Genomic DNA, 113,362 nt, shown 5'->3' with positions numbered 1-113,362 from the left:
CACGTCCGCGGCCTCGCCGCCGTACATCAGCGCGTAGCCGTTCGCCAGGCCGTGCACGCCGCCGGAGACGCCGCAGTCCACGAAGCCGATGCCCTCCTCGGCCAGCTCCGCGGCGTGCTTCTCGTCGTCCGTCCAGCGCGAGTTACCGCCGTCGACCACCACGTCACCGGGCTCCAGGAGCTCCCCCAGCTCGTCGACGGTGGACTGCGTCGCGGCACCGGCCGGGACCATCACCCACACCACGCGCGGCGCCTGCAGGCTGTCCACAAGCTCACGCAGGCTGTGGACGTCCGAGACGTCCGGGTTGCGGTCGTAGCCCACTACGGTGTGGCCTGCGCGGCGGATCCGCTCGCGCATGTTGCCGCCCATCTTGCCGAGGCCGATGAGACCGAGCTCCATCAGTAGTTCCCTTTGGTTGCGAGGTGGGGTGTGGGCGCGTTCCGGCACCCACGTCCGAGCGTAAACCCGGCTCCGCACCGCCACCCGATGGGCGGCCCCTTGACCTAGTGCTTCGACCGGTGGCAGGCGACGCCGCGTGCGGCGCCACCCGTCCGGGGCGGATCCGCGAGGCGCGGAACCGCCCGGAAAACGGCTCCGCGGTGCGCGGGGCGGAACCCTGGCACCGCGGAGGGACAGCAGGTCAGCCGCTGAGGCGGACCGGCATGATCAGGTACTTGTAGGCCTCGTCGGCCTCCGCGTCCACGGCGGGCTTGCCGCTGAGCAGCGCCGGCTTGGTGGACGTGGTGAAGGACAGCTGGGCGACCGGGGAGTCGATGGCGCTCAGGCCGTCCAGCAGGAAGGTCGGGTTGAAGGCGATCGAGATGTCGTCGCCCTCCAGGTTCGCGTCGACCTTTTCCACAGCCTGTGCGTCGTCGCTGGAGCCCGCCTCCAGGATCAGCACGCCCTGCTCGAAGGTCAGCCGGACCGGGGTGTTCCGCTCGGCGACCAGGGCCACGCGCTTGACGGCCTCGACGAACGGGGCCGTCTCGATGGTGGCCACGCTGTTGAACTCGGTCGGGAAGAGCGTGCGGTACTTGGGGAGGTCGCCCTCCAGCAGCCGCGTCGTGGTGCGGCGGCCGGCACCCTCGAAACCGATCAGGCCCTCGCCCTTGCCGGAGCCGGAGAGCGCCAGGATCACGCTGTCACCGCTGGTCAGCGCCTTGGCGGTGTCCAGCAGTGTCTTGGCGGGCACCAGCGCGACCGCGGAGGCGTCCGGGTTCTCCGGCTTCCACAGGAACTCGCGGACCGCGAAGCGGTAGCGGTCGGTGGAGGCCAGGGTGACGGTGTCGCCCTCGATCTCGATGCGCACACCGGTGAGCACCGGGAGGGTGTCGTCGCGGCCCGCGGCGATCGCGACCTGGGCGGCGGCCGCGGCGAAGACCTCGCCGGGGACCGTGCCGGTGGCGTTCGGCATCTGCGGGAGCGCGGGGTACTCCTCCACAGGGAGGGTGTGGAGGGTGAACCGGGACGAGCCGCAGACCACCGTCGCCCGCACGCCGTCGGTGGAGATCTCCACCGGGCGGTTGGGGAGGGCGCGGCAGATGTCGGCGAGGAGACGGCCGGAGACGAGCACCGTGCCCTCCTCCTCGACCTCGGCCTCCACCGAGACCCGGGCCGAGACCTCGTAGTCGAAGCTGGAGAGACTCAGCTGCCCGTCCTCGGCCTTCAGCAGCAGGCCCGCGAGGACCGGGGCCGGCGGACGGGCGGGCAGGCTGCGCGCAGCCCAGGCCACCGCCTCCGCGAGTACGTCGCGTTCCACCCGGATCTTCACCGTTGCCGCCTCCTGCTGTTGCCGGCGTCCCTCGCCCTGCTGGCCTTCGTCGGTGGTGTAGCCGGCTCCCCGGGAGGGGAGAACCACCGGGGACCAGTCTGACGCATCCCGCTGACAGCTGTTGCCGCTCGGGTCAAGTCGCACCGAGGCCCGTCAGGGCCGCCCGAGCCGAGTTGTGCACAGGACCCACTTCGAAACGAATTCCCGGCTCTCTCAAGTTGGGAGTAGTAGTAGGGGCTGTGGATACCGTGGATAACCCCGTTTTCCCAGGTCAGCCCTAGTTTTTTATCCACCGACCCTGTGGGTGGAGTCGGTGGACAACCCGGTGGTTCTGTGGACGGCGGAAAGTTCTGCACAGCCCATGCACAGGGAGGGGCCACTTCTCCCCAGCTGCGTCCCCAGCTTTTCCCAGGTTTCCCACACCCCACTCCCGCAGCATGATGTGACGCGCTTCACTCCGAGCAGTGATCCGGCCCTGGACGTTGCCGAACAGTGGACAGTGATGTGGAGAACCGCCGGTTCGCTGGGGACAACGAGCCACAACCTGTGGGTTGCCGGTGGACAACTCCAACGGCCTCCTGTGGGCATCTGGACTGTCCACAGGTTGTGGAAACTCTTCGTCCACGAATCCACAGGGCGCTGACCTGTTCTGATGAGCGGTCACCGGGGTTACCTGTGGACACATTCTGGACAACCTGGCCCTCCCCAGGCTGTGGACGCCAGAAAGTCCCCGAATCTGTGGAGGAAGACCGTAACCCCGGCTCCGCTCGAACGGAGTGGGCGGGTGTTCCCCTCCCGACAGCCCCCGACCGGGCCCCGACGGCGGCCTGACAGCGGCCTGATCGCGGCCCGACAGCGGCCTCGGAGGTGGCCGGCGGGCCGTCACGGGCGACGAAAAGCGCCCCGGAGAGGAACTCCGGGGCGCTCTGGACGCGTTCAGGCGGGGACAGCGGCGGGGCAGGCGGCGGGACGGTGGCTGGCAGGGCCCGCCAGGGCACGGAAGGCCGTCGCCCTCGTCGCCGGCGGTTCGGGCCGCCTCAGCCGTTCTTGATGCGGTTGGTGAGCTCGGTGACCTGGTTGTAGATGGAGCGCCGCTCGGCCATCAGAGCGCGGATCTTCCGGTCGGCGTGCATCACCGTCGTGTGGTCGCGGCCGCCGAACTGCGCGCCGATCTTCGGCAGCGACAGGTCGGTGAGCTCACGGCACAGGTACATGGCGATCTGCCGTGCCGTCACCAGCGCCCGGCCGCGGGAGGTACCGCACAGGTCCTCCACGGTCAGCCCGAAGTAGTCGGCGGTGGCCGCCATGATGGCCGAGGCGGTGATCTCCGGCGCCGAGTCCTCGCCGCCGGGGATCAGGTCCTTGAGGACGATCTCGGTGAGCCCCAGGTCCACCGGCTGCCGGTTGAGCGAGGCGAACGCCGTCACCCGGATCAGCGCGCCCTCCAGTTCACGGATGTTCCGCGAGATCCGCGAGGCGATGAACTCCAGCACCTCCGGCGGGGCGTTCAGCTGCTCCTGCACGGCCTTCTTGCGGAGGATCGCGATCCGGGTCTCCAGCTCGGGAGGCTGGACGTCGGTGATCAGACCCCACTCGAACCGGTTGCGCAGCCGGTCCTCCAGCGTCACCAGCTGCTTGGGCGGCCGGTCGCTGGAGAGCACGATCTGCTTGTTCGCGTTGTGCAGGGTGTTGAAGGTGTGGAAGAACTCCTCCTGCGTCGACTCCTTGTCCGCGAGGAACTGGATGTCGTCGACCAGCAGGATGTCCATCTCCCGGTAGCGCTTGCGGAAGCTGTCGCCCTTGCCGTCACGGATCGAGTTGATGAACTCGTTGGTGAACTCCTCCGAGCTCACGTACCGCACACGGGTGCCCGGGTAGAGGCTACGCGCGTAATGCCCGATGGCGTGCAGGAGATGGGTCTTGCCGAGCCCGGACTCCCCGTAGATGAACAGGGGGTTGTACGCCTTGGCGGGCGCCTCCGCCACCGCCACCGCCGCGGCGTGCGCGAAGCGGTTCGAGGCGCCGATGACGAACGTCTCGAAGAGGTACTTGGGGTTCAGGCGCGCCGCGGGCTCGCCCACGCCCGGGGTCCCCGCACCACCGCCCCCGCCGGAGCCGCCCAGAGAAGAAGAGGAGGACCCCGAGGAGGGCGAGGAGACGGAGGAGGGCCCCGGTGCGTAGCCGTCGTACCCGCCCCGGTCGAAGCCGGGCCGCTCGTAGCCGCCGTCGCCGCGCTGCGGACGCTCGTAGTCGCCGCGGTCCTGGCGCGCGTCCCGGTCGGTGTGGTCGCCGCGGTCAACGCGCTCGCCACGGGAGTCGGGGGAACGCTCGTACCCGGGCCGGCCGTAGTCGGGCCGCTCGAAGTCCTTGCGCTCGGGGCGCTCGTAGTCGCTCCGGTCGTACTCGGGACGCTCCGGGCGCTCGGCGGGAGACCGGTCGTATTCGCGGCGGTCGTGATCCCGGCGGTCGTGGTCGCGCCGCTCGTACTCGGAGCGGGAGTAGTCCTGGCGGTCGTAGTCGCCGGACCGGCCGTAGGGGGCGCGGTGCCGTCCGTACTCCTGGGCCCCGTAGTCCTGGCCGTAGTCCTGGCCGCCGTACTCCTGGGAGGAGGAGGGCGTGGCGTACGGATCGCGCTCCGGGAAACCGAGCGGCTGCTGCTGCCAGCCGAAGTCCTGCTGTCCCGGACGCGGCCACGCCCCGGGCTCCGGGCGCTGGTGCTCCGGGTAGGCAGGGCGCGCGGTGGGCAGCTGCTCCTGCCGGGACTCCGGCGCGGCCTCGCGCGCCGGAGCGGCCGCGGGCCCCTCCAGCTCTTCCTGGCCGCCGCCCGACGGCGACGTGGACGGAGCCGGCGGCTCACCCATGGAGGTGTCGACGGTGATGGCGATACGAATGGGGCGCCCGCACTCACGGGTCAGCGTGTCGCTGACCACCGGGGCGAGCCGTCCCTCCAGCACCGTCTTGGCGAATTCGTTGGGGACCGCGAGGAGCGCCGTGTCGGCGACCAGGGCCAGCGGCTGGCAGCTGCGCAGCCACCTCTCGTCCTTGGCCTCCACTCCCTGCCCACGACCCTCGCCGAGGAGCCCGTCCAGCACCCGGGGCCACACTGCGGCAAGATCGGCGGGTACGTCAGCCACAGTGCACGCTCTCTCACAGGTCCCACGTCGGTGTGGTGCGGGACGATCGGTCGGCCGTCCGGCGGACGGCAGGTAACGAATCAGTCGGGCCGGGGGAGAACCGAACGAAACGGGAGTCCACCCACGGTAGTCAGGGCAACGGCTGTGCATCAAGTCGTTGTCCCCAGCCTGTGGACAGTGTGCCGCCGTGCCACGCCGGGCCGGAAATCGAGAGGGAAGGCGCCTTCCGCCCCGTCCCTCCGAAGGTCTGTCGCACCCCTGGTGAGCTGCGGTCACGAGGTAGGCTGCCGGGGTCACACAACCGTCGGGTTTGACCGGATGGCGCAGCCGCGCGTACCGTGACCAGGTCGAGTTGTCGATGGCTGCTGCCGCCTGCCTCCGATGGGCAAAGATCACGTACCAGTGATCGAGAAGCGGTGCACTCGGGCGTAAGCGAGCTACTCGTGGGCGCACGGTGACAGCCAGACGGCACCCGCCACCCACCGATTCATTTCTGGAGCCCCCGAGTGAGCAAGCGCACCTTCCAGCCGAACAACCGTCGTCGCGCGAAGACCCACGGCTTCCGGCTGCGTATGCGGACCCGTGCCGGCCGCGCGATCCTGGCGACCCGCCGCAGCAAGGGTCGCGCCCGTCTGTCCGCCTGATTCCGGTCAGGTCATGACGTCGTGCTGCCCACCGACAACCGGCTGAGGCGGCGCGAGGACTTCGCGACCGCTGTACGACGAGGGCGCCGGGCAGGCCGCCCGTCCCTCGTCGTCCACTTTCGTAGCGGTGCCACGGACCCGCACGCGCAGGGGGAGAGCGCTCCCCCTGCGCGTGCGGGTTTCGTCGTGAGCAAAGCCGTGGGCGGAGCAGTGGTGCGCAACAAGGTGAAGCGTCGACTTCGTCACTTGATGCGCGAGCGGGTCGCTCAGCTGCCCCCCGGTAGCCTGGTAGTCGTACGAGCGCTGCCCCCCGCGGGCGGCGCGGCCAACGAAGAACTGGCCCGAGACCTGGACGCCGCCCTCCAGCGGCTGCTGGGAGGGGGCGCGCGATGAAGTACCCGCTGCTGGCTCTGATCAAGCTCTACCAGTGGACGATCAGTCCGCTGCTCGGGCCGGTGTGCAAGTACTACCCGTCGTGCTCCCACTACGGCTACCAGGCCATCGACCGGCACGGTGCGATCAAGGGATCGGCGCTCACCGCGTGGCGCATCCTGCGCTGCAACCCGTGGTCGCTCGGCGGCGTGGACCATGTGCCTGAGCGGAAGCGTCCGCGCTGGCACGAGATGCTGCGAGCCTTCTGGCACGCACGCAAGGGCGGGACCTCCGCCGAATCCGCCACCGTGGAGCGAGGAGAGACGGGCAACCAGCCCGACCCCTCCCCGAGCCCGGCCGCAGAGACCCCGTCCCATGCCCAAGGAGCATGATTAGTGGACACGATTGCCGGCTTCTTCAGCTTTATCACCACACCCGTTTCCTGGATCATCGTCCAGTTCCACACCGTCTACGGCGCTCTCTTCGGCGAGTCCAGCGGGTGGGCCTGGGGTCTGTCGATCGTGTCCCTGGTGGTGCTGATCCGCATCTGCCTGATCCCGCTCTTCGTGAAGCAGATCAAGGCGACCCGGGCCATGCAGACGCTGCAGCCCGAGATGAAGAAGATCCAGGAGCGCTACAAGAACGACAAGCAGCGCCAGTCCGAAGAGATGATGAAGCTGTACAAGGAGTCGGGTACCAACCCGCTCTCCTCGTGCCTTCCCATCCTGGCGCAGTCTCCCTTCTTCTTCGCGCTGTACCACGTCCTGAACGCCATCGCGCAGGGCGAGCCCATCGGCGTCCTGAACCAGAGCCTGGTGGACAGCGCCCGCCAGGCCCACATCTTCGGCGCTCCTCTCGCGGCCAAGTTCACCAGCCCGGAGTCGGTGCTCGGGCCGCTCCAGGCCAGCGTCACCGACGTCCGCGTCGTGACCGTGGTCATGATCGTCCTGATGTCGCTGTCGCAGTTCTTCACCCAGCGCCAGCTGATGACCAAGAACGTCGACACCTCGGTCAAGACGCCGTTCATGCAGCAGCAGAAGATGCTGATGTACGTCTTCCCGGTGATCTTCGCGGTCTTCGGCATCAACTTCCCGGTCGGTGTCCTCGTCTACTGGCTGACCACCAACGTGTGGACCATGGGCCAGCAGATGTACGTGATCCACAACAACCCGACCCCGGGTTCCAAGGCCCAGGCCTCCTACCTCGAGCGGCTCGCCAAGAAGATCGAGCACAGCGGTTCCATCCGTGGTCGTGGCCGTCGTGCCATCGTCAAGGCCATCGTCGCCAAGGGCCGTGACCGCAACCCCGCCGAGCGGAAGTTCATCAACGGGCTCAACAAGATGGGCTTCGCCGCCCAGCCCGACGGCACCGTGGTGAAGAGCGAGAAGCTCGCCGCCGACCAGGCCGTCGACGGGCCCGGTGCCACCCCCGCCGGCGCCGCCAAGCGCCAGCAGCCGAAGCGCCAGACCAAGGCCCAGCGCCAGGCCGCCGTCAAGGCGGCCGCCGACGCGGCCGAGGAGGAGGCGGAGGCCGCCGAGGGCGGCCACCCGAGCTCCGAGCCCCAGGACACCACGCCGCAGGGCGCCAAGCCCCAGGGCGGTGCCACCAGGGCCGGTGGCGCCGGCAACGGCCGCAGCCGAGCCCAGTCGGGCCGTAAGGGTCCCCAGCAGCGCTCCAAGTCCTCGTCCAAGAAGTAAGCAAGAAGGAGCCCATCCCGTGACGGAAGGCACCATCCCCTCCGCCGCCGACGGCGCGGACGCCTTGACCCGCCTGGAGCAGGAGGGCGAGATCGCGGCGGATTACCTGGAAGGTCTGCTGGACATCGCCGACCTCGACGGCGACATCGACATGGACGTCGAGGCCGACCGTGCGGCCGTGTCGATCATCAGCGACTCGAGTGGCCGCGACCTGCAGAAGCTGGTCGGCCGTGACGGTGAGGTGCTGGAGGCTCTCCAGGAGCTCACCCGCCTGGCCGTGCACCGGGAGACCGGTGACCGCAGCCGCCTGATGCTGGACATCGCCGGTTTCCGGGCCCGCAAGCGCGAGGAGCTCTCCGAGATCGGTGCCAAGGCCGCGGCCGAGGCGCGCAGCAGCGGTGAGCCGGTGCGGCTGCGCCCGATGTCTCCGTTCGAGCGCAAGGTCGTGCACGACGCGGTCAAGGCCGCCGGTCTGCGGAGTGAGTCCGAGGGCGAGGAGCCGCAGCGCTTCGTCGTCGTACTGCCTGCCTGATTCGGCGCGCGTACGTTCCACGGCCCCGTCTGTTGAGCAGACGGGGCCGTGACTTTGTCAGCCTGGTAGTTCTGGTGGTCAGCGCCCAGTGCGCTTTTTGCGGTACGGAAGGACGGTCCTCGTGACGGAGGCAGCAGAGCTTCCCCCTGCGCCCGAGCAGGCGCGTGCAGTGTTCGGCGATCGCTTCGACGACGCGGTGCGGTACGCCGAACTGCTGGCGGACGCCGGTGTGCAGCGCGGGCTCATCGGCCCACGTGAGGTGCCCCGGCTCTGGGAACGGCACCTGCTGAACTGCGCGGTGCTCTCCGAGGCCGTGCCCGAGGGCGTGACCGTCTGCGACGTCGGTTCCGGCGCCGGCCTCCCCGGCATCCCGCTGGCCCTGGTCCGCGGCGATCTGAAGATCACGCTGCTCGAGCCGCTGCTGCGGCGCACCAACTTCCTCACCGAGGTGGTGGAGCTGCTCGGGCTGGACCACGTGACGGTGGTGCGCGGCCGGGCCGAAGAGGTCCTTGGCAAGCTGCCTCCGGTGCACGTGGTGACCGCGCGCGCCGTGGCGCCGCTGGACCGTCTGGCGACCTGGGGTATCCCGCTGCTGCGGCCCTACGGCGAGATGCTCGCGCTGAAGGGCGACACCGCCGAGGAGGAGCTGAAGGCCGCCTCCTCAGCGCTCAGCAAGCTCGGTGCCGTGGAGACCGGCGTCCTCCAGGTCGGCGACGGCGTGGTGGATCCGCTGTCGACCGTGGTGCAGGTGAAGGTCGGCGAGAGCCCGGGAGGCGTCCGGTTCGCTGCCAAGCGCGCCAAGGCTGCCCGCCCCGCCCGCGCCGCTCGCCGCCGCCGCTGACACCTGCCGTGGGCGGAGCGCTGCCCCGCCCACGGCAGGTGTCGCCGCGTGCCCCCTCCGGGTCCGCCGGCGGTGCACTGCCGTCCGCCGGGTACTCCACCCCGGTTCACACCGGCCCCACGTTCCTGTCGCCCGGAGTGTCGGAGGGCCCGTCGGCTCCATGCTCGGCATCGTTGTTTCACGTGAAACGTCGCTCACTCCTGCAAGGCGTCATCGGCCGCAGCCACGCCGCCGCCGAACCCCGCGACCGTAAGCCCGCCACTCCCCTCCGGAAGCCCTCCAGCGGTTCACCTGCCCGGGGCGACAAGTTGTCCACAGAGGCGGATTTCTCCACAGAACAACCGGCCTCACTGGTTCGCACCCCCAAAGGCATGGGACGCTCTGTGTATAGAGAGCCTGAAGTCGAGGAGAGTGAATCCTTGCGGTCCGACGCCAACATCGTGGGACCGATGACCGATCCGGTCCCCGGTCCCCGCACCGAGTCGCAGAGGGACGATGTTTCACGTGAAACACCGCCCCCCATGGACGACACCCCTATGGGACACGCCAGCCAGCAGGCGGTGGACGCCATGGGGCGCGCTGCCGGGGAAGGTCTGCCCCGTCCGGAGCAGACCCGGATCATCGTGGTCGCCAACCAGAAGGGCGGGGTCGGTAAGACCACCACGACGGTCAACGTCGCCGCCTCGTTGGCTCTGCACGGGAACCGCGTCCTGGTGGTCGACCTCGACCCCCAGGGCAACGCCTCGACCGCGCTGGGGATCGACCACCACGCCGAGGTCCCCTCGATCTACGACGTCCTGGTGGACAGCCGCCCCCTCTCCGAAGTGGTGCAGCCGGTACCGGACGTGGAAGGGCTCTTCTGTGCGCCCGCCACCATCGACCTGGCCGGTGCCGAGATCGAGCTGGTCTCTCTGGTGGCCCGTGAGAGCCGCCTGCAGCGCGCTCTCCAGGCGTATGAGCAGCCGCTGGACTACGTCCTCATCGACTGCCCGCCCTCCCTGGGCCTGCTGACTGTCAATGCGATGGTGGCCGGCGCGGAGGTGCTGATCCCGATCCAGTGCGAGTACTACGCGCTGGAGGGTCTGGGGCAGCTGCTGAGGAACGTTGAGCTGATCCGGGGCCACCTGAACCCGAACCTGCATGTCTCGACGATCCTGCTCACCATGTACGACGGCCGGACGCGCCTGGCGTCCCAGGTCGCCGAAGAGGTGCGTACCCACTTCGGTGAGGAGGTGCTGCGCACCAGCATCCCGCGCTCGGTGCGGATCTCCGAGGCCCCCAGTTACGGGCAGACGGTTCTGACCTACGATCCAGGTTCGAGTGGTGCCCTCTCCTACCTGGAGGCGGCACGGGAGCTCGCACTCCGGGGCGTGGGCATCCGCTACGACGGCTCGCAGGCCCACACGGGCGCTGCGGTGGGGCAGCTGTCCGGCGGGCAGCCGCAGGGCGGTCAGGTCGCGGACGGTCAGATGATGAGCGGACAGAACATGGTGGAGGGGATCCAGTGAGTGAACGACGCAGAGGGCTGGGCCGCGGGCTTGGCGCACTGATCCCTGCAGCGCCGACGGGGGACAGGCCGGTCGGTGGTCCCGGGACGGCCGCTCCGGCCTCTGCGGGCACGGCGACCCAGACGGTTCCGACGGTCCCGGGTTCTGCCGGAGAGCGCGGTGTTCCGGCGGCCAAGCTGGCGTCCCTGCCGTCGGCCCTTCGGGAGGAGGACCACGCTGCGAGTTCGGCCTCCGCCGAGCTGCCGGCTCCCCCGGTGGGCGCGTACTTCGCCGAACTCCCGCTGGACGCCATCACCCCCAACCCTCGGCAGCCCCGCAAGGAGTTCGACGAGGACGCACTGGCGGAGCTGGTCACCTCCATCAAGGAGGTCGGCCTGCTGCAGCCCGTGGTGGTCCGGCAGACGGGGCCTGGGCGCTACGAGCTCATCATGGGCGAGCGCCGTCTGCGGGCCAGCCGTAAGGCCGGCCTGGAGGCGATCCCTGCGATCGTCCGCGGGACCGAGGACGAGAAGCTTCTCCTCGACGCCTTGCTGGAGAACCTCCACCGCGCGCAGCTGAACCCGCTGGAGGAGGCCTTCGCCTACGACCAGCTCCTCAAGGACTTCGAGTGCACTCATGACCAGCTGGCGGACCGGATCGGCCGGTCCCGGCCCCAGGTCTCCAACACGCTGCGTCTGCTGAAGCTGTCCACCGCCGTACAGCGGCGCGTGGCGGCGGGCGTGCTCTCGGCCGGCCACGCCCGTGCGCTCCTCTCCATCGAGGACGCGGAGGAGCAGGACCGGATGGCCAAGCGGATCGTCGCCGAAGGGCTGTCGGTCCGTGCCGTGGAGGAAATCGTCCAGCTGATGGGCACCGGCCCGGAGAAGCCCGCGCGGGCCAAGGGGCCGCGTGCCGGCTCCAAGGTCTCGCCGGCTCTCTCCGAGCTCGCCACCCGTCTGTCGGACCGCTTCGAGACGCGCGTCAAGGTCGACCTCGGCAGGACCAAGGGCAAGATCACGGTTGAGTTCGCGTCCGTGGAAGACCTCGAGCGCATCCTGACGACACTGGCTCCCGACGAGGCGCCCATGCTCCAGGACATCTCGACGCCCCACGCCGAGGAAGACGAGCACACCGGGGACCCGACCGAGTAGGCGACGGTCGCCCCAGCTGAATCGGCAGCGCGGGTCATGTTCGGCTAGTTCCGGACACGACCCGCGCTTTGCTTTGTGGAGCGGGCATAAGGGCCTCATGGTGGAGGGTGGGACCACAGGAAGCGAGGAAGAGCGTTCATGGGGCGTCGGCTTGTTCCGCTCACACTGGACAATCTCCAGGACCTACCGCAGCGCTGCCGGGGGTGTGTCTTCTGGGAACTGGACCCCTTCAGTGGGGAGACGGCTCTCAAGGACGGCACAGCCGAGGACGAGAAGGAGTCCTGGATCTCCGCCGTCTTGCTGGACTGGGGTTCCTGTGGCCGCCTCGTCTACGTGGACGACGTGCCGGCCGGGTTCGTGCTGTACGCGCCACCGGCCTACGTGCCGCGTTCCACGGCCTTCCCCACCAGTCCCGTTTCCCCGGACGCCGTCCAACTGATCACCTCCTTCATTCTCCCCGAGTTCCAAGGACAAGGCCTGGGCCGGGTCCTGGTGCAGACCGTGGCCAAGGATCTGCTGCGGCGAGGCTTCAAAGCGGTGGAAGCATTCGGCGACGCCCGCTGGAAAGAGCCTGCCTGTCTGCTCCCCGCGGATCATCTGTTGGCGGTCGGCTTCAAGACGGTCCGCTCCCATCCGACCTACCCGCGACTCCGCCTGGAACTGCGCTCGACGCTCTCCTGGAAGGAGGACGTCGAGATGGCCCTGGACCGGCTGCTGGGCGCCGTGCAGAAGGAACCGGCACTCCGCCCGCTCTGAGGGGCGGCGGGGCCGGAGAACGGGCGGCGGGGCCGGAGAACGACAAAGGGCCGACCCGTCCGGGTCGGCCCTTTGTCGTCGTGCTCCTCGCGTGTTTCACGTGAAACGAGGTTTCACGTGAAACATGGCCTCACTCGGAGATGAACTCGTCGAGGTCCCGCACGATCATCGCCTTCGGCTTGGCGCCGACGATGGTCTTGGCGACCTCGCCACCCTGGTAGACGTTCAGGGTCGGGATCGACATGACGCCGTACTTCGCCGCAGTCGCCGGGTTCTCGTCGATGTTGAGCTTGACGACCTCGATCTTGTCGGCGTGCTCGGCGGCAATCGCCTCCAGCGACGGGGCGATCTGACGGCACGGGCCGCACCAAGCGGCCCAGAAGTCCACGAGGACGGGCTTGTCGCTCTTCAAGACCTCTTCTTCGAAGGTCTCGTCGGTGACGTTCTTCAGACTGCCAGCCACTGAGGGCTCCTCACTACGAATCGGGGGGAAGGAAATCAGGCCGAGGTCTTCTCCGGCTCCGCCTGCTGCTCGGAGTCGGAGAGAGAAGCCAGGTAGCGCTCGGCGTCCAGGGCGGCGGAACAGCCGGTGCCTGCGGCGGTGATCGCCTGGCGGTAGGTGTGGTCCACCACGTCGCCGGCGCCGAAGACGCCCGTCACGTTGGTGCGGGTGGAGGGGGCGTCCACCTTGAGGTAGCCCTCGTCATCGAGCTCCAGCTGGCCCTTGAAGAGCTCGGTGCGCGGGTCGTGACCGATGGCGATGAACAGACCGGTGACCGCCAGGTCCGAGAGCTCGCCGGTCTTCACGTTGCGCAGCTTCAGACCCGAGAGCTTGGCGTCGCCCTGCACCTCGGCGACCTCGCTGTCCCAGATGAACCGGATCTTCGGGTCGGCGAAGGCGCGCTCCTGCATCGCCTTGGAGGCGCGCAGGGTGTCCCGGCGGTGGACGATGGTGACCGACTTGGCGAACCGGGAGAGGAAGGTCGCTTCCTCCATCGCCGTGTCGCCGCCGCCGATCACGGCGATGTCGTGCTCCCGGAAGAAGAAGCCGTCACAGGTGGCGCACCAGGAAACGCCTCGCCCGGAGAGCGCGTCCTCGTTGGGCAGACCCAGCTTGCGGTGCTGGGAGCCGGTGGTGACGATGACGGCCTTGGCGCGGTGCACCGTGCCCGCGGTGTCGGTGACGGTCTTGATCTCACCGGCCAGGTCGACGGAGACGACGTCGTCCGGGATCAGCTCCGCACCGAAGCGCTCCGCCTGGGCGCGCATGTTGTCCATGAGCTCCGGGCCCATGATGCCGGTCTGGAAGCCGGGGAAGTTCTCGACCTCGGTGGTGTTCATCAGGGCGCCACCGGCGGTGACGGCGCCCTCGAACACCAGCGGCTTCAGCGACGCGCGCGCGGTGTAGAGCGCCGCCGTGTAGCCGGCGGGCCCTGAGCCGATGATGATCACGTTACGGACGTCGCTCACGGCGGGTTTCCTCGTCTCTGGACTACGTCTTCAGGGGGCTCTTCTGGTGCGGTGAGCCTGGTTCGGTGCTCTCACCTCACCCCAACGGATCCTAGAGGCCGGGCATTCCCCGCCGTGCGCGGGCACGCGAGTGTCTCAGGGCGGGCGTCCAGCGGCCGTCGTCAGTTCGAGGACCGGGCGTACGAGCGCCGGAGGAGAACGTCTCCCTTGGTCTCCTTGCCCGAGGAGGCCTGAGTGATGCACGAAGCGTCCACCACGTAGGCAGTGACCCGGGAGTCCTTCGCGGGGTCGGGAAGGACCACCAGGTAGGCGTCCTTCTCATGGAACCTGCCGCGCTGAGCGGCGAGTGCCTCCGTATCGCCGCCGATCCCCGCCCGGACGCAGGTAGGGACGTCGACAGCCGGGCGGACCAGGGTCCTGGGCTGGGGCGAGGACGACTGCGTGGACAGGTCGGCCTCGTCGAGGAGACCGCTGACGCGTTGCTGGAGCGGCTGCCCGGAGAAGGTGGCTGCCGTGGAGGGCGGCGTGTCCGTCTGGAAGGGCTGGGTCACCCAGACGCCGATGCCGAGGGCCGCGACAGCGAGGGCGGCTCCGAGCGCCAGGGAGCGCCGCCGGGATGTACGCACCCGGGGCCGCGCGTCACCGGGTCGGCCCGGGGTGACCGCTGCGGCGGGCCTCCGGCTCGAGGGACGCGATCCGGCGCGGCCGGCGGGCCGTGCAGCGTCTCGCTCTGTTTCACGTGAAACATCCGGCGCACGGACAGCACCGGAGTTCAGTTCACCCAGGTCCAGGTCACCCAGGGATGCGGCTGCCGCGGTGCCGGGGGCGCTCAGCAGCGCTTCGGCAGCTAGGGCGGCGTCGATCCGTCCGGAGACGTCGGCAGGCATGCGCACCGGGCCCGGAAGAGTTCCGAGCGCGCAGCGGATCTCCTCCAGTGCCGAGAGGACGTCGGCGCAGAGAGCGCAGTCATCGAGGTGACCGCGCACCGACTCTGTACGGTCGGGGGCGAGTGCCCCCTCCACCAGGTCGGAGATCTCGGTGACGTCCGGGTGCCCGGCCGTGTCCTTCGTCGCGGTCACGCTCGTTCACCTCCGCCCTTCGCGGTAGCAGAATCGGTGGGTCCGGTGAGGGGCTTCTCAGAGACCCCAGGTGGGACGGACGCGCGGGGCGGGTGGTTCCGTCCTTCACCCGAAGGGTGTCCTGGTCGGGCACGGGGCGGCCGCAGATGGGTCAGCAGAGGCAGCAACCGTGCTCTCCCCCGGGCGCAGCGGCTCTTCACGGTGCCGACGGGGACGTCGAGGATGCCCGCCGCCTCCGCGACGGGATACCCCTGCATGTCCACCAGGACCAGGGCCGCACGCTGGTCGGCGGGCAGGGTGGCGAGAGCCGCGACCAGCTCCCGCTGGAGGTCGTTGCGCTCGGCCGGGGCGGAGGCCGCCTCGTGCGGCTCCAGCAATTGCTCCATGCGCTCGGGGTCGTCCACCGGTGAGGTCCTGCGGGTCGCTGCCTTGCGGAGGCGGTCCAGGCAGGCGTTCACGGTGATGCGGTGCAGCCAGGTGGTGACGGCGGAGTGGCCACGGAAGGTGTGCGCGGAGCGGTAGGCGGAGACCAGGGCGTCCTGGACGGCGTCGGCCGCCTCCTCCCGGTCGCCGAGGGTGCGGAGTGCCACCGCCCACAGCCGGTCACGATGTCGGCGGACCAGTTCACCGAAGGCGTCGGGGTCGCCCCGGAGGTGGAGGTCCAGCAGTTCTTGGTCGTTCGTGCCGCCGTACCCGCCGACGTCCGCCATCCGCCCCTCCCCCTGTGGTTCGTTCCCCGGGGTGGGTCGCTCGCCCTGTGGCATCCGGAGCGGCGACCCGTCCCCGATGCGTCAGCTGGTCACCTTGATGTCGACCACCCGGCCGCGGAACGTGCCGGCGCTCTCCGGCGGCAGCTTGGTCAGCCAGACCAGAAGGTAGCGGGACTCGAGGTCCTTGCCCGGAGTGAGCGTGACCTTCGTACCGGAGCCCTGGGCCACCTTCTTGAACGCGTCGAAGGAGGTGGGCTGTGCGCCGTCCGCGCCGGATGCCGCGCGCAGTTCGACCGAGGTCTCACCCACGAACGTGACGGTGACCTTGCCGACCGACTGCTTCTTGCCGAGGTCGAGGATGACCCCGACTCCCGACTTCAGGTTTCCGAACTTGGCGTCACCCGAGTAGTAGTCCGTCTGCCAGTAGGTGCCGGACTTGCTGTCGTAGACCTTCCCTATGTCCGCGGGCTTCTCGCGGCCATCGCTGCCGAACGGGTCGAAGTCGGTGGCGTCCTCGATGGCTATCGGCAGGGGCGCCTTCGGCTTGTCGTCCTGCGGCGCGTTCTGCGGCACCGTCTTGAGCGGTTCATGCTTCTTGTCCAGCAAGGTGGCCGCGAGCTGCCAGCTGCCGAGGCCCAGGGCGGCGATCAGGAGCGCCGAGACGGCCCACTTGAGCGCCTTGCCCGTCTTGGTGTCCAGCGGAGCGGGCGGGGTGGGCACGGGCGGCGGCACGGGGCCCGCTGCCGTGTAGCCGGTCGGGGCATAGGGAGGCCGCACGTACTCCGACGGCGGGGTGAAGGAAGGCTCGGGACGCCGGACGCGCGGCATCTCCGTGACCGCCTTGGCCAGCTCCTCCGGCGTCGTGCAGGCGGACTCGTGGCGGGAGGCGGTGGCGCCGTTGTTGGCGAGGGCACGCATCGCCAGCTCGGACAGGCCCAGGTGGACCCCGGCCCGGACCTGGTCCGGGGGGATCAGCCCGAGGTCCTTGGGCAGGCCGGCGAGACCGTGGGCATCCGTCTCGTAGGGCCAGCGGTGGGTGAGGGCGGCGTAGAGGAGGGCGCCGAGGGCCTCGGTGTCGGCGCGCTGCGGGGTGTCGGTACTGATGCCGCGCAGCGCGGAGCTCACGGCGAGGCCGCGGATCCGCCACTGTCCCGCGGAAGTCCGCAGAACGGTGCTCGGGGTGATGCAGAGATGGGCGAGACCCTCGCGGTGGGCCGCAGCCATGGCCTGGGAGACCTGCAGCACCATCTGGTAGGCCTCGTGCGCCTCCAGCGGTCCGGAGGCCAGCAGGCCGGTGAGTTCGGTGGCGTCGGGGAGCCACTCGTGGACCACGTAGACGAGGTCGTCGTCCTCGACCGCGTCGAGGACCTGGACGAACCGGGGGTCACCGAGGAGAGCCGCGGCGCGGGCCGCGGACAGGACCGAACGGGCGCGAGGGTGGTCGGTCGGCAGGATGTGCACGCCGACGGCACGGCGGAGCATCTCGTCCATCGCGCGCCAACTGCTGAACCCGTCCAGACGGGTGACGCATTCCTCCAGACGGTACCGCCTGGCCAGCTTGTGACCGCTGTGCAGTTCGAGCGCCTGGGCCGGGACCTGGTCCGTCACGACCGCGTCGCCCTGCGCCTGGTCGTGCTCCGTGCCCGGTTGCCGCTTCTGGGCCACCCCGTCGGCCGTGGACTGGTCCGCCTCGGCGGTCGACGACTCGTCGCCGCCTGCGCCTGCCACGTCGACGGCAGCTGTGCTTCGTTCCGCCACCGTCGTTCCTGCCTCCCCATCCATCGCGTGCTCACCACGCCGAAACCCATTGTGCCCACAGTCCGTCACTCCGCACGACAAGCGGTGGCGGCCGATGGTTGTGCGCCTACCCCGGACTCATCGCCCGAGGCGTCCCCTGACCATGCCGACCAGAGAGTTCAGCTCCTCCACTCTCATCCGCCGGGCGGCGAGGAAGAAGACTGCGAGAAGAACGATGCCGCCCAGGACGAGCGCGCTCAGCGATCCGAGAAGACTCCAGCCCAGAGTCTGGCCGATGCCGTAGCAGACGGCCCCGCTGAGTGCGGCGGCCGGAACCGACGCGATGCAGAGCCTGGCATACGTCCGCAGTACGCGGGAGCCGTCGAGGTCACCGCCGAGCTTCTTGCGCAGGCGCCGCCAGGCGACGCCCACGCCGATGCCGTACGCCAGGCCGTACGAGGCGGCCATGCCGACCACGGCCCAGCGGGCCGGCAGCAGCAGGAAGCAGAGGAACGACGCGCCGGCGTTGCCCGCCGCGACGATCACGGTGTTGTAGAAGGGGGTCCGGGTGTCCTCGTAGGCGTAGAAGGCACGCAGCACCACGTACTGGACCGAATAGGGGATCAGGCCGAGGCCGAAGGCCATCAGCATGTAGCCCATGTTGGTCGCCGCGGAGGTGCCGGAGCCGCCGAACATCAGGTTGCACATGGGGACGCCCAGGGCGATGAAGCCGAAGGCGATCGGGACGATCGCGACGGCCGTGGTCCGCAGGCCCTGCGAGATGTCGTCCCGGACCGCACCGGTGTCGTCCTCCGCGGCGGAGCGGGCCAGCCGGGGCAGCAGCGCGGCCATCAGCGAAACGGTGATGATCGCCTGCGGCAGGCCCCAGATCAGCTGGGCGTTGGCGTAGGCGCTGAAGCCGGTACCGGCGACGACCTTGCCGTCCAGGAGGGCCGCGGTGGCCAGCTGGGAGACCACGACGGCGCCGAGCTGGTTGGCGAGCACGAAGAGGACGGTCCACTTGGCGAGCTTGGCGGCCTTGCCCAGGCCGTGTCCACGCCAGTCGAAGCGCAGCCGGAGGCGGAAACCGCTCTCCTTGAGGTACGGGATCATCGCTAGCGCCTGGACCACCAGGCCCAGCAGCACGCCGATGCCGAGAAGGCGGAGACCTTCCGGCGGGATGCTGCTCACGCTCATCTTCGAGTCGGCGGACGTGCCGTAGACCCACAGGAACATGCCGAGCGTCACGATGATGACGATGTTGTTGAGGACGGGGGTCCACATCATCGCGCCGAACCGGTTCCGCGCGTTGAGGATCTGGCCCATCACCACGTGGACGCCCATGAAGAAGATCGTGGGCAGGAAGTACAGCGTGAAGGTGACGGCGACGTCGTTGGCGGCCGGATCGTCCGCGACGGCATCGGAGACGGCACGGACCAGCAGGGGCGCACCAAGCATGGCGAGGCCGGTCAATGCCGCCAGTGCCACCATCACCAGAGTGAGGAGACGGTTGGCGTACGCCTCGCCGCCGTCCTCATCCTCCTTCATGGCGCGCACCAGCTGAGGCACGAACACCGAGTTGAGACCGCCACCCACGGTGAGGATGTAAAGCATGGTGGGCAGCTGGTAGGCGACCTGGAAGGCGTCACCGAGTGTCGCCGTGCCCAGGGCTGCGACGATCATCATGGAGCGGATGAAGCCGGTGAGTCGCGACACCAGGGTGCCGGCGGCCATCACCGCGCTCGACTTGAGGATGCCGGAGGCGCGGCCGCCCTTCTTGGCCGCGGCCGAGGGTTCCTCCGGTCCCCCGGCCGCAGGGCCGGACGGCTCTGGGCGGGCCTGAGGCGCGCCGGCGGGCCCTGGAGGCACGCCGGGGACCGTCGGAGGCTGCGCGGGGCCGGGGACGCCCACCGGGGGCATCCCCGCGCCTGCTGCGGGGCCGCCCGGAGGCCGGGCGCCGCTCGGCTGCTGGTCGCGGTAGAGGTTGGCGAAGGCGTCCTGGTTCTGACCCGCCGAGGGGGCGCCGCTCACCAGCTCGTCGACGCCGACGTAGGGGGAGCGGTCGTCCGAGGACGACCGGGCGCCTGCCGGCGCCTGGCCGGGTGCCGGGGCCCAGACCCGCGGGTCCGGAGCCCGGGGCGGCTCGGGCGCCTGAGGACCCTCCTGCGGGGCGTGCGCCTCCGGCGTCACCGGCGGCCCCACCGAAGGGTCGTAGAGCCCTTCGCCGGCCCGATCCTGCGTGGACGGGTCCTGACCACGGTAGGGGTCCTGGTCGTGGGCGTCCTGGAAGTACATGTCCGCGGGCGGCTGCGGAGGCACCTGCCCGTGCTCGGTCGGCGGCACCCCGGGGTGGCCCGGCCCGCTCGCGGACCGGCCGCGGTCACCGTCGTACGGCGCGTTCATGGTTACCCCACCTCATGGTTCCCGGGCCGACCGGCCTCGACATCGCTCAACGGTCCACTTTCTCACCCGTGGCGGACGGGTCGGCGCTTTCCGCCGAGGTGTCCGGGGCCGGGTCACTCGCCTGCTCGGAGGCGTCCGGGGTCCGGCCGGGGCCGTCCCCCTGCTCGGCCGCGGCGTCGGCCTCCGCGTCGCGGCGGGCCGCAGCGCGCTTGCGCTGGGTGTACATCCGGAATCCGGCCAGCACCAGGATCAGCACGCCGCCGCCGATCACCAGCATGACCGTCGCCGTCACCTCGGTGGCCCGCACCTTGAACGTCACCGAACGACCGTAGGCCTGGCCGTCCTCGGTGTAGAGCTGGGCGACGACGGTGGACGGGCCGTTGGCGTTCGCCGAGGTGGTGAACTTCACCGACTGGCTGCGGCTGCCGGCCACGGTGATCGGCTGTTCGTCGTACCGCTTCCCGTTGATCTCCAGACGCGTCGGGTTGGTGGAGGTCAGCCTGACCACCAGCCCCTCGACGTCCTGCAGGAGGTCGTTCTTGACGGTCACCGGGATGGTGGCGCTGTGCCCGGAGAGCTTGGTCTCCGACTTGTCGATCAGCCACACACGATCGGCGAGGTCGTCCAGGTACGCCTTGACATCGGCACGGTAGTCGCCCGCCGCCCCGGCGTGTCCCCGCCAGGAGACGGACATCGCGCGGTTCATGGCCCGGCCGAAGGGGGTCACCACGCGCTCTTTCCTGCTGAGGATGACCTTGAAGCTGTCGAGCTTGTCCTGCGTCCGCGCGATCTGCTCGAAGGCCTCCCGGGGGAGTTCCTTCTTACGCAGTGCGGAGGGGTAGGCCGAGCGGGGCGGCACCGACGAGGAGGCGCGCGGATCGGGGTCCGTCTCCGCGGTCTCCGACAGCGCCTGCGGCAGGGACCAGGATCCTTCCCGGAGGGCGGTCAGAGCCTCGGCCATGGCCTGCGCCTGGGCGGCGGACGGCGTGCGCTGAGGAGCGACGAGGATGCTGCGCTCCCGGCTGGTCTGCTGGGTGATCGCGACGCTCTGGCCGAGGAACTGCTGCACGGCCTGGGTGGAGTTCTCCGCCCGGGACAGGTCGCCCTGGAAGGCGGTCGACAGCAGTGCGTCGGCCACCACGGCGGTGGTGCCGCCGCCGATGGGCCGGGCGGCGGACGGGGTGTACGACAGACCGTCCTTGAGGCTGTCGCTGCGCGCGATCACCTTGTCGGCGCCGGCCGAGGTGGCCACGTTCTTGATCGCGGGGTCGAGCGCGCCGTCGACGGGCCAGGCGTACTCCGTGGAGGCCTCCACGTGGAGGACGGTCCGTACGGTCAGGGCGGCCACGTCGGTCGCGCTCTTGAGCTGGTTCAGGGTGCCGCTGACGTTGCGGCCGTTGTGCGCGATGGACGCCAGGTCCGGGTCCGCGAACGGCAGCGCGACGACCTCTTCGTCCTGGACCGCCGCGTTGAGCTTGGACAGCCAGCGGGCCGCGTCCTTCTGATGCGTGCCGCGGACGCTGCGGCCGTCCTCCCCCTTCACCTCGTAGGCGCTGTCCGCCATCACGTCGACCGTGGCCAGGAGGTCCGGGTCGACCACCCACGTGATGTCCAGTTCGTCGCCCAGGGAGACCATGCGGTCCAGGCGGCCGCCGGGTGCGATCTCCTTGCCCAGGGAGTCGTTCAGGAACACCGGGGCCCGGTCGTCGTCGGAGGCGGTCTCGGCGGTCATGCTGACATCCGAGATCAACGGCCACAGGAAGGTCGTGCGGGTGGCGGTCCTGGTGTCCGGCTGCCAGGGCAGGACGGTCCGCCCGATGCCGAGCACCTGCTCCGCCCACGGCTGCTCGGCGGTCAGGCCCGAGAGCGAGGCGCCGAACTGGTAGACCCCTGCCTCGCCCAGGCCCAGCTCGTCGGCCGGGACCGTGATGGTGAAGACCTGCGAGACCTTCGGCTCGAGCCGCTCGAACCCGGCGGTGTACTTGCCGCCGACCGGGTTGCCGTCCACACCGGGCTGGAACGTGGTGTGCCGGGAGACGTTGTCGATGGCCGAGCGGGTCCCCAGGGCCTGTCCCAGCCGGAGGTCCACCCGGGCCTCGGTGATCGGCTTCTTGGTGGTGTTGGTGACGGTGCCCGACACGGTCAGCGTGTCGCCCTCGGACAGGACACCGGGCGTCACCTTGTTCAGAGAGACCGAGACCGGACCGGAGGCGGCTTCGGCGGCCTTCGCCGTGGTCGGCGCGCTCGCCGGCGCCGCTGCCGCCTCCTCGGCGGAGGGCAGGACGAGGAAGCCGGCCAGCAGAGGCGCTCCGGCCAGCACTGCGCCGGTGCGCCGCAACCACCGGCGGCCAGGTGAGGAACTCATCCCCTGGAAGTCTGCCGCCTGGGCCACGCGCTCGTCCGTCCCTCGTCGTCGGTGGTGGTCTTCGGTACCGGATTCTCGGCTGCCGGTCGTATGCGACCGGTCGCGGATCGTGCCGCTCGTCGGCGCCTGTCCGAGTGTGCGTCCAGGCATGGTAACGAGGTGCGAGGAGCAGATGCGCCGCGGACCGCTCCAGCACGATCAAGCTCACTGTGTGGACCGTCACCCGGGCACTCGGAAATTACTGGCGAGCGGTGGCCGGGCCGGGCCACGTACTCTTTTCTGTTGTGCCGAACGCCAATGAAGACAAGTCCAGTGCCCTGAGCCAGGCCGAGAGCCTCGCGGTCAGCGAATTGCTCCGCGTGGCTCCCGTCGCCGACGACCTAGGACGCCGATTCCAGGACGCGGGGTTCCGTCTCGCGCTGGTCGGCGGATCGGTACGGGACGCCCTGCTGGGCAGGCTGGGCAACGATCTGGACTTCACCACTGACGCCCGCCCCGAGGACGTCCTGAAGATCGTCCGGCCGTGGGCCGAGGCCGTCTGGGAGGTGGGCATCGCCTTCGGCACCGTGGGCTGCCAGAAGGACGGCTACCAGATCGAGGTCACCACCTACCGCTCGGAGGCGTACGACCGCACCTCACGGAAGCCCGAGGTGTCCTACGGCGACTCCATCGAGCAGGACCTGGTGCGGCGGGACTTCACGGTCAACGCCATGGCGCTCGCGCTTCCGGAGCAGGAGTTCATCGACCCGCACGGTGGCCGGGAGGACCTGGCACGCCGTGTGCTGCGCACGCCGGGCACCCCCGAGGAGTCCTTCTCCGACGACCCGCTGCGCATGATGCGCGCCGCGCGCTTCGCGGCGCAGCTGGACTTCGAGGTGGCGCCTGAGGTGGTCGCCGCGATGACCGACATGGCCGGCCGGATCGAGATCGTCTCGGCCGAGCGGGTCCGGGACGAGCTCAACAAACTGATCCTCTCCGCACAGCCGCGCAAGGGTCTGACGCTGTTGGTGGACACCGGTCTGGCTGACCACGTGCTGCCCGAGCTACCGGCGCTGCGCCTGGAGCGGGACGAGCACCACCGGCACAAGGACGTCTACGACCACACGCTGATCGTGCTGGAGCAGGCCATCGACCTGGAGGAGGACGGCCCCGACCTGGTCCTCCGGCTCTCCGCGCTGCTCCACGACATCGGCAAGCCGCGCACCCGCCGCTTCGAGCAGGACGGCAGGGTCTCCTTCCACCACCACGAGGTGGTGGGCGCCAAGATGACCAAGAAGCGCATGACAGCGCTGAAGTACCCGAACGAGATGGTGAAGGACGTCTCCCGACTGGTCGAACTCCACCTTCGCTTCCACGGGTACGGGACCGGCGAGTGGACCGACTCCGCGGTGCGCCGCTACGTGCGGGACGCAGGCCCTCTTCTCGACCGCCTGCACAAGCTGACCCGCTCGGACTGCACCACCCGTAACAAGCGGAAGGCGACCGCGCTGTCGCGTGCCTACGACGGGCTCGAGGAGCGCATCGCCCAACTGCAGGAGCAGGAGGAGCTGGACTCGATCCGTCCGGACCTCGACGGCAACCAGATCATGGAGATTCTGGGCGTCGGCCCTGGGCCGGTGATCGGTCGGGCCTACGCGTTCCTGTTGGAGCTTCGCCTGGAGAACGGGCCGATGGAGCACGACGCCGCCGTGGCAGCGCTCAAGGAATGGTGGGCCGGCCAGGACTGAGCAGGCCCGACCTCCGGCCGATCGCCGTTTCACGTGAAACATCGGTGTCCGGAGACGGGTGGCGAGGTGGTGGAGTGATGGGCGATGTTTCACGTGAAACATCGCCCATCACGCGTCCGAAGGTCGCGTCCGGTGCGGTGCCCGGCCGGCGAACCGCAATAGGACCAGTGTGGTGAGGCCGTAGAGCGCCGCCACGGTGAGGACCAGGGACGGGGAGCGACCGTCGTGCGGCAGCATCAGCGCCGCCAGCCCGGCCGCGGCGACGAACGCCACGTTGAAGAGGACGTCGTACAGGGAGAAGATCCGGCCCCGGAACTTGTCCTCGGTGTGGGACTGGACCACCGTGTCGGTCGAGATCTTCGCGCCCTGGGTGACAAGCCCCAGGACGAAGGCGGCCACCATGACGGACGTCGGACGGAACGGCAGGACCAGTGCCGGTGCGAGCACCGTGGCGCTTCCGGCGCAGATCGTCATCCAGCGCATCGGGCCCAGTCGACCGGCCACCGAAGGCGTGATCACCGCGGCGGCGAAGAAGCCGGCCCCCGAGACCGCGACTGCCACACCCAGCAGCGCCAGGCCGTCCTGGGTGCCTCCCACGGTCGTCTCGTCGTTCCAGGTGTGACGGCAGAGCATCAGCACCATCACCGTCTGGGCGCCGTAGCAGAAGCGCATGAGCGTCATCGCGACCAGTGCCCAGGCCGTCTGCCGCCTCTCGGGTTCCCTGAGGTGCCGAAGACCGTCAGCGAGCCCGCGGGCGGTGCCGCTGACCGCCTGGCGCATCTTCGGAGCGGTGACCCCGTTCCGGTCCGGCCCCAGCAAAGAGGGCGCCATGCGGAGCGAGGCGAGTGCGGCGCAGAGGTAGAGAGCGGCGCTCAGCAACACCACCACGGCGTCCGAGTCCGCCCCGGCCAGGCGGACCACGAAGGCCAGACCGCCACCGAGGGTGGCCGCCAGGGTGCCTGCCGTCGGAGTGAGGGAGTTGGCCGTGACCAGCTGCCCGCCGTCGACGACCCGGGGCAGGGAGGCCGAGAGGCCGGCCAGCACGAAGCGGTTGACCGCCGTCACGCACAGCGCGGAGGCGTAGAACAGGGGCCCGGGCGCACCGCCCAGCATCAGGAACGCGGTCACCAGGGCGAGCAGTGCGCGCAGCAGGCTGCCGAACAGGAGAACCTGACGGCGGCGCCACCGGTCGAGGAGGACCCCGGCGAACGGACCGACGAAGGAGTACGGAAGGAGCAGTACGGCCATGGCGGAGGCGATGGCTGCCGCCGAGGTCTGCTGCTCGGGGGAGAAGACGACGTAGGTGGCGAGCGCCACCTGATAGACGCCGTCCGCCGCCTGCGAGAGCAGTCGAACACCGAGCAGACGGCGGAAGTCCCGCAGGCGGAGCAGGACGGACAGGTCGCGTACAGCGGACATGGCGCTCAGCCTCACATACGCAGGCCCGGGAACGGGGGGAGGGGCCCCGGGCGACATGCCCGGGGCCCCTCCTGAGTCCCTGTGGTGCTCCCGCCGGCTCACTCCGGCGAGGGGACGGGTGTCAGCGCTCGACCTCACCCGCGATGAACTTCTCGACGCTGGTGCGGGCCTCGTCGTCGAAGTACTGGACCGGCGGGGACTTCATGAAGTAGCTCGACGCGGAGAGGATCGGGCCACCGATGCCCCGGTCCTTGGCGATCTTCGCAGCGCGCAGGGCGTCGATGATGACACCCGCCGAGTTCGGGGAGTCCCAGACTTCGAGCTTGTACTCCAGGTTCAGCGGGACGTCACCGAAGGCGCGGCCCTCGAGGCGGACGTACGCCCACTTGCGGTCGTCCAGCCAGGCCACGTAGTCGGAGGGGCCGATGTGGACGTTCTTCTCGCCGAGGTCCCGGTCGGGGATCTGCGAGGTGACGGCCTGCGTCTTGGAGATCTTCTTCGACTCGAGGCGGTCGCGCTCGAGCATGTTCTTGAAGTCCATGTTGCCGCCGACGTTCAGCTGCATGGTGCGGTCCAGGACCACGCCACGGTCCTCGAACAGCTTCGCCATCACGCGGTGCGTGATGGTGGCGCCGACCTGCGACTTGATGTCGTCGCCGACGATCGGGACACCGGCCTCGGTGAACTTGTCCGCCCACTCCTTGGTGCCGGCGATGAAGACCGGGAGGGCGTTGACGAAGGCGACCTTGGCGTCGATGGCGCACTGGGCGTAGAAGCGGGCCGCGTCCTCGGAACCGACGGGCAGGTAGCAGACCAGCACGTCGACCTTCTGGTCCTTGAGGACCTGGACGACGTCGACCGGCTCCTCGGCGGACTCCTCGATGGTCTCGCGGTAGTACTTACCGAGGCCGTCGAGGGTGTGACCACGCTGGACCGTGACACCGGTACGCGGCACGTCACAGATCTTGATGGTGTTGTTCTCGGAGGCGCCGATGGCGTCGGCGAGGTCGAGACCGACCTTCTTGGTGTCGACGTCGAAGGCGGCGACGAACTCCACGTCACGGACGTGGTACTCGCCGAACTGCACGTGCATCAGGCCAGGCACCTTGGACGCCGGGTCGGCGTCCTTGTAGTACTCGACGCCCTGCACCAGCGAGGCGGCGCAGTTGCCCACGCCGACGATGGCTACGCGAACCGAACCCATTGCGGTGGCTCCCTGTGTGTACTCGGTGAAACCCTGTGGCTTCACGTGTTGTTGTCTTCGGGCGTCTCGGGCGGGGTGTCGACCCCACGCCGGGTCTGGCCGCCCGTCGCTCCGGATGACGTGTCCTGCTGAGCGGAACCGGAGGACGGCGACCGCTTCTGGTCGCGCCCGGCCCGCTCGCTCTCGATGAGCTCGTTCAGCCAGCGCACTTCGCGCTCCACGGACTCCATGCCGTGGCGCTGGAGCTCAAGGGTGTAGTCGTCGAGGCGTTCCCGCGTGCGCGCGAACGAGGCGCGCATCTTCTCCAGGCGCTCCTCGAGACGGCTGCGCCGGCCTTCCAGCACGCGCATGCGCACGTCCCGTGAGGTTTGCCCGAAGAAGGCGAACCGGGCCGCGAAGGTCTCGTCCTCGTAGGAGTCGGGTCCTGTCTGCGAGAGCAGTTCCTCGAACCGCTCCTTACCTTCTGCCGTCAGCCGGTAGACGATCTTGGCGCGGCGCCCGGTGAGGGGGGCTGCCAGGGCGTCCACGGGTTCGGCCGAGGGTTCCTCGATCAACCAGCCGTTTGCGACCAGCGTCTTGAGGCATGGGTAGAGGGTTCCGTAACTGAAGGCGCGGAATACGCCCAGCGACGTGTTGAGCCGTTTGCGCAGCTCGTAGCCGTGCATCGGGGACTCGCGGAGCAGACCGAGAACGGCGAACTCGAGGATTCCGGCACGCCGGCTCATCGTCGCCTCCTCTCTGCCGCGGACTGTCGGGTCGGCAGTTTATGTTCCCCCGATGTATCGAGTCGATACATCCGAACGATAGGTCTGCCTCGGGCGGCGTACAAGTGCGGCCTCGGTGAGCGGCGTCACATCACCGATTCAGGTGGTAGCGCTATGCGTTGTTCGTGTGTGAGAACCCGATTTGGCGCTGTTCGGCGATGCGTAGTCTGTGCGGCATGCAATCCGCCGGGAACCAAGTGACGTCCGTGATACGTCCACGTCCCAGGTGTAGTACGGCTGATCGAGTGACCGTCGGCCGTACGTCGGGGGGACCGGAAACCAGCCGCTGTTTCCAGGCGCTCATGTGTGCGCCTGCCCGAGGAGTAATCGTTCGATGAGCGAGCACCGTCGCAAACCGCCACAGCCGCAGGGAGGCGGACGTGCCGCGGCCCGACGCGCCCAGTCCGGTTCGTCCTCCGGCCGTCGTGCGGCTCCGAGAGGAGCAACCAACTCCTCCGCCGGCTCGTACTACGGGCCTGACGCGGAGGAGCGTCCGTACGGCGGACGCGCAGAGGCCCGCCGGGCCGCGCAGAGGTCCGGAGGCGCCGGAGGGGCCGGAGGGGCCGGAGGAAGCCGCCGCAGGGCGGCACCCCCGGAGGGGCGGCGTGGCCGCAACGCGTCCAAGGACCGTTTCATCGACTACCCGCGTGCCCGGAAGTACGGCGCTGCCCGGTGGGTGCCCTCGTGGCGCCTGGTCACCGGCACGTTCGTCGCCTTCTTCGCCGGCCTGATGCTGGTCGGTGGCATCGGGTACGCGATGGTGGAGGTCCCCAGTCAGGACAAGGCCGCGATCGCGGAGACCAACGTCTACTTCTGGGCCGATGGAACCCGTATGGCGTCCACGGGTGGTGGAACCACCCGACAGAACGTGGAGATCAGCGACATTCCGCCCGCGCTGCGGAACGCGGTGATCGCTGCCGAGAACGCGTCCTTCGAGGACGACCGGGGCGTCGACCCGATGGGAATCGCCCGGGCCCTCTTCAACATGGCCAAGGGCGACGAGGTGCAGGGTGGTTCGACCATCACCCAGCAGTTCGTGAAGAACACCTACCTGGACCAGAGTCAGACGCTGACTCGTAAGTTCAAGGAGCTGTTCATCTCCATAAAGGTCGGCTCGCAGATGTCGAAGGACCAGATCCTCGCGGGCTACCTGAACACCGCCTACTACGGGCGGAACGCCTACGGCGTCCAGGCGGCATCCCTGGCGTACTTCGACAAGGAGGCCAAGAAGCTCAGCCCGGAGGAGTGCGTCTTCCTGGCCTCGGTGCTGAAGGGCCCGAACCTCTACAGCCCGGACGGCGGATCCGGCGACAACGCGACTCCTGAGAAGAACCGCGAGCGCGCCGAGCTGCGGTGGAAGTGGATCCTGGACCGCATGGTCGAGGTAGACCGGATGACGCCTGCCGAGCGGAGCAAGATCGGGGACTTCCCCGAGCTGAAGAAGCGCCCCACCACGGACCTCCCGGGCCAGAAGGGCTACCTGGTCGACATCGCGAAGACGTACGTGGCCAAGACCGCCGACATCTCCGCGGACGAGCTGGACAAGCGGGGTGGTTACAAGATCTACACCACCTTCGACAAGGACCGCGTGAGGGAGCTGGAGAAGGCCGTCCAGAAGTCGCGCAAGACACTGCTCGACGAGAAGGCCCGTCCGAAGACGGACACCCACGTGCAGTTCGGTGGTGCCTCCATCGACCCCGACACCGGGGCCATCGTGGCTGTCTACGGTGGTGACGGCTTCGACAAGAACCACTTCACCAACAACGCCAACACCTCGGGTGTGCCGGTCGGCTCGACCTGGAAGCCCTTCGTGCTCGCGTCGGCCATGGAGTACGGCACGATCCACACGGACGGGAAGCCGCTGTCGCCGCAGAGCCTGTACCAGGGCAACGACGGAACAGTGATCACGGACCAGAGTGGCAAGCCGCTGCTGAACGACAAGAACCAGCCGTTCAAGCAGAGGAACGAGGGCCCCACGCCCTGGGGCATGATCACGCTCGAAGAGGCCATGGAGCATTCTGTCAATGTGCCTTTTGTCCAGCTGGGCATCGACGTCGGGCTGGACAAGACCCGAGAGACCGCCAAGAGCCTGGGCATCCTCGAGAGCAGCTTCGACACGGGCAACCTGGACACCGCGTCGTTCTCGCTGGGTACCTCGACGCCGAGTGCGATCCGTATGGCAGACGCCTATGCGGGATTCGCCTCCTCCGGTGATCATTACGAGCCGTTCTCCGTGACCAAGGTCGTGGACGTCAAGGGCAACGAACTCCCCGGCTTCGAGCCGCCGGAGAAGAAGAAGGGTCTCGAGCCGGAGGTCGCGGACAACGTGACCAAGGTGCTGGAGAACGTGGTCCAGAACGGTACGGCCAAGGCGCTGGCGGACCTTCCGTTCCCGAACGCCGGCAAGACCGGAACCACCGACGAGAACAAGTCCGCCTGGTACGTCGGGTACACCACGGAGCTCTCCACGGCCGTGGCGATGTTCCGGACCAACCCGAAGGACAAGGAACTCCTCTCCATGAACGGAGTGGGCGGTCTCACCTCCATCCACGGTGGTGACATCCCCGCCGACGTGTGGAAGGAGTACATGTCCATCGCCATGAAGGACACGGACAAGTACCACCCGAAGCCCTTCCCTGATCCGGCGCCGCTGGGGACGGTCTACAACCCCTCCCCGAGCCCGGAGCCGAGCCCCACGGAGTCCGCTCCGGAGGAGGACAAGGAGAAGGACGACCGGCCGAAGCCCAGCAAGCCGGCCGAGCCGTCGTCGAGCTGCCAGCCGTTCGACTTCGAGTGCATGGGCGCCGGTGGGAACACCACCGACGGCCAGACCACCGACGGCGGAACCTTCGGCGGTACGGACACCGGCGGTACCGATACCGGTACGACCACCGACGGCACGACCGGCGGTGAGACCGATACCGGCACGGTGAGCGAAGGAACGGTCTTCGGCAATACCAATACCGGTGGCGGAAACGGAAGAGGCGGAACCACCGGATAGCGACGGAATCGGGCGTCACGCCCGTTTCACGTGAAACATGGGCCGCCGCACCTGCGGGTGCGGCGGCCCTCGCCCTTTTCCGGCGCGGGTACGGCAGGATGTGCGCCATGCCGAGCGCAGAGACGATGCACGAGAGCACTCCCGAGCCGGGGACCGGAGCCACCGTGGCGCGGGTCGCGACGGAGCCCGTGGCGCCGACCCGCGAGGACCCGGTGGCCGCGTCGGGCAGTGCCTTCCTGGGCGGTCCCCTGGGCCGGCACTCGCTGACCGGCGCCTCCTGGTGGTCGCCGGTACGCATCGTGGTGCTGGCGGCGATGGCGGTTTTCGCCCTGGGGCTGATCCAGAAGGCCCCCTGTTACAACGGCGGCTGGTTCTTCGGCGCCGGGGCCCAGTACACCCATGCCTGCTACTCCGACATCCCGCACCTGTACCACGCGCGCGGCTTCGCCGAGGGTCTGGTCCCGTACTTCGACCGGCTGCCCGGCGACATGGAGTACCTCGAATACCCGGTGCTCACCGGAGTTTTCATGCAGGTTGCCGCCTGGCTGACCCCGGACGGCGGCAGTTACCAGGACCTGGGACAGCACTACTGGATGGTCAACGCCGGCATGCTGATGGTGTGCGCCGCGGTGATCGCCGTCTGTACCGTCCGTACCCACGCCCGGCGGCCCTGGGACGGCCTGCTGGTCGCCCTGGCGCCGGCCTTCGCGCTGACCGCCACCATCAACTGGGACCTCTTGGCGGTCGCCCTCACGTCCGCGGCGATGCTGATGTGGTCGCGGTCCCGACCGCTGGCGTTCGGCGTCCTGCTCGGTCTGGCCACCGCGGCGAAGCTCTACCCGGCCTTCCTGCTGGTGCCGCTGCTGGCTCTGTGCTGGCGTGCCGGACGCCTGCGGGCGTACGGGACCGCGGTGGCCGGGGCGGCGGGCGCCTGGCTGGTGGTGAACCTGCCGGTGATGGTCTTCTCCTTCGAGGGCTGGTCGAAGTTCTACCGCTTCAGCCAGGAGCGCTCGGTCGACTTCGGCTCGTTCTGGCTGATCCTCGACCAGCGCACCGATCTGAACCTCGCTCCGGCGGTGGTGAACCCGATCGCCCTCGTCCTGACCGTCGCGGCGCTCGCCGGCGGGGTGGCGCTGGTCGTGGCCGCGCCCAGGCGGCCCCGCTTCGCGCAGTTGGCCTTCCTGGCCGTCGCGGCCTTCATCCTGACCAACAAGGTCTACTCGCCGCAGTACGTGCTCTGGCTGGTCCCCTTGGCCGCCCTGGCGCGTCCGCGGTGGCGCGACTTCCTGATCTGGCAGGCCTGCGAGGTCACCTACTACCTGGGCATCTGGATGTACCTCGCGTTCACCAGCGGTGGCGACAAGGCGAAGGGGCTCCCGCTGGAGGGGTACCAGTTCGCGATCGTCGTCCACCTGGTGGGGACGCTCTTCCTCTGCGCCATGGTCGTGCGCGACATCCTGCACCCGGAGGCGGATCCGGTGCGGCGATCGGGCGACGACGACCCCTCGGGCGGCGTGCTGGACGGAGCGCCCGACGCCGTGGCCCTGCGCGGCCGGTCCGGGCCGTCGGACGAGCCGGGACCCGAAGGGCATGACGAGCACGACGGGACGGACGGGCCCGGCGAGCGCGGCGCCCCCGGGGACGGCGATCGCCCAGGGGACGGCGACCGCGACTCCACGGACGCCTGGGGCGACGTGGACGGTGAGGACCCCTGGAAATACCGCGGCGGCCCTCTCCGGAAGGAGAAGGCCGCTGGGGGGCGGAACGACGGCTGAGGACGCCGTAGGCCGCTCAGTTGTCCACGAGGCGGTCGAACTGGGTGGTCGTGTGGCGCAGGTGGGCGACGAGCTCGTCGCCCACCGTGGGCTCGGGGGCGTCCGCCGGGACGAAGAGGATGGACACCTGCATGTGCGGCGGCTCGGCGAACCACCGCTGCTTGCCCGCCCACACGAAGGGCGACAGGTTGCGGTTGACCGTCGCCAGGCCGGCCCGCGCCACGCCCTTGGCCCGGGGCATCACGCCGTGCAGCGCCTTCGGCGCCTCCAGGCCGACGCCGTGCGAGGTACCGCCGGCCACGACCACCAGGTAGCCGTCCGAGGCGGCCTTCTGCTGGCGGTAGCCGAACCGGTCCCCCTTGGAGACCCGCGTGACGTCCAGGACGGCGCCGCGGTACTCGGTCGCCTCGTGGTCACCGAGCCACAGCCGGGTCCCGATCCGCGCGCGGAAGCGCGTCTGCGGGAACTGCTGCTGCAGCCGCGCGAGTTCGTCCGCCTTGAGGTGGCTGACGAACATGGTGTGCAGCGGCAGGCGGGCGGCCCGCAGACGGTCCATCCACCCGATGACCTCCTCGACGGCGTCCGAGCCGTCGGTGCGGTCCAGGGGGAGGTGGAGCGCGAAGCCCTCCAGGCGGACGTTCTCTATGGCCGCGTGCAGCTGCGAGAGTTCCGCCTCGCTGACGCCGTGGCGCTTCATCGAGGACATCACCTCGATGACCACGCGCGCCCCCACGAGGCCGTAGACCCCGTCCACCGAGGAGACCGACCGGATGACCCGGTCGGGCAGCGGGACGGGCTCCTCGCCGCGGCGGAAGGGCGTCAGGACCAGCAGGTCACCGCCGAACCAGTCCTTGAGCTTGGCCGCCTCGTAGGTGGTGCCGGTGGCGAGGACGTCGGAGCCCAGCCGGGTCGCCTCCTCGGCCAGGCGCTCGTGACCGAAGCCGTAACCGTTCCCCTTGCAGACGGGGACGAGGCCGGGGAACGAATCCTGCACGTGCTTGTGGTGTGCCCGCCAGCGCGCGGAGTCGACGTAGAGCGTGAGCGCCATGGCCGGTCCGGACCCTTTCTCGTGGCTTCGGGTGAAGTGTGGAGCGTCGCGGCCGCCCGCGGCGGCCTCAGCTGACTATGGAAGCAAACACCGCCGAGGTCAGCGGCGCGACATGTAGATGTCGAGAGCCTTGTGGAGCAGCTTGTTGAGCGGGAAGTCCCACTCGCCCAGGTACTCCGCGGCCTGGCCGCCGGTACCCACCTTGAACTGGATGAGGCCGAAGAGGTGGTCCGTCTCGTCGAGCGAGTCGGAGATGCCCCGCAGGTCGTAGACGGTGGCGCCCAGGGCATAGGCGTCCCGGAGCATGCGCCACTGCATGGCGTTGGAGGGGCGGAACTCACGGCCGATGTTGTCGGAGGCGCCGTAGGAGTACCAGACGTGGCCGCCGACGATCAGCATGGTCGCCGCGGAGAGGTTCACCCCGTCCTTGCGGGCGAAGTACAGCCGCATGCGGTTGGGGTCCTCGGCGTTGAGCGCCGTCCACATGCGCTGGAAGTAGGAGAGCGGACGCGGACGGAAGTGGTCGCGGACGGCGGTGATCTCGTAGAGCCGCTGCCACTCCTCCAGGTCCTGGTAACCGCCCTGCACGACCTCCACGCCGGCCTTCTCGGCCTTCTTGATGTTGCGGCGCCAGAGCTGGTTGAAGTTCTTGTGCACGTCCTCCAGCGACCGGTTCTCGAGCGGCACCTGGTAGACGTACCGGGGCTGCACGTCGCCGAAGCCGGCGCCGCCGTCCTCGCCCTGCTGCCAGCCCATGCGGCGCAGCTTGTCGGCGACCTCGAAGGCGCGCGGCTCGATGAAGTCGGGCTCGATGTCCCGCAGCCGCTTCACCTCGGTGTCCTGGATGCCCTTCTTGATGGAGGGGGCGTCCCAGCGGCGGATGATCACCGGCGGGCCCATCTTCACCGAGAAGGCGCCCTGCGCCTTCAGGTGGGCCAGCATGGGCTCCAGCCAGTCGGTGAGGTTGGGGGCGAACCAGTTGATGACCGGGCCTTCGGGCAGGTAGGCCAGGTAGCGCTTGATCTTGGGGAGCTGCCGGTACAGGACCAGACCGGCGCCGACCAGTTCGCCGGTGCGGTCGTCGAACCAGCCGAGGTTCTCCGAGCGCCACTCGGACTTCACATCCGCCCACGCCGGTACCTGCATGTGGCTCGCCGAGGGCAGGCTCTGGATGTATGCCAGATGCTGTTCTCGGCTGATCGTCCTCAGGGTCAGGCTCATTCGGGGCGCTCCTCGGGCTGGCGTGTCCCCACATGTAGGGGCTCCGGCTCTCGCGCCGAAGCCTACTGTGCCAGCCGAACGTACTGACGGACACGTACGGAGTCCGCCCCGGTCCGGGGGCCGGCGGAGCCGGCGCGGACCGGGGCGGACGGGTGGCGGGGGCGGACGGGGAGAATCCGGAGCTGATCCAACGGCTCCGGCGGCTCTACGAGCCGATCCCGCCGAAGAGACCTCCGTGGGACATGCCCAGGAGCAGCCCCAGGGCGCAGGCGCCGAGGCCGACGATCAGTCCGAACCGCTCCCGGGTGGTCGCCGAGATGAACTGGCCGACACCACCCGTGATGACGCCGATCAGCCCCGCCCACGAGGTGAGCAGGTGCAGGTGGTGGAATCCGGCGGTCGCCAGGGCCACCACACCGAGCACCAGCGTGATGCCGAGCAGGGCGTTCACCTTGGGGTGAGGTCTGTGATCGGTGGCGAAGAGGGACCCGTGAATGGTGGGCCGCGGCTGCGAACGCGTTGTCTGTGCCATGAGCACCTCCCGACGGAAGCGGCGCATCCTAGTCGGCGAGTACCCGATATGTGCCGGATCGACGCTGTTCGCGCACGGATTTCAGCCGGAAGCCGGTGTGCGGGTAGTCTGTACCGTCTGCACCGGTGTCTGCCCACGTCAGGAAGGCATCCATCCCGACTGTCAGTGGGGCCCGATACCGTTGCTCACGTAACACCACGCATACAACCCTCCTGCCACGGATCGACCGTGGCCGCTGAGTCCAAAGGAGGTGGGTTCCACATGCGTCACTACGAGGTGATGGTCATCCTCGACCCCGATCTGGAGGAGCGCGCCGTCGCCCCCCTGATCGAGAACTTCCTCTCCGTCGTCCGTGAGGGCAGCGGAAAGGTCGAGAAGGTCGACACCTGGGGCCGTCGTCGTCTCGCGTACGAGATCAAGAAGAAGCCCGAGGGCATCTACTCGGTCATCGACCTGCAGGCCGAGCCTGCGGTCGTCAAGGAGCTCGACCGCCAGATGAACCTGAACGAGTCGGTCCTCCGGACCAAGGTCCTCCGTCCCGAGATGCACTGAGCCTGCCGGCTCGGTCCATCCCGGGAATCGAGTAGCACCACCAGCAACCAGCAGCTAACCCGCTGAGAGGTTCCCCCATGGCAGGCGAGACCGTCATCACGGTCGTCGGCAATCTCGTCGACGACCCCGAGCTGCGCTTCACCGCGTCTGGTGCGCCGGTCGCGAACTTCCGAGTCGCGTCCACCCCCCGCACCTTCGACCGGCAGACCAACGAGTGGAAGGACGGCGAGAGCCTGTTCCTGAGCTGCTCGGTCTGGCGGCAGACGGCGGAGCACGTCGCGGAGTCCCTGACGAAGGGCATGCGCGTGATCGTCCAGGGCCGCCTCAAGCAGCGGTCCTACGACGACAACCAGGGCGTCAGGCGGACGGTCTACGAGCTGGACGTCGAGGAAGTCGGCCCCAGCCTGCGCAGCGCCACGGCCAAGGTCACCAAGGCCGCCGGAGGCGGCGGCGGTGCCCGCGGCGGCCAGGGCGGTTACGGCGGCGGTGGCGGCCAGGGTGGCGGCGGCTGGGGCGGAGGCCCCGGTGGCGGTCAGCAGGGTGGCGGCTCCCAGCCTGCCGACCCGTGGGCGTCCGGCGGTGCTCCCGCCGGCGGCCAGGGCGGCGGCGGCTGGGGCGGCAACCAGGGCGGCTCCGGCGGTGGCTACTCGGACGAGCCCCCCTTCTAGGGCGGACTCGTCACCCACACTTCTTGATCACACAGGAGAATCACCATGGCGAAGCCGCCTGTGCGCAAGCCGAAGAAGAAGGTCTGCGCGTTCTGCAAGGACAAGGTCCAGTACGTGGACTACAAGGACACGAACATGCTGCGGAAGTTCATTTCCGACCGCGGCAAGATCCGTGCCCGCCGGGTGACCGGCAACTGCACGCAGCACCAGCGTGACGTCGCCACGGCCGTGAAGAACAGCCGTGAGATGGCGCTGCTGCCCTACACGTCCACCGCGCGATAAGGGAAGGGTGACCGAAAAATGAAGATCATCCTCACCCACGAGGTCTCTGGCCTCGGCGCTGCCGGCGACGTCGTCGACGTCAAGGACGGCTACGCTCGCAACTACCTGATCCCGCGGAACTTCGCGATCCGCTGGACCAAGGGTGGCGAGAAGGACGTGGCGCAGATCCGCCGCGCCCGCAAGATCCACGAGATCCAGACCATCGAGCAGGCCAACGCCATCAAGGCGCAGCTCGAGGGCACCAAGGTCCGTCTGGCCGTTCGCTCCGGCGACGCCGGTCGTCTCTTCGGCTCCGTCACCCCGGCTGACGTCGCGTCCGCGATCAAGGCTTCCGGTGGCCCCGAGGTCGACAAGCGCCGCATCGAGCTGGGCGCCCCGATCAAGACCCTGGGCTCGCACGAGACCTCGGTGCGTCTGCACCCCGAGGTTGCCGCGAAGGTCAACGTCGAGGTCGTCTCTGCCTGAGCTCCGGCTCAGGTCTGAGCTTTCGGCTCGGCATCACTGAGAAGGGGCGCCCCCCCCCGGGGGGGGCCCGCGGGGGGGTGCGGGGTGTGGTGGCCGCGACGTTAACCGTGGTGGTCGTCCCTGCCTGCGCTCCGCCTCTGGTCTGTGCTTGCGGCTGGCCACCACTGAGAGGGGCCCCCCCCCCGGGGTGCGGCCCTTCTTGGCTGTCCGGTCTGTCCCGTGAGCGGTGTTTCACGTGAAACCGTCCGTACGGTGAGGCCGGTGGACGGCCCGCGGGCGGTGCTCCCTATGTCAGCGGACGGCCCCGGTCACCAGCCAGTGGCCGGACCGCGCACGCCACCACAGCGTCGCCATCCGCACCGCCATCATCAAGGTCATCGCACCCCAGAGCGCGGTGAGGCCCCCGCCCACGGAGGGCACCAGCAGGGCGACGGGCGTGAAGACGGCGAGCGTCGCGATCATGGCCCAGGCCAGGTACGGGCCGTCTCCCGCTCCCATCAGGACCCCGTCAAGCACGAAGACGACCCCGCTCAGTGGTTGCGACACCGCGACGACGATCAGGGCGGGGAGCGCCGCGTCCCACACTGCGGTGTCACCGGTGAACATGGGCAGCAGGAGTGGCCGGGCCAGCACCACCAGAATGCCCAGGGCGATGCCGACGGCGATGCCCCACTCGACCATGCGACGGCAGACCGCCCGGGCGCCGTCGGCGTCACCGGCTCCCAGGTAGCGTCCGATGATGGCCTGCCCGGCGATGGCGATGGCGTCCAGGGCGAAGGCCAGCAAGCTCCACAGGGAGAGCACGATCTGGTGGGCGGCCACGTCCGCGTCGCCCAGCCGTGCGGCGACCGCGGTCGCGATCAGCAGGATGGCGCGGAGGGAAAGGGTGCGGACCAGCAGGGGGGCACCGGCCTGGGCCGAAGCCCGGATGCCTGCTGCGTCCGGGCGGAGCGAGGCTCCGTGGCGACGGGCTCCCCGCACGACCACCACGAGGTAGACGGCCGCCATGCCGCACTGGGCGATCACCGTGCCCCAGGCGGAGCCGGCGATCCCGAGATCCAGGCCGTAGACCAGCAGGACGTTGAGGGCCCCGTTGGCCAGGAAGCCGACGACGGCGACGCGCAGAGGCGTCTTGGTGTCCTGGAGTCCTCGCAGGACGCCGGTAGCCGCCAGGACGATCAGCATCGGCGGAATGCCGAGCGAGGAGATGCGCAGGTACGTCACCGCGTACGGCGCGGCGGTGTCCGAGGCTCCGAACAGGTCGATCAGCGCCGGAGCGGTGGGCAGCACCGCGACGATCACCGCACAGCCCAGCAGGACCGCCAGCCAGATGCCGTCCATGCCTTGGCGTATGGCGGCGCCGAGTTCCCCGGCGCCGACCCGCCGGGCCACCGCTGCCGTCGTGGCATAGGCGAGAAAGACGAAGATGCTGACCGCGGTGGTCAGCAGAGCCGAGGCGACGCCCAGCCCGGCGAGTTGCGCGGTGCCCAGATGCCCGACGATGGCACTGTCCGCGAGGATGAAAAGGGGCTCGGCCACCAGAGCGCCGAAGGCCGGAACAGCCAGCGCGATGATCTCGCGATCGTGTCGCCGTCGGCCCGTACGGCCGGTCGCGGAAGCCTGTGTCATAAGCACCAATCTAATCTTCCACAGGTAAGTGGTGCAATGCGCCTGGGCCTCTTACCCTTGGACTGGCGGCGTGTGTTCTCGCACAGCGTTCCGGTAGATCTTGGCCCGGCGGCCGATTTTTTTCTTCTGCACAACCCGTGGATCGCGTTACCGCAGGTCAGAAAGGTCACGCCGGGAGGGCTGCGGGCTTGTTCACAGCGCTGTCCACCGACTCGTGCACAGGTTTCCGGGGGTTGTCCACAGCATACGGCCGTTCTTCCACATGGCCTGTGGATAACCAGATTGGCTGCAGGTGCCTGCGGGCTTAGCGTGGTGCGGTGCCCGCCCTCTGCGGCATGTGAGATTTCACCACGAAACCGGCGTCCGACGCCGGTGGGGACGAGGGCTGAGGGCAGCTCGATCTGTCAGAGCCGTGCCGTACAACTGAGTGGCACGGCGAGGTCCGCGCGGCGGACGGGAGGAGGGCGCTCGGTGAGCATTTCCGAGCCCTTGGACGACCCCTGGGCCGAGAGCGGTCCCAGTGATCGTCTGCCCGCGTCGCGCCGTCGTGAGGACTCCGGTCAGGGCCGCTCCGGTGGCCGTGGAGGACGTTCCGGCGACGGGAGGTGGGAGGACCAGGAGGTCTCCCCCTTCGAGCGGGTGCCCCCGCAGGACCTCGACGCCGAGCAGTCCGTGCTCGGCGGCATGCTGCTGTCCAAGGACGCCATCGCCGACGTGGTGGAGATCCTCAAGGGCCACGACTTCTACAAGCCCGCCCACGAGCTGATCTACCAGGCGATCCTCGACATCTACGCCAAGGGCGAGCCGGCCGACCCGATCACCATCGCCGCCGAGCTCACCAAGCGCGGCGAGATCAACAAGGTGGGCGGCGCGGCCTACCTGCACACCCTGGTGCAGACGGTCCCCACCGCGGCCAACGCCGAGTACTACGCGGAGATCGTCCACGAGCGCGCGGTGCTGCGGCGCCTGGTCGAGGCCGGCACCCGCATCACCCAGATGGGATACGCGGCCGACGACGACGTCGACGAGATCGTCAACCGTGCCCAGGCCGAGATCTACGCCGTCACCGAGCAGCGCACCAGCGAGGACTACCTCCCGCTCGGCGACATCATGGAGGGCGCGCTCGACGAGATCGAGGCGATCGGCTCCCGCAGCGGGGAGATGACCGGTGTGCCGACCGGCTTCACCGACTTCGACGCCCTGACCAACGGCCTGCACCCCGGCCAGATGATCGTCATCGCGGCGCGTCCCGCGATGGGTAAGTCGACCCTGGCGCTGGACTTCGCCCGCGCGGCGTCGATCAAGAACCAGCTGCCGAGCGTCATCTTCTCCCTCGAGATGGGGCGCAACGAGATCGCCATGCGCCTGCTCTCCGCCGAGGCGCGGGTGGCGCTGCACCACATGCGCTCCGGCACCATGACCGACGACGACTGGACGCGTCTCGCGCGCCGGATGCCCGACGTCTCCGCCGCGCCCCTCTACATCGACGACTCCCCCAACCTGTCGATGATGGAGATCCGGGCCAAGTGCCGCCGCCTCAAGCAGCGCAACGACATCAAGCTGGTCGTCATCGACTACCTCCAGCTGATGCAGTCCGGAGGCTCCAAGCGCGCCGAGAACCGCCAGCAGGAGGTCTCGGACATGTCCCGTAACCTCAAGCTGCTGGCCAAGGAGCTGGAGATCCCGGTCATCGCGCTCTCCCAGCTGAACCGAGGCCCCGAGCAGCGCACCGACAAGAAGCCGATGGTCTCCGACCTGCGTGAGTCCGGCTCCATCGAGCAGGACGCCGACATGGTCATCCTGCTCCACCGCGAGGACGCCTACGAGAAGGAGTCACCGCGCGCCGGCGAGGCCGACCTGATCGTGGCCAAGCACCGTAACGGCCCGACGGCCACCATCACCGTGGCCTTCCAGGGCCACTACTCGCGCTTCGTGGACATGGCACAGAGCTGACCGGCACCGCGAGGTCCGGCCTTCACGGCACGGTCCCGGGCAGCCGAGTCACGTGCCCGGCGCTCAGCGCCTCGTCTCGTACCGGGTCAGGACCACACCGCAGGGCAGTGTGCGCGTCTCCACCAGGTTCAGGTTCACCCAGCTGTCCAGCGCGGTGAAGAACGGCGTGCCGCCGCCCACCAGGACCGGCGCGGTGGCCAGCACGTACTCGTCGATCAGCCCGGCCCGCATGGCCGCCGCGGCGAGCGCCGCGCCGCCGATGTCCATCGGGCCGCCGTCCTCGGCCTTGAGCCGGGCGATCTCGGCGACCGCGTCTCCGGTGACCAGACGGGTGTTCCAGTCGACCTCGTCGATCGTCGAGGAGAACACCACCTTCGCCATGTCCCGCCAGCGGCGCCCGAACTCGATCTCCGCCGGCGTGGAGTCGGGCCGCTGGTCGGCGGTCGGCCAGTACGGGGCCATCATGTGCCACAGCTTGCGCCCGTACAGCGACAGCTCGGTCGCCCGCAGCTGGTCGGACCAGAATTGGAAGAGCTCGTCGCTCGGCACGCTCCAGCCGATGTCGTCACCGGGCGCGGCGATGTAGCCGTCCAGGGACACGTTCATGCCGTAGATCAGTTTCCGCATGGTGCCAGCCTTCCGTGGATCGGGACCACGTGTACGGACCGACGCGGCACGGGAAACTCATCGGTGCTCCCCGCGCTCGCGTGTGGTCCACGCGCGCCGGCTCCCCCGTGGCGCGTCGGCGCCGGGCCGCCGGTCAGAACCGGTGGCCGCCGGTCACGTCGGTCAGAACCAGTGCAGGCAGTGCGGCGTGCGTTCGGCGCGGAAGAGCGCGTCGGCGAGCTCGGCGGCGCCCGGACGGTGGGCCCTGATGTGCCCGGCCCGCACCAGCGTGCTCGGCAGGGTCCCGCCGAGGTAGACCGAGCCCAGGTCGCTGACGTCCAGCGAGAGGTCGGGCTCCCGGTCGGTCGGGGCGCAGTCGGCCTTCCCTTCCTGGACGGTCAGCCGGTAGCTGCCGTGCTCACCGAGCCACGGGTCGTCGACCTCGAGGACGAGCTCGCCTTCCCCCGACCAGCCCCGGGCGGTCAGCGCACGCGGGATGTCGAGCAGCCGCACCCACAGCCAGTCCGTGCTGTCCCCCAGCTCGCCGGCCCGGTAGTCGGTGAGCTGCCAGCGCAGCGGATGACCGGGCGGGAGGTGCTTGAAGATCACCTTCTCGACCAGGTCGTGCTCGAGCAGGAACCGGGCCAGGGCACTGAAGGCCGCGTCGTCCACGGCGATCGTCTCGTCCACCGTCAAGGTCCTGTCCTTGTCGACGGAGTAGCTGGCGTACCCGTCGGCCACGCCGTCGGCGTCACGATGGACGGCGATGTAGCGAGGGGCCCGCGCGATCGGCGGCTGACCCGCGCCCAGGCTCCACCAGCGGTGCGGGCGCGACAGGGCGCCGGGCTGTGTGCGGCGGTACCGGTCGTAGACCTCCTCCAGGAGGTCGCCGCACTCGGCCCGCCGCAGCACCTCGACCGAACCGGCGCGGGCCGCGGCCTCGTCGGCGGCCTCCCCCGCGCGCGGCTCTGCGAGCGCCGCCCGGTGGCGATCGACCGTCATCCTCTGCGTGTAGGTCGCCGGGCCGTAGCCGAAGCGCCGGTAGATCACCGCCTCGGAGGACAGCAGCACCGACAGGATCTCGCCCTGTTCGCGCAGGTCGGCGAGCTGGCGCCGCATCATGGCGCTGAGCACGCCCTGCCGTCGGTGCGTGGGCAGGACGCCCACCGCGGTCACACCGGGCGCCGGGACCAGGGCGCCTCCGGGCAGCGTGAGGTCGAAGGAGTACGCGCCGGCGGTGCCGACGGGGCGCCCGTCCTCCGTGACGGCGAGCAGCGAGCGGTCCATGTCGAACGCCGACCACCAGGCGCCGTCACCCTCGGCAGGGGTCTCACGCTCCATGGCGAACGCGGTGTGGGTCGTGTCGACGAAGACGTCGAAGTCCTGCTCGGTCGTGGAACGGATCTCCATCGCTGGCTGTGCCTCCCCGGTGTCCGGCGCCACGGTCGTGTGGGCCCGCCACAGTGCAACGTGACGACAGGTCCAGGTCAAACCATTTACCGCCGGACCGGAACACGGTCGCCCAGGCCCGACCAGGTCTGATGCACTGAGGTCATGACGACACCTCAGGATGAGAACGCCCTCCTGCCCGCCACCAGGCGCGCCCTGCTGCACCGCATCGCGGTCGCCCAGTCCGAGGGACGCACGCCGTCGCTCACCGCGGCGGTCGCCCGGGGCGGCGAGATCGTATGGACCGGTGCGCGGACCTCGGTGGACGGGCACGCACCCGACGGCGACGTCCAGTACCGGATCGGGTCGATCACCAAGACCTTCGTCGCCGTCCTGGTGATGCGGCTGCGCGACGAGGGACGGCTCTCGCTCCAGGACCCCCTGGAGAAGCACCTTCCCGGCACGTCGGCGGGCGAGGCCACCATCGCCCAGCTGCTGGCCCACACCGCGGGCCTGGCCGCCGAGTCGCCCGCGCCCTGGTGGGAGCGGACACCGGGCTCGCTGCGCCCCGAACTGTCCGACGTGCTCGGCGACAACCCCGGGCTCCATCCGGGCGGGCGCAGGTTCCACTACTCCAACCCCGGTTACACGCTGCTGGGCGCGCTGGTGGAGGAGCTGCGGCAGGAACCGTGGGACCAGGCGCTGCGCCATGAGGTGCTGGAACCGCTCGGCCTGCACCGCACCGGCCCGGACCCGGTGGCCCCGTCCGCCGGCGGCTGGGCCGTCCATCCGTGGGCCGACGTCCTGCTCCCCGAACAGGTCGAGGACCTGGGCCGGATGGCGCCCGCGGGGCAGCTCTGGTCGACCACCACCGACCTGGCACGCTTCGCCGTCTTCCTGGCCCGCGGTGACGACCGGGTACTGAGCGCGGCCTCGCTGGCCGAGATGCGGACCCCCGCCGCGCCGCCGGAGCCGGGCGACCTGGCGTCCGGGTACGGCTACGGGCTGGGCATGCAGATCCAGTACTGGGGCGAACGTCAGGTGGTCGGCCACTCCGGATCGGTTCCCGGCTACCTGGCCAACCTGTCCCTGTCCGTCGCGGACGACGTGGCCGCGGTGGTCCTCGTCAACAGCACCTCCGGGGTCCCCATCGCGACGCTGGGCGCCGACCTGGTGCGCATCGTCGGGGACGCGGAACCCCGCATCCCCGAGCCGTGGCGCCCTCTGCCGGACGTCGACCCGGAGACGCTCGCGCTGACCGGTCCCTGGTACTGGGGGACCCAGGCCTTCGTCCTGCGCCTGACCCCGGACGGCGGCCTCTCGCTCGATCCGCTGGCGGCCAACGGCCCCCGCAGGTCGCGCTTCAGGGCAGCCGGGGACGGCGCCTGGACCGGCCTGGAGGGTTACTACGCGGGGGAGACCCTGCGGGCCGTCCGGCGCTCCGACGGGACCGTGAGCCACCTGGACCTCGGGTCGTTCGTCTTCACCCGCATCCCCTACGACCCCGCCGCCCCCGTGCCGGGCGGTGTGGACGAGGGCGGCTGGCGAGGCCTGAAGCAGGAGGGCTGAAGCAGGGAGGGCTGACCACCTTCCCGGGCCACGACCGGCCCGGGAAGCCCACCAGGCCGGCGTTCACAGCTGGAGCTTGAAACCGAGGTGGGAGGCGGTGAAGCCGAGACGCTCGTAGAACCTGCGGGCGTCGGTCCGGGTGGCGTCGGAGGTCAGCTGCACCAGTCCGCACCCCTGCCGCCCGGACTCCTCGATCGCCCACCGGATGAGCTGCGTGCCCAGCCCGCTGCCGCGTTCGTCGGAGTGGACCCGCACGCCCTCGATGACCGACCGGGTGGTGCCGCGGCGCGAGAGGCCGGGGATCACGGTCAGCTGGAGGGTCCCGACGACCGTGCCGGAACACTCGGCCACCATCAGGTGCTGGTGGGGGTCTGCCGCCAGCCGCTCGAAGGCCACCAGGTAGGGGTCCAGGTCATCAGGGGTCTCGCGGAGCGCGCCCAAGGGGTCGTCCGCGTACAGGGCGACGAGGGCGGGGACGTCGTCCACCTGTGCAGGGCGTATCGAAAGATCACTCATGACCGCACCCTAGGCGTGCCGCGTGCGGTGCGGAGCCCTGCCCCACCAGACCGGCGGCGGGTGGTTCACACCAGATCGGCGGCGTGCAGCGCGCGGACGCCCTCGATGTTGCCGTCCAGGTAGTGCCGCAGCGAGAGCGGTACGAGATGGACGGAGGCGATCCCGACGCGGGTGAAGGGCACGCGCACGATCTCGTACTCCCCAGCAGGGGCCTCCACCTCGGGACCGTGACGGAGGGAGGGATCCATCGACTCCAGCCGGCAGACGAAGAAGTGCTGGATCTTGACGCCGGTGGACGCCTCGTCGGGGCCGATGTGCTCCACGGTGTCCACGAAGCAGGGGATGACGCCGGAGATCTTGGCGCCGAGCTCTTCGTGCACCTCGCGGTGGAGCGCCTCGACGACCGTGGCGTCCTCGGGCTCCACACCACCGCCCGGGGTGACCCAGTACGGATCGACACCGGGCTTGGTGCGCTTGATCAGGATGAGGTCGTCGCCGTCCAGGAGGACGGCTCGGGCGGTGCGCTTGACCACGGGGCGGACGGTCATGGGGGAAATCTGGCCCGCGATGTTCCACGTGAAACATCGCCCGGGCCCATTCGCGCCTGTGGGCCGCGTCCTCAGCACCACGCGGTGGCGGCCTGATGCAGGAGCTCCTGTGCCCGGCCGATGTGCGGAAGGCCGAGTGTGCCGGTGCGCGTCACCAGGAAGTACGTCCGCAGCGGAGGCACATCGGGTTCGTACGGGACGACCAGCGAGCCCCGCTCCAGGGCGGTGGCGCACAGGTAGCGCGGCAGGACGGCGAGGCCGGCGCCGCGCTCGGCGCAGGCGAGGACCGCCCGCAGGTCCGGCACCACCACGGCTCCCGAGGCCGCCGCGGGGACGGCGTCGAAGACCGCGGCCCAGTAGCGCGAGACGAACGGCAGCGACTCGTGGACCTCGACCACGGGGAGCAGGTCCAGCCGGGCCCGGAGGTCCGCGGGCCGGTGCCGGCGGCCCGAGCCCGCCCCGGCCGTCAGTCCCGGGGCCGCCACCAGGACGTGCTCCTCGTCGCACAGCGGGGTGGAGTGCAGCAGTGAACCGCGAGGGCGGGCCGTGGTGACGGAGAGGTCGTAGTGCCCGGCAGCGAGCCCTTCCAGGACCTCCTCGTCGTTGCCGAAGGAGGCGCGCAGCGGCTGCGCCAGGCCTTTGTCGTCGGTGAGGCCGACCAGGGCGGGCAGGACGCGCTCGGCCAGGAACTCAGGAGGCCCCGACAGGTGGAGGGTGCGCGGTGCGCCGTCGTCGCCTCCGGCCTCCGCTATCTCCACCAGTGCGTCCAGGTGGGGAGCGGCCCGGTGGGCCAGCTCGTCGCCGATGCTGGTGGGCACGACCCCGCGTGCCCTTCTCAGGAAGAGCGGGCGGCCGAGCTGGCGCTCCAGAGCGCGGATCTGGGAGGTGACAGCGGGCTGGGAGAGGCCGAGCAGAGCGGCGGCGCGGGTGAAGGACCCGGCTCGGTGCACCGCCACGAAGGTGCGGAGCAAGGCCAGATCCATGGACGCCCCCTCGGCTTCCCCGGGCGGTACCGGCCGCCGTCGGCGGCCGGTCGGCCGCGTCCCACTATAAATATGTCGATAGGTCTCTGTCGCTCCCGTGATTGGACACTGACACAGAGTCAACTAGCCTTGGTCGCGCGGTGCGACCGGGTGGTCGCACGGCGGGCAGGCGGCCCGGTCCGAGCCACGAGGGGGGAGGCTCGGACCGGGCCCTTCGCACTCGGGGGCGGAGCTCCCCGGTCAGTGTCCGGCGGTCGTGCCCGCCGCCTTGTCGAGGGCCCGCAGCACGTCGGCCAGCAGGTCGTCCGGGTCCTCGGCGCCCACCGAGAGGCGGATGAAGCCCTCCGCCACCGCGTCCCCGCCCCAGCGTCCCCGCCGCTCGGCGCTGGAGCGCACCCCGCCGAAACTGGTGGCCTCGTCGACGAGACGCAGCGACTCCAGGAACCGCTCGGCGTGCTCGCGGCCGGGGAGGGTGAAGGAGACCACGCTGCCGAAGCGGCGCATCTGCCGCGAGGCCACGGCGTGGGACGGGTCGTCCGGGAGGCCGGGGTAGCGCAGGTCGCCCACCTCGGGCCGGTCCTTGAGGGCCCGGGCCAGGGTGAGGGCGGTGGCGGCCTGCCGGTCCACCCGCATCTGCAGGGTGGAGATCGAGCGGTGGGCCAGCCAGGCCTCCATCGGACCCGCGATCACTCCGGCGATCTTCCGCCAGCGTCGCACCGCGTCCATGGCCTCGCCGCGGGCGCCGGTCACGTAGCCGAGCAGCACGTCGCCGTGGCCGGTCAGCTGCTTGGTCCCGCTGGCCACCGAGAAGTCGGCGCCCAGTTCCAGCGGCCGCTGGCCGAGCGGGGTGGCCAGCGTGTTGTCGACGGCTACCAGGATGCCCCGGGCGTGCGCCTCCTCGGCGAGCCGGCGCACGTCACAGACGTCCAGGCCGGGGTTGGAGGGTGTCTCGATCCACAGCAGCCGGGCGCCGTCGAGCACCTCGAGCTGCGCGGCGCCACCGGTCGGGGCGGTGCGGACCTCGACGCCGAAGGCCTCGAGCTGGGCCCGGACCAGGGGGAACACCTGGTAGCCGTCGCTGGGCAGGACCACCGTGTCGCCGGAGCGCAGCTGCGAGAACAGCACCGCGGAGATCGCGCCCATGCCGGAGGGGAAGACCAGCGTCTCCACGTCCTCACGGCCGGGAGCCTCGAGCTCGCCGATGGCGTTCTCCAGCAGGGTCCAGGTGGGGTTCTCGTCCCGGCCGTAGGTGTACGGACCGGTGGGTTCGCCCGGCAGGTGGAAGTGGGCGGCGAACACCGGGCCGGGGAGGGTCGGCTCGTACTTCACCGGTTCCGGCAGGCCGGCGCGGACCGCCCGGGTGCCGTCACCGGTCGTGGAGTGCGTCGTGCCCGTGCCGTCGGCCTCGGCGCCCTGTCCTGGGGTGTGCGCGGCGGAGTCGTTCATACGGCCCGTCCTTCCTGGTGCTCACGTCCGGTGGCGGCCGGCAGGCCCGCCACCCCCACTGTCTCAGGGCGGTCGGCCGGCCGGACGGACGGGTGGCCGAATGGGCAGGTCAGGGACGTGCCGTCGTCTCACGAGGCGGACGGCCGCGGTCTGCGGCGGATCGGGACGGCCCAGGCGGCGCGGGACGGCCCAGGCGGCCCGGGGGCGTTGGGCGGCCCGGGTCGTCCCGGAGCGCGGTCAGTCCTCCTCGGGGAGGATCAGGTTGAGGGCCCAGGAGACCACCGAGATGACCAGACCGCCCAGGACCGCGGTCCAGAACCCCTCGACGTGGAAGCTCAGGTCGAGCTTCCCGGCGATCCAGGAGGTGAGCAGCAGCATCAGGGCGTTGACCACCAGCGTGATCAGACCGAGGGTGAGAATGAAGAGCGGGAGCGTCAGCAGCTTGACGACCGGCTTCACCAGCAGGTTGACCAGGCCGAAGATCAGGGCCACCAGGATCAGTGTCCAGGCCTTCTTGCCGGTGCTGCCGCCCTCGAGGCTGATGTTGTCGATCAGCCACACGGCCACCGCCAGGGCTCCCGCGTTGGCGAGCGTCTTGACTAGGAAATTCATCATGTGTCTGATCGTGGCAGAAGAGATCGACGGTGGTCCTGGACTCAAGGGGCGAGCGGGGCGATGAAAGCTTTCCGGCTGGAAGAACTCGAGGCGGAACGGGCCGCCAACGACGGCGCGTATCTGCAGTTCCTGCGCGAACGGCACATGTCGGTCGGGCTCTACGCGCTGGACGCCGGCACGCAGGATCCGCAGCAGCCGCACCACCAGGACGAGGTGTACTTCGTGGTGAGCGGACGCGGCTGGCTCACCGTGGGGACCGAGACCACCGAGGTGGCGCGCGGCAGCGTGGTCTACGTGCCGGCCGGGGTCCCGCACAAATTCCACCACATCAGCGAGGACCTCAGGGTGATGGTCGTCTTCTCCCCGCCGGAGGGGTGACGGGGGCTGCGGCCGAGGGTCGCGGGGCCGCGTCCCCTAGGGGTGCGGTCAGGGGGGAACGGGGGTGCCCGGAGCCCCTGCAGGCTCCTTCGCGCGCCTAGCATCGATGATGTGGCGCCCGAGACGCGGCGCCCGACTCGCAGAGGGAAAAGGGGCTGGGCGATGCGTGAGATCCTCGCGGACGTGCCGTGGTGGGTGAAGTGGGTGGCGATCCCGGTGATCGCGCTGGTGGTCTTCGGCGGCTTCCTGCTGAGCCTGCTCGGTTTCCTGGTGCACCTGCTGTTCAAGGTGCTGCTGTTCGTGGCGCTGGTGGGAGGTCTGATCTTCCTGGTGCGGAAGTTCACCGGCCACTCCTCCTCGTCCTCCGACGGGAAGTGGTGAGCGCGCCCGGCGCGCAAGGGGCGGATCCCTCGTGAGAGGGAAGCTTCGCCCGCGGGGTGTATGCGGCAGGTGACGGACCGTTAGAGTCCGGAACTCGACGTGGGGGAGCCAGAGCCCCCGCGGGCGGCCTGCACATCCCCCGTGTTTCCCCGGCACGGGCAGCCCCTCGCGCTCCGGGAGTGACCCTTGGCCACGGCCGACACCGCGTCCGCCTCGCGACGCGCCCCATCGGTGCCAGTCCAGCCCACCCAGGCGGGCCACGTGCCCGCCGGCTCCGCGAGGGAGCGCCCGGGCAGAGGCAGAGCGGCCGAGGGCGCCGGAAGACCGCGCCAGGGCCAGCCGGCGACGCTGATCGGATCGGTCCAGCGGGCGATGCGGCTGCTGGAGACCGTGGCCGCGCACGAACAGGGCGCGCCGGCGAAACAACTGGCCCGGCAGGCGGGGCTCGCGCTGCCGACCACCTACCACCTGTTGCGCACCCTCGTGCACGAGGGCTATCTGCGGCGCGACAGCGGCCTCTTCCACCTCGGGGACGCCGCCGAGCGGCTGAGCCGCAGACTGGCACGGCAGAAACGTCGCGGCGCGGTCACCGAGGCGCTGGCCCACTGGCACGACGCCGTGGGAGCACCGCTGTACTGCGCCCGCTACCGCGACGGGGAGATCGAGGTCGTCGGCGTCGCGGACTCCGAGGAGAGCCCGGCGGTCGACGAGTGGGCCGACTTCCGGGCCACCGGGCACGCGCACGCCATCGGGCAGTGCCTGCTCTCCCAGCTCGACGAGGACGCCCGCCGGGACCACCTGGCCCGCTACCCGGTGCAGCGGCTGACCCCGTACACCGTCGAGGACGAGCGCGTCCTGCTGCGGCGTTTGGCGGCCTGCCGCCATGGGGAGCCAGTGATCGAGCATCAGGAGTACGTCCTGGGCACGGTGTGCGCGGCGATCCCCATCCGGATCGGCACCCTCGTCGCCACGGTGGCCGTCTCCCTCCCCGCCCAGCAGGCCGACGGCCTGCTCCCGGCGGCCCGCCGGCTGCAGGCCGAGATCGGGCGCCAACCCGGTGTCCTGGCCCTGTCTTTCAGTATCTGAAAAATCACTCCTTGTGATTCGCCGTGTACGTTCAGCAAGATGGCGCGCAGGGTCAGCAGGATGAGTCCCGGACAACCCGAGGACAAAAGACGGGGTAGGCGATGCGCGAGTCGGTGCAGGCAGAGGTCATGATGAACTTTCTCGTCTCGGACGAGCTCTCGTTCCGCATTCCGGTCGAGCTGCGCTACGAGACCTCTGATCCGTTCGCCGTGCGACTGACCTTTCACCTTCCTGGTGACGCGCCGGTGACCTGGGCCTTCGGCCGGGAGCTGCTGATCGACGGGGTGGGGCGGCCCTGCGGGGACGGTGACGTCAGAGTGTCACCGGCCGACCCCGACATGCTGGGCGAGGTGCTGATCCGGCTCCAGGTGGGCCGCGACCAGGCGCTGTTCCGCTCCGGCGCCGCTCCGCTGGTGGCGTTCCTGGACCGGACGGACAAGCTGGTCCCGCTCGGTCAGGAGGGCGCGCTGGCCGACTTCGACGCCCACCTCGACGAGGCGCTGGACCGCATCCTGGCCGAGGAACAGAGCGCCGGCTGATCTGCCCGCCGTGGCCGGCCCCGCTCCCCTGAAGGAACGCTTCGGCCCGGCGGCGGCAGCCCGGGCGGCCCTGACCGCCTCCCGGGCACCGGCAGCCCGCGCCGCACCTCCGACGCGGATGTCGTGCCCGGTGAGGTCAGCGGCGGCGGCGACGCCCTCGGTTGGCGCGGCTCCGCCCGGCCGCCTGAGGGGCGCCTCGGCCGTCGGGGCCGGGGCGGTCGGCGGCGACCACCAGGGCGGCCAGCGCGGTGGTCACCGGCACCGAGGCCACCAGGCCGATGGAACCGATCAGGGTGCGCACGATCTCCTGGGCGACCAACTCGCTGTTGGCGACGGAGCCCACGCTGCTCTGGGCGATCGAGAAGAGCAGCAGCAGCGGCAGCGCGGCGCCCGCGTAGGCGAGCACCAGGGTGTTGACCACCGAGGCGATGTGGTCCCGGCCGATGCGCAGACCGGCGCGGTAGAGGCCGCGCGGGCCCAGCGAGGGGTTGGCCTCGTGGAGCTCCCAGACCGCCGAGGTCTGGGTGACGGTCACGTCGTCCAGGACGCCCAGCGAGCCGATGATGATCCCGGCCAGCAGCAGGCCGCTCATGTCGATCTGCGGATACAGGCCGTGGATCAGGCCGGTGTTGTCGTCGGTGTTGCCGGTCAGGACGGCCCAGTCGATGAAGACCGAGCCCAGCACGCCGATCAGCAGCAGCGACACCAGGGTGCCCAGCACCGCCACCGAGGTCCTGGCCGACAGGCCGTGGCACAGGTAGAGCGCGATCAGCATGATGGCGCTGGATCCGACCACCGCGACCACCAACGGGTTCGAACCCTGGAGGATGGCGGGCAGGATGAACAGGGTGAGCACCAGGAAGCTCACCGCCAGCGCGATCAGCGCCATCAGGCCCCGCAGCCGGCCCACGACCACCACGGCCACCGCGAAGATGCCCGCCAACAGGGCGAGCGGGAACTTCCGGTTCATGTCCATGACCGAGTACTGCAGTTCCTTCGGCGCGGACGGCTCGTAGGCGGCGATCACCGAGTCGCCCTCGGCCAACTGCCGGGACTGGTCCTTCTGGACCAGTTCGGTGAAGGTGCGGCCCTTGTCCTTCCCGGTGTCGATCCGCACCGTGGCCAGGGAGCACTCCTGGTCCTTCTTGCTCTGCTGTCCGCAGGAGGTCTTCTCGACGCGGGTGACGGTGGCCTGCTCGGTGTGCCGGTCGAATCCCACGCCGGAGCGCTCGTGGCCGGGCGCCCCGCCCGGCCACAGGACCAGCAGACCGACGGCGACGGCGGCGGCGAACGGCACCAGGACGGCGGTGATGATCCTCCGCAGGCGCCGGGAGGCCGGTGCGGCCGGCCCGTGCGCGTGACTGTGCCCGTGTCCGCCGCCGGAGCCGTGGTCGTGTCCCCCGCCGGAGCCGGAGCCGGAGCCGGATCCGGGGCCGTCGTCGGACCCGTGTCCGCCGCCGGAGCCGGACCCTCCGCCGGAGCCAGATCCGTGGCCGTGTCCGCCGGTGTCGTCCCCCGAGCCGTGCCCGTAGCCGGAGCCCTGGCCCGCCCCGTAGCCGGAGCCCTGGCCCGCCCCGTAGCCGGAGCCCTGGCCCGTCCCGGCTCCGTACCCGTCGCCCGACCCTTCGTCGTACCCGCGGCCCGGTCCGTCGCCGTACCCGCGACCAGGCCCGGTTCCCCGTCCCGGCCCCGTGCCGGGAGCGGATCCGCGGGCGGGCGGTGGGCCGTAGCCGGGTGGCGGACCGTAGGCGGCACCGGGGCCATGACCGGGACCGGCGCCGTGCGCGTGACCGTGCGGCAGGCGAGGGCCGTTGGGGGAACGCGGCGGTTCGGGAGGCGGTTGCATGGTGCTCACGGACAGATCATCCCAAGAGTGACAGAGGCCTACTGTTCACCGCGCCCGGCGAGACGCTAGCGTGGGGTCACCTTTGCACACGCGGGAGCTCGGAGCACCGGGCTGAGAGGACGCTGACGTCCGCACCGCCCCCGGAACGGGGCGGGCAGACGATGTTTCACGGGAAACATCGTCACGGAGACCGCTGCGTCGACCGCCGAACCTGTTACCGGGTAATGCCGGCGTAGGGAGTAGGTCTCATGACCGACAAGGACGCACGCACGCCTGCTCGTTGGCACAAGAGCTATGTCGAGGGCTCGCGCTCCGACATCCGCGTGCCGATGCGGCAGGTCCACCTCACCAATGGCCGTTCGGTGTCGCTGTACGACACCTCCGGCCCGTACACCGACCCCGCGGCGGCCACCGACGTCCGCCGGGGCCTGCCGTCACTGCGGCAGAACTGGATCGTCGCCCGGGGGGACACCGAGGAGTATCCCGGCCGTCCGGTCCGGCCCGAGGACGACGGAATCCGCCACACCTCGCCGCGCGGCGGGCTGCGGAACCTGGACGCGGTGTTCCCCGGGGCGCCGCGGCTTCCGCGCCGCGGCCGGGACGGCCGTCCGGTCACCCAGCTCGCCTACGCGCAGCGCGGCGAGATCACGCCCGAGATGGAGTTCGTCGCCCTCCGGGAGAACGTCGCCCCCGAAGTGGTGCGCGAGGAGATCGCGGCGGGCCGGGCGGTGCTGCCCGCCAACGTGAACCACCCGGAGATCGAGCCGATGATCATCGGCAAGCGGTTCCTGGTGAAGGTCAACGCCAACATCGGCAATTCGGCGGTGACCTCCTCCATCGAGGAGGAGGTGGAGAAGATGACCTGGGCGACCCGCTGGGGCGCCGACACGGTCATGGACCTCTCCACGGGCCGCAACATCCACACCACGCGGGAGTGGGTGCTGCGCAACTCGCCCGTCCCGATCGGCACCGTGCCGCTCTACCAGGCGCTGGAGAAGGTGGAGGGCCGGGCCGAGGAGCTGACCTGGGAGATCTACCGGGACACGGTGATCGAACAGGCCGAGCAGGGCGTGGACTACATGACGGTGCACGCCGGGGTCCGGCTGGCCTACGTGCCGCTGACGGCCGGCCGCAAGACGGGCATCGTCTCGCGCGGCGGGTCCATCATGGCCGCCTGGTGCCTGGCCCACCACCGGGAGAGCTTCCTCTACGAGCACTTCGAGGAGCTGAGCGAGATCCTCGCGGCGTACGACGTCACCTACTCGTTGGGCGACGGTCTGCGCCCGGGATCGATCGCCGACGCCAACGACGAGGCGCAGTTCGCCGAGTTGCGCACCCTCGGGGAACTCGGCCGCATCGCCAGGCGGTGCGGTGTGCAGACGATGATCGAGGGCCCGGGACACGTCCCGATGCACAAGATCAAGGAGAACATCGACCTTCAGCAGGAGATCTGCGACGAGGCGCCGTTCTACACCCTGGGTCCGCTGACCACGGACATCGCTCCGGGCTACGACCACATCACCTCCGGGATCGGCGCGGCGATGATCGCATGGTGGGGCACGGCGATGCTCTGCTACGTGACGCCCAAGGAGCACCTGGGCCTCCCCGACCGCGACGACGTCAAGACGGGCGTGATCACCTACAAGATCGCCGCCCACGCCGCGGACCTGGCCAAGGGACACCCGGGCGCCCAGGAATGGGACGACGCGCTCTCCGACGCCCGGTTCGAGTTCCGGTGGGAGGACCAGTTCGACCTCTCCCTGGACCCGGTCACGGCACGGGAGTTCCACGACGAGACGCTCCCGGCCGAGCCGGCGAAGACGGCGCACTTCTGCTCCATGTGCGGGCCGAAGTTCTGCTCGATGCGGATCAGCCGGGACATCAACGAGCGGTTCGGCGGTGACGCGGCGACGGGTTCGCCGTTGGAGATCGCCGAGGGGATGCTGCAGAAGTCCAAGGAGTTCGCGGCACGCGGTAACCAGGTCTACGTGCCGTTGACCGAGCGTCCCGGGCAGCTGGAGACCGCGGCGGACTGACCGCGGGCCGGTGCGGCGGCGGGTCACGCCGGCCGGGCGCCTGTGCGCGCCGGGCCGGCGTGGCCGCTTTCCGTCACGTGTTGCGGCGGTCCGGGCTGGAGAAGTCGGGGCTGCTGTAGCCCGGGCTGCTGAAGCGCGGGCTGGTCATCCGGCCCGGTTCCCGACGGGCACCGGGCCGGACGTCCTGGTCACCCGGCGCGGGCAGCGGTCCGCCCGCCGGGGCGACCCGGGAGGCCGAGGCCGACGCCTTCTCCAGGAAGGGCTGGAGGCCGAACTCGCGCAGAGCCTCCAGCCACTCCAGACGGGCCCGCTCCAGATCCGCGTCCTGCGGGTGCCGGGGCTCCACGTGGTAGGCCCGGGCGCCGTTGCGCAGGGCGGTGACCAGCAGTCCGGCCGCGGCGGTCAGCAGTCCGCCCGCGGCCAGCGCCCCGAACACCCAGCCGGCGGTCAACAGGGTCCGCGCCATGGCCGGTTCCGGCGTGACCATCTTCAGCACGTAGCCGATCAGCAGCAGCACGACCGCCGACGCTCCCGCCAGCAGGGGAGCCAGCACGACGGCCACCGCGCCCGCGCCGGGACCGGAGGCGTCGGCCTCCCGTGTCACGGCGCTCTCCGCGGTGTCGGAATCCGGCTCCCCGGCCGAGTCGGCCAGGCGCCGCAGGCCGTCGCGGAGGTCGAGGTAGTGGCCGTACTCGACGGCCGCCGCCTGGGCGATCTCGTCCGCGCGGGCCAGGGCGTGCGTGCGCAGCTGCTCGGTGTTCGGCCGCCCGGTGAGAACCGCCGGGTCGTTCTCGCGCGGGGTCGAGCGCAGAACCTCGTCCAGGGCTCGCTCGAAATCGGGGCGGTCCTCGTTCCGCAGGTGCTGCGGGTGGCTGGTCATGTGCATCCCCCGATGCTCCGTAGGGCTGTGGCTCGGCATGCCGACGAGCCGTCTGGCTGGGACGGAGGGGAGCCTGCTACGGATAGTCCGATGGTAGTGCCGTGGCGGCGGGTGATGACAAGGGGAATTCCGGGAGTTTCCCGGTTTCCTGCCGGATCCGCGCCGGATCCGGCAGGAAATGCGACGTATGAACTCCCGTGATGCGGACGGGAGTTGATCACTGCGCGTGATCAGGAGCCGAGGGCCGGCGGCGGGTGCGCCGGGTCAGGCGACGGGCAGGCGCCGCACCAGGAGGGTGCCGGCCATGGTGACGCCGCCGTCCATGGCGACGGCCAGACCGTCGGCGTAGATGTGCGGCCCGTCGATCGGGGAGCGTCCCGAGCCTGACGCGCCGTCCTCCGAGCCCGCCTCGCCCGTGAGGTACGGGATCGGGCTGTGGCCGTGGACGATCCGGGTGCCGCCGTAGGCGTCGAGGAGCTCGCGGGCGGCGTCCACACCGCCGTCGCGGAAGGCGAACCGCTTGGTGAACTTGCGGAAGAGGTCCCACACCTCGTCCGGGTCGTTGCGGGTCAGCGTCTCCCGGACGGTGTCGTTGACCTCCTCGATGGAGGCGCCGAACTCCAGGTACGCGGTGGTGTCGGAGTGCACCAGCAGGTGCCCGTCGACCTCCTCCATGGCGGCGAGCCGCGACATCCACTGCAGGTGGTGGTCGCGCAGACGCTCCATGTCCGCCTTCTGGCCGCCGTTGAGCAGCCAGGCGGCCTGGAAGGTGGCGGTGCCCGCGCTGGAGTTGACGGGCGTGTCGGCGTACCGCTTGGCGCCGAGCAGGAGGAGCTCGTGGTTGCCGAGCAGCGCCTTGCAGTAGCCGCCCGCGGCCGCGGCCTCGGCCGACAGCCGCATCACGAGGTCGATCACGCCGATCCCGTCGGGGCCCCGGTCGGTGAAGTCGCCGAGGAACCACAGCCGGGTGTTGCCGGCCGACCATTCGCCGTTCGCGTCGACGATGCCCTGCTCGCGCAGCGCGTCGAGGAGTTCGTCGAGGTAGCCGTGGACGTCGCCGACGACGTAGAGCGGGCCGGGAGCGGGCTGCCCCGCGGTCGTCGCCTCCGAGGGACCGGCGGCGGGGGACGGGATGAGCTGCAGCGTGTCGCCGCGGCGGATCACCGGGAGGTCCCGCTCGGTCGGGGTGTACTCGGCGGCGTCGTGACCGGGGATGTCCTCGGGCGGCACCGAACCGGGGTGCGGCTCCGCCGGGGGCTCGCCGTGCGCGGCGGAGGCCGGCGGCACGGGAGCGGGAGGGATCACCGCCGCTGTGTGCGGAACGGGTTCGTGGACGTATGCGGGCACCCGGAAGTCGCGCAGCGTCGCCGTACGCTCCACCTCGGGTCCCCGACCGGCCCCCTGAGTCATCGACCCCTCCACCATCGCGCCGCGTCTGCACCGCATCGGACTGCCTGGTGGCAGCGGCCCGCGGTGCCGTGCGCCCATCATAGGAACGCGGATCGTGCCGTGGGACGACCCAGGGGTGGTGAATCCTGCGGCATGAGGGGATGACGGGCGGGATTTCGGCCGAATCGCACGATGTGCGCCGGTTGACGTCCCTCCGACGGCCGCCGTCCCGCCCCCTGCCGCCCTCCCCGCGCCCGCCCGCACGCCCGTCACCGAGGACGGGTCGCCCCTCGTCCTGGTCCGTCCTCGCCCGCGCCCGGCCTCACCTGACGTGCCGTCGGCCGGGCAGGTCTCACCCCGCCCGACCAACGCCCCGGCCACCCCTGCCGGGCCGTGCGCCGCCGTCCGCCCCCGCTCCGTCCCGCCGTGGGGCGAGGGGCCGGAGCGGGGCGGGCGACGTGTCAGCCGGCGCCGGCCGCGCGGGGAGGGCTCACGGTGGTGCGGGCCGGGCGGCGCTGGGACGACGCCCGGACGATCAGCTCCGTCGGCATCACCTGCTCGACCGGCTGGTCCGAGGCGATGCCCTCGATGGCGTCGATCAGCAGCTGGACCACGGCCGTGCCGATGCGGCGCGGCTTGAGGGAGAGCGTGGTGATCGGCGGCTCGGTGGCGGCGTAGACCGAGGACTCGCTGCAGCACACCAGCAGCAGGTCCTCGGGCACCCGCAGCCCGTACCGCCGGGCGGCCGCCAGGAGGTCCGTGCCGTTGGGGTCGAACAGGCCGTACACCGCGTCCGGACGGTCCGGACGGGCCAGCAGCCGGTCGGCGGCGACCGCGCCCGCGCAGGGGTCGTGAGCCGGGTAGGACTCGTAGACCGGATCCTGGCCGACGCTCTCGCACCAGCGGAGGTAGGCGGTGGTCGACAGCCGGGTGTAGGTGTCCGTGCTGGTGCCGGTGAGCAGCCCGATGCGGCGTGCCCCGGCCCCGGCGAGGTGGTCGAGGATGCCCAGCACGGCGGCCTCGTGGTCGTTGTCCACCCAGGCCGTCACCGGAAGGGTGCCGTCCGGGCGGCCGTCGGAGACCACCGGTAAACCCTGACGGGCCAGTTCGGTGACGACCGGGTCGTGGTCCGAGGGGTCGATGACCACCGTCCCGTCCAGAGCCACGTTGGACCACACGTCGTGCCGTGAGGTCGCGGGCAGGATGACCAGGGCGTATCCGCGGTCCAGCGCCGCCGAGGAGGCCGCCCGCGCCATCTCGGCGAAGTACGCGAACTCCGTGAAGGTGAAAGGTTCATCCCCGTACGTGGTGACGGTCAGGCCGATGAGGCCGGACTTCCCCGTGCGGAGGGTTCGGGCCGCGGCCGATGGGCGGTAACCGAGACGGTCGGCCACCTCACGGACATGGCGGCGGGTGGCATCGGGCAGTCGGCCCTTGCCGTTGAGGGCGTCGGAGACGGTCGTGATGGACACTCCGGCCGCGGCGGCGACGTCCCGGATACCTGCCCGGCCTGGTCGGCTGCCCCTGCGGCTGATCTCCGCCCGGTTCACCTGGTGCTTCCCTGCTGCTGTCATGGCGAGCCGATAGTAGGGCTCGGAAGGCAGGCTGGGCCGGATGCATATGCGCCCGTTGACAGGGACGATTCTCCATGGTCATGTGGGCGCAATCACCTTGGAAATCAAGGCGATTGAGTCTTGGAGTCGCAGGACCAGGCGTCTCGGCGGGTGCATGCAATGTGCACCGGAGAGGTCCCGCCCGGGGTGCAACTCACCTTCACGGGTGATGCGCGCCAGGGCGCGAGCCACCGGCGTGCGTGATTTTCGCGGTTGCGCCCCTGGGTCCGCGGTTGTTCCGGCACCCCGGACCGCTCCCGCCGGAGGGCGCCCGCCGGGGCCCGTCACACCGGGCCGGTACCGCCACGGCGGGCGGCTCTTAGGCTGATAGCCATCGGTGCCGTCGGCGTAGTGAGCCGCCGGCCGTCATGAGGAGGACTGCGGTGAGCGAGACGACCCCCAAACTGCGTGCCGAGCTGGAGGGAGTGCCCTCCTACAAGCCGGGCCGCCCGGCTTCGGGGACGGGCCCGGTCGCCTACAAGCTGTCCTCCAACGAGAACCCCTACCCGCCGCTGCCAGGCGTGATGGAGAGCGTGGTGGCCGCGGCCGCCTCGTTCAACCGGTACCCGGACATGGCCTGCACCGGCCTGACCGAGGAACTGGCGGAGCGCTTCGGGGTGCCGGCCTCGCACGTGGCCACCGGCACGGGCTCGGTGGGCGTCGCCCAGCAGCTGTTGCAGTCCACCAGCGGCCCCGGCGACGAGGTGATCTACGCGTGGCGCTCCTTCGAGGCCTACCCGATCATCACCCGGATCAGCGGCGCCACGCCCGTCCAGGTCCCGCTCACCCCGGGTGACGTGCACGACCTGGACGCGATGGCCGCGGCGATCACCGAGCGGACCCGGCTGATCTTCGTCTGCAACCCCAACAACCCGACCGGCACGGTGGTGCGCCGGGCCGAGCTGGAGCGCTTCCTGGACCGGGTGCCGAGCGACGTGCTGGTGGTGCTGGACGAGGCGTACCGGGAGTTCATCCGGGACACGGACGTCCCCGACGGCGTGGAGCTGTACCGCGACCGCCCCAACGTCTGCGTGCTGCGCACCTTCTCCAAGGCGTACGGCCTGGCGGGTCTGCGGGTCGGGTTCGCGATCGCCCACGAGCCGGTGGCGGCCGCGCTGCGCAAGACGGCCGTGCCGTTCGGCGTCAGCCAGCTGGCGCAGGACGCGGCGGTCGCCTCGCTGCGCGCGGAGGACGAGCTGCTCGGCCGGGTCGGCTCCCTGGTGGGCGAGCGCACCCGGGTGGTCGCGGCCCTGCGCGAGCAGGGGTGGACCGTGCCGGACACCGAGGCGAACTTCGTCTGGCTGCGGCTGGGCGAGCGGACCATGGACTTCGCGGCGGTCTGCGAGCAGGCGGGTGTGGTGATCCGCCCGTTCGCCGGGGAGGGCGTGCGGGTCACGGTCGGGGAGACCGAGGCGAACGACCTCTTCGTCAAGACGGCGGAGGACTTCCGCAGGTCCCTCTGATCCCGGTCCGGTCCGCCGACCGGACGTGCCGCGGCCCGATGGCCCCCTCGGGGAGCCGCCGGGCCGTCGTCGTTCCGGCGGCCGCGGCCTGGGTGAGGGGCGGTTCTCGGAGCGTGGCCGAGGGGCGGGTTTCGGTCGATCCGGGCCAGTAGGGGGACCCCCCTGTACGACCGTTCGACCGACATGCTGATAATAGCTTGTGAATGTGAACGCTTTCACAAGCGCGCATGTTCATCCCCCCATGTGCGGATCTGGTGGAACAAAGAGTCCGCCTCGAGGCACCGCTGTGAAGGAGAACACGTGGACCTCGCCCTGGCACCCGAGACACTCGCCCGCTGGCAGTTCGGCATCACGACCGTCTACCACTTCCTCTTCGTCCCGCTGACGATCTCCCTTGCCGCGCTCACGGCCGGCCTCCAGACGGCCTGGGTCCGCTCGGGCAAGGAGAAGTACCTCAGGGCCACCAAGTTCTGGGGCAAGCTCTTCCTGATCAACATCGCGCTGGGCGTCGTCACCGGCCTGGTGCAGGAGTTCCAGTTCGGCATGAACTGGTCCGCCTACTCCCGCTTCGTGGGGGACGTCTTCGGGGCGCCGCTGGCCTTCGAGGCGCTGATCGCCTTCTTCTTCGAGTCCACCTTCATCGGGCTGTGGATCTTCGGCTGGGACAAGCTCCCGAAGAGGATCCACCTCGCCTGCATCTGGATGGTGGCGCTCGGCACCCTCCTCTCCGCCTACTTCATCCTGGCGGCGAACTCCTGGATGCAGCACCCGGTCGGCTACCGGATCAACGAGGCCAAGGGCCGCGCCGAGCTCACCGACTTCTGGCTGGTGCTGACCCAGAACACCACGTTGGCCCAGGTCTTCCACAGCCTGGCCGCCGCCTTCCTGACCGGCGGCGCCTTCATGGTCGGCATCGCGGCCTTCCACCTGGCCCGCGGCCGGCACATCGCGGAGATGCGCACCTCGCTGCGACTGGGCTTGGTGACGGTGGCGGTCGGCGGCCTGCTCACGGCGGTCAGCGGTGACGTGCTCGGCAAGGTGATGTTCGAGCAGCAGCCGATGAAGATGGCGGCCGCCGAGGCGCTGTGGGAGGGCGAACGTGGGGCCCCGTTCTCGCTCTTCGCCTACGGGGACGTCGACAAGGGCCACAACACGGTGGCGATCCAGATACCCGGCCTGCTCTCCTACCTCGCCGACTCGGACCTGGACCACTACGTGCCGGGCATCAACGACATCAACGAGGAGATGCAGGAGAAGTACGGTCCCGGCGACTACCGCCCCAACATCCCGGTGGCCTTCTGGAGCTTCCGCTGGATGATGGGCTTCGGCATGGCCTCCCTCGGGGTGGGCGTGCTCGGGCTCTGGCTCACCCGCAAGAAGTTCCTGCTCCCTGGGCATCTGCGGACCGGCGAGGACGAGGTGCCGCGCCTGGTCCTGCTGCCGCGTGGCAGCGTCCTCGGTCCCCGGACGACCCGGCTGTTCTGGCAGGTGGCGACCTGGACCATGGCGTTCCCGCTGATCGCGAACGCCTGGGGCTGGATCTTCACCGAGATGGGCCGCCAGCCCTGGGTGGTGTTCGGCGTCTTCCAGACCCGTGACGCCGTCTCCCCCGGCGTCGGCCAAGGCGAGGTGCTCGCCTCGATGCTCCTCTTCACGGCGGTCTACGCGGCGCTCGCCGTCGTCGAGGTGAAGCTGCTCGTGAAGTACGTGAAGGCCGGCCCGCCCGAGCTCACCGAGGCCGACCTCAACCCGCCCACCCGGATCGGCGGCGACCCTCAGGACGCCGACCGGCCGATGGCCTTCTCGTACTAGCAGGCAGGAGTCGCCCCGCATGGAACTTCAACTGCACGACGTCTGGTTCGTCCTGATCGCCGTCCTGTGGACCGGCTACTTCTTCCTGGAGGGCTTCGACTTCGGGATCGGCGTCCTCACCCGGCTGCTGGCCCGGGACCGGACCGAGAAGCGGGTGTTGATCAACACCATCGGCCCGGTCTGGGACGGCAACGAGGTCTGGCTGGTGACCGCCGCCGGCGCCACGTTCGCCGCCTTTCCCGAGTGGTACGCCACGCTCTTCTCCGGCTTCTACCTGCCGCTGCTGCTGGTCCTGCTCTGCCTGATCCTGCGCGGGGTGGCCTTCGAGTACCGGGTGAAGCGCTCCGGTGAGCAGTGGCAGCGCAACTGGGAGTCGGTGATCTTCTGGACCTCGCTGCTGCTCGCCACCCTGTGGGGCGTGGTGTTCGGCAACATCGTCCGCGGCCTGCGGATCGACCGGGACCTGGAGTACGTGGGCACCCTGGGGGACCTGCTGAACCCGTACGCCCTGCTGGGCGGAGTGACCACCCTCGCGCTGTTCACCTTCCACGGCGCCCTCTTCGCCGCGCTGAAGACCGAGGGGGAGATCCGGGACCGGGCGCGCGGACTGGCGCTGCGGCTGGGCGCCGTCACCGCCGTGCCGCTGGCCGGCTTCCTGCTCTGGACGCTGCTCCTGCGGGGCGGGGCCCCCGGCCTGGTGACCGCGGCCCTCACCCTGGCCGTCCTGGCCGTCGCGGTGTTCACCGCACGGGCCGGGCGGGAGGGCTGGGCGTTCGTCTTCTCCGGTCTCGGGGTGGTGGGGCTGGTGGCGGTCTTCTTCCTGTCGCTGTTCCCGAACGTCATGCCCTCGACGCTGGACGAGTCCTGGAGCCTCACGGTCACCAACGCCTCGTCCAGCCCTTACACCCTGAAGATCATGACCTGGTGCGCGCTGGCGGCCACGCCCGTGGTGCTGCTCTACCAGTCCTGGACCTACTGGGTGTTCCGCAAGCGGATCGGCACACGGCACATCGCCGTGAGCCACTGACCACTCTCACGGACGAGGTTTCACGTGAAACCGGTGGACCCCCGGCTGGTGCGTCACGCACGCGCCACCCGCTTCTTCCTGGCCGCGGTGGTGACCCTGGGCCTGATCGGGGCGGGACTGGTCGTCGCCCAGGCGACGCTGATCGCCGAGGTGGTGGTCGGCGTCTTCCAGCGCGGGCTGGCCACCGGCGAGCTGGGAGCTCCCCTGTTGGCCCTGGCCGCCGTCGCCTGTGGGCGGGGACTGGTCGCCTGGCTGACCGGACTCGCCGCCCACCGGGCGAGCGCGGCGGTCAAGTCCGAGCTCCGGGGGCGGCTGCTGGCACGGACAGCCGCCCTCGGTCCCTCCTGGCTGGACGGGCAGCGCACCGGGTCGCTGGTGAACCTGGCGACCCGGGGCGTGGACGCCCTGGACGACTACTTCGCCCGGTACCTGCCCCAGCTGGGCCTGGCCGTGGTGGTGCCGGTGGTGGTGCTGGCACGGATCGTCACGGGTGACTGGGTCTCCGCGGCGATCATCGTGGCGACCCTGCCTCTGATCCCGCTGTTCATGGCGCTGATCGGGTGGGCCACGGAGGCCCACACCGCGCGGCAGTGGCGGTTGCTGTCGCGTCTCTCCGGCCACTTCCTCGACGTGGTCGCCGGGCTTCCCACCCTGAAGGTGTTCGGGCGGGCGAAGGCCCAGGCGGAGTCGATCCGCCGGATCACCGAGGAGTACCGGCGAGCCACCCTGCGCACGCTGCGGATCGCCTTCCTCTCCTCGTTCGCGCTGGAGTTGCTGTCCACGCTGTCGGTGGCGCTGGTGGCGGTCACCATCGGCATGCGGCTCGTTCACGGGGAACTGGACCTCTACACCGGGCTGGTGGTGCTGGTCCTCGCCCCCGAGGCCTATCTGCCGCTGCGGCAGGTGGGGGCGCAGTACCACGCGGCGGCGGAGGGGCTGGCCGCCGCGGAGGAGGTGTTCGCGACGCTGGAGACGCCGCTGCCGGCGGCGGGGGACCGGCCGGTGCCGGCGGACACGACGATCACCTTCGAGGACGTCACGGTGCGCTACCCGGACCGCTCGGAGGACGCTGTTCGGGGCGTCTCGTTCACCGTGGAGCCCGGCGCGGTGGTCGCCCTCACGGGGCCCAGCGGCGCGGGCAAGTCCACGCTGCTGCGGGTGCTGCTCGGCTTCACCGGGCCCTCGCGGGGGCGGGTGCGCGTGGGTGGCGTGGACCTCGCGGAGATCGACCCGCAGGCCTGGCGGTCGCGGATCGCCTGGGTGCCGCAGCGGCCCCACCTGTTCGCGGGGAGCGTGGCGGAGAACGTGCGGCTGGCACGGCCCGGCGCCGACGACGCCGAGGTGCGGCGGGCGCTGGCGGACGCCGGGGCGCTGGAGTTCGTGGACGCCCTGCCGGAGGGGACCGGCACGTTGCTGGGGGAGGACGGCGCGGGGCTGTCGGCCGGACAGCGGCAGCGGATCGCGCTGGCCCGCGCCTTCCTGGCCGACCGGCCGGTGCTGCTGCTCGACGAGCCGACGGCCGCGCTGGACGGGGCGACGGAGGCGGAGATCACCGAGGCGGTGCGGCGGCTGGCGGTGGGCCGGACCGTCCTGCTGGTGGTCCACCGGCCCGCACTGCTGGCGGTGGCGGACCGCGTCATCCGGCTGACGGCGCCGTCCGGGGCGGCCGCGGCGGGGAGTGGGATCGCGGGCGGGCCGGGCCGCTTGCCCGGGTACGACCACGGCGCCGCGCTTGGTGGTTCCCCGGTGACCCGCGCCGCCGCCCCGGCGGCCGGTGCTGCCGACAAGTCGGTGACCGCTGCCGCCGGGCCGGTGGTGGGAGCGGGCGCCGGTGGCCTGGCCGTTTCCGTGAGCGGGGCGGCGGTCGAGGGCGGTGCCCGTCCCGTGGCCGCGCTTGCGACCGGTGGTGCGCGTGCCCGTGGGCGTGGCGTGCTGCGGCGGGTGCGAGGGCTGTCGGGGGCGCGGCGGGGGCGGCTCGGGACGGCGCTGCTGCTGGGGAGTCTCGCGCTGGGCAGCGCGGTGGGTCTGATGGCGACCTCCGGCTGGCTGATCTGCCGGGCCTCAGAGATGCCGCCCGTGCTGCACCTGATGCTCGCGGTGACCGCGACCCGCGCCTTCGGCATGGGCCGTGCCGTCTTCCGCTACGCCGAACGGCTGGTCTCGCACGACGCCGTGCTGCGGATGCTCGCCGACACCCGGGTCGCGGTCTTCGCGCGGCTGGAGCGGCTCGCTCCCGCCGGGCTGCGCGGCGCACGCCGGGGAGATCTCCTGTCCCGCCTGGTCACCGACGTGGACGCCCTCCAGGACTACTGGCTGCGGTGGTTGCTGCCCGTCGGCGCGGCCCTGACGGTCTCGGCGGGCTCCGTGGCGTTCGCGGCCTGGCTGCTGCCCGAGGCGGGCGCTGTCCTGGCCGTCGGGCTGCTGGCGGCCGGGGGAGGCGTCCCGCTGCTGACCGCGGCGGTGGCCCGGCGGGCGGAGGCACGGCTGGCGCCGGCCCGCGGGGAGCTGGCCACCCGGGTGACCGACCTGCTGACCGGCACCGCCGAGTCGACGGTGGCCGGTGCGCTGCCCGCCCGGCTCGCCGCCGCCCGCGCGGCCGACGCCGTACTCACCCGGATCGCCGGACGCACCTCGTCCGCGAGCGCCCTGGGCGACGGGCTGGTCGCGCTGATCGGCGGCCTCACCGTCGCCGCGTCCGCGCTGGTAGCGGTTTCCGCGGTGGGCGCGGGCAGGCTGGACGGGCTGCTCACCGCGGTGGTGGTGCTCACTCCCCTCGCCGCGTTCGAGGCAGTGCTGGGACTGCCGCTCGCCGCGCAGTACCGGCAGCGGGTGCGGCGCGGCGCGGAGCGGGTCTTCGACGTGCTGGACGCGCCGGATCCGGTGCGGGAGCCCGAGCGGCCGCTTCCGGCTCCGGTGTCGCCGTTCCCCCTCGTGATGCGCGGCCTGTCGGCCCGTCACCCCGGACAGCGTGGGACGGCGTTGAGCGGGGTGGACCTGGTGCTGGAGCCGGGACGCCGGGTGGCCGTGGTGGGAACGTCCGGCGCGGGCAAGACCACCCTGGCCCAGGTGTTGCTGCGGTTCCTGGAGCCCGAGGCGGGGTCCTGCACCCTCGCGGGAGTCGACATCCGGGAACTGGACGGCGACCAGGTGCGCCGGCTGGTGGGGCTCTGCGCCCAGGACGCCCACCTCTTCGACAGCAGCGTCCGGGAGAACCTCCTGATCGCGCGGAAGGGCGCCACCGACGCGGAGCTGCGGGGGGTGCTGGACCGGGTCGATCTGCTGGAGTGGGCGGACGGCCTCCCCGAGGGCCTGGACACCCTGATCGGGGAGCACGGCGCACGGCTCTCCGGCGGCCAGCACCGCCGGCTCGCCCTGGCGCGGGCGCTGCTGGCGGACTTCCCCGTCCTGGTGCTGGACGAGCCCACCGAGCACCTGGACCTGCCGACCGCCGACGCCCTCACCGCGGACCTGCTGTCCGCCACCGAGGTGTCCGCCGCCCGGGGACGGTCCACCGTGCTGATCACGCACCGCACCGTCGGCCTGGAGGCGGTGGACGAGGTGCTGGTCCTGGACGGCGGACGCGTGGTGCAGCGGGGGCGGTACGCGGATCTCGCCGCGGTCGCGGGGCCGTTCCGCACGATGGTGGAACGCGAGGCGGAGGCGGCACTCCTCACCGCCCGACCCGTGGACCTCGCCGGCCCGGTGCCTCGAAGGCCGGCCCCGACGGCCGGCTGACCTCGAGGGCTCGGCGACCGGCGAGCCAGGACCGGCGACCGCCGAGCCACGACCGCCGAGCCAAGACCGGCGAGCCGGGCCGGGGAGGCCGGGTCAGGGAGGGCGGGTCAGAGAAGGTCGGGCCCGGCAGGGGCGGGTCGGGGAGGCCGGGGCAGAGAAGGCCGGGCCAGGGAGGGCCGGGCCAGAGAAGGCCGGGCCAGGGAGGGGCCCGGGCCGGGGAGGCCGGGTCAGGGACGGTCGGGTGGGGGAGGCCGGGCCAGAGAAGGTCGGGCCGGGGAGGGCCCGGCCAGGTGGGCCGGTTCGGGCGGCACGCGGGTCGTGTCGCCCGGCTGCCGCAGAGGTTCCCTCGGGTGCCGTACGGGTTCCCCCGGCCGTACGTCTCCGGCGAGCCAGGCGCGGGTGGCGCCGCCAGCATCGCTGACATGCCTTCACCTCGCCGTGTGCTCCCGCTGGTTCCGGTCCTGTTGTGCACCCTGGCCGCGCTGGCCGTGCCGCACGCAGCCGCCGAGGAAGGGAGAGGGGCCGCCGCCGGTCCACCGGACGACGGCGGCCTCAGTACGCGGGTGGCGCGCCTGTACCGGGAGGCGGCCCGGGCCACCGACCGGTACGAGGCCGACGCCCGTCGGCTGGAGCAGGAGCGTGCCCGGGCCGGGAAGCTGGACCGGCTGCTGGCCACCAAGCGCCGGGAGGCCGAGGTGATCAGGGCGGACGTCGGCCGGTACGCCAGGGCCCAGTACCGGGCGGGCGGTGGTCTGCCGGTCACCGCGCAGATCCTGCTCTCGGGTGACGCACGGGCGCTGATGTCCGGTCAGCGGGCCGTCTGGCGTGCGGACCTCGCCCTCCAGAACGTGATCGACCGGAGCCGTCGCGCCGAGCGGCGACTGGCCGAGGAACGCCGGAGGGCGGAGGAACGGCGGCAGCGGCTGGAGGAGCACTCGGCCGAACTGGACGGAAAGCGGAAGCGGATCGAAAGCACCCTGGAGGAGGCGCGGACGCTGCTGCAGAACCGGGCGGACGCCTCGGTCGCCGCCGGTTCGTGCCGGGGCGCGGTGCGGCTGGAGCAGCCGGAACCGTCTGCGCCGGGGACCTGGGTGACGCCGGTCGAGGAGTACGCGCTGTCGGCCGGGTTCGGCCAGGGAGGCGTCCGGTGGGCGAGCCGGCACACGGGGCAGGACTTCGCGGTGCCGATCGGTACACCGGTCCGCGCGGTGGGCGAGGGCCGGGTGGCCAGGGTGTCCTGCGGTGGCCCCTTCGGGATCGAGGTGGTGGTCGAGCACCCCGGCGGCTACTTCACCCAGTACGCGCACCTGGCCGCGGTCACCGTCGACCAGGGGCAGCGGGTGACGGCCGGCCAGTGGATCGCCCAGTCGGGGACCAGCGGCAACTCCACCGGCCCGCACCTGCACTTCGAGGTCCGCGTCACGCCCCGCTCGGGATCCGCGCTCGACCCCGTCCCCTGGCTGGCCTCCCACGGAGTGCCCCTCGGCTGAAGCGCTGCAGGGCACGGACCTCCGCAGGGCGGGACCCGCGCCGGGCCGGGCACACGCCGGGCCGGGCACACGCCGGGCCGGGCACACGCCGGACCAGGCACACGCGGGGCACACGCCGGGCCAGGCCACGCCGGGGCCGACCGTGCCGGCACCGGGCCGGCCCAGCCCTCACCCCGCCGCGGCGGCTACGGCAGGTCGGCGAGGATCTCCTCGATGACCAGCGCGACCCCGTCCTCGTTGTTCCCCGCGGTCTGACGCCCGGCGGCCCGCAGCGCGTCGGGATGGGCGTTGCCCATGGCGTAGGCCCGTCCCGCCCAGGTCAGCATCTCGACGTCGTTGGGCATGTCGCCGAAGGCGACCACCTCCGCCGGGGAGATGCCCCGCTCGGCGCAGCACAGGGCGAGCGTGCTGGCCTTGGAGACGCCGGGGCCGCTGATCTCCAGCAGGGCGCTGGGGCTGGAGCGGGTGACCGTGACCCGCTCACCGAGCGCGGTGCGGGCCAGGGCGAGGAACGCGTCCGGCTCGAGATCGTGGTGGAAGGCCAGCAGCTTGAGCACCGGCAGGGAGGCCGCGACACCACCGGGCGCCAGCAGCTCCTCCGCGTCGCCGTAGGAGTCGGGCTCCTCCACGAAGATGCGCGGGTAGGCGCGCTCCTGGTGGAAGGCGTAGGTCTGCTCGACGGCGAACAGCGTGCCGGGCACCGCCTCGCGCAGCAGCCGGACGGTCTCCCTGGCGTTGGCATGGCCGACCTCGCGGACCTTGGCGAAGCGGTGGCGTCCCGGGCCGTCGTGCAGGTCGACGACGGCTGCCCCGTTGCCGCAGATGGCGAGCCCGTGCCCCTGGAGGTGGTCGGCGACGACCTCCATCCAGCGAGCGGGCCGCCCGGTCACGAAGAAGACGTCGAGGCCCGCCGCCTCGGCGGCCGCCAGGGCGGCCACCGTGCGGGGCGAGACCGACTTGTCGTCCCGCAGCAGCGTGCCGTCGAGGTCCGTGGCGATCAGCCGGGGCGGAACTGCAGCGTGGGCCCGGGTCGCGGGCGCTTCGAGAGCTGAGGTCACCCCGCCATTCTCGCGCATATGCCAGCACGTGCGTGCGGACGCCCGCACATTTGAGTGAGAATCGACCCCTGAATGATCGGTTCCCCCGCATATGCCGGGTAGGCCGGGCGGGGCAGGTCCCGCCGACGGCTGGAGTTCAGCTCAATTGCGCCGGTGCCTCGGTGGCGATGCGCTCGAAGGTCTTCTCGTCCACGTCGAACTCCGAGTCCGGAATCGGCATGTGGATCACCAGCTCGGTGAAGCCCAGCTCGGCGTGACGGCCGGCGAAGTCGACGAAGGCGTCCACGGACTCCAAAGGAGCGTTGCGGTCCGGGGTGAAGCCGGTGAGCAGCACCTTGTCGAGCTCCTGGACGTCCCGGCCGATGGCCGCGCAGGTGTCCGCCAGCCGCTCGGTCTGGCGGCGGATGGCCGTCACCGAGTCCTCCGGGGTGCCGGTCTCGAAGATCGTCGGGTCGCCCGTGGTCACCCAGGACTGACCGTGACGCGCGGCCAGCTTCATCCCGCGCGGCCCGGTGGCCGCCACCGCGAAGGGCAGGCGGGGCCGCTGGACGCAGCCCGGGATGTTGCGGGCCTCGTGCGCCGAGTAGTGGTCGCCCGTGTAGGAGACCGAGTCCTGGGTGAGCAGCCGGTCCAGCAGCGGGACGAACTCGGCCAGCCGGTCGGCGCGCTCCCGTGGAGTCCAGGGGTCCTGGCCCAGCGCGGTGGCGTCGAAGCCGGTGCCCCCGGCCCCGATGCCCAGGGTGATCCGGCCGCCGGAGATGTCGTCCAGGGAGATCAGCTCCTTGGCCAGAGTGACCGGGTGCCGGAAGTTGGGCGAGGTGACCAGGGTGCCCAGACGGACCCGGGAGGTGACGGTGGCAGCGGCGGTCAGGGTGGGAACGGCGCCGAACCACGGGCCGTCCCGGAAGGTGCGCCAGGACAAGTGGTCGTAGGTGTAGGCGGTGTGGAAACCGAGTTCCTCGGCGAGTTCCCAGGAGGCTCGTCCGCCTTCCTGCCAGCGGCGGTACGGCAGGATCACGGTGCTCAGGCGCATGCTCATGGTGCGAGCCTACGGCCGGGGCGTTTCACGTGAAACAACCCACCTGCGCACGTCACCCCTGCTGCAGCCGCAGGTACTCCGGTGGGACGGACCGGGTCAGCCAGACGCCGTTGGCACTCACCTGGAAGAGATGGCCGTCCCGGTGCATCGCCCCGGCGTCGATCGTCAGCACGAGGGGGCGGCCTCGGCGGGCACCCACCTTGGTGGCGGTCTCCCGGTCCACCGAGAGGTGGACGTCATGGCGGGCCATCGGGCGCAGCCCTTCGGCGCGGATCGCGTCCAGGGACCGGGCGACGGTGCCGTGGTACAGGAACGGAGGCGGCACGGCCGCCTCCAGGCCGAGGTCCACCTCGACGGTGTGACCCTGGCTGGCACGGATCCGGGTGCCCTCGACGGCGAAGCGCCGCTTGTCGTTGGCCGCCACCGCGTGGTCGAGCTCCGCCCGGCTGATCGGGAAGCCGTGGGCCGCGGCCGCTTCCAGCAGGGCGTCGATCTCCACCCAGCCGCCGGGGTCGAGGGTGATGCCGATCCGGTCCGGCTGGTGGCGCAGATGCCGGGAGAGGTACTTCGAGACCTTCACCATGCGCCGGTCGTCGGTGCCGGCGTTTTCCTGAGAGGTGTTCATGTGGCCCAAGTCTCAGGCATCGGGCGTTTGATCCACAGCGAATTACGGTTCTCCACAGGATTGGGGGCCAACCTGTGGACAACTTCGCCGCGATACGGACGGAGCCGCCCCATCTCGCCACGGCTCCCCGTCTCGGCTCCCGGGTGGACCCTTACGCGTCCCCTACATCTGGAGGGTGAGTCGGGCACGCCCCACGGGAGGACGACGCGCCCCCGCCCGCCCCCTACCGTCAGGGCCGTGACTGTGATCCTGACCGAAAGCCTGAGCAAGCGGTTCCCCCGGGTGACCGCCCTCGACCGGCTCACCCTGGACATCGGCTCCGGGGTGACCGGCCTGGTCGGCGCCAACGGCGCCAGCAAATCGACCTTGATCAAGATCCTGCTGGGTCTCTCCCCCGCATCGGAGGGACGCGCCGAGGTGCTGGGCATGGACGTCCGGGCCGAGGGCGCCGCCATTCGCGCCCGGGTCGGCTACATGCCGGAGCACGACTGCCTGCCGCCGGACGTCTCGGCCACCGAGTTCGTCGTCCACATGGCGCGCATGTCGGGTCTGCCGTCGGCCGCCGCCCGCGAGCGCACCGCCGACACCCTGCGTCACGTGGGCCTGTACGAGGAGCGCTACCGGCCCATCGGCGGCTACTCCACCGGCATGAAGCAGCGGGTGAAGCTGGCCCAGGCGCTGGTCCACGATCCGGATCTGGTGCTGCTCGACGAGCCCACCAACGGTCTCGACCCGGCCGGGCGCGACGACATGCTGGGTCTGATCCGGCGGATCCACACCGACTTCGGCATATCGGTGCTGGTCACCTCCCACCTGCTGGGGGAACTGGAACGCACCTGCGACCACGTCGTCGTGATCGACGGCGGCTCGCTGCTGCAGGCCAGCTCGACCACCGACTTCACCCGGTCCACCGCGGTCCTCGCGGTGGAGGTCACCGACAGCGACGAGCACCCCGACGGCATCGAGGCCCTCCGCAAGGCCCTCGACGCACAGGGGGTGCGCACCGAGGACGGCGGCGCCGGCCTCCCCGGGGCGGGCCGCATCCTGCTCCTCACCGCGGACGGCGACGCCACCTACGACCTGGTCCGCGACACCGTCGCCGGCCTCGGGCTCGGCCTGGTGCGCATGGAACAGCGCCGGCACCACATCTCGGAGGTCTTCCGCCATGACGACCGATAGCCTCACGCCGGCCGGATCCCCGGGCAGGCCGTCACGGCCGGGCGACGGCGCCGCGCCCGAGAGCCGGATCCACGACATCGGCTACCGCGGCTACGACGGCCCCCGCCTGGGACGCTCCTACGCCCGCCGCTCCCTGTTCACGCAGTCCCTGCGCGGCGCCTTCGGACTGGGCCGCTCCGCACGGTCCAAGATCGTGCCGGTGATCATCACCGCCGTGATGGCGCTGCCGGCGGTGATCATGGTGGCGGTCACCATGATCACCGGCAGCGAGGAGCTGCCCCTCCCCTACGTCGAGTACGCCGTCGGCTTCGACATGGTGATCGCCCTGTTCCTCGCCGCCCAGGCGCCCCAGGCGGTCTCGCTGGACCTGAGGTACCGGACCATGCCGCTGTACTTCTCCCGCCCCATCGAGACCTCCGACTACGTCCGGGCCAAGTACGCGGCGATGGCCTCGGCGGTCTTCGTGCTCACCTCGCTGCCCCTGGTGCTCCTCTACGTCGGCGCGCTGCTGGCGAAGCTGGACTTCACGGACCAGACGACCGGCTTCGCCCAAGGGCTCGCCGGCGCCGCCGTGCTGTCCCTGCTGCACTCCGCCGTCGCCCTGCTGGTCGCCGCCCTCACGCCGCGCCGCGGCTTCGGCGTGGCCGCGGTGATCGCCGTGATGACCCTGTCCTTCACCGCGGTCACGGCGCTGCAGGTCGCCGCGGACGAGAGCGGGGCCTCGGGTGCCATGAACTGGATCGGCCTCTTCTCGCCCAGCAGCCTCATCTACGGCCTCCAGCACGCCTTCCTCGGCGCCGAAGGCCCCTTCCCGGGCGAAGTCGGGCCGTCCGCCGCCCAGGGCGTCGTCTACCTGCTGGTGGTCGCGACGCTGATCGCCGGCTGCTACGCCCTTCTGATCCGCCGCTACCGAAAGGCCGGGCTGTGACCACCATCAAGCTCGACCACGTCTCCCGCTGGTTCGGCAACGTGGTCGCCGTCAACGACATCACCATGGACGTCGGCCCGGGCGTCACCGGTCTGCTGGGACCGAACGGGGCGGGGAAGTCCACGCTCATCAACATGATGGCGGGGTTCCTCTCCCCCTCGGCCGGGACGGTCACCCTCGACGGCAGGCCGGTCTGGCGCAACGAGGACATCTACCGGGAGATCGGCATCGTCCCCGAACGCGAGGCGATGTACGACTTCCTGACCGGCCGTGAGTTCGTCGTGGCCAACGCGGAGCTGCACGGTCTGGGGGACGCCGAGGCGCGGAGCGCCCTGGCCCTGGTGGAGATGGAGTACGCCCAGGACCGCCGGATCGGCACCTACTCCAAGGGCATGCGGCAGCGCGTGAAGATGGCGTCCGCGCTGGTGCACGGGCCCTCGGTGCTGCTGCTCGACGAGCCGTTCAACGGCATGGACCCGCGCCAGCGGATGCAGCTGATGGAGGTGCTGCGCCGGATGGGGGCCGAGGGCCGCACCGTGCTGTTCTCCTCCCACATCCTGGAGGAGGTCGAGCAGGTCGCCTCGCACATCGAGGTGATCGTCGCCGGACGCCACGCGGCCAGCGGTGACTTCCGCTCCATCCGCCGTCTGATGACCGACCGCCCGCACCGGTACCTGGTGCGCTCCAGCGACGACCGGGCCCTGGCCGCGGCGCTGATCGGCGACCCGTCGACGTCCGGCATCGAGGTGGACACGGCGGAGGACGCGCTGCGGATCCAGGCGGCCGACTTCGGCCGGTTCACCGCGCTGCTGCCCCAGGTGGCCCGCGACCACGGCATCCGGCTCTACACGGTGTCGCCGTCGGACGAGTCCCTCGAGTCCGTCTTCTCGTACCTTGTCGCGGCCTAGCGACACAGCGGCCCAGGAGGCCCTCACGATGTCCTCAGCGTCCACAGCCTTTCATCCTACGGTGGCCCGGCTCACCTACCGGGCCCTGCTCGGCCGGCGCCGCGCCCTCGTCCTGGGCAGCCTGCCGCTGCTGCTCGTGGTGATCTCCGTCGTGGTGCGGCTCATGGCGGGCGCCGACCCGCAGAGCGCGGTCAACGTGCTCGGCGGCTTCGCGCTGGCCGCCATGGTGCCGATCGTCGGCGTGATCGCCGGCACCGGGGCGATCGGTCCCGAGATCGACGACGGTTCGGTGATGTACCTGCTCAGCAAGCCGGTGAAGCGGCGGACCGTGCTGCTCACCAAGCTGGTCGTGGCGATCGGGGTGACGATGGTCTTCTCGGCCGTCCCCACCCTGGTCTCCGCGCTGATCCTGGCGGGAACGGCGGACGGGGTCGCCGTCGCCTACACGGTCGCCGCGATGGTCGCCTCGGTGGCCTACGCGTCGCTCTTCCTGATGCTCGGCACGATCACGCGTCACGCGGTGGTCGTCGGCCTGGTCTACGCCCTGGTCTGGGAGGCGCTGCTCGGCTCCTTCGTGCCGGGGGCCCGGTCCCTGAGCGTCCAGCAGTGGGCGCTGGCGGTCGGCGGCGACCTGGCCGAGGGGAAGCTGGTCACCTCGGAGGTCGGCACGGTCACCGGCGCGGTGCTGCTGGTCGTGCTCACCGTGCTGGCCGCCTGGTACGGGGCCCGCCGCCTGCGCACCCTGACCCCCGCGACGGAGGAGTGAGACCGCGCGCCCTCGCGCACCTTCCTGACGGGGTGCGTCCGGCGTCGATCTCCTCGAACGTGATTCCGGATCCCCTTCCGCCCCGGCACACTGGGCGTGAGGGGATCCGGGAGGTACGGGGAGATGGCGAAGCCTGACGGGACGGCGGGTCCGGAGGACTGGGACGAGGTCGTCCTGGACGAGGACTTCGTGCGCGGCGCGACGGTCCAGGAGCCGTCGGGCCGGGCGAGGATGCTGGCGGCGCGGTGGCGGCGTGAGCCGCCTGAGCCGGAGCCGTGGCGGACGGACCAGCCCCCGGCGGGCTGGTTCTGGAGCAAGGCGCGCCGCCGCAGGTGGCGGCGTAAGTGACGCGCCCCGGGCGGCCGCCCGTCCGCTAATTCGGTGGCGGAGCGGGCCCGCGCGGAGGCACAGTGGGGTGTCACGCCGGACATGTCCGGCGTGACGTGGTCCGGGAGCGGGGACGGGGAGGAAAGGCCCCGGCCCCCGGCTGGGCAGGCCCGCGCCGGCGCCGGTGGGATTCGTTACCCCACCGCGTACGTGCTGCTGGGAGCCGCCCGGGGGCGGCCGCTTCGAGCGCGCGGGAACACAGCCCCGCGCGGGCCGCCCCACCCGGGACCACCCCTCCACCCCTTCCGACGGCGCCCCGCGCGGCGCGAGAGCCGCGCGGGCAGCACGGGTCAGGGAACGAGGAGCCGTTCCAGGACGACGGCGATGCCGTCCGCGTCGTTGGACGTGGTGACCTCGTCCGCGACGGCCTTGACCTCGTCGTGGGCGTCGGCCATGGCCACGCCCCAGGACGCCCACCGGAACATCGGTATGTCGTTGGGCATGTCGCCGAACGCGATGGTCTCGGCGGCCTTCACGCCCAGCCGACGGGCGGCCAGCGACAGCCCGGTCGCCTTGCTCAGCCCCAGCGGCAGCAGTTCCACGATGCCCGCGCCGGCCATCACCACGGTGACGAACCCGCCGGCGATCCGCTGGGCCGCCTCGGTGAGCTCGTCGTCGCCCATGGTCGGGTGCTGGATGTAGAGCTTGCTCAGCGGCGCCGCCCACAGGTCCGCGGGATCGGTGAGCGGCTCGGCCGGCAGGTGGCCCACCGACCGGTAACCGGGGGAGACCAGGACGTTCCCGTCGAGCCCGTCCCGGGCGGCCGCGACGAACAGCGGCCCCGTCTCCGCCTCGATCTTGGCGAGGGCCAGCTCGGCGATCCTGCGGTCCAGCGTGACCGACGTCAGCAGCCGCCCCGCACCCGCGTCGTAGACCTGACCGCCTTGGCTGCACACGGCGATGCCCCGGTACCCGAGGTCGTCGAGCACGTCACGGGTCCACGGCACGCCGCGCCCGGTGACCACGATGTGGGCCGCGCCCGCCGCGGTGGCCGCGGCGAGCGCGTCACGGGTGCGCCCCGAGATGGTGTCGTCGGAGCGCAGCAGTGTCCCGTCGAGGTCGGTCGCGATCAGCCGGTAGGGGAAGGACGACGGGGGAGGCGTCACTTGGCCACCGGCTCGAAGACCTCACGGCCTCCGAGGTAGGGGCGCAGGACCTCGGGGACGCGCACCGAGCCGTCCGCCTGCTGGTGGTTCTCCAGGATGGCGACGATGGTGCGCGGCACCGCGCAGAGCGTGCCGTTGAGCGTGGCCAGCGGGCGGGTGCCCTGCCCGTCACGCAGACGGATCTGCAGGCGGCGGGCCTGGAACTCGGTGCAGTCCGAGGTCGAGGTCAGCTCGCGGTACTTGCCCTGGGTCGGGATCCACGCCTCGCAGTCGAACTTGCGGGCGGCGGAGGAGCCGAGGTCACCGGTGGCCACGTCGATCACCCGGAACGGCAGCTCGAGCGAGGTCAGCCACTGCTTCTCCCACTCCAGCAGGCGCTGGTGCTCGGCCTGCGAGTCCTCCGGGGCGACGTAGGAGAACATCTCCACCTTGTCGAACTGGTGGACGCGGAAGATGCCGCGGGTGTCCTTGCCGTGCGAACCGGCCTCGCGGCGGAAGCAGGGCGAGAATCCGGCGTAGCGCAGCGGGAGACGGTCGGCGTCCAGGATCTCGTCCATGTGGTACGCCGCGAGCGCCACCTCGGAGGTGCCGACCAGGTACAGGTCGTCCTCCGCCAGGTGGTAGACGTCCTGGCCGGAGCCCTGGCTCAGGTAGCCGGTGCCGGCCATCGACTGCGGGCGCACCAGCGCCGGGGTCAGCATCGGGGTGAAGCCGGCCGCGGTGGCCTGGGCCATCGCGGCGTTGACCAGGGCCAGCTCCAGCAGGGCGCCGACGCCGGTGAGGAAGTAGAACCGCGAGCCGGAGACCTTGGCGCCGCGCTCCACGTCGATGGCGCCCAGCAGCCGGCCGAGCTCCAGGTGGTCACGGGGCTCGAAGCCCTCGGCCGCGAAGTCGCGGATCGAGCCGTGGGTCTCGCGGGTGACGAAGTCCTCCTCGCCGCCGACCGGGACCTCGGGGTGCACCAGGTTGCCCAGCTGGAGCAGGAGCCGCTGGGTCTCCTCGGCGGCCTCGTCGCGCTGGGCGTCGGCGGCCTTCACGTCGGCGGCGAGCGTGCCGGCGCGCTTCAGGAGTTCGGCCTTCTCCTCGCCGGACGCCTTGCCGATGAGCTTGCCGAGCGACTTCTGCTCGTTGCGCAGTTCGTCGAAGCGGACGCCGGACGACCTGCGCCGCTCGTCGGCGGAGAGCAGGGCGTCGACGAGCGCGACGTCCTCTCCACGGGCGCGCTGCGAGGCGCGCACACGGTCAGGGTCCTCACGGAGCAGGCGAAGGTCAATCACGGGACCAGGCTACCGGTGCCCGCGCGGCGGTCACGACCCAGTATTCACCGGTGTCCGGACGGCGGCGGAGCGTCAGGTTGTCCACAGAAATGCACAGCCTTGGACAAGGGTTATCCACAGGGTTTCCGCTCAATCTGTGGACAACGGAGGTGAGCGCTCCGAATGAGGGCCGGGAGGGCCTGATCCCCTACGAATGGGGCCTCGGAGGGAGCAATGTCGCCACTTTCGAGTGAAAAGAGGGGAGGTCGATGAGAGATTCCACGGAAAAGGGTGAATGAGGGAAGGTTGCCCGTAACTTCCCCCGGAAGATCCGGGAAGAGCGATTTGTCGACGGCAACCCGTATTGACATCGACTTGTCCCCAACTCACGCACCAGCCGCCCGGCCCGCCTGTGGACAAGGCCTGTGGATAACTCCCGTCAGTCCGGGAAACGGCCGTCCTGGCACCGGGCCACCCACTCCGCCGCCGCGACGAACTCCGCGTCGGTGGTGCCGGACAGCGGCCTCCGCAGAGCGTCGGCGGTGACGTCGGTGACGTCGGTGACGTCGGCGCGCGGATAGGAACCCAGGTAGCGCACCTTGAGGCAGGACCGCTTGAGCCCCATCAGGCTTTCCGCGACCCGTCGCTCCGAGATATGGCCCTCCGCGTCGACGGCGAAGCAGTAGTTGCCGATTCCCTCACCGGTGGGGCGGGACTGCAGCAGCATCAGGTTGACGCCCCGTACGGCGAACTCGCCCAGCAGATCGCGCAGCCCGCCCGGGTGGTCGTCACGTTGCCAGATCACCACCGAGGTCTTGTCCGCACCGGTGGGGGCGGCCGGCCGCGCGGGGCGGCCGACCAGGATGAAACGGGTCTGGGCGTTGTCCGCGTCGTGGATGTTCGTCTCCAGCGGGACCAGGCCGTACCGGGCCGCGGCGAACTCACCGGCGAAGGCGGCGTCGTACCGGCCTTCCTGCACCAGCCGGGCGCCGTCGGCGTTGGAGGCGGCGGACTCCCAGAGCGCGTCCGGGAGGTGCGCCTTCATCCAGTTCCTGACCTGTGCCTGCGCGGCGGGATGGGCGGTCACCGTCTTGACGTCCTCCAGCCGGGTGCCCGGCCGGACCAGCAGCGCGAAGGTGATCGAGAGGAGCACCTCGCGGTAGATCATCAGCGGCTCGCCCGAGACGAGCTCGTCCAGGGTGGTGGTGATCCCGCCCTCGACGGAGTTCTCGATCGGCACGAACGCCGCCTCGGCCTCCCCGGCGCGTACGGCGTCCAGCGCGGCCGGCACCGAGAGCATCGGGAGCAGCTCCCGGGTGGCGGTCTCGGGCAGGGTGCGCAGGGCGACTTCGGTGAAGGTGCCTTCGGGGCCGAGATAGGCGTACGTCGCGGGCATGCGACCCACAGTAGTCCTCGCGCGGGCCGCGCCAGGGCCGGTCCGGATTGCGGACCCCGCCGTCAGCCCTCCAGCAACGCCTGCCCCACGTACTCCCCCGCGGCCGCCCCACCCGGCACCGCGAAGAGCCCGCTGGCCTCGTGACGGATGAAGGCGGACAGCGCGTCACCGCGGTCCAGCTTGCGCTGCACCGGTACGAAGCCGCGCAGGGGGTCGGCCTGCCAGCTGATGAAGAGCAGGCCGGCGTCGGGCGCGCCGTCCTCGGCGAAGCCGTCGTGGAAGGAGAACGGCCTGCGCAGCATCGCGGCCCCGCCGTTCTGGTCGGGACGGGTGATCCGGGCGTGGGCGTTCAACGGCACGACCAGGCCGCCGGAGGCGTCCTGCTTCTCCAGGTCCATCTCCGTGGTCTCGTCGCCTCCGCTGAGCGGGGCGCCGTCCGCCTTGCGGCGGCCGATCACCGCCTCCTGGTCACGCTGGGGGAGCCGCTCCCAGTCGTCCAGCAGCATGCGGATGCGGCGCACCACGGCGTAGGAACCGTGTGCCATCCATGCGGGCTCGCCCTGGGCGGGGACGAAGACCCGCTGGTCGAAGTCGGCGTCGGCCGGCTTCGGGTTGTTGGTGCCGTCCACCTGGCCCATCAGATTGCGCGCGGTCGCGGGGCGCGCGGTGGCGCCGGGCGACCGGTTGAAGCCGCTCATGTGCCACCGGACGCGGGCTGCCTCGCCGGCCTCCTTCTGCAGGGCCCGCAGTGCGTGGAACGCCACCGGGCCGTCGTCCGAGCCGACCTGGACCCACAGGTCCCCATTGCTGCGGGCCTTGTCCAGACGGTCGCTCGAGAACGCGGGCAGCGGGTCCAAGGCGGTCGGGCGCTGCTTGTCCAGACCGGTCCGGCCGAAGAAGCTGTGGCCGAAACCGAAGGTCACGGTCAGGCCCGAGGGCCCCGCGTCCCGGGCCACCGCGGTGTCCTCGTGCGGCGCGGGCCGTCCGGCCATCAGCTGTTCGGCCACCTCGGACCAGCGGCGCAGGAGTGCGGCGGCCTCGCGACGGCCCGCGCCCGGGGCGAGGTCGAAGGCGATCAGGTGACCGTGCGCCTGCGCGGGCTGGAGGATGCCCGGCTGATGTTTCACGTGAAACTTCGCCCGGTTCGTACCGAGGGCGGTCAGGGGAGCGACGTCGGGGGTCTCCGGAGCCGTCGCGCGCCCGGCCGTGTAGCCGGCGGCCACGCCACCGGCACCCAGCACGAGGCCGGTGGCGCCGGCGGTGCCGAGCAGCCGCCGGCGCGAGAGTGCGCCGGGAGGCTGCTCGGCGGTGCCGGCACCGGGGTCCGTGCCGTCGGTGGAAGGCCCGGACCGCGGGCCGGGCAGCAGGTCGGAACGGTGGTCGGAGCGAGGGTCGTGCATCTGGTCGTCAGCCGATCTTCACGTTCTTGTCGACGGTCACCTGGTCGATGTCGGAGGTCCGTACGGTGACCGACACCTTCCAGTCGCCCGCCATGGGGATCTGGACGCCCGCGGCGGACCAGTGACCGGCCGAGATGTGCTTGGGGAACACCGGCAGCGGGCCGACGTTCTTGTCCTCCAGGGTGAGCGCCACCTTGAGCTCGGGGAGGTCGTACGGAGCACCGTAGGAGTGCTCGGCGTAGACGTGCATGATGTTCTCCCCGACCTGTGCCGGGACGAACTCCAGCCGCACCACGCCGTCGCCGTCCTTGCCGCCGGTGTCGAAGGGCAGCTCGACGGAGACGGTTCCCGTGGCCGCCTTGAGCGAGGAGGCCGCTGCCCGGGCCTGCTGCTCGGTGCGGCCGGGCTCGGCCCCGGTGAGCGCGGTGGTCACGGCCAGGACGACGACGGCCACCGCGACCTCGGCGAGGACGGAGCGGCGCAGTCCGGCGCGCGGGGCGTCGGCGTCGCGTTCCTTGCGGCGGCGGGCGGTCTCGACGGCCGCGCGCTGGCGGGCCAGCTGTTCCGCGCGGCGCGGGTCGGCGTCGTCGTCCCCGTCGCCGCCGGTCTTCTGGGCGGGCACCTCACCGGCCAGGTGGGCCACCGCGGCGGCGGCCCCGGCGGATCCCACGGCCGCGGCGGCGCCCGCCGCGCCGACGGAGCCCATGGTGCTGGTGGCCCCGAGTTCCCCGGCGGCCTCCCCCGCCCCGGCCCGTACCCCCGGCCCACCGGCGGCGTCGGCCCCGGCGGTCCCGACGGGCGCGCCGGTCCCGGCCGAACGTGCCGACCCGGCCTCCGCGGCCTGCCCGGGTTCGGCCGTGTGCTCGTCGGCCTCCCGGGCATCCTCGGCGCCCTCGGCGGGCTCCGCCCCCACGGCACCCTCCGCCTCGGCGTCGTCGAGGCGCCGGGTCCAGCGGCGGGAGATCCAGGCGATCCCCACCAACAGGGCCACCAGCCCCGCCTTGACGATCAGCAGGCGTCCGTACGACGTGCTGGTGAGCGCGTCCCAGGAGCCGACCTGGCGCCAGGACTGGTAGACGCCGGTGACCGCCAGCGCCGCCACCGAGAGGAACGCCACCCGCGAGAAGCGGTGCACCGCGGCTCTCTCCACGGTGATCTCCGCCGAACGCCGGTACAGCGCGACCAGCAGGGCGGTGAGCCCGCCCAGCCACAGCGCCACCGCCAGCAGGTGGATCACGTCCACCGGCATGGCGATCCCCGGCTGGAGCCCCGCCGACGCGTGCTCCGACAGCGCCCAGGTCGCCGCGAGTCCCGCGGCGACGACCACGCCGCCCACCGTCAGGCCGAACGACAGGTCCCGCTTCTCCGCGCCGTCCTCACGCCGCTGGTACGTGCCGAAGAGGACCGCCACGAACAGCGCGGCCACCGCGAGCAGCAGCAGACGGCAGACCAGCGCCGCCCCGGAGCTGCTCCGCAACACCTGGGCGAGGAGGCTCATGTCGGCGATGTCGCCCAGCTTCCCGGAGCCGATGTACGCCCCGCGCAGGAGCAGCAGCGCCAGCGTCCCGACGGTGAGGGCGAGCCAGCCGCCCACCACCAGCCGCTGCAGCGCGCGCACCCCGGCGCCCCGCCGCCAGCAGATCAGCACGAAGGCCGCGCCGCCCACCAGCACCGTGAACCCGGCGTAGGAGACGTAGCGCGCCACGTCGTACAGGGTGCCCACCACCCCGCCGCCCGCCGACTGCTCGGACAGGGTCACCGAGGTCTGCGAGGGGGCGCCCACCGAGTAGGTGTACGCGCCGGCGACGGGGTGGCTGTCCTCGGACACCACCTGGTAGGCCACCGTGAACGTGCCGAACGGCAGGCCCTCGTGCAACGTCACCCGCACGCTGGTCCCGTCGACGGACGGGGCCTTGCCGATGTCCACCCGGTTGCCCTCGGGGTCGAGCACCCGGACGGAGTCGGCGGAGACGGCGACCTTCTCGGAGAAGGTGAGCGTCACCTGCTCGGGAGCGCGGTTGACCACCGCCCCCTGCTTCGGGTCGCTGCCGGTGAGCGCGGCATGCGCCGACGCCGGACCGGCCCCGGCCAGCAACAGCCCGGCCATGGTGAGCAGCAGCAGTACCAGTACACGTGCGATCCGCGGTCCTGCGGTGGTCGCCGTGCGGGGCGCGATGGTCGGCGTCACGGTGGTCCCTCCCTAGTGCCGGTGGTGCGACGGTGTGTAGGTGGCCGATTGGACCGGCATGTCGACCGTGACCGGGTCGGCGTCCTTGAAGCGGAGCTCGACGGTGACCGTCTCGCCCTTCGCCGGCCGCCGGGTCAGATCCTCGAACATCAGGTGCGTGCCGCCGGACTCGAGCGTCAGCCGCCCGCCGGCGGGCACGTCGACGGACGCGGCGGGACGCATCGTCCCGTCGACCGTCTCGTGCACGGTGACCCGGGCGGCCAGGTCGCTGGAGACCCCGGTGAGCTCGGCCGCCCGGTCGCCGTCGTTGACGACGGTCAGGAAGCCGGCGGCCAGCTCGTCGGTCACGGGCTGCGGCATGTACGCGCCCTCGACGGAGAGGTCGGGGCCGTCCTGCGCTCCGCAGGCCGACAGCGGCAGGGCGAGCGCGGCGACGGCGGCGAGCGCCAGGCGGCGGCCACGTGCCGCGCACCGGCGCGCCGGACGCGCGGCGGCGGTGCGGATCACGGGTTCTCGCCCTTGATCAGCTCGGGCAGGTCGGCGGACCAGTCGCCGACGCTGGCGTCCTCGCCGTAGAGCACGTACCCCTGGTCCGTCTTCGGGGAGAAGGCGATCACCTGGGTGCCGTGGGTGGAGACGTAGCTGCCGTCCTTCTTCTCCACCGGCTTCTCGATGGAGATGCCGACGGTGCGCGCACCGGCCTGGATGGTCGCGAAGTCGCCGGTCAGACCGACGATGTCGGAGTCGATGCCCTTGAGCCAGGAACCGAGTTCCTCGGGGGTGTCGCGGTCGGGGTCGGTGGTGACGAAGACGACGCGCAGCGCGTCCTGCTGTGCCTTGGTCAGCGACTTCTTGGCGACGGCCAGGTTGTTCATCGTCAGCGGGCAGATGTCGGGGCAGTGGGTGTAGCCGAAGTAGATCAGCGTCGGCCTGCCCTTCGTCTCCTCGCGGAGGTCGAACTCCTTGCCGTCGGTGCCGGTGAGCACCAGGTCGGGCTTCTCGAACGGCGTGTCCAGGACGGTCGCCGCCTTGTCGTCGGCAGCCACCTCGCTCACCGCGGTGTCCGGCTCCCCGGAACCGGACGAGCAGGCGGACAGGGTGAGGGCGGCGGCGGCGAGCAGGGCGGCCGCGGTGAACTTCTTCTTGCGCATGGTGTCTCGTGTCCCGGTGGTGGACCCGGACGCCGCCGGGACGCGTGAGGACGCGTCCCGGCGACGGCCGTAGGGCTGGATGGGTCGGTCAGGCGTACGGCGGTCAGGCCGTGCGGCGGCGGGCCAGGACGCCGAAGGCGACGCCGGCGACGCCCACGACGATGCCCACCACGCCCAGTACACGGGCAGTGGTGTCCGTGCTGTGGGAGGCGGCGTGCTTCGTGTGGTCGTCGGAGTGGCCGGCCCGGTCGGCCTTGGCCTCGCTGCCGGAGGCGGCCTGGTTCTTCTTCTTGTCGCCGTGGCCGTGTCCGTCCTCGGCGGCGGCGGAGAGCGCGAGCACCGGGGCGGGGCTGTCGGGTTCCTCCTGGCCCTCCTCCTGGAGCTCGATCCAGCGTACGACCTCGCCGTTCGAGTACGTCTGGAGCGCCTTGAAGACGAGTTCGTCGGCGTCCTCGGGCAGCGGGCCGACCGAGACCGGGAACTTCTGGAAGAAGCCGGGCGAGATGCCGCCCTTCTTCTTGTCCTCGGCGGTCCAGACGATCTTCGTGACGGCCTCGTCGACCTGACGGCCGTGCAGGTCGAGCGGCTTGTCGAGCTTGCTCCGGGTCACCTTCACGTCCCAGCCCTGGACGGGCTGCGGCATCACGGAGGCCAGCGGGTGGTCCGCCGGGAAGTTGACCTCGAGCTTGGTGGTCGAGGCGTTGTCGCGCTCGTTGGGAACCTTGAACGCCACGGTGGCGTAGCCGCCCTTGGCCGCGGCGCCTTCCGGCTGCACGCTGACGTGGGCGAAGGACGGGGACGAGAGCAGCAGGACGGACGCGCCGGCCGCGGCGACGGCGGCGATACGGGATGCCTTCACGGGCACACTCCACTTCCGGATTCACACGGTGGATTCGGTCGGACGGCGCGCGCAGGGCGCGCCGGGCCGCGTGACGGCGGCGTCCGGTCCGGATCCGGCGGTCACGGAAGGCCCCGTCGACGGGGTCGACAGGCCGTGCGCGGGGACGGAGAGGGGCGTCGCGTCAGGCGGCGAGGGCGAGGGTGCGGACCGCGGCGGGCGGGCCGCGCCTGATCACCGCGTGCTGGAGGGGCACGGTGGAGGGCGCCGGGACGTCGTCGAGGACGGAGCTCGGCGGGACCTGCGGACGCTCGTGGGCGCCGGGCAGGCCTGAGCGGAGGACGCGCACCAGCGCCAGGGCGGCGAGCAGCGGCCGCAGCACCGTCGGCCGGCCGGTCAGGTCCTGTCCGGCGAGCCGCGTCAGCCGCAGCAGCGCCAGATCGCCGCGGCGCAGCAGCCAGCCCGCGGCCAGCCCGGCCAGCGCGTGGCCGAGCAGCATCGGCAGCGAGGGCAGCACGCTGAGCCAGGCGTCGGAAGGACCGGTGTGCTGATGGCCGTGGCCGCCGCCGGCGCTGAGGTGGGCGAACTCCGCGAGGTCCCGGCCGAGTCCGGCGTCGATCAGTATCTGCCGGGCCTCCTCCGCGGTCAGCCGGTTCGCGCCGCACACGATGCGGGAGGCGCGGTCCACCACGGCCGCCGAGTCGACGGCGCCGCCGGCCCCCATGCCCGCGGCGCCGTGCCGGCCGCCGGCCATGGACTGCGGACCCAGGGCGAAGAGGGTGTGCAGGACCAGCTGGCAGACGACCAGGAATCCGGTGATCCGGGGCAGCGAACGGTTCCGCTCGCGCCCGGCGAACGGCAGGGCGGCCACCAGGACGAGGAGGAAACCCGCGCCCCAGGTCCACCCGGAGGGGACGGCCGGGTGCGAGGCCGAGGACGCGAGGACGTGCCCTCCTCCGGCCAGCACGACGCAGACCGCGGCGAAGGCCGCGGCCCTCGGGTACCGGAGGTCGTCCCCGGTGTGCGCCGTGCGCTGGTGGAGGGCAGTCATGGCGGGCCCATCATCCCACTCGTCGCTCCGGCATCACAGACCAGGTCCGATATGCGTCGAGTGCCGCCATTCGGCCCGCCGCCGTATGGGCGTTCTCACGTCGAACGGGCGCTTAGGCACGGGGAGTAAGGGCAATACGTATCGGTATGTCGAGCCGAGCCGCCGCCTGGAGGCAGGAGCATGAGCATCTTGTGGTCACTCCAACTGCGGTGTGAGGCTGCCAGCGTTCCCTTCGCACGGCGTCTGCTGCTCGGGGCGATGGAGACGGCGGGAGTGGACCCGGACATCTGCTACGACTTGTCCGTGGCGCTCAGCGAGGCCTGTGCGAACGCCGTGGAGCACGGTGGGCACGGCGGCGGTGACGCCGCGGACTACCAGGTCACGGCCTACATGGACGGCGAGCGGTGCCGGATCGAGGTCTCGGACTCGGGCCCCGGCTTCGACAGCGGCGCGCCCAGCCCGGTCCTTCCGTTCCTCCCGGAGCCCGGCGCCGAGGCGGAGAACGGCCGCGGCCTGATGCTGATCCGGAAGCTGGCCGACCATGTCCGCGTCGACAACCTGCCCGGCGCGGGCGGTGCGGTCGTCAGCTTCGACAAACTGCTCAAGTGGCGTGAGAACGCGCCCCTGACCGCGGTCTGAGACCGCTGGTCGGGGGCGCGTACGTCGTCGACGGGCCCCGTGCCGCCCCGGTGGACGGCACGGAGGCGTGACGGGTCAGGCGCCGAGGTCCGCCATCCAGGACTCGACGTCCTCGGAGCGGCGCGGGAGGGCGGCCGACAGGTTCCGGTTGCCGTCCTCGGTGACGAGGATGTCGTCCTCGATCCGCACGCCGATGCCGCGGTACTCCTCGGGCACGGTGAGGTCGTCGGCCTGGAAGTAGAGGCCGGGCTCGACGGTCAGGCACATGCCCGGCTCGAGCGTGCCCCCGACGTAGGTCTCGGTGCGGGCGGCCGCGCAGTCGTGGACGTCCATGCCGAGCATGTGGCCGGTGCCGTGCAGGGTCCAGCGGCGCTGCAGACCGAGGTCCAGGACGCGCTCGACCGGGCCCTCGACGAGGCCCCACTCGACCAGCTTCTCGGCCAGCACGCGCTGCGCGGCGTCGTGGAAGTCGCGGTACTTGGCGCCAGGCTTCACGGCCGCGATGCCGGCCTCCTGGGCCTCGTACACCGCGTCGTAGATCTTGCGCTGGATGTCGGTGAAGCGGCCGTCGACCGGGAGGGTCCGGGTGACGTCGGCCGTGTAGTACGTGTGCGTCTCCACACCGGCGTCGAGCAGCAGCAGGTCGCCCGAGCGGACCGGGCCGTCGTTGCGGACCCAGTGCAGGGTGCAGGCGTGCGGGCCGGAGGCGGCGATGGTGCCGTAGCCGACGTCGTTGCCCTCGACGCGGGCGCGCAGGAAGAAGGTGCCCTCGACGTACCGCTCGGAGGTGGCCTTGGCCTGGTCGAGGACCTTCACCACGTCCTCGAAGCCGCGGACGGTGGAGTCGACGGCCTTCTGCAGCTCGCCGACCTCGAAGCCGTCCTTGACCAGACGCATCTCGGAGAGGCGGACGCGCAGCTCCTCGTCGCGCTCGGCGGTGACCTTGTCGGTCAGCGCGGCCTCGATGCCGGCGTCGTAGCCGCGGACCACGCGCACCGGGCCGGTGGCCTCGCGCAGCGCGCCGGCCAGCTCGCGCACGTCCGAGCAGGGGATGCCGTACAGCAGCTCGGCCTCGGAGAGCGAGTGACGGCGGCCGACCCACAGCTCGCCCTGGCCGGAGAGCCAGAACTCGCCGTTCTCGCGGTCGGAGCGCGGCAGCAGGTAGAGCGTCGCGTTGTGCCCGTCGGTGGCCGGCTCCATGACCAGGACGCCGTCCTCGGTCTGGTTGCCGGTGAGGTAGGCGTACTCCACCGAGGCGCGGAAGGCGTACTCGGTGTCGTTGGAACGCGTCTTGAGGTTGCCGGCGGGGACGACCAGGCGCTCGCCCGGGAAGCGGGCGGAGAGCGCGGCACGACGGCGGGCGGTCTCCTCCGCCTGGGCGATCGGCTCCAGGTCGCGCAGCTCGGTGTCGGCCCAGCCCGTCCGCATGCTTTCGGCGAGCTCGTCGGACACGCCCGGGTACAGGCCGTTCTTGCGCTGCTTGATCGGCTCTTCGGCTTCGGTGTCCGGGGTCTCCGGCAGCTCTTCCGCCACGTCGTCCTCCTCGATGTACTGATGTATGCACCATCGTACGTTTCGGGGAAGGACGGCCCCAGGGGCGGAAGCTGCCCGGTACGCACGGTCACGGCCGGCCACGCAGGGCATGCGCGGCTCCGGCGCGACCGGACCGCTCGGCGGCGGCTCGGCGGTGTCCGCGGACCGTTCGGCTGCCGGGCGGAGGCGGCGGTCCGGCGGACCCCCGCGGACCGGCCGACGTCGCCCGCCCGCCCCGCCCGGAGCCCGCCCGCCCCGCCCGGAGCCCACCCGGCGGCCGGGCGCCCGGCCGCCCACGAGGCCCGCAGCGATGAGGACGGCAGCGGCGCGCGGCGATGGGACGGGCGGAGGGTGGGGAGGCCGGTGCGGGCTCGGCCGGTGCGGGCCCGGGCGGCGAGGGCTCAGTCGAAGCGGGCGGCGAGGAGGACCATGTCGTCGGCGCCGTCCGTCGCGTCCCGCCCGTCCGGCAGCATCGCCTGCAGCACGTGGTCGGCGACCGTCTCCGGGTCGTCGCGCAGCCGCCGGGGGACACCCGCCGCGGCCCGGTGCAGCCGGGCGAACGCCCGGTCGACGGGGTCGCCGGTGCGGCGCAGCAGGCCGTCGGTCCACAGCAGCACCGTCTCCCCGGGGTCCAGGCGGACCTCGGCGCCCGGCGCCTCCCAGCAGCCGAGCATGCCCAGCGGGGCGGAGACGCCGGTCTCGACGAACTCGGCCCGCCGGTCGCCGAGCACCAGCGGCGGGTTGTGCCCCGCCCCGGCCAGGGTCAGGCGGCGCCCGCCGGGGCGGCAGTGCGCGAACAGGGCGGTGGCCGGGCAGCCGGGCTCGGTGAGGCGGAGCATCAGCTCGAGGTCGGAGAGGACGGCGACCGGGTCCTCGCCCTCCATCACCGCGTAGGCGCGCAGCGCGGCCCGCAGTCGGCCCCTCGCGGCCACGGCCTGCGGCCCGGAGCCGGCGACCGAGCCGACCGCCAGGCCGAGCGCCCCCTCGGGCAGCGGCAGCGCGTCGAACCAGTCACCGCCCCCCAGCGGCCCGGTGCGGTGCCGCACGGCGAGCCGGACGCCGGGCATCGTGGGGAGGCGGGAGGGGAGGAGGCCCTCGGCGAGGGCGGCCAGGCGGGCGCGGGCGCGGTCCACCTCCAGCAGCCGGGCCAGGTGGTCGCCCGCCAGGCCGAGGTAGTGGGCGGCCGTGCGGCGTTCCGCCGGGCCGGGGACGGCCGGCCCGTCGAACAGCCAGACCGCGGCGCCGAGCCGGGAGCCGTCGTGCGGGTCCAGGGCGTGGGCGTAGGCGGCCGCGTACCCCAGGCGGTCCGCCACCTCGCGGTGGCGGGGGGTGAGGGCGACCTCGGCGGTCAGGTCGGGGCGGGCCACCTCGGTCAGCGTGGGGTCCGTGGTCAGTGGGGCCTGCGGACGGTCGGCGGCCGGCACCGTCTCCAGCTGTCCGAGCTCCTCGTGCGTCAGGCCGTGGCCCACCGGGGTGTGCGGGCCGTACTCCCCGGGCGGCCCGTCCTGGTCGAGCACCGCCAGCCCCCGCCGGGCGCCGAGCAGGCGGGCCCCGGCGTGCAGGATCTCGCGCAGCGCGTCGCGGACGGTGCCGGTGCGGACCAGGCAGCGGGTGAGGTCGTGCAGCGAGGCGAGGTCGGCGATGCGGCCGGCCAGCCGGTCCTCGAGGAGGGTGCGCGGCTCCGTGCAGTGCCGGGTGCCGGCGGGGCGGGCGGGTGCGTCGGGAACGGCGCCGGTCCGCGGGGGCGGTGTGCACGAGGGCGTCCCGGCCACGGGAGGCACGGTGGGGGACGCGGGGGCGGAGGAGGGCAGGGGCGAATCGAATCCGGCCACTTTCGGCGGGTGAGGGGCGCTCATGGCGTCCGGCTTCCGGGCCGGTGCGTAGCGTGCAAAAGCATCGCAAACCCCCATGTGGTTCCGCGCAGCCGACGGTCCCCCCACAACTAACGGACTCATCACGAGATGTCCAGTATTGTCCCGTCCGTGGCGTGGGTGTCCCTGGAGGTCCTTCCGCCGCTGCTCCGGTGAGCTCCTGGGGCGCGAGGTGTCGGAGAGGTGCACGGGGACGGGACGGTATCTGTCCGGAAAACGCCGTGGCCCTGTGGGGGTGCGGTCGTATAGGGATGCGCCCCGCGGCGCGTCACCCCGGACTTGCGGGGTACCTACTGGTGAGAGAGCCGGAGGTTGTGGAGCGGGCCGCGTGGAACCCGGTGACCGCTCTCCCGCGTGCTGTTGGTCGACGGCCGAACCGGTGTCCGGAAGTGGCGTGGCCGCAGTGTTCACCGCGGCGAGCAACACGAAACACCGTACGTGCGCAACCGACGTGACAAGGAACGGCGAAACGCAACTTCGCCACCCCGCGCCATGCCCATGCTGGTGATGGGCGCACCACGGCCGCGGAGCAGCAGGCTCGGCTCGTGCTCCCTGCCCGACATGGGCCGGTGAAGCGCCGCAGTACGTACGCAGTGCAGTGATCGACACATGGTGTGAAGCAGTCCTCGGTGTTGCCAGCGTGCAACGGAAAGGAACGAGCGCCCATGCGCGAGATCCTCGGAAAGCGACGCAGGCTTCTGTCGCTCCTGTCCGGTCTGCTCCCCGGGAGCGGTTCGGCCTCCCCGGGCCTTCGCCCGGCCGACGGGAGCATGGCCGGTGGGAGCGTGACCGGCGAGAGTATGACCGGTGGGAGCGTGACCGGCACCGGCCGGCCGGCCTGCACGGCCGTGACGGCCGAGGCCGCCGCCGGATTCGCCCGCTGGGGGTGGCGGGTCCTGCCCGGAGCGGTGCCCGGCCCGCAGGGGCACGGCGGGTGCGCCTGCCCCGACGCGGACTGTCCGTCGCCGGGAGCCCACCCCTTCGACCCCGCCCTGCCGGCGGCGACCCACGACGCGCGGATGGTGCGGTGGTGGTGGGGCAACCGGCCGTCCGCGCCGGTGCTGCTGGCCACGGGCGAGGGTGAGGGGCCCAGCGCGCTGAGTCTTCCCGCGGTGGCCGGCGCCCGCGCGGTGGCGCAGCTGGAGCGTGAGGGCGTGCGGCTCGGCCCGGTCGTCGCCTCGCCCACCCGGTGGGCGCTGCTGGTGCGGCCGTACTCGCTGGAGCGGCTGGGCGAGCTGCTCTACGCCCAGGACATGGTGCCCGGTTCGCTGCGGTTCCACGGGCAGGGCGGCTACCTGGCGCTGCCGCCGTCGGTGACCGGTCAGGGGCGCGTCCGCTGGGTGCGCGAGCCGGAGCCGGGCGACGCGGCGCCGTGGCTGCCGGACGTGGAGCGGGTGGTCGGCACGGCGGTGACCGCGCTGACCCGTCCCGAGGTCGGCGCGCCGGACGCCTGAGCGCGTCCGCGCCGAGGAGTGCCCGACGGTCGCCGTCGGGGCTCCTGCGGACCGCCGGGCCGGTGGAAGCTGGAAGAAGCCGGCGACGGCCGGAGGTCGGAGCCGTCGGCCGGGGGCCCGGGCGGGCGCCTCGACGAGGTCGCCCACGCGGTCCCGGAGGCCCCGCCGAGGGGGCCGGACAGACGAAGACCCGGTTGCTGGCGACGGGGGATGCACCAGCAACCGGGCTACTTGAACGTTAACAAGAGATCGGCCGTTGGCAAATTCGGTCGCGGCCCTTTCGGCCGTCCCCGGACGTGCCCCGGAAGACCCTTGTGGCGCGGCCCGAAAACCGTCAGCTCAGCGTCACCTGGCGGTTCGTCAGCCCCCCGCGCGCACGGCGCTCGTCGGCGGTCAGCGGGGCGTCGTCGGACAGCGCCGCGGCCAGTCGCTCGGCGAACTCGGCGGCCGGCTTCTCGACGTCCTCGGCGGTGACGCCGGTCGGCAGGTCCCACACCGGGACGACCAGGCCGTGGGCGCGGAACGAGCCGACCAGACGGGTGCCTTCGCCGAGGTCGCTGCGGCGCGCGGCGTCCAGCCGGGCGAGGGCGTCCAGCAGACGCTCCTCCTCGTGCGGCATGACCCAGCGCAGGTGGTTCTTCTCCGGTGTCTCGCACCAGTAGGCCGCGTCCACGCCCGTCAGCTTGACGGTCGGCACGGCCGCCTCGTTGGCCCGCTCCAGGGAGGCCTTCACGTCGGCGGTGGCGGCGGACGCGTCCGGCACCCAGAACTCGAAGCCGGCGTGCACCACCGGCGCGAACGGGGCGTCGGCGTCCAACAGGTCCTGCAGGCGCGGGCCGCCGGCCTGCGCGCGGCGGCCGGCCACCGGGTTGCCCGGCTCGGTCTCCAGCGCCTGCGTCAGCACGTCGGCCAGGTCGCGGCTGAGGTCGCCTGAGGAGGTGTCGTTCTGCAGGCCGATCAGCACCGAGCCGTCGTCACGGCGCAGCGCGGGCCAGGCCATCGGCAGCACCGTGGCCAGGGTGACCGAGGGGACGCCCTCGGGCAGACCGTCCTTGAGTGTCAGTTCGACGGTCGCGGCGGGTACCAGCTCGCGCAGCGCGACCCAGTCGCACTCGCCCGGCAGGCCCTCGAACGGACGCTGCACCAGCTCGGTCACCGCCTGGGCGGCGGCCCGGCCGTGACAGGCCTTGTAGCGGCGGCCACTGCCGCACGGGCAGGGTTCGCGGGCGCCGACGACCGGGACGTTCCCGTCGTCGACCTGGGATCCGGCCGCGCGCTGCGGGCGCGCGCCCTTCGTCTGACGCTTCTTGGCCATGGGGTGTCTCCCGGGTACGGCTGGGCTGCTCGTGCTTCGGCCGCGAGCCTAGCCGCTCCCCGGTCCCTCGCCGCCGCCGACGGCGCGTCACCACGCCCGCCCGCCGCGGCGCTCGGGCGTGTGTGCCATATGCCAGTGGTCGACGCGCGTAGCACGTGACCGTGGCGGGTTGCTCATGGCAGATCGTCGAAGGGGTCCGGGAAGGCGAGGTCCAGATCGGCGAGCTGGACCACCGCGGGCACCCGGGGCGCGACCACCCGCGCGGCGAAGTCCTCGCGGTGACGCCCGGCGTCCGGGTCGTGCACGTCCCGGTGGACGACCACCCAGACCGTGACCTCGCCGCAGACGCCGTCCCGCACGCCCCAGTCGTCGGCCAGCGAGGTGATGATGTTCAGCCCCCGGCCGCCGTGCGCCGTCACGGACGGCGTCGCCGGGCGGGGGCGGGTCGGGCCGCCGCCGTCGGTGACCTCCACGGTCAGCCGGCCGCCCGGATCGATCCGCCAGGTCACCCGCACCTGGCCGTCCGCGGTGCCGCTCAGCGGACGCCCGTGCTTGCAGGCGTTGCTCAGCAGTTCCGACAGGATCAGCGCCGCGTCGTCGATCACCGGATCGGGCACTCCGCCGCGGCGGAGCTCGTCGCGCACCCGATGTCTTGCCCGGCCCACGCCGGCCGGTCCGTGCGGAACGGACATGCTCGACGACGTGGGCACCTCCTGTGCCACCATCAACGCCACCCCCGAGACCTCCTTCGCCCCACGCCAGGGTGTGAATGCCCCCTTGATCTGCGGCGGAAACCGCCGGGGCGCCCCGGCGGGACGCATTCACCCCCACCGGCGACACGCCGGATGCGCCGGTGCACTCCCGGAAAACGCCCGGCAGCGGGTCCGACGGGCCTCCGGCGGGGTCAGCGCCCGAGCTGGCGCAGGACCGCGTCCGGCCGGTTCGTGATCACGGCGTCCACCCCGAGCCGGGCGCAGAGCTCCACGTCCGAGGGATCGTCGACCGTCCAGACGTGCACCCGGTGACCGGCCCGCCGCAGCCGCTCGATGTACGACGGGTGGGAGCGCACGATGCGGATCGAGGGCCCGGCGATGCCCACGCCGGCCGGCAGCCGCCCGTCGCGGAGCCGGGGGGAGACGAACTGCATCAGGTAGACGGTCGGCAGGGCGGGCGAGGCGGCGTGGATCCGGTGCAGCGACCGGGCCGAGAAACTCATGATCCGCACCGGGGACTCCTCGGGCGCCTCCGGCGCGTCCAGGCCGAAGCGCTTGAGGAGCATCAGCAGCCGTTCCTCGACCTGCCCCGCCCAGCGGGTGGGGTGCTTGGTCTCCACGGCCAGCTCCACGCGCCGCCCGGCGTCGCTGACCAGCTCCAGCAGGCGCTCCAGGGTGAGCACCGAGGTGGCCTCGCGGTCCTCCGGCCGGTGCTCCCACTCGGGGGCCTCCGGGCGGCCGTGCCACTGCTCCGGGTTCTTCCACGAGCCGAAGTCCAGGGCGGCGAGGTCCGCCAGCTCCAGCGCCGAGACGGCCCCACGGCCGTTGGAGGTGCGGTTGACGCGGCGGTCGTGGACACAGACCAGATGGCCGTCGGCGGTGAGACGCACGTCGCACTCGAGCGCGTCGGCTCCGTCCTCGATGGCCTTCCGGTACGCGGCGAGGGTGTGTTCGGGTGCGTCCTCGGAGGCGCCGCGATGGGCGACGACCTGGATGCGCCGCTGCGTTGCGTTCGTCACCGCGACATGGTGCCACCCCGGGCGCCCGGCCGGGGAGCGGGTGGGGAGGACGGCCGCGGACCTGGTAACGGAGGTTCCTGGGAGGTCATTTGGTACACGTGTCGGATTTGGGTGGATTGTCCGTAGTAAACAATGTCCGGGCAGGACGGCGTACGGCTTATCGTGCTCTGACGCCCTGTGGGAAAAGCTGATGGACGGATGCCACCCATCCCGCCCATGCACCAGCCCGTACACCAGCCTGGATCGAGGAGAAGAGCTGTGAGCAGCGAGAACGAGGGCACTGCGGTCCCGCCGGTTCCGTCCGCCCCGCCGGCGACGGGGGAGACTCCCGCTGCTCCTCCGGCAGCCGCGCCGCCCGTCCCGACCGTGCCCCCGGCGCCGCCCGCGGCGAGCGCCCCGACCGAGCAGCTGCCGCCGGTGCCGGCCGAGCAGCCTGCCGCGCAGCCGCACGCCGCGGCCCACCCGCACGCCGCCCCGGGCGCCGGAGCCGGCGAGGCCCCCACCGTGGTGGGCGCGGGCCAGGGCACCCACGCACCGCAGGAGCCGGCCGGCCAGGCGGCGCAGCCGCACCCGGCCGCCGCCTCCGGTTCCGGTCACGCGCAACCGCAGCAGTCCCCGCCGCAGCAGTCCCCGCCGCAGCCGCCCCAGGCCCAGACCCAGGTCCAGCACCAGCAGCCGTACGCGGCGGCCGCGCAGTCCGGCGCGCCCGCGGCGGAGCCGGTCGGCGCCTGGCCGCCGCCCACCGCCCCCGGTGCCCCCGGCGCTCCGGGTGGTCACGGGACCGATGTGTGGGGCGCGCCCCTGCAGCAGCCGGCCCCCAAGCCCCGCCGCGGCGGACGTGGCCTGATCACCGCGGTGATCGTGGCGGCCCTGGTGGCCGGCGGCGTCGGCGGCGGCATCGGCTTCAGCCTCGCCGACTCCTCCGGCGGCCCGGGCAGCTCGACCGTGGTCTCCGCGGGCGGCGGCAGCGTGCAGCGCGCCCCCGACTCGGTGGCCGGCGTGGCCGCCTCCGCGCTGCCCAGCACCGTCACCATCGACGCCCAGAACTCCGGCGGCGAGGGCGGCACCGGCACCGGCTTCGTCTTCGACACCGAGGGCCACATCGTCACCAACAACCACGTCGTCGCCGAGGCCGTCGACAGCGGCAAGGTCACCGCGACCTTCCCGGACGGCAAGAAGTACGACGCCGAGGTGGTCGGCCACGCCCAGGGCTACGACGTCGCGGTCATCAAGCTGAAGAACGCCCCGGACAACCTGAAGCCGCTGCCGCTGGGCGACTCCGAGAAGGTGGCGGTCGGCGACCCGACCATCGCCATCGGCGCCCCGTTCGGCCTGTCCAACACCGTCACCACCGGCATCATCAGCGCCAAGAACCGCCCGGTGGCCTCCAGCGACGGCGGCGCGGGCAGCAAGGCCTCCTACATGAGCGCCCTGCAGACCGACGCCTCCATCAACCCGGGCAACTCCGGCGGCCCGCTGCTGAACGCGGACGGCTCCGTGATCGGCATCAACTCCGCGATCCAGTCCGCCGGCGACGGCTTCGGCACCGGTCAGGCCGGCTCCATCGGCCTCGGCTTCGCCATCCCGATCAACCAGGCGAAGTTCGTCGCGCAGGAGCTCATCAAGACCGGCAAGCCGGTCTACGCCAAGATCGGCGCCTCGGTCACCATGACGGAGGGCGAGGGCGGCGCCCGCATCATCGGCGACAGCGGCACCGCCGTCGAGCGGGGCGGCCCGGCCGACAAGGCCGGCCTGGAGCCGGGCGACCTGATCACCCGCTTCGACGACAAGTCCATCGACAGCGGCCCGGCCCTGATCGGCGAGATCTGGACCCACAAGCCGGGCGACACGGTGAAGCTCACCTTCGAGCGCGACGGCAAGGAGCGCACGGTCGAACTGACCCTCGGCTCCCGCACCGGCGACAACTGACCTGACAACGCCCCTCGCAGACCCGTTACTCTTGTCCCCGCGCCGGGCTCGCCCGGCGCGGGGAGGCGTGCCCGAGCGGCCGAAGGGAACGGTCTTGAAAACCGTCGTGGCAGCGATGTCACCGTGGGTTCAAATCCCACCGCCTCCGCCGAGGTCATAGACAGTGCAGGTCAGAAGGGGTGTCCCGGTTGCCGGGGCACCCCTTCTGCGTGCGGCTTGTCTCACCGTGATCCACCCGTGTCCCAGCGTTGACCAGGGCTGGTGGACCAGGAGTGGACCAAATCTCGACCCCGAGCCCGCAGACAGTCCCCATGGCGGTTGAATGCGCGGGTGGTGAACTGGGCGCAGATGCATGACTGCCTCGGGGACGTCGATCGTGTCCCCGAGCTGCTGGTGCGAGTGGAGCGCGAGGACGACGCGGAGGCGTGGGAAGAGCTGGACCTCCGGCTCGTCCTCGAGGACAGCATGGTGTTCCCCGCCAGCTTTGCCGCGCTGCCCCGCCTGGTCCGTCTCGCGCAGCGAAACGCGCGGGCACGGAGTCTGGCCGCGGTGATCGTCCGGTGTGCGGCGGGGAGCCATGGCTGTGACGCTCTGCTGGAAGGTTGTGCCGATGCTATCGATGAACTTCGGGGCGTGCTGGACCGGCACCTGCGGTCACGGCCGGACGACTATCTCGTGACCTTCCTCGGCCTGCTCGCGGCGGAAGGGCAGTACCACTGGAGTGCCGTCGTGGACGACTTCGCGGACGACTTCTACGAGGTGGCGTGCCCGCACTGCGCCGTGGCGGTGACGATCGCCATCGGCGGCTACGGGCGCTACTCCGCGATCCGGGACTGGGACCTGGGCGACGTGGACCGGCGCGACCTGAGACCGGCGCCTGCTGAGGAACTCTCGGGCACCGGCCGATGGATGCACGAGAAATGCGTCCGCGACGGGCAGGCCGCTCTGGCCGAGGGAATCACCTACCTTTTCGGCCGAGCGGAATGCCCGCGCTGCGCGAGTGTCTTCAGCGTCGCGGACGAGTACACATCCGCCAACTGCCCAGTGATGTCGGCCTCGGACTGCAGCTCAGCGGAAGAGCTTCGGTCAGATGCCTGACAGGCCTCACGGTCGATGCGTCGACGTGAGAGCCTGCTCGATCTGCCGGTTCGCCTGGTCCTGGCTGCGGTGGATGGCCTTGACGTAGAAGCGGAACAGCACCGCGATGCTGTGGCCCGCGCGGCGGGCGACCTCGGCCGGGGAGACGCCGGACTCCAGCCAGAGGGAGACGCCCGCGTGGCGCAGGGAGTACGGAACCTCTGCGAGGCGTGAGGCGGCCTCGGTCTGGGTGAGGGCGGCGAGGCGGGCGGCCTTCCAGAGCTGGCCGTACTCCTTGGAGAGCAGGTGGCCGCCTTGCACGGCCCGGAACAGGCGCCCGTCCCCGGCGGTGCCGAACTCCTCGATGTGCCGACGGACCATGGACACCAGGATGGGCGGGATCGGCACGGCCCGAGTCGCCTTGCGGGCCCGCTTCTTCAGGCCGCGGGTGTCGAAGGATTCGCCGGTGTCGGTCCAGCCGGAACCGACGCGCGGCATGCTCGCGGAGAGGAGCACCTCGCCCCAGCCCTCCTCGGGAAGGGTGAAGTCCGCCGCTCGAAGGCCGGCTGCCTCGCCGGGGCGGGTGGCGGCGTAGTAAAGGCAACCGAAGAACGCCTTCAAATGTCGTCCGCGCTCCCCCAGTTCACCAACGGCCTCGATCAGGTCCTTGGCCAGCTTCGGCCCCGGTACGTACCGGAAGTCGATCTCGTCGTCGGTCTCCGGCGGAGACCAGTCGACCTTGCCCAGCGGCAACGCCGTCAGCAGTTCGCGCTCGACGGCGTAGCGCAGGCAGTTGCTGAAGACCGTCCGTTTGCGGTTCACCGTGTTCTCGGCGGCCGGACCGCCGTCGGTTCTGAGAGTGAGCGCGTCCAGGGCCTTGCGGACAGTGGCAGGCGTGCTGAGCGCGGTGATGTCCACCGACTTGCCGGCGAGCCAGTTGAGGGCGGCGATGATCTCGGGCGGGGCTTGGTGGGCGTCGAGGCGCGGAACCAGGCCGCCCTCGTCGTCCAGGACGAATCGGTAGACCCATGAGTAGAGCGCGGTCCGGAGTGTCTGCGCGGCCGGGGCACCCCGGTTGTCCTTGACCAGCTTCGGCGTGATCGTCGCGAGGGTGTCCGCGATGCTCGCACGGTGCTTGGCAGAGGCGTTCGGCCACTTCATCCGTGCGTAGTCACGGGTGTGGGTGTACCAAGTGGTGGCCTTGAGCGCCTGGACCTCCGATGCGGGAAGGCCCGTCTCGGTGTCGAACTGCTCGCGGTTACGGAGGGCGGTCAGCAGCTCGGCCCGTCGACCGTCGGCCTGGGCCTTGAGGCGGTAGCTCTTGGAGAAGGGTCGGGGTCCGACCCGCCAGCGCAGCTGGTAGGCGGCGGCCCGGTTGGGACGCTTGCGGATGCCCCAGATCTGGACGTCGTACGTCAGCACAGGTCCTGCACCTCGCACGAGGTGAACCAGGCATCGAGGTCGGCCCGCCGGATACGGAGCTGGCCGTTCGGCAGCTTGAGGCACCTCGGGGCCTGCCCCCGGGCGCGCAGGCGGTAGAAGGCGGCCCGGGACATGCGGATCTCGGCGAGGGCCTCGGCCAGCGTCAGGGTCTGCGTCTGCCGGTCGGTGGGGAAGGTCGTGCTCACAGCCAGGGTGCTCCTTCGGACTTGAGGCGGAGGGCGTGGTCGAGCTCGTGGCGGATGTGGGCGGCGAGCAGCTCCTCGCCGGGACGGTAGCCGGAGGTGAGGTAGGCCCAGTGGGAGACGACGAGGGTGGTGCCGTCGTCGAAGAGGTCGGTGCCGACGCGGTTGCGGGCCTGCTCCAGGCGCCAGGCGTGGCGGACGTCGCGGAGGGCTCCGAGGGTGGTGGAGTAGCGGCGGGACTTGGTGGAGAAGTGGCCGCGGAAGCCGAGCATGTGGGCCCATTTCCGGAGCCGGAGGCCCGCGAACTCGGGGAGGCCGCCGAGGGCCCACGCGGTCCGGATCATTTGGCGGACGTGCTGCCGGACGCGCAGGTCCATGATGGGCTCGGCCTGTCCCGTTCCGTCGCAGGCTGGGCACAGGTCGTGGAATCCGTCGGGTCCCGTGGCGCTGCCCTGGCCTCGGCAGGTGTGGCAGGTCAGCGGGCGGTCGACCATGCCGGAGGCTTCGGCGCTCTTGGTGGCGTACTTGGCGACGTAGGCGGCCACCTTGTGGTCGGTGAGTTCGCCGCCGTCGTCCCCGCCGGTGATCTCGCGGACGTCGATCCGGTCGCCCCAAGCGAGTTCGCGGTCGCCGACGGCGTCCGAGGTGACCGTGAGCCGCGTGCGGTCGGCGGCGTGGTGCACCGCCTGGGTGAGTGCCCCGAGGCCGGCCCAGCCGGGCGGAGGCGTGGTCGGTCCGGCGGGGCCGTCGAGCCGGATGATGGCGTGGAAGTGGATCAGGCCGCGCTTTTGGTACTCCGCCACTTTGGCGAAGGAGAAGCACAGCGAGGCGCGCAAGGCTTCCTGCGTCAGGCCGAGTTGGGCGGCGAGCTCCCGGCGGAGCTGGATGGTGAAGCGGGCCCAGAGCGCTCCGGCGTGTGCGTTCCAGAGGATGGCGCCGGCGTAGTCGTAGGCGGCCGGGTCGATCGGAGTGCCGAGGGCGGGGTCGTCCTCGGGGTGACGGCGGCCGCAGTGGCAGTTCAGGGGCTTCCCGGCCTGCGTGGTGCGGATGGCATGGACCCGGCCGAAGGAGGGGGCGGTGAGGGTGACGAACAGCCGGGGGTGAGACCGGACGGCATCGGGAACGGATTTCCCGCCGGACATTCCGGCCTTGATCAGGTGGTACGTGTCGGCGGCGTAGACGCGTGAGCAGGAGGGGCAGCGGGAGGCGCGGCGGTTTCCGCAGGCGGTGAGCAGGCGTCCGGTGGGTTCGGCCTCGGTCGTGTAGGTGCGCAGTACGGCGTTGGTGGCGGCGTCGAGGGTGGTGGTCTGCCCGACGAGGTTGACGGGGCGGGTGCAACCGCGGACGGTGCGGAGCTGGTCGGTGAGCCGGGCGTAGTCATCGAGGTGAGCGAGTTCGATCAGGTCTCGCAGGGCGGGACTCGTGACGTGGTCGAGCCGTGGGGGGTGAGCCATGAGGAAGGCCTCTCGTGCGGGGTGGGCCCCCGAGCAGCAGCGGCACCACGGGCGGGGCAGAGCTGCTGCTCGGGGCATGACGAATCGGGCCCTGGCAGGGCGACGGTTGGGAGTACCGGGAGTCCGGCGGAGGTCAGGCGGCGAGTGCCGCGTGCAGGGCGGCGGCCATGGGGAGGCCGACGCCGAGTCGTCGCTTGAGCTGGGCGACGGTGATGGGCTCGCCGTGCTCACGGTGGTGGGCGGCGGCGATGGCCCGGGCCTCGTGCAGGAGCGGTTCGGGCACCTGCGGGGGCGGGGCGGAGGCTGGGGGTATGGACGCGGGCTCTGACGGCGTGGACTCCGGGCGGGGCTGTTCCTCGGCGGCCAGGGCAGGTGCGGCGACAGGCCTCGTGGCCTCAGCGTCCGCAGGGTTCACGGGCCGGGCAGTGTGGAAGGCGCGCAGGAGCTGCGGGCCGACGGCGCCCCACCCCAGCAGGAGCAGGGGCGCGACGGAGTCGAGCGCGGCCCGGTCGTGGTGGCCGGCGGCGATGGGCTCGGCGACGTTGAGTCCCAGGGTGAGCAGTCCGGAGCAGTGCATGAGCCTGGTGGCCGTCCGCACTTCCTCCGCCGGGACTCCACGCAGGGACAGGTGCCGCAGTGCCACCAGGAGGCCGAGCACGGACAGGTCGACCATGGGAGCGATCAGCGGTGCGATGGGCTTCGGAACACCGAGCCGAAGGGCCAGGTCCCAGACGTTGCCGAAGGAGAAGACGAACGCCAGGGCGGCGATGACGGCCATCACCACGGTGATCGTCCGCTGGGTGATGCGCTCTTCGGTCACGAGGTTTCACCTCCTCTCAACAGGCTGTGGACGGAGCGTCCTGCGATCGGTCAGACGGCATATGGCGTCTGGTCGGGCACGACGGCCCGCGGCCTGAGCGGCGTGACGGCGGCGAGGAGTTCGGACGGGTCGGCGGTCAGGTGGGCGGTCGCGGCGGCGATCCGGGCCGCGTGCCTCTCCGGGACGTACGGGGTTCTCACGCGGGTGAAGCCGGCCCGCCCGGGCGAGTTCATGACCGCGACTCCGACGTAGGCCGGGTTCTGCAGCGTGGTCGGGATGACGTCGGGCCACTGCCGGATGTCGTCGCCCAGGGCCGCCACCGAGGCCTCGGCGGTCTTCTGTGCGAAGGACATGCCGACCGGGCAGACATCGCGGATGAAGGTGGGGATCGCGTCGCCCGTGGACTTCTGGGTGGCGAGGAGTACGAGGATCCCAACGCTGCGGCCCTTCTTGACCAGCTCCTCCACCAGGCGGGCGTTCTCCGCGGCCAGGGCCGCCAGGTGCTTGGACTCCTTGTCCGAGCCCTTGTGGTCGCGGAAGTAGGTGTGCGCCTCGTCGATGACCAGGACCACCCACGGCCAGGAGCGGGAGGGGCCGCGATGCCACATGTCCTTGCGGCCCAGGACGTACCGGATGCAGGACGACCGGTTTTGTCGGAGCCTCGCCAGCCGCTTGAAGAGGGCGTTGGCCTCCTCCAGGTCGTCGCCGACGAAGGTGAACAGCCGGGGGACCAGCTCGGCGTAGTCGCCTTCGTCGGCAGAGGAGACCTTGCCGTCGGCCACAGCGAACTGCACGGCCGGCGAGGGGGCGCAGTCGCAGAGGAAGCGGTTGATGACCGAGGTCTTGCCGAAGCCAGGCAGTCCGGCGATGGTCACGCCGGGCACCTCGGCGAGGTTCACCGACACCGTCTGGGCGTACTCGTCCACCCCGATCTCCCAGTGGACGAGGTCGCGGGGCTCCTCCCCCGTCGGCGTGTGCGTCGCCGGCGCCAGCAGCGGATCGATCCGCACGCCGCGGATCTGCACCCACCCCGGCGACTCCTGCGTGACCGAGACGCGTGTGCAGCCCCAGGCGTCGGCCAGGTAGGCGGAGGCCCGCTTGTACTCCTCCAGACCGACTCTCGGCAGGCACCTTGCCCGGACCCGCACCCCGTACCGGTCGGCCCGCACCCGCAGGGAGGGGACGAGGACACGGGGGCGGGGCGGTGTCCCGCTGGTGTTCCTGAGCGAGGCCAGCGTGCTCGGCATCGAGTCCGTGACGGTCAGGCCGGCCATCAGGGCCAGCCGCCGCCAGGACCGGCGGACCCGCAGAGCCTGCCGCATGCTGGCCCGCATGTCCGCGTCTGCCCGGAGGTAGCGAACCACCCAGCTCACCGCCCACCCCAAGGCGGCGGCGAGAGCCAGGCAGACGACGATGCGGCCGAGGTTGGTCACCTGTGTCACTTGCTCCATCTCAACTCCTCCCATTCGACCGACAGTCCGAGTGGCAGCCACGGGCCGCCGTCCGTGAAACCGGGCGGCCGGGCGATCCTGCTAGGCGAGGTCGTCAGGAGTACCCCCCGATACGGGCACCGGGCTGCCCAGCAGCTCGAGGGCGCTGGCCCGGTAGGCGATGCCGTCCTGGATCTGGCCGTTGAAGACCCGGGCCCACGGGGTGGCGAACAGGTCCACCGGCCGGACGAACATGCCGACGTTGAGACCGTCCGGCAGGCCGCTCTTGGGGACGGTGACCTTGATGGCCTCGGCCCGCTCGTCCTCCATCACGAACACCGTGACGGTGTAGAGGCTCTCGCCGGTGTCCCGGTCCTTGGCGATCTGAGTCCGCTCCTGGTCGGTGAACTTCGGGGTCGGCAGCATGCCGACCATGTGGCGGGTGGTCGGGGCGAAGCCCACGCGAATGCGCGCCATGGCGATGTTCCTTCCTCGTGGTCGCCTCGTACGGCGACCTCGGGGCTAGTAGAGCTAGGTGTGCTAGCACTGTCAAGTCTGCCAAGTTCTGCGCGTGTCCAAACCTGTAAGGCAGAACAGGGGCCGGGTAGGTGTGCTAAGGGAGCTAGACGGCTAACCTGGATGCATGACCCCCGCGAAGAGCGACCGGCCGGACCGGCGGCCGCCGTACCAGCACGCTGCGGACGCGATCCGCAAGGAGATCCGTGCCGGCCGGCTGAAGCCGGGGGAGCAGCTGCCGTCGCTGCGGGAGCTCCAGGACCGGTTCGGCATCGCCAACATGACGATGCGGGCCGCGCTGAACCTCCTCCGCGAAGAAGGGCTCATCTACACGATCCAGGGCCGCGGCAGCTTCGTCGCCGACGTCGGGGAACTCCCGGACGGCTACACGGCGCCGGCCTGGTACCTCGCCGGAGGCGGAGCCGAGGGCGAGGAGGACAGCACCACACTCACCGAGGTCCTCACCTCCCTGCGCGACGAGGTCCGCCACCTCAGCGCCGAGCACCAGGACCTCAAGCGCGAAGTCGAGGAACTGAAGGCCCGAGTCCACGCGAACTCCTGAGTTCCGCCAGGTCAGCCCGCATCCCGGCCGCCTCCCGGCTCATCCGGCGCACCATCGCCAGCATCTCGAGCGCGAGCACCAGGACGTGCCGGTCGTGCCCCTCGAGTACGTCATCCCGATGCCTGTTCACGTACACCACCTCGGTTCGTCGCGATCGCGCTGACCGCACGGCGACGATCGCCCCCGTACGTCCTTCATGGAGATCCGGAATCGGGTGATTGCCACGGCAGGCCCGAAAGAGTGAAGCGCCAGGCCGTTAAAAGTTTCCTTACTGGATCAAGCCCGGCTGCGCTCCGCTTCGCCGGGCGCGCTCCCGGCTCCGCGTCGCGCTGCGCTCCTGCCTTCGGCCCGCTCCGCGCACGCTGCGCCGACGCGCGCCGACGAGTAGGAGCAGCACCAGGAGGAGAGGCGAGTACCGCACGGCCGGGGCCGAGATGGCGGGGGCGCCGCGGGCGGGTGCCGGCCGAAGGTGGCTGAGGCGCGGGATCTCCCATCCCGCCTACCGTCGACCCAGGCAGAGCCGAGCAGACACGGCACCTGGCGTCCAGGTCGTTCGTACAGTGGCGCGCTCCAGGGCCTTCCCCCGTTGTGGTGGACACGCGGTCATTGATCACGCGGCGAGCGTGAGCTTAGCGGTGTGGTGTCGTCGTTCGTATTCGTTGGGGCTGAGGTGGCCGTTGGCGGAGTGCCGGCGGCGGGTGTTGTAGCGGGTCAGCCAGGCGAAGACGGTCTTTCTGCAGGTGGCGGCGTCGCCGTAGTGGCGGGCGCCCTGGAGGGTCTCGCGTTTCAGGGACGCGTGGAAGCTTTCGCAGGCCGCGTTGTCCGCGCTGGAGCCGACCTCGCCCATCGACCGGGTCACTTTGAGCTGGTCGCAGAGGGTCGCGTAGGCCCTGGCCCCGTATTGGGCGAGTTCAACCGGTCGGAGTGGAACACCGCGCCGTCCAGGCCGCCGCGGGTGCGGGCGGCCATTTTCCGGGCGTCGGCGACCAGGTCGGTGCGCATGTGGTCGGCGATGGACCAGCCGACGACCTTCCGGCTGAAGCAGTCCAGCACGGTCGCGAGATAGAGGAACTCCCCGTTTTCCAGGGGCAGGTAGGTGATGTCGCCCATGTATTTGCTGCCGGGTTCGGGGGCGGTGAAGTCCCTGCGGAACAGGTCCGGAACCAGTGCGGCGGCCGGGTCGGGGACGGTGGTGCGGACGCGTCTGCGCAGGCGGACGCCGACGATGGAGAACGTGCGCATCACCCGGGCGACCCGCTTCTCATTGACCCGCAGGCCGTTCTCCTTCAGCTCGGCCGTGACCCGCGGGGAGCCGTAGGTGCCGCCGGACTCGGTGTGGACCTCGCGGATCCTGGCGGCCAGGCGCTCGTCGGCCCGCTGCCGAACCTGCCTGGTCTGCCGGCCGGACAGCCACTTGTAGTAGCTGGACCTGTTCACCTGCAGGACTTCGCAGAGCCGCTTCACCTCGAAGGCGTCCCGGTGGTCGTCGACGAACTGGAAGCGGCTGATCACCAGTTCGTCTCCCCGGCGAAATACTTGGCCGCCTTGCGGAGTATGTCCCGCTCGGTCGCGAGCTTCTGCTCACTCGCCTCCAGCTCGGCCACCCGCGCTTCCAGCTGCCGGATCCGCTCGTCCGGCTCCGTGGCCGGCGCGGTCTCCTTCGAGGCCGCGGTCCTCCTGCCGCCTGCCGGCGGGGCGGCCGGGTTCTGGCCTCGGCGCTTGCGGTCCCGCAGCACCCACTCCCGCAGAGTCCCCCGGCTGATGCCCAGGTCGGCGGCGATGCTCTTGTAGGTCGCCCCGGGCGTGGACTCGTACAGGGCCACGGCATCGGCCTTGAACTCGTCCGAGTAGTCCTTCATCGCCATCGGCGGTCTCTCGCTTCCTCCGGATCAAGCAGATCCAGTATCGGCGTGTCCACCACTCAGGGGGAGGCCCCCCACCTGGACGCCAGGCACCGCGCCTGCTCCACGGAGTGTGGGTCGACGGCAGACGGGATGGCAGCTGGGGCCGTACGTGGCTGACGCCGGTCAGTCAGCCTCGCTAGTGTTCCGCGTACCGCGTAGTGGCAGGGGGACCGGATGGGGAATAGGCGACGAGTCGACGATCAGGTGGCGGCCGCCCGCCTGGCCTATATGGCGGTCCTTGAGATTCGTAGCATGGCCAGGCGCCGCGAAGCCTTGGACACCTGGCCTGACGACGACTATGTCGCCTGCATCGCCTGGCTAGCGGATCTCGTTCACAACATCGCAGGTGGGGTGAGACCCACTCGCCTGTGGCTGCCCTGGCGCAAGCACAATCGCCCGATGTACTGGACCTGGAACGTAGCGGGACCGGCTGGGCGGGAATGGATCAGGGCCACGCTGGAACGGGAGGGCATGGACTGGACGCCTCCGCCTCTGCAGGAGTTGGAGGATGCCGAGGATGACATCAGCGACTGACACCAATAAGCGCGAACCGTGCTGAACAGCGGCGACCATCAACGGTAAGCGCGCCTGGGCACAGCACACCTCGGGCGAGGTCGACAGACAACGTGATCGACCTGATAAGGATGAGGCCGCACCTCAGGCTCCGTGCCCCACTCGTGCCCGATCGAACGGGGAACTACGGGGAACGGCAGGAAGTCCCGGGATCCGGGCAAGCGAACGACTCCTGGCCATCAACCCAGGTCAGAGGGCGTTCTCACTGCTCATCACGCGGAGGCGGCGGGATTTGAACCCACGGTGACATCGCTGCCACGACGGTTTTCAAGATCGATCAGAGTGGTTGCCCTGCGGGCTCCGTTACCCTCGTTGCGGCTCTGTTCAAGCTTGACGTCATCCGTCGAAGCGAAGCCACTCGACTGGGGCATCAGCCAGCGGAGCCAGAGCAGTGCGGTGGGTGGCGCCGGCCCAGGCCTCGAACTTGCCGCCGTCTACTTCGCACACGTGCAGGACGAGGCCTGGTGCCACGTAGAAGCGAGTTGGGGCCCAAGGCCAGAAAGGGCGCAGTGGAACCGGGAGCAGCTGCTCGGTGAGTTGGTCGACCTTCTGCGCTGTCAGCTGCTGGCTGCGCGGCAGCGCCAGGTAGTCCGCCCCCATCGAGGCCTCGAAGAGCGAGAACTGTAGGAGAAATCCGCTGAGCGGTTCCTGTTCCGCGATCGGCGTCTCGGTGTCGTCGAGGAACCAGACGATCGGATCGCGCTCTCCCTGATGGAGTGGCCACCACAGTGACCAGGTGAAGCCTCCTTGGTTTTCGACACCGAAGACCAGCATCTCGCCCCGCTCGTCGACGCGTAGATCGGATGGGGGACGGATGCTGTTCTGCACTCCAAGAACCGCTGGTCGCTGTGCTGCCAGTCGATAGAGCCGTCTCAGACTGTCGGGTATGACTTCCGTCATCAGTTCGGTGGGGGGGATGTCCGGGGTTTCGGTGGCTGGGTGCCAGCCTGTGACGAACTGCTCCAGGGCTGCTGAACGGTCGTTACCCACATGGCGGAGCCATTCCATCCCGGGGAGATTCACCGGGGCTGCTGGCGGACGCACCCGGTCGAGCAGCGGCTTGCTGAGAGGCTCTTGGAATTGGATCACGGCGCGCGTCAGTTCGTAATGGTCCTGGCCAGGCCGCAGAGTCTGTGAGACCTGGGCGGTACGGCCGACACCCAGGTACAGGAAGCCGTCCTCGACACGGACCATGAGATGCACAGGCAACACCTTGCCGTCCGTACCGTCTCTCCCGGTTCGGGTAGTAAGTCGTTCAGTGAGCGATGTCGGCGCCGGGCCGAACAGGCGCAGCTCCTCCGCGTTCCACACCCCGCTCCTGTCGGGGCCCCAGTCACCTGCCTCAGTGATGATCACGGTTCCCAACGGACCGATCGCCACGGTGGCACCATCGAGCACGTAGGACGCGGTATTCGCAGCGTCACCGACCAGCGCAGTCACCTGCGCTTCCTCGGCGGACAACCTCAGCGGCAGTGCTGGTATCTGGTCAGCCATGCCGACATACTCCCCGGCCGTCGCAGCTGCTGCTGACCAAGCTTCGCGAGCGGCCCTTGACGGAGTTGAATATCTTGGCTGGGCCCGGCGAGTGGTTGCTCGAACCCCGTGGCGGTGATCTGCCGGCGCACCCGCCGTCGTGGTTGCTTTTCTGTGGCTGAGGCCCAGGTGGGTATGAGGCCGGTCGCCCTGTCGGAGTTGCTCAGGTGCTGTGCCGCCAGGCCCGCCAAGGCCGGGTGATGATCTCGCGGTAGGTGTGGTGGGACGGGTGGCGGCCGCAGTGCTGGAGTAGCCAGTCCTGGGGTTCGGTGAAGTCCTCGCTGGGCGGGGAGGCCTCGCCGTCGATCGCGCACTGCATCGCGTAGAGGACCGGCTCCGCGTCGGGTTCGCGGTCGGGCTGGAGGGTCCAGGTCTCGTAGGTCAGGACCGCGCGCGGGGTGATCACCGGCCCCACCGCCGGTTCGCCGCTGCGACCTTGGCGCTCAGTTCCTCGGCCTGCGTGGGCCGGCGGAGTTCCTCAGGTGGCACGTCCCACACGCGGCCGCCCCGCGGTGGGCGGAGCTGTACATAAGGGCCCTCGTGGGCCATCACCACGCCCGCGCGGCCGTCGCGGCGGTCGACGAGCAGTGTGCCCGGGGTGGGAACGGTGGGGTGGGTGGTGTCCGGCACGCTGACGCTCCTCGGTGGCGCTGATCGTGCCCCCGGCGCTTCAGTGCCGCAGGGCCGGCACCGATCCTCGGTGTGGTCGGCGGGACGGGGGAACCTCGCGCGAACCCCACACCGGGACGTCCCGCGTCCGGTAGAACGTCCCTGGCACCACGAGCCGCGAGTGAGGGGGGCCCAGTCTGTGCGGAACGAGAGGCTGTGGGCCGTCATGGCGGCCGGAGGCTGGACGTACGCCGCTCTCGCCCAGGCCGTGGAGGTCGACCCGAAGTCGGTCGAGCGGTGGGTGAACCTGGGGCGGATCCCGCGACGCGTCACGGCGTTCCAGGCGGCGAAGGCGCTGGGCGAGGACGTGCACGCGCTCTGGCCGGCACTCCGGCAGGCACGCCCCGCCCGTGCGATCAGTCCGGAGCTGGTGGGGCTGTACGAGAAGCGCGCCGACGTTCCCGTGTCCGCGTACGTGGAGCTCCTGGCGCAGGCCCGGGAGCGGATCGACGTCCTAGTCTACGCGGCAGTGTTCCTCCATGAGGCGTATCCGCGGCTGAACGAGCTGCTCGCCGAGCGGGCCGCGGAAGGGTGCGAGGTGCGGATCGCGGTAGGCGACCCCGACAGCGCCAACGTCCAGCAGCGAGGGCAGGAGGAGCGCTTCGGGCACGGGATCCAGTCCCGGTGCCGCCTGGCGCTGCTGCACTACGGCGCCCTCGTCGGAACCCCGGGCATCGAGGTGCGGACGCACGGGACGACGCTCTACAACTCGATCTACCGGGCCGACGACCAGCAGCTGGTCAACGCGCACGTCTGGGGCGTCAACGCCTACGCCGCCCCGGTGTGGCACATTCGCCGGAACGGCAACGGGGACAGCGGCATGTTCGACACCTACGCCCGCAGCTTCGAGGCCGCGTGGGCGACCGCTGAGCCCGTACACCCCGCAGGACAGGAAGGCTGACCGTGGCGCGGACCGAGTACTACGACGACCCGCACGCCCCCGAGCCGAACAGCATGGTCGTCGCGGCCTCCGCCGTGGTCACCGACAAACAGGGGCGGATCCTGCTCCAGCGCCGCCAGGACAATGACCTGTGGGCACTGCCCGGGGGCGGCATGGACCTCACCGACTCGCTGCCCGGGGCGGCCGTGCGGGAGGTCAAGGAGGAGACCGGTCTGGACGTCGAGATCACGGGCCTGGTCGGCACGTACACCGATCCGAAGCACATCATCGCCTACACCGACGGCGAGGTCCGGCGGCAGTTCAACGTCTGTTTCACGGCGCGGATCACCGGCGGCCGGCTGGAGATCTCCGACGAGTCCACCGAGCTCCGGTTCGTTCCGCCCGAGGAGATCGACGCCCTGCCGATGCACCCCACCCAGCGCCTGCGGATTCGGCACTACCTGGAGCACCGCATCGGCCCCTATCTGGGGTGAACCGCGAGGCTGGTGGACCCCGTGTGGACCGGGTGGCCAGGCCCCGACCGGCCGACGGTGCCCGAAAGGTGCCGAGTTCCAGCTCAGAGGCCCGGAGCCGCCGCTCGTGAGACTGATCCGCCAACCGTCTTGAAAACCGTCGTGGCAGCGATGTCACCGTGGGTTCAAATCCCACCGCCTCCGCGGTGAGAGCAGCGAGAACGGCCCCTGACCCGGGTACCTGGGTCAGGGGCCGTTCTCGTGTCCGGCCACCGCCGCTCGGCCGGGCGCGGCGGGGCACAGTCCGCAGCGTCGCGCGACGGCGGTCAGTGTGCCGACCCGTTCTTGTACTGGGCCCGCGTTCCCTGTGGAAACGCCACAAGGGGGGCGTGATGATGTGCTGGGGGACCTGCTGGGCTCGCTGCTGGGAGGCGGCCGGGCCGGGGACCGTCACGGGTCCGTGGTGAGACGGGGGCGGGGTGGGGGGTTCCAGGCGTCGCGTTCCGCGGTGGTGAGCCAGTGGAGGTACCAGTCCGTGAACGGCAGGGGCCGGTCGTCGTCCTTCCGCCGGATGGGCAGGACGCCCTCGCCGACGGCCCGTACGTCGTCCCACATGGTGCCGCGCAGGGGACCCGTGACGACGAGGAGCGAGTAGTAGCCGCAGCCCTGGGAGCTGACGCAGAGGGTGCCCTGCGTGAGCGTGTCGTCCAGTTCGTCGCAGCGGGCCGTCCAGGCGGCGTACGCGGCGGCGAGGGCGGCCTCGTCGGGATGGTCGGCGCGCCGGGGTTCGGCGCGCTCGAGCCGGTCCAGTTCGGCCGTGCGCTCCGGGCGGAAGGGCAGTGCGGCGTGGCCGGTGGCCGGCGGGGCGCCGGGTGCGGGCGGCCGCAGCGGGAAGAGTCCGTAGTCGGGGCCCGCGCCACCGGCCCCCACCTCGCCGAGGAACGTCCGGTACTCCTTGGGGAGGTGGGTGCCGAGCCCTCGTTCCACCGCCCGCAGCTCCTGCTCGTCCAGGGTGGGCAGCAGCTCGAAGTCGTGTCCGTGGCCCGGGCAGTGGGCGCCGAACACCGTTTTCCAGTGCGGCGCCTCGCGCAGCGCGAGCACCCGCTCCCGGACTCCGCTCCAGGGTCCCCCCACCGCTGCACCTCCGCGTCGTGCGTCCGCCGTCGGGGACAAGGGTCCCGCACGCGCGGGCGCCCGTGACGGGTGGTGCCGGTGGCGTCCGGGCCGCTTGCCTGGTTCCGGGTGCTTCGGGTGCCGGCGCGGCACCGTTCCGGTGAGCTCGTCACGATTTCTCCGCTTGGGGGTTTATCGACAAGACGTCACGCTTGCGAGCGAACCGGCGGTGCGGGACGGTTTGCCCAGGGTGGGGTGGGCATGTCTCGGGGCGAGGAACGCAACAGCGGGACGGTCCGGTCAACCGCCCCGTCCGAAGGGCCGGTTCGCCGGCCCGGAGGGAAACAGCCCTTCTCGTGACTCGGTGTTCGTGTCGGCCCACCCACAAAGGAGGAACCAGATGGCATCCATCCGCACGACCCGCGTACGCAGCGCGGTGGCGCGCGGCGGCGGTCCCCCGGTGGGCGAGCGGCCCACCCACGGGAATCGGATCCACCAGGGAGGTCTGTGGTGAGCGGACCGCGGCCGCCGGAGCGCTAGGGCCCGGCGGTCGCGGAAGGAGCGTGCTTCATGGGGATGCCCGTGCGCGTGACGGCGGATCGACGCCGTCACGCGCACGGGTGCGTTCCGGGGCGTGCCGCCGAGTTCCGGTCCGTCCCGGGGCGTGCCGGTGCGTTCCGACGCGTTGCCGGGGTTCGGGCGGCCGAAGGGGCGGGACACCCCCCGTCGTCGACCCGGAGCCCACCCAGGGGGAAACCCCGAGGTCGCCTCGCTCTCCAGGAGGTGAGGACGGCTCCCCTCTCCGACCTGCGGGGGACCCCGTCCGGTCCCTGCGGCCGATCCGCCCACGCCCCGCCGCTCCTAGCGTGGAGGTATGACAGCCAGGACGTCACCGCCACCACCGCGTGCGACCTCCTACGCCTCCTTCGCGTCGTACGTCCAGGCCCGCCGGCCGGTGCTGCTGCGCACCGCCCGCTCGCTGACCAACGACCCCTTGGACGCGGAGGACCTGCTCCAGACCGCCCTCGCCCGCACCTACGTCCACTGGGACCGGATCGCCGACCACGGCGCCCTCGACGGCTACGTCCGCCGTGCCCTGGTGAACACCCGCACCTCCCAGTGGCGTCGCCGTCGCGTCGAGGAGCTGCCCAGCGAGACCCTGCCCGAGCCGCGTGAGCCCGCCGCCGCGCCGGCCGACCCGGCCGAGCGGCAGGCCACCCGCGACGCCTTGTGGCGCGCGGTCCTGCGCCTCCCCGACCGTCAGCGCGCCATCGTCGTGCTCCGCTACTACGAGGATCTCAGCGAGGCCCGCACCGCCGAACTGCTCGGCGTCTCGGTCGGAACGGTGAAGTCCGCACTGTCCCGTGCCCTGGTCAAGCTGCGCGAAGACCCTGAATTGCCTCTCGCCAGGTAGTGACGGGAGAGCCTCCACCTGTGCAGAATCACCGGAAACTTACCCACGCGTAACGACGCGCGTATCTCGGGGAGGCACCGGTGCAGAGCACGATGCAGGACGTCGAGCTGACGGTCTCGCGAATCCTGACCCACGGCACGACCGTCCACGGTCGTTCCGAGGTCATTACCTGGACGGGAGAGGGAGCGCCCGAGCGCCGTACCTTCGCCGAGGTGGGCCGCCGCGCCGCCCAGCTCGCCCACGCCCTGCGCGACGACCTCGGCGTCCGCGGCGACGACCGGGTCGCCACCCTGATGTGGAACAACAGCGCCCACGTCGAGGCCTACTTCGCCATCCCGTCGATGGGCGCGGTGCTGCACACCCTCAACCTGCGCCTGCCCGCCGAGCAGCTGGCCTGGATCGTCAACCACGCCGCCGACAAGGTGGTCGTCGTCAACGGCACCCTGCTGCCGCTGCTCGCCCCGCTGCTGCCCCAGCTGCCCACCCTCGAGCACATCGTGGTGTCCGGCCCCGGCGACCTCTCCCTGCTCGACGGCGCGGCCGCCCGGGTCCACGAGTACGAGGCGCTGATCGCCGGGAAGCCGGAGAGCTACGACTGGCCCCGGCTGGACGAACGCCAGGCCGCCGCCATGTGTTACACCTCGGGCACCACCGGCGACCCCAAGGGCGTCGTCTACTCCCACCGCTCGATCTACCTGCACTCCATGCAGGTCAACATGAGCCAGTCGATGGCGCTGACGGACAGCGACACCTCCCTGGTGGTCGTCCCGCAGTTCCACGTCAACGCCTGGGGCATCCCGCACGCCACCTTCATGACCGGCGTCAACATGCTGATGCCGGACCGGTTCCTGCAGCCCGCCCCGCTCGCCGAGATGATCGAGACGGTCCGCCCCACCCACGCCGCCGCCGTCCCCACCATCTGGCAGGGCCTGCTCGCCGAGCTCAAGGCCAGGCCGCGTGACGTCTCCACGCTCACCCAGGTCACCATCGGCGGTGCGGCCTGCCCGCCCGCGCTGATGAAGGCCTTCGACGAGTTCGGCATGCGGGTCGTCCACGCCTGGGGCATGACCGAGACCTCCCCGCTGGGCACGGTGGCCCGCCCGCCGGCCCACGTGCAGCCGGGCTCCGAGGAGGAGTTCGCCTACCGCACCACCCAGGGCCGCTTCCCGGCCGGCGTCGAGGCCCGCCTGACCGGCCCGAACGGCGAGCGCCTGCCCTGGGACGGCGAGTCGGCCGGCGAGCTGGAGGTGCGCGGCCCGTGGATCGCCGGCGCCTACTACAACGGTCCGGACGGCGAACCGCTGTGTCCCGAGGACAAGTTCAGCGAGGACGGCTGGCTGAAGACGGGCGACGTCGGCGTCATCGACCCGGACGGCTTCCTCACCCTGACGGACCGGGCCAAGGACGTCATCAAGTCCGGCGGCGAGTGGATCTCCTCGGTGGAGCTGGAGAACGCGCTGATGGGGCACCCGCAGGTCGCCGAGGCCGCCGTGGTGGCGGTGCCGGACGACAAGTGGGGCGAGCGCCCGCTGGCCGCGGTGGTCCTGAAGGACGGCGCGGAGACCGGGTTCGGCGAGCTGCGCGAGTTCCTCGGGGCGGAGGGCGGTGTCGCCAGGTGGCAGCTGCCGGAGCGCTGGACGCGGGTCGCGGCGGTGCCGAAGACGAGCGTCGGCAAGTTCGACAAGAAGGTCATCCGCCGGCAGTACGCGGAGGGCGAGCTGGACGTGACCACCATCTGACGTCCCGGTACGCGGGCCCGCCTCCCGGTCCGCCTCCCGGCGCACGACGCGAATACACAACGGGAGAAGGGGCGCCCCGCGGCACGTGCCGCGGC

98 protein-coding genes, 1 tRNA gene, 1 pseudogene and 1 riboswitch are annotated in these 113,362 nt (G+C 71.2%); of the genes and pseudogenes, 44 read left to right on the top strand and 56 right to left on the bottom strand.

Annotated elements, in window-relative coordinates; translation table 11 throughout:
* The 3 genes from ACFRAV_RS10330 to dnaA all read right to left on the bottom strand — a co-directional run.
* Nucleotides 1-477, bottom strand: a 477-nt coding sequence (locus ACFRAV_RS10330; RefSeq protein WP_382553435.1) for an NAD(P)-binding domain-containing protein, incomplete at its 3' end; no start/stop codon positions are given.
* Between the two features lie 163 nt (nt 478-640).
* Nucleotides 641-1,771, bottom strand: coding sequence for a DNA polymerase III subunit beta (gene dnaN / locus ACFRAV_RS10325; RefSeq protein ID WP_382553452.1), 1,131 nt, complete (start codon nt 1,769-1,771; stop codon nt 641-643).
* 1,037 nt (nt 1,772-2,808) lie between these two features.
* On the bottom strand, nt 2,809-4,905 hold the full coding sequence (gene dnaA / locus ACFRAV_RS10320; protein ID WP_382553433.1) for a chromosomal replication initiator protein DnaA: 2,097 nt from the start codon (nt 4,903-4,905) through the stop codon (nt 2,809-2,811).
* A gap of 506 nt (nt 4,906-5,411) precedes the next feature.
* Between dnaA and rpmH the strand changes: the two genes are divergently transcribed.
* From rpmH to ACFRAV_RS10275, 9 genes are all read left to right on the top strand, one after another.
* On the top strand, nt 5,412-5,549 hold the full coding sequence (rpmH, locus tag ACFRAV_RS10315) for a 50S ribosomal protein L34 (protein ID WP_003975051.1): 138 nt from the start codon (nt 5,412-5,414) through the stop codon (nt 5,547-5,549).
* Between the two features lie 21 nt (nt 5,550-5,570).
* Complete coding sequence (gene rnpA, locus ACFRAV_RS10310) at nt 5,571-5,942, top strand: ribonuclease P protein component (protein ID WP_382553430.1); 372 nt, start codon at nt 5,571-5,573, stop codon at nt 5,940-5,942.
* Nucleotides 5,939-6,313 carry a membrane protein insertion efficiency factor YidD gene (gene yidD, locus ACFRAV_RS10305; protein WP_351113734.1) on the top strand — a complete coding sequence of 125 codons (375 nt, stop codon included), beginning with the start codon at nt 5,939-5,941 and terminating at the stop codon, nt 6,311-6,313. Before rnpA ends, yidD begins: the two co-directional genes overlap by 4 nt.
* Nucleotides 6,314-6,316: 3 nt before the next feature.
* Nucleotides 6,317-7,618, top strand: coding sequence for a membrane protein insertase YidC (gene yidC / locus ACFRAV_RS10300; RefSeq protein ID WP_382553429.1), 1,302 nt, complete (start codon nt 6,317-6,319; stop codon nt 7,616-7,618).
* A 19-nt stretch (nt 7,619-7,637) separates the two neighbouring features.
* Nucleotides 7,638-8,150 (top strand): R3H domain-containing nucleic acid-binding protein, encoded by a 513-nt coding sequence (locus tag ACFRAV_RS10295; protein WP_351113736.1) that lies wholly within the window; start codon nt 7,638-7,640, stop codon nt 8,148-8,150.
* Between the two features lie 121 nt (nt 8,151-8,271).
* Nucleotides 8,272-8,991, top strand: coding sequence for a 16S rRNA (guanine(527)-N(7))-methyltransferase RsmG (gene rsmG / locus ACFRAV_RS10290; RefSeq protein WP_382553425.1), 720 nt, complete (start codon nt 8,272-8,274; stop codon nt 8,989-8,991).
* A gap of 371 nt (nt 8,992-9,362) precedes the next feature.
* On the top strand, nt 9,363-10,499 hold the full coding sequence (locus tag ACFRAV_RS10285; RefSeq protein WP_382553423.1) for a ParA family protein: 1,137 nt from the start codon (nt 9,363-9,365) through the stop codon (nt 10,497-10,499).
* On the top strand, nt 10,496-11,629 hold the full coding sequence (locus ACFRAV_RS10280; RefSeq protein WP_382553421.1) for a ParB/RepB/Spo0J family partition protein: 1,134 nt from the start codon (nt 10,496-10,498) through the stop codon (nt 11,627-11,629). Before ACFRAV_RS10285 ends, ACFRAV_RS10280 begins: the two co-directional genes overlap by 4 nt.
* Nucleotides 11,630-11,767: 138 nt before the next feature.
* A complete protein-coding gene (locus tag ACFRAV_RS10275) occupies nt 11,768-12,385 on the top strand; it encodes a GNAT family N-acetyltransferase (RefSeq protein WP_382553419.1) in 618 nt (205 codons plus the stop codon).
* Nucleotides 12,386-12,515: 130 nt separating this feature from the next.
* Here the strand turns inward: ACFRAV_RS10275 and trxA are convergent, their stop codons facing one another.
* From trxA to ACFRAV_RS10240, 7 genes are all read right to left on the bottom strand, one after another.
* Nucleotides 12,516-12,848 (bottom strand): thioredoxin, encoded by a 333-nt coding sequence (gene trxA, locus ACFRAV_RS10270; RefSeq protein ID WP_351113741.1) that lies wholly within the window; start codon nt 12,846-12,848, stop codon nt 12,516-12,518.
* A 35-nt stretch (nt 12,849-12,883) separates the two neighbouring features.
* On the bottom strand, nt 12,884-13,855 hold the full coding sequence (trxB, locus tag ACFRAV_RS10265) for a thioredoxin-disulfide reductase (RefSeq protein ID WP_382553416.1): 972 nt from the start codon (nt 13,853-13,855) through the stop codon (nt 12,884-12,886).
* Nucleotides 13,856-14,016: 161 nt separating this feature from the next.
* The gene (locus ACFRAV_RS10260) at nt 14,017-14,481 is read right to left on the bottom strand and encodes a hypothetical protein (protein ID WP_382553414.1); all 465 of its coding nucleotides are present in this window, start codon (nt 14,479-14,481) and stop codon (nt 14,017-14,019) included.
* A 449-nt stretch (nt 14,482-14,930) separates the two neighbouring features.
* Nucleotides 14,931-15,644, bottom strand: a complete 714-nt coding sequence (gene sigM / locus ACFRAV_RS10255; RefSeq protein WP_382553411.1) for an RNA polymerase sigma factor SigM — start codon at nt 15,642-15,644, stop codon at nt 14,931-14,933.
* Between the two features lie 81 nt (nt 15,645-15,725).
* Nucleotides 15,726-17,402 carry a protein kinase family protein gene (locus ACFRAV_RS10250; RefSeq protein ID WP_382553409.1) on the bottom strand — a complete coding sequence of 559 codons (1,677 nt, stop codon included), beginning with the start codon at nt 17,400-17,402 and terminating at the stop codon, nt 15,726-15,728.
* Between the two features lie 117 nt (nt 17,403-17,519).
* Nucleotides 17,520-19,784, bottom strand: a complete 2,265-nt coding sequence (gene murJ, locus ACFRAV_RS10245) for a murein biosynthesis integral membrane protein MurJ (RefSeq protein ID WP_382553407.1) — start codon at nt 19,782-19,784, stop codon at nt 17,520-17,522.
* Between the two features lie 46 nt (nt 19,785-19,830).
* The gene (locus ACFRAV_RS10240) at nt 19,831-22,176 is read right to left on the bottom strand and encodes a DUF6049 family protein (protein WP_382553404.1); all 2,346 of its coding nucleotides are present in this window, start codon (nt 22,174-22,176) and stop codon (nt 19,831-19,833) included.
* A gap of 257 nt (nt 22,177-22,433) precedes the next feature.
* Between ACFRAV_RS10240 and ACFRAV_RS10235 the strand changes: the two genes are divergently transcribed.
* Nucleotides 22,434-23,876, top strand: coding sequence for a CCA tRNA nucleotidyltransferase (locus ACFRAV_RS10235; RefSeq protein ID WP_382553402.1), 1,443 nt, complete (start codon nt 22,434-22,436; stop codon nt 23,874-23,876).
* A 108-nt stretch (nt 23,877-23,984) separates the two neighbouring features.
* Here ACFRAV_RS10235 and ACFRAV_RS10230 read toward each other — a convergent pair whose 3' ends face one another.
* The 3 genes from ACFRAV_RS10230 to ACFRAV_RS10220 form a co-directional block, all read right to left on the bottom strand.
* Nucleotides 23,985-25,295, bottom strand: coding sequence for an MFS transporter (locus ACFRAV_RS10230; RefSeq protein ID WP_382553399.1), 1,311 nt, complete (start codon nt 25,293-25,295; stop codon nt 23,985-23,987).
* A gap of 121 nt (nt 25,296-25,416) precedes the next feature.
* On the bottom strand, nt 25,417-26,499 hold the full coding sequence (locus ACFRAV_RS10225) for an inositol-3-phosphate synthase (protein ID WP_351113751.1): 1,083 nt from the start codon (nt 26,497-26,499) through the stop codon (nt 25,417-25,419).
* A 41-nt stretch (nt 26,500-26,540) separates the two neighbouring features.
* Complete coding sequence (locus tag ACFRAV_RS10220) at nt 26,541-27,224, bottom strand: PadR family transcriptional regulator (protein WP_108956435.1); 684 nt, start codon at nt 27,222-27,224, stop codon at nt 26,541-26,543.
* Nucleotides 27,225-27,597: 373 nt separating this feature from the next.
* On the opposite strand from ACFRAV_RS10220, the gene ACFRAV_RS10215 reads away from it, so the two are divergent.
* Together ACFRAV_RS10215 and ACFRAV_RS10210 are read left to right on the top strand one after the other, a co-directional pair.
* On the top strand, nt 27,598-30,264 hold the full coding sequence (locus ACFRAV_RS10215; protein ID WP_382553396.1) for a transglycosylase domain-containing protein: 2,667 nt from the start codon (nt 27,598-27,600) through the stop codon (nt 30,262-30,264).
* A gap of 98 nt (nt 30,265-30,362) precedes the next feature.
* A complete protein-coding gene (locus ACFRAV_RS10210) occupies nt 30,363-32,039 on the top strand; it encodes a glycosyltransferase family 87 protein (RefSeq protein WP_382553393.1) in 1,677 nt (558 codons plus the stop codon).
* 16 nt (nt 32,040-32,055) lie between these two features.
* Here ACFRAV_RS10210 and ACFRAV_RS10205 read toward each other — a convergent pair whose 3' ends face one another.
* The 3 genes from ACFRAV_RS10205 to ACFRAV_RS10195 form a co-directional block, all read right to left on the bottom strand.
* On the bottom strand, nt 32,056-33,087 hold the full coding sequence (locus tag ACFRAV_RS10205) for an alanine racemase (RefSeq protein ID WP_351113753.1): 1,032 nt from the start codon (nt 33,085-33,087) through the stop codon (nt 32,056-32,058).
* 99 nt (nt 33,088-33,186) lie between these two features.
* Entirely contained in the window at nt 33,187-34,308 is a 1,122-nt protein-coding gene (locus ACFRAV_RS10200) for a lipid II:glycine glycyltransferase FemX (protein WP_382553390.1), read from the bottom strand.
* A 205-nt stretch (nt 34,309-34,513) separates the two neighbouring features.
* Nucleotides 34,514-34,840, bottom strand: a complete 327-nt coding sequence (locus tag ACFRAV_RS10195) for a hypothetical protein (RefSeq protein ID WP_382553387.1) — start codon at nt 34,838-34,840, stop codon at nt 34,514-34,516.
* 261 nt (nt 34,841-35,101) lie between these two features.
* Here ACFRAV_RS10195 and rpsF point away from each other — a divergent pair, with 261 nt between their 5' ends.
* From rpsF to rplI, 4 genes are all read left to right on the top strand, one after another.
* Nucleotides 35,102-35,392: a 30S ribosomal protein S6 gene (gene rpsF, locus ACFRAV_RS10190; RefSeq protein ID WP_351113756.1), complete on the top strand. Its 291-nt coding sequence runs from the start codon at nt 35,102-35,104 to the stop codon at nt 35,390-35,392.
* Nucleotides 35,393-35,469: 77 nt separating this feature from the next.
* Nucleotides 35,470-36,060 (top strand): single-stranded DNA-binding protein, encoded by a 591-nt coding sequence (locus ACFRAV_RS10185; RefSeq protein ID WP_108956423.1) that lies wholly within the window; start codon nt 35,470-35,472, stop codon nt 36,058-36,060.
* Between the two features lie 45 nt (nt 36,061-36,105).
* Entirely contained in the window at nt 36,106-36,342 is a 237-nt protein-coding gene (gene rpsR, locus ACFRAV_RS10180) for a 30S ribosomal protein S18 (RefSeq protein ID WP_006381652.1), read from the top strand.
* 18 nt (nt 36,343-36,360) lie between these two features.
* A complete protein-coding gene (rplI, locus tag ACFRAV_RS10175) occupies nt 36,361-36,807 on the top strand; it encodes a 50S ribosomal protein L9 (protein WP_351113758.1) in 447 nt (148 codons plus the stop codon).
* Between the two features lie 291 nt (nt 36,808-37,098).
* Here the strand turns inward: rplI and ACFRAV_RS10170 are convergent, their stop codons facing one another.
* On the bottom strand, nt 37,099-38,445 hold the full coding sequence (locus tag ACFRAV_RS10170; protein WP_382553385.1) for an MATE family efflux transporter: 1,347 nt from the start codon (nt 38,443-38,445) through the stop codon (nt 37,099-37,101).
* 462 nt (nt 38,446-38,907) lie between these two features.
* Here ACFRAV_RS10170 and dnaB point away from each other — a divergent pair, with 462 nt between their 5' ends.
* Complete coding sequence (gene dnaB / locus ACFRAV_RS10165; RefSeq protein ID WP_382553382.1) at nt 38,908-40,389, top strand: replicative DNA helicase; 1,482 nt, start codon at nt 38,908-38,910, stop codon at nt 40,387-40,389.
* A 63-nt stretch (nt 40,390-40,452) separates the two neighbouring features.
* Here the strand turns inward: dnaB and ACFRAV_RS10160 are convergent, their stop codons facing one another.
* Together ACFRAV_RS10160 and ACFRAV_RS10155 are read right to left on the bottom strand one after the other, a co-directional pair.
* A complete protein-coding gene (locus ACFRAV_RS10160; protein ID WP_382553379.1) occupies nt 40,453-41,016 on the bottom strand; it encodes a dihydrofolate reductase family protein in 564 nt (187 codons plus the stop codon).
* A gap of 162 nt (nt 41,017-41,178) precedes the next feature.
* Entirely contained in the window at nt 41,179-42,405 is a 1,227-nt protein-coding gene (locus ACFRAV_RS10155) for a GNAT family N-acetyltransferase (protein WP_382553377.1), read from the bottom strand.
* Nucleotides 42,406-42,549: 144 nt separating this feature from the next.
* On the opposite strand from ACFRAV_RS10155, the gene ACFRAV_RS10150 reads away from it, so the two are divergent.
* The gene (locus tag ACFRAV_RS10150; RefSeq protein ID WP_382553376.1) at nt 42,550-43,953 is read left to right on the top strand and encodes a serine hydrolase domain-containing protein; all 1,404 of its coding nucleotides are present in this window, start codon (nt 42,550-42,552) and stop codon (nt 43,951-43,953) included.
* Between the two features lie 63 nt (nt 43,954-44,016).
* On the opposite strand, the gene ACFRAV_RS10145 is transcribed toward ACFRAV_RS10150, so the two are convergent.
* The 5 genes from ACFRAV_RS10145 to ACFRAV_RS10125 form a co-directional block, all read right to left on the bottom strand.
* Entirely contained in the window at nt 44,017-44,469 is a 453-nt protein-coding gene (locus ACFRAV_RS10145) for a GNAT family N-acetyltransferase (RefSeq protein WP_382553373.1), read from the bottom strand.
* 65 nt (nt 44,470-44,534) lie between these two features.
* Nucleotides 44,535-45,017, bottom strand: coding sequence for an NUDIX domain-containing protein (locus tag ACFRAV_RS10140; RefSeq protein ID WP_382553372.1), 483 nt, complete (start codon nt 45,015-45,017; stop codon nt 44,535-44,537).
* 71 nt (nt 45,018-45,088) lie between these two features.
* Nucleotides 45,089-46,000: a LysR family transcriptional regulator gene (locus ACFRAV_RS10135; protein ID WP_382553370.1), complete on the bottom strand. Its 912-nt coding sequence runs from the start codon at nt 45,998-46,000 to the stop codon at nt 45,089-45,091.
* Nucleotides 46,001-46,240: 240 nt separating this feature from the next.
* Entirely contained in the window at nt 46,241-47,446 is a 1,206-nt protein-coding gene (locus tag ACFRAV_RS10130; RefSeq protein ID WP_382553368.1) for a cystathionine gamma-lyase, read from the bottom strand.
* A 237-nt stretch (nt 47,447-47,683) separates the two neighbouring features.
* Nucleotides 47,684-48,061: a phage holin family protein gene (locus tag ACFRAV_RS10125; RefSeq protein ID WP_382553366.1), complete on the bottom strand. Its 378-nt coding sequence runs from the start codon at nt 48,059-48,061 to the stop codon at nt 47,684-47,686.
* A 60-nt stretch (nt 48,062-48,121) separates the two neighbouring features.
* Between ACFRAV_RS10125 and ACFRAV_RS10120 the strand changes: the two genes are divergently transcribed.
* The 4 genes from ACFRAV_RS10120 (at nt 48,122) to ACFRAV_RS10105 (ending at nt 50,445) form a co-directional block, all read left to right on the top strand.
* Complete coding sequence (locus ACFRAV_RS10120) at nt 48,122-48,439, top strand: cupin domain-containing protein (protein WP_382553364.1); 318 nt, start codon at nt 48,122-48,124, stop codon at nt 48,437-48,439.
* 162 nt (nt 48,440-48,601) lie between these two features.
* Nucleotides 48,602-48,820, top strand: coding sequence for a DUF5326 family protein (locus tag ACFRAV_RS10115; protein WP_382553361.1), 219 nt, complete (start codon nt 48,602-48,604; stop codon nt 48,818-48,820).
* Nucleotides 48,821-49,006: 186 nt separating this feature from the next.
* Nucleotides 49,007-49,906, top strand: coding sequence for an IclR family transcriptional regulator (locus tag ACFRAV_RS10110; RefSeq protein WP_382553359.1), 900 nt, complete (start codon nt 49,007-49,009; stop codon nt 49,904-49,906).
* 101 nt (nt 49,907-50,007) lie between these two features.
* Nucleotides 50,008-50,445, top strand: coding sequence for an SsgA family sporulation/cell division regulator (locus ACFRAV_RS10105; protein WP_108956397.1), 438 nt, complete (start codon nt 50,008-50,010; stop codon nt 50,443-50,445).
* Nucleotides 50,446-50,581: 136 nt separating this feature from the next.
* Here the strand turns inward: ACFRAV_RS10105 and ACFRAV_RS10100 are convergent, their stop codons facing one another.
* Nucleotides 50,582-52,291 carry a YibE/F family protein gene (locus ACFRAV_RS10100; RefSeq protein WP_382553449.1) on the bottom strand — a complete coding sequence of 570 codons (1,710 nt, stop codon included), beginning with the start codon at nt 52,289-52,291 and terminating at the stop codon, nt 50,582-50,584.
* Nucleotides 52,292-52,371: 80 nt separating this feature from the next.
* A riboswitch (TPP riboswitch) is annotated at nt 52,372-52,547 on the top strand.
* Here ACFRAV_RS10100 and thiC point away from each other — a divergent pair.
* On the top strand, nt 52,540-54,327 hold the full coding sequence (thiC, locus tag ACFRAV_RS10095) for a phosphomethylpyrimidine synthase ThiC (RefSeq protein ID WP_382553356.1): 1,788 nt from the start codon (nt 52,540-52,542) through the stop codon (nt 54,325-54,327). It overlaps the preceding riboswitch by 8 nt.
* 73 nt (nt 54,328-54,400) lie before the next feature.
* On the opposite strand, the gene ACFRAV_RS10090 is transcribed toward thiC, so the two are convergent.
* From ACFRAV_RS10090 to ACFRAV_RS10080, 3 genes are all read right to left on the bottom strand, one after another.
* Complete coding sequence (locus ACFRAV_RS10090) at nt 54,401-55,213, bottom strand: hypothetical protein (RefSeq protein WP_382553355.1); 813 nt, start codon at nt 55,211-55,213, stop codon at nt 54,401-54,403.
* 258 nt (nt 55,214-55,471) lie between these two features.
* Complete coding sequence (locus ACFRAV_RS10085; RefSeq protein WP_382553447.1) at nt 55,472-56,632, bottom strand: metallophosphoesterase; 1,161 nt, start codon at nt 56,630-56,632, stop codon at nt 55,472-55,474.
* 425 nt (nt 56,633-57,057) lie between these two features.
* Nucleotides 57,058-58,170: a LacI family DNA-binding transcriptional regulator gene (locus tag ACFRAV_RS10080; RefSeq protein WP_382553353.1), complete on the bottom strand. Its 1,113-nt coding sequence runs from the start codon at nt 58,168-58,170 to the stop codon at nt 57,058-57,060.
* 422 nt (nt 58,171-58,592) lie between these two features.
* Here ACFRAV_RS10080 and hisC point away from each other — a divergent pair, with 422 nt between their 5' ends.
* From hisC to ACFRAV_RS10055, 5 genes are all read left to right on the top strand, one after another.
* A complete protein-coding gene (gene hisC / locus ACFRAV_RS10075; protein ID WP_382553351.1) occupies nt 58,593-59,672 on the top strand; it encodes a histidinol-phosphate transaminase in 1,080 nt (359 codons plus the stop codon).
* A gap of 300 nt (nt 59,673-59,972) precedes the next feature.
* Nucleotides 59,973-61,484: a cytochrome ubiquinol oxidase subunit I gene (locus tag ACFRAV_RS10070; RefSeq protein ID WP_382553349.1), complete on the top strand. Its 1,512-nt coding sequence runs from the start codon at nt 59,973-59,975 to the stop codon at nt 61,482-61,484.
* A 19-nt stretch (nt 61,485-61,503) separates the two neighbouring features.
* Nucleotides 61,504-62,511: a cytochrome d ubiquinol oxidase subunit II gene (cydB, locus tag ACFRAV_RS10065; RefSeq protein ID WP_382553346.1), complete on the top strand. Its 1,008-nt coding sequence runs from the start codon at nt 61,504-61,506 to the stop codon at nt 62,509-62,511.
* 24 nt (nt 62,512-62,535) lie between these two features.
* The gene (cydD, locus tag ACFRAV_RS10060; RefSeq protein ID WP_382553343.1) at nt 62,536-66,246 is read left to right on the top strand and encodes a thiol reductant ABC exporter subunit CydD; all 3,711 of its coding nucleotides are present in this window, start codon (nt 62,536-62,538) and stop codon (nt 66,244-66,246) included.
* A gap of 422 nt (nt 66,247-66,668) precedes the next feature.
* A complete protein-coding gene (locus ACFRAV_RS10055) occupies nt 66,669-67,736 on the top strand; it encodes a M23 family metallopeptidase (protein ID WP_382553340.1) in 1,068 nt (355 codons plus the stop codon).
* 185 nt (nt 67,737-67,921) lie between these two features.
* Here ACFRAV_RS10055 and ACFRAV_RS10050 read toward each other — a convergent pair whose 3' ends face one another.
* The 3 genes from ACFRAV_RS10050 to ACFRAV_RS10040 all read right to left on the bottom strand — a co-directional run bounded on the left by ACFRAV_RS10050 (nt 67,922) and on the right by ACFRAV_RS10040 (nt 70,458).
* On the bottom strand, nt 67,922-68,812 hold the full coding sequence (locus tag ACFRAV_RS10050) for a Cof-type HAD-IIB family hydrolase (RefSeq protein WP_382553337.1): 891 nt from the start codon (nt 68,810-68,812) through the stop codon (nt 67,922-67,924).
* A 118-nt stretch (nt 68,813-68,930) separates the two neighbouring features.
* Nucleotides 68,931-69,833: an LLM class flavin-dependent oxidoreductase gene (locus ACFRAV_RS10045; protein ID WP_382553335.1), complete on the bottom strand. Its 903-nt coding sequence runs from the start codon at nt 69,831-69,833 to the stop codon at nt 68,931-68,933.
* A gap of 52 nt (nt 69,834-69,885) precedes the next feature.
* A complete protein-coding gene (locus tag ACFRAV_RS10040) occupies nt 69,886-70,458 on the bottom strand; it encodes an RNA 2'-phosphotransferase (protein ID WP_382553332.1) in 573 nt (190 codons plus the stop codon).
* A gap of 243 nt (nt 70,459-70,701) precedes the next feature.
* Here ACFRAV_RS10040 and ACFRAV_RS10035 point away from each other — a divergent pair, with 243 nt between their 5' ends.
* The 5 genes from ACFRAV_RS10035 to ACFRAV_RS10015 all read left to right on the top strand — a co-directional run bounded on the left by ACFRAV_RS10035 (nt 70,702) and on the right by ACFRAV_RS10015 (nt 74,587).
* Nucleotides 70,702-71,637 (top strand): ABC transporter ATP-binding protein, encoded by a 936-nt coding sequence (locus ACFRAV_RS10035; RefSeq protein ID WP_382553445.1) that lies wholly within the window; start codon nt 70,702-70,704, stop codon nt 71,635-71,637.
* A complete protein-coding gene (locus tag ACFRAV_RS10030; RefSeq protein WP_382553330.1) occupies nt 71,624-72,565 on the top strand; it encodes an ABC transporter permease in 942 nt (313 codons plus the stop codon). Before ACFRAV_RS10035 ends, ACFRAV_RS10030 begins: the two co-directional genes overlap by 14 nt.
* Nucleotides 72,562-73,473: an ABC transporter ATP-binding protein gene (locus tag ACFRAV_RS10025; RefSeq protein ID WP_382553328.1), complete on the top strand. Its 912-nt coding sequence runs from the start codon at nt 72,562-72,564 to the stop codon at nt 73,471-73,473. The genes ACFRAV_RS10030 and ACFRAV_RS10025 overlap by 4 nt, the downstream gene beginning before the upstream one ends.
* A gap of 28 nt (nt 73,474-73,501) precedes the next feature.
* On the top strand, nt 73,502-74,239 hold the full coding sequence (locus ACFRAV_RS10020) for an ABC transporter permease subunit (RefSeq protein WP_382553326.1): 738 nt from the start codon (nt 73,502-73,504) through the stop codon (nt 74,237-74,239).
* Nucleotides 74,240-74,362: 123 nt separating this feature from the next.
* Nucleotides 74,363-74,587: a hypothetical protein gene (locus ACFRAV_RS10015; protein WP_382553324.1), complete on the top strand. Its 225-nt coding sequence runs from the start codon at nt 74,363-74,365 to the stop codon at nt 74,585-74,587.
* A 329-nt stretch (nt 74,588-74,916) separates the two neighbouring features.
* Here ACFRAV_RS10015 and ACFRAV_RS10010 read toward each other — a convergent pair whose 3' ends face one another.
* The 9 genes from ACFRAV_RS10010 to ACFRAV_RS09970 all read right to left on the bottom strand — a co-directional run bounded on the left by ACFRAV_RS10010 (nt 74,917) and on the right by ACFRAV_RS09970 (nt 85,012).
* Nucleotides 74,917-75,732, bottom strand: a complete 816-nt coding sequence (locus tag ACFRAV_RS10010; RefSeq protein WP_382553322.1) for an HAD family hydrolase — start codon at nt 75,730-75,732, stop codon at nt 74,917-74,919.
* Nucleotides 75,729-77,009 carry a serine--tRNA ligase gene (gene serS, locus ACFRAV_RS10005; protein WP_382553321.1) on the bottom strand — a complete coding sequence of 427 codons (1,281 nt, stop codon included), beginning with the start codon at nt 77,007-77,009 and terminating at the stop codon, nt 75,729-75,731. Before serS ends, ACFRAV_RS10010 begins: the two co-directional genes overlap by 4 nt.
* A gap of 418 nt (nt 77,010-77,427) precedes the next feature.
* Nucleotides 77,428-78,384, bottom strand: coding sequence for a prephenate dehydratase (gene pheA / locus ACFRAV_RS10000; protein ID WP_382553318.1), 957 nt, complete (start codon nt 78,382-78,384; stop codon nt 77,428-77,430).
* A 62-nt stretch (nt 78,385-78,446) separates the two neighbouring features.
* Entirely contained in the window at nt 78,447-79,784 is a 1,338-nt protein-coding gene (gene efeB, locus ACFRAV_RS09995) for an iron uptake transporter deferrochelatase/peroxidase subunit (RefSeq protein WP_382553316.1), read from the bottom strand.
* A gap of 7 nt (nt 79,785-79,791) precedes the next feature.
* The gene (locus ACFRAV_RS09990) at nt 79,792-81,972 is read right to left on the bottom strand and encodes a copper resistance protein CopC (RefSeq protein WP_382553313.1); all 2,181 of its coding nucleotides are present in this window, start codon (nt 81,970-81,972) and stop codon (nt 79,792-79,794) included.
* A gap of 12 nt (nt 81,973-81,984) precedes the next feature.
* Nucleotides 81,985-82,476 carry a copper chaperone PCu(A)C gene (locus ACFRAV_RS09985; RefSeq protein ID WP_382553443.1) on the bottom strand — a complete coding sequence of 164 codons (492 nt, stop codon included), beginning with the start codon at nt 82,474-82,476 and terminating at the stop codon, nt 81,985-81,987.
* A complete protein-coding gene (locus ACFRAV_RS09980) occupies nt 82,476-83,123 on the bottom strand; it encodes an SCO family protein (RefSeq protein ID WP_382553311.1) in 648 nt (215 codons plus the stop codon). Before ACFRAV_RS09980 ends, ACFRAV_RS09985 begins: the two co-directional genes overlap by 1 nt.
* A 103-nt stretch (nt 83,124-83,226) precedes the next feature.
* Nucleotides 83,227-83,982, bottom strand: coding sequence for a YcnI family protein (locus ACFRAV_RS09975; protein ID WP_382553308.1), 756 nt, complete (start codon nt 83,980-83,982; stop codon nt 83,227-83,229).
* 163 nt (nt 83,983-84,145) lie between these two features.
* Complete coding sequence (locus ACFRAV_RS09970; RefSeq protein WP_382553306.1) at nt 84,146-85,012, bottom strand: hypothetical protein; 867 nt, start codon at nt 85,010-85,012, stop codon at nt 84,146-84,148.
* 180 nt (nt 85,013-85,192) lie between these two features.
* Between ACFRAV_RS09970 and ACFRAV_RS09965 the strand changes: the two genes are divergently transcribed.
* Nucleotides 85,193-85,651 carry an ATP-binding protein gene (locus ACFRAV_RS09965; protein ID WP_382553304.1) on the top strand — a complete coding sequence of 153 codons (459 nt, stop codon included), beginning with the start codon at nt 85,193-85,195 and terminating at the stop codon, nt 85,649-85,651.
* A gap of 75 nt (nt 85,652-85,726) precedes the next feature.
* On the opposite strand, the gene ACFRAV_RS09960 is transcribed toward ACFRAV_RS09965, so the two are convergent.
* Nucleotides 85,727-87,184 carry an aminopeptidase P family protein gene (locus tag ACFRAV_RS09960; protein WP_382553301.1) on the bottom strand — a complete coding sequence of 486 codons (1,458 nt, stop codon included), beginning with the start codon at nt 87,182-87,184 and terminating at the stop codon, nt 85,727-85,729.
* 401 nt (nt 87,185-87,585) lie between these two features.
* Entirely contained in the window at nt 87,586-89,094 is a 1,509-nt protein-coding gene (locus tag ACFRAV_RS09955) for a PP2C family protein-serine/threonine phosphatase (protein WP_382553299.1), read from the bottom strand.
* A 626-nt stretch (nt 89,095-89,720) separates the two neighbouring features.
* Here ACFRAV_RS09955 and ACFRAV_RS09950 point away from each other — a divergent pair.
* The gene (locus tag ACFRAV_RS09950) at nt 89,721-90,509 is read left to right on the top strand and encodes a bifunctional DNA primase/polymerase (protein WP_382553297.1); all 789 of its coding nucleotides are present in this window, start codon (nt 89,721-89,723) and stop codon (nt 90,507-90,509) included.
* Between the two features lie 334 nt (nt 90,510-90,843).
* Here ACFRAV_RS09950 and ACFRAV_RS09945 read toward each other — a convergent pair whose 3' ends face one another.
* The 3 genes from ACFRAV_RS09945 to ACFRAV_RS09935 form a co-directional block, all read right to left on the bottom strand.
* Nucleotides 90,844-91,824 carry a DUF5926 family protein gene (locus ACFRAV_RS09945; protein ID WP_382553295.1) on the bottom strand — a complete coding sequence of 327 codons (981 nt, stop codon included), beginning with the start codon at nt 91,822-91,824 and terminating at the stop codon, nt 90,844-90,846.
* Nucleotides 91,825-91,997: 173 nt separating this feature from the next.
* A complete protein-coding gene (locus ACFRAV_RS09940; RefSeq protein ID WP_382553294.1) occupies nt 91,998-92,645 on the bottom strand; it encodes an ATP-binding protein in 648 nt (215 codons plus the stop codon).
* 83 nt (nt 92,646-92,728) lie between these two features.
* Entirely contained in the window at nt 92,729-93,556 is an 828-nt protein-coding gene (locus ACFRAV_RS09935; RefSeq protein WP_382553292.1) for a glycerophosphodiester phosphodiesterase, read from the bottom strand.
* A gap of 258 nt (nt 93,557-93,814) precedes the next feature.
* On the opposite strand from ACFRAV_RS09935, the gene ACFRAV_RS09930 reads away from it, so the two are divergent.
* From ACFRAV_RS09930 to ACFRAV_RS09920, 3 genes are all read left to right on the top strand, one after another.
* Complete coding sequence (locus ACFRAV_RS09930; protein WP_382553290.1) at nt 93,815-95,485, top strand: S1C family serine protease; 1,671 nt, start codon at nt 93,815-93,817, stop codon at nt 95,483-95,485.
* Between the two features lie 61 nt (nt 95,486-95,546).
* Nucleotides 95,547-95,633, top strand: a tRNA-Ser gene (locus ACFRAV_RS09925).
* 182 nt (nt 95,634-95,815) lie between these two features.
* On the top strand, nt 95,816-96,583 hold the full coding sequence (locus ACFRAV_RS09920; RefSeq protein ID WP_382553288.1) for a hypothetical protein: 768 nt from the start codon (nt 95,816-95,818) through the stop codon (nt 96,581-96,583).
* Nucleotides 96,584-96,589: 6 nt separating this feature from the next.
* On the opposite strand, the gene ACFRAV_RS09915 is transcribed toward ACFRAV_RS09920, so the two are convergent.
* From ACFRAV_RS09915 to ACFRAV_RS09890, 6 genes are all read right to left on the bottom strand, one after another.
* Nucleotides 96,590-97,984, bottom strand: coding sequence for a tyrosine-type recombinase/integrase (locus ACFRAV_RS09915; RefSeq protein WP_382553286.1), 1,395 nt, complete (start codon nt 97,982-97,984; stop codon nt 96,590-96,592).
* Nucleotides 97,978-98,190, bottom strand: coding sequence for a helix-turn-helix transcriptional regulator (locus ACFRAV_RS09910; RefSeq protein WP_382553283.1), 213 nt, complete (start codon nt 98,188-98,190; stop codon nt 97,978-97,980). The genes ACFRAV_RS09915 and ACFRAV_RS09910 overlap by 7 nt, the downstream gene beginning before the upstream one ends.
* Complete coding sequence (locus ACFRAV_RS09905) at nt 98,187-99,641, bottom strand: replication initiator (RefSeq protein ID WP_382553281.1); 1,455 nt, start codon at nt 99,639-99,641, stop codon at nt 98,187-98,189. The genes ACFRAV_RS09910 and ACFRAV_RS09905 overlap by 4 nt, the downstream gene beginning before the upstream one ends.
* Nucleotides 99,642-99,774: 133 nt before the next feature.
* Nucleotides 99,775-100,461 carry a DUF2637 domain-containing protein gene (locus ACFRAV_RS09900; protein ID WP_382553278.1) on the bottom strand — a complete coding sequence of 229 codons (687 nt, stop codon included), beginning with the start codon at nt 100,459-100,461 and terminating at the stop codon, nt 99,775-99,777.
* 50 nt (nt 100,462-100,511) lie between these two features.
* Nucleotides 100,512-101,912, bottom strand: coding sequence for a cell division protein FtsK (locus ACFRAV_RS09895; protein WP_382553276.1), 1,401 nt, complete (start codon nt 101,910-101,912; stop codon nt 100,512-100,514).
* 81 nt (nt 101,913-101,993) lie between these two features.
* On the bottom strand, nt 101,994-102,368 hold the full coding sequence (locus ACFRAV_RS09890; RefSeq protein WP_382553274.1) for a hypothetical protein: 375 nt from the start codon (nt 102,366-102,368) through the stop codon (nt 101,994-101,996).
* Between the two features lie 166 nt (nt 102,369-102,534).
* Between ACFRAV_RS09890 and ACFRAV_RS09885 the strand changes: the two genes are divergently transcribed.
* A complete protein-coding gene (locus tag ACFRAV_RS09885) occupies nt 102,535-102,969 on the top strand; it encodes a GntR family transcriptional regulator (protein WP_382553271.1) in 435 nt (144 codons plus the stop codon).
* A 610-nt stretch (nt 102,970-103,579) separates the two neighbouring features.
* Here ACFRAV_RS09885 and ACFRAV_RS09880 read toward each other — a convergent pair.
* Nucleotides 103,580-104,834: pseudogene (locus ACFRAV_RS09880) on the bottom strand (IS3 family transposase).
* A gap of 291 nt (nt 104,835-105,125) precedes the next feature.
* Here ACFRAV_RS09880 and ACFRAV_RS09875 point away from each other — a divergent pair.
* Nucleotides 105,126-105,407 (top strand): hypothetical protein, encoded by a 282-nt coding sequence (locus ACFRAV_RS09875; protein WP_382553268.1) that lies wholly within the window; start codon nt 105,126-105,128, stop codon nt 105,405-105,407.
* 375 nt (nt 105,408-105,782) lie between these two features.
* On the opposite strand, the gene ACFRAV_RS09870 is transcribed toward ACFRAV_RS09875, so the two are convergent.
* From ACFRAV_RS09870 to ACFRAV_RS09860, 3 genes are all read right to left on the bottom strand, one after another.
* Nucleotides 105,783-106,940 carry a hypothetical protein gene (locus ACFRAV_RS09870; RefSeq protein ID WP_382553265.1) on the bottom strand — a complete coding sequence of 386 codons (1,158 nt, stop codon included), beginning with the start codon at nt 106,938-106,940 and terminating at the stop codon, nt 105,783-105,785.
* A gap of 202 nt (nt 106,941-107,142) precedes the next feature.
* Complete coding sequence (locus ACFRAV_RS09865; protein ID WP_382553441.1) at nt 107,143-107,382, bottom strand: hypothetical protein; 240 nt, start codon at nt 107,380-107,382, stop codon at nt 107,143-107,145.
* A complete protein-coding gene (locus tag ACFRAV_RS09860) occupies nt 107,382-107,609 on the bottom strand; it encodes a hypothetical protein (RefSeq protein ID WP_382553262.1) in 228 nt (75 codons plus the stop codon). Before ACFRAV_RS09860 ends, ACFRAV_RS09865 begins: the two co-directional genes overlap by 1 nt.
* A gap of 205 nt (nt 107,610-107,814) precedes the next feature.
* Here ACFRAV_RS09860 and ACFRAV_RS09855 point away from each other — a divergent pair, with 205 nt between their 5' ends.
* Both ACFRAV_RS09855 and ACFRAV_RS09850 read left to right on the top strand, forming a co-directional pair.
* Nucleotides 107,815-108,549, top strand: a complete 735-nt coding sequence (locus ACFRAV_RS09855) for an XRE family transcriptional regulator (protein ID WP_382553438.1) — start codon at nt 107,815-107,817, stop codon at nt 108,547-108,549.
* Nucleotides 108,550-108,551: 2 nt separating this feature from the next.
* Nucleotides 108,552-109,022, top strand: a complete 471-nt coding sequence (locus ACFRAV_RS09850; protein WP_382553260.1) for an NUDIX hydrolase — start codon at nt 108,552-108,554, stop codon at nt 109,020-109,022.
* Between the two features lie 429 nt (nt 109,023-109,451).
* Here ACFRAV_RS09850 and ACFRAV_RS09845 read toward each other — a convergent pair whose 3' ends face one another.
* Complete coding sequence (locus tag ACFRAV_RS09845) at nt 109,452-110,135, bottom strand: SMI1/KNR4 family protein (protein WP_382553259.1); 684 nt, start codon at nt 110,133-110,135, stop codon at nt 109,452-109,454.
* An 853-nt stretch (nt 110,136-110,988) separates the two neighbouring features.
* Here ACFRAV_RS09845 and ACFRAV_RS09840 point away from each other — a divergent pair.
* Together ACFRAV_RS09840 and ACFRAV_RS09835 are read left to right on the top strand one after the other, a co-directional pair.
* The gene (locus ACFRAV_RS09840) at nt 110,989-111,528 is read left to right on the top strand and encodes a SigE family RNA polymerase sigma factor (protein WP_382553256.1); all 540 of its coding nucleotides are present in this window, start codon (nt 110,989-110,991) and stop codon (nt 111,526-111,528) included.
* A gap of 80 nt (nt 111,529-111,608) precedes the next feature.
* A complete protein-coding gene (locus ACFRAV_RS09835; RefSeq protein WP_382553254.1) occupies nt 111,609-113,267 on the top strand; it encodes a long-chain fatty acid--CoA ligase in 1,659 nt (552 codons plus the stop codon).
* Nucleotides 113,268-113,362 lie beyond the last annotated feature (95 nt).

The sequence above is a fragment of the Streptomyces sp. NPDC056600 genome, from assembly GCF_042792855.1.
Taxonomy (GTDB): Bacteria; Actinomycetota; Actinomycetes; order Streptomycetales; family Streptomycetaceae; genus Streptomyces.
This window is presented reverse-complemented; position numbering and strand designations above follow the sequence as displayed.

Coding starts and splice junctions, on each gene's coding strand:
- yidD (WP_351113734.1), top strand. CDS start 5,939: ATGAAGTACCCGCTGCTGGCTCTGATCAAGCTCTACCAGTGGACGATC.
- ACFRAV_RS10285 (WP_382553423.1), top strand. CDS start 9,363: ATGGGACGCTCTGTGTATAGAGAGCCTGAAGTCGAGGAGAGTGAATCC.
- ACFRAV_RS10275 (WP_382553419.1), top strand. CDS start 11,768: ATGGGGCGTCGGCTTGTTCCGCTCACACTGGACAATCTCCAGGACCTA.
- sigM (WP_382553411.1), bottom strand. CDS start 15,644: ATGGCGGACGTCGGCGGGTACGGCGGCACGAACGACCAAGAACTGCTG.
- murJ (WP_382553407.1), bottom strand. CDS start 19,784: ATGAACGCGCCGTACGACGGTGACCGCGGCCGGTCCGCGAGCGGGCCG.
- ACFRAV_RS10230 (WP_382553399.1), bottom strand. CDS start 25,295: ATGTCCGCTGTACGCGACCTGTCCGTCCTGCTCCGCCTGCGGGACTTC.
- ACFRAV_RS10225 (WP_351113751.1), bottom strand. CDS start 26,499: ATGGGTTCGGTTCGCGTAGCCATCGTCGGCGTGGGCAACTGCGCCGCC.
- ACFRAV_RS10220 (WP_108956435.1), bottom strand. CDS start 27,224: ATGAGCCGGCGTGCCGGAATCCTCGAGTTCGCCGTTCTCGGTCTGCTC.
- ACFRAV_RS10215 (WP_382553396.1), top strand. CDS start 27,598: ATGAGCGAGCACCGTCGCAAACCGCCACAGCCGCAGGGAGGCGGACGT.
- ACFRAV_RS10210 (WP_382553393.1), top strand. CDS start 30,363: ATGTGCGCCATGCCGAGCGCAGAGACGATGCACGAGAGCACTCCCGAG.
- ACFRAV_RS10205 (WP_351113753.1), bottom strand. CDS start 33,087: ATGGCGCTCACGCTCTACGTCGACTCCGCGCGCTGGCGGGCACACCAC.
- ACFRAV_RS10200 (WP_382553390.1), bottom strand. CDS start 34,308: ATGAGCCTGACCCTGAGGACGATCAGCCGAGAACAGCATCTGGCATAC.
- ACFRAV_RS10195 (WP_382553387.1), bottom strand. CDS start 34,840: ATGGCACAGACAACGCGTTCGCAGCCGCGGCCCACCATTCACGGGTCC.
- rpsF (WP_351113756.1), top strand. CDS start 35,102: ATGCGTCACTACGAGGTGATGGTCATCCTCGACCCCGATCTGGAGGAG.
- ACFRAV_RS10185 (WP_108956423.1), top strand. CDS start 35,470: ATGGCAGGCGAGACCGTCATCACGGTCGTCGGCAATCTCGTCGACGAC.
- rpsR (WP_006381652.1), top strand. CDS start 36,106: ATGGCGAAGCCGCCTGTGCGCAAGCCGAAGAAGAAGGTCTGCGCGTTC.
- rplI (WP_351113758.1), top strand. CDS start 36,361: ATGAAGATCATCCTCACCCACGAGGTCTCTGGCCTCGGCGCTGCCGGC.
- ACFRAV_RS10160 (WP_382553379.1), bottom strand. CDS start 41,016: ATGCGGAAACTGATCTACGGCATGAACGTGTCCCTGGACGGCTACATC.
- ACFRAV_RS10155 (WP_382553377.1), bottom strand. CDS start 42,405: ATGGAGATCCGTTCCACGACCGAGCAGGACTTCGACGTCTTCGTCGAC.
- ACFRAV_RS10150 (WP_382553376.1), top strand. CDS start 42,550: ATGACGACACCTCAGGATGAGAACGCCCTCCTGCCCGCCACCAGGCGC.
- ACFRAV_RS10145 (WP_382553373.1), bottom strand. CDS start 44,469: ATGAGTGATCTTTCGATACGCCCTGCACAGGTGGACGACGTCCCCGCC.
- ACFRAV_RS10140 (WP_382553372.1), bottom strand. CDS start 45,017: ATGACCGTCCGCCCCGTGGTCAAGCGCACCGCCCGAGCCGTCCTCCTG.
- ACFRAV_RS10135 (WP_382553370.1), bottom strand. CDS start 46,000: ATGGATCTGGCCTTGCTCCGCACCTTCGTGGCGGTGCACCGAGCCGGG.
- ACFRAV_RS10130 (WP_382553368.1), bottom strand. CDS start 47,446: ATGAACGACTCCGCCGCGCACACCCCAGGACAGGGCGCCGAGGCCGAC.
- ACFRAV_RS10125 (WP_382553366.1), bottom strand. CDS start 48,061: ATGATGAATTTCCTAGTCAAGACGCTCGCCAACGCGGGAGCCCTGGCG.
- ACFRAV_RS10120 (WP_382553364.1), top strand. CDS start 48,122: ATGAAAGCTTTCCGGCTGGAAGAACTCGAGGCGGAACGGGCCGCCAAC.
- ACFRAV_RS10115 (WP_382553361.1), top strand. CDS start 48,602: ATGCGTGAGATCCTCGCGGACGTGCCGTGGTGGGTGAAGTGGGTGGCG.
- ACFRAV_RS10105 (WP_108956397.1), top strand. CDS start 50,008: ATGCGCGAGTCGGTGCAGGCAGAGGTCATGATGAACTTTCTCGTCTCG.
- ACFRAV_RS10100 (WP_382553449.1), bottom strand. CDS start 52,291: ATGCAACCGCCTCCCGAACCGCCGCGTTCCCCCAACGGCCCTCGCCTG.
- thiC (WP_382553356.1), top strand. CDS start 52,540: ATGACCGACAAGGACGCACGCACGCCTGCTCGTTGGCACAAGAGCTAT.
- ACFRAV_RS10090 (WP_382553355.1), bottom strand. CDS start 55,213: ATGCACATGACCAGCCACCCGCAGCACCTGCGGAACGAGGACCGCCCC.
- ACFRAV_RS10085 (WP_382553447.1), bottom strand. CDS start 56,632: ATGGTGGAGGGGTCGATGACTCAGGGGGCCGGTCGGGGACCCGAGGTG.
- ACFRAV_RS10080 (WP_382553353.1), bottom strand. CDS start 58,170: ATGACAGCAGCAGGGAAGCACCAGGTGAACCGGGCGGAGATCAGCCGC.
- cydB (WP_382553346.1), top strand. CDS start 61,504: ATGGAACTTCAACTGCACGACGTCTGGTTCGTCCTGATCGCCGTCCTG.
- ACFRAV_RS10055 (WP_382553340.1), top strand. CDS start 66,669: ATGCCTTCACCTCGCCGTGTGCTCCCGCTGGTTCCGGTCCTGTTGTGC.
- ACFRAV_RS10050 (WP_382553337.1), bottom strand. CDS start 68,812: ATGCGCGAGAATGGCGGGGTGACCTCAGCTCTCGAAGCGCCCGCGACC.
- ACFRAV_RS10045 (WP_382553335.1), bottom strand. CDS start 69,833: ATGAGCATGCGCCTGAGCACCGTGATCCTGCCGTACCGCCGCTGGCAG.
- ACFRAV_RS10040 (WP_382553332.1), bottom strand. CDS start 70,458: ATGAACACCTCTCAGGAAAACGCCGGCACCGACGACCGGCGCATGGTG.
- ACFRAV_RS10030 (WP_382553330.1), top strand. CDS start 71,624: ATGACGACCGATAGCCTCACGCCGGCCGGATCCCCGGGCAGGCCGTCA.
- ACFRAV_RS10020 (WP_382553326.1), top strand. CDS start 73,502: ATGTCCTCAGCGTCCACAGCCTTTCATCCTACGGTGGCCCGGCTCACC.
- ACFRAV_RS10015 (WP_382553324.1), top strand. CDS start 74,363: ATGGCGAAGCCTGACGGGACGGCGGGTCCGGAGGACTGGGACGAGGTC.
- pheA (WP_382553318.1), bottom strand. CDS start 78,384: ATGCCCGCGACGTACGCCTATCTCGGCCCCGAAGGCACCTTCACCGAA.
- efeB (WP_382553316.1), bottom strand. CDS start 79,784: ATGCACGACCCTCGCTCCGACCACCGTTCCGACCTGCTGCCCGGCCCG.
- ACFRAV_RS09980 (WP_382553311.1), bottom strand. CDS start 83,123: ATGCGCAAGAAGAAGTTCACCGCGGCCGCCCTGCTCGCCGCCGCCGCC.
- ACFRAV_RS09970 (WP_382553306.1), bottom strand. CDS start 85,012: ATGACTGCCCTCCACCAGCGCACGGCGCACACCGGGGACGACCTCCGG.
- ACFRAV_RS09965 (WP_382553304.1), top strand. CDS start 85,193: ATGAGCATCTTGTGGTCACTCCAACTGCGGTGTGAGGCTGCCAGCGTT.
- ACFRAV_RS09955 (WP_382553299.1), bottom strand. CDS start 89,094: ATGGGGGTTTGCGATGCTTTTGCACGCTACGCACCGGCCCGGAAGCCG.
- ACFRAV_RS09950 (WP_382553297.1), top strand. CDS start 89,721: ATGCGCGAGATCCTCGGAAAGCGACGCAGGCTTCTGTCGCTCCTGTCC.
- ACFRAV_RS09945 (WP_382553295.1), bottom strand. CDS start 91,824: ATGGCCAAGAAGCGTCAGACGAAGGGCGCGCGCCCGCAGCGCGCGGCC.
- ACFRAV_RS09940 (WP_382553294.1), bottom strand. CDS start 92,645: ATGCGTCCCGCCGGGGCGCCCCGGCGGTTTCCGCCGCAGATCAAGGGG.
- ACFRAV_RS09905 (WP_382553281.1), bottom strand. CDS start 99,641: ATGGCTCACCCCCCACGGCTCGACCACGTCACGAGTCCCGCCCTGCGA.
- ACFRAV_RS09895 (WP_382553276.1), bottom strand. CDS start 101,912: ATGGAGCAAGTGACACAGGTGACCAACCTCGGCCGCATCGTCGTCTGC.
- ACFRAV_RS09890 (WP_382553274.1), bottom strand. CDS start 102,368: ATGGCGCGCATTCGCGTGGGCTTCGCCCCGACCACCCGCCACATGGTC.
- ACFRAV_RS09885 (WP_382553271.1), top strand. CDS start 102,535: ATGACCCCCGCGAAGAGCGACCGGCCGGACCGGCGGCCGCCGTACCAG.
- ACFRAV_RS09875 (WP_382553268.1), top strand. CDS start 105,126: ATGGCCAGGCGCCGCGAAGCCTTGGACACCTGGCCTGACGACGACTAT.
- ACFRAV_RS09870 (WP_382553265.1), bottom strand. CDS start 106,940: ATGGCTGACCAGATACCAGCACTGCCGCTGAGGTTGTCCGCCGAGGAA.
- ACFRAV_RS09855 (WP_382553438.1), top strand. CDS start 107,815: ATGGCGGCCGGAGGCTGGACGTACGCCGCTCTCGCCCAGGCCGTGGAG.
- ACFRAV_RS09840 (WP_382553256.1), top strand. CDS start 110,989: ATGACAGCCAGGACGTCACCGCCACCACCGCGTGCGACCTCCTACGCC.